108 protein-coding genes, 1 tRNA gene and 2 pseudogenes (2 of these 111 only partly in view) are annotated in these 111,609 nt (G+C 64.8%); 54 read left to right on the top strand and 57 right to left on the bottom strand.

Annotated elements, in window-relative coordinates; translation table 11 throughout:
* Positions 1-703: the 5' portion of an amidohydrolase/deacetylase family metallohydrolase gene (locus AB7290_RS03465; protein WP_085398820.1), read on the bottom strand. The gene continues 437 nt to the left of window position 1, outside the view; 703 of the gene's 1,140 nt are visible here — the first part of the coding sequence; its start codon is at positions 701-703; the stop codon falls past the left edge of the window.
* 178 nt (positions 704-881) lie between these two features.
* Positions 882-1,307 (bottom strand): hypothetical protein, encoded by a 426-nt coding sequence (locus AB7290_RS03460; protein ID WP_354078384.1) that lies wholly within the window; start codon positions 1,305-1,307, stop codon positions 882-884.
* A 72-nt stretch (positions 1,308-1,379) separates the two neighbouring features.
* On the opposite strand from AB7290_RS03460, the gene AB7290_RS03455 reads away from it, so the two are divergent.
* Positions 1,380-1,550, top strand: a complete 171-nt coding sequence (locus tag AB7290_RS03455) for a BA14K family protein (protein WP_245343971.1) — start codon at positions 1,380-1,382, stop codon at positions 1,548-1,550.
* 231 nt (positions 1,551-1,781) lie between these two features.
* On the opposite strand, the gene AB7290_RS03450 is transcribed toward AB7290_RS03455, so the two are convergent.
* Positions 1,782-1,858: transfer RNA gene (locus AB7290_RS03450), tRNA-Arg, on the bottom strand.
* Between the two features lie 142 nt (positions 1,859-2,000).
* On the opposite strand from AB7290_RS03450, the gene AB7290_RS03445 reads away from it, so the two are divergent.
* Both AB7290_RS03445 and AB7290_RS03440 read left to right on the top strand, forming a co-directional pair.
* On the top strand, positions 2,001-2,354 hold the full coding sequence (locus AB7290_RS03445) for a VOC family protein (protein WP_063980666.1): 354 nt from the start codon (positions 2,001-2,003) through the stop codon (positions 2,352-2,354).
* Between the two features lie 123 nt (positions 2,355-2,477).
* Positions 2,478-2,771, top strand: a complete 294-nt coding sequence (locus AB7290_RS03440; RefSeq protein ID WP_085399163.1) for a GYD domain-containing protein — start codon at positions 2,478-2,480, stop codon at positions 2,769-2,771.
* A 57-nt stretch (positions 2,772-2,828) separates the two neighbouring features.
* Here AB7290_RS03440 and AB7290_RS03435 read toward each other — a convergent pair whose 3' ends face one another.
* The 5 genes and pseudogenes from AB7290_RS03435 to AB7290_RS03415 all read right to left on the bottom strand — a co-directional run bounded on the left by AB7290_RS03435 (position 2,829) and on the right by AB7290_RS03415 (position 7,594).
* Positions 2,829-3,785 (bottom strand): tripartite tricarboxylate transporter substrate-binding protein, encoded by a 957-nt coding sequence (locus AB7290_RS03435; protein ID WP_085399164.1) that lies wholly within the window; start codon positions 3,783-3,785, stop codon positions 2,829-2,831.
* Positions 3,786-3,831: 46 nt separating this feature from the next.
* Complete coding sequence (locus tag AB7290_RS03430) at positions 3,832-4,203, bottom strand: dimethylsulfonioproprionate lyase family protein (RefSeq protein ID WP_085399165.1); 372 nt, start codon at positions 4,201-4,203, stop codon at positions 3,832-3,834.
* Between the two features lie 27 nt (positions 4,204-4,230).
* Complete coding sequence (locus AB7290_RS03425) at positions 4,231-4,869, bottom strand: RraA family protein (protein ID WP_085399166.1); 639 nt, start codon at positions 4,867-4,869, stop codon at positions 4,231-4,233.
* Positions 4,870-4,892: 23 nt separating this feature from the next.
* Positions 4,893-6,410 (bottom strand): annotated as a pseudogene (locus AB7290_RS03420) (AMP-binding protein).
* A 155-nt stretch (positions 6,411-6,565) separates the two neighbouring features.
* Complete coding sequence (locus AB7290_RS03415) at positions 6,566-7,594, bottom strand: alpha/beta hydrolase (RefSeq protein WP_085399167.1); 1,029 nt, start codon at positions 7,592-7,594, stop codon at positions 6,566-6,568.
* Between the two features lie 208 nt (positions 7,595-7,802).
* Between AB7290_RS03415 and AB7290_RS03410 the strand changes: the two genes are divergently transcribed.
* Positions 7,803-8,438, top strand: coding sequence for a hypothetical protein (locus AB7290_RS03410; protein WP_085399168.1), 636 nt, complete (start codon positions 7,803-7,805; stop codon positions 8,436-8,438).
* Between the two features lie 76 nt (positions 8,439-8,514).
* Here AB7290_RS03410 and AB7290_RS03405 read toward each other — a convergent pair whose 3' ends face one another.
* On the bottom strand, positions 8,515-8,730 hold the full coding sequence (locus tag AB7290_RS03405) for a hypothetical protein (RefSeq protein ID WP_085399169.1): 216 nt from the start codon (positions 8,728-8,730) through the stop codon (positions 8,515-8,517).
* Between the two features lie 29 nt (positions 8,731-8,759).
* The gene (locus tag AB7290_RS03400; RefSeq protein WP_085399170.1) at positions 8,760-9,767 is read right to left on the bottom strand and encodes a 2-dehydropantoate 2-reductase; all 1,008 of its coding nucleotides are present in this window, start codon (positions 9,765-9,767) and stop codon (positions 8,760-8,762) included.
* Between the two features lie 167 nt (positions 9,768-9,934).
* Here AB7290_RS03400 and AB7290_RS03395 point away from each other — a divergent pair, with 167 nt between their 5' ends.
* Both AB7290_RS03395 and AB7290_RS03390 read left to right on the top strand, forming a co-directional pair.
* Entirely contained in the window at positions 9,935-10,537 is a 603-nt protein-coding gene (locus AB7290_RS03395; RefSeq protein WP_063980657.1) for a YidB family protein, read from the top strand.
* Between the two features lie 42 nt (positions 10,538-10,579).
* Positions 10,580-10,852: a GlsB/YeaQ/YmgE family stress response membrane protein gene (locus AB7290_RS03390; RefSeq protein ID WP_080586664.1), complete on the top strand. Its 273-nt coding sequence runs from the start codon at positions 10,580-10,582 to the stop codon at positions 10,850-10,852.
* 127 nt (positions 10,853-10,979) lie between these two features.
* On the opposite strand, the gene AB7290_RS03385 is transcribed toward AB7290_RS03390, so the two are convergent.
* Positions 10,980-11,765 carry an SDR family NAD(P)-dependent oxidoreductase gene (locus AB7290_RS03385; RefSeq protein WP_038934418.1) on the bottom strand — a complete coding sequence of 262 codons (786 nt, stop codon included), beginning with the start codon at positions 11,763-11,765 and terminating at the stop codon, positions 10,980-10,982.
* A 260-nt stretch (positions 11,766-12,025) separates the two neighbouring features.
* Here AB7290_RS03385 and AB7290_RS03380 point away from each other — a divergent pair, with 260 nt between their 5' ends.
* Genes AB7290_RS03380 through AB7290_RS03370 form a run of 3 tightly spaced genes read left to right on the top strand, consistent with a single transcriptional unit; the run spans position 12,026 to position 15,120 of the window.
* Positions 12,026-13,087 (top strand): acyl-CoA dehydrogenase family protein, encoded by a 1,062-nt coding sequence (locus tag AB7290_RS03380; RefSeq protein WP_085399171.1) that lies wholly within the window; start codon positions 12,026-12,028, stop codon positions 13,085-13,087.
* An 18-nt stretch (positions 13,088-13,105) separates the two neighbouring features.
* Positions 13,106-14,266 (top strand): acyl-CoA dehydrogenase family protein, encoded by a 1,161-nt coding sequence (locus tag AB7290_RS03375; RefSeq protein WP_008133127.1) that lies wholly within the window; start codon positions 13,106-13,108, stop codon positions 14,264-14,266.
* A 41-nt stretch (positions 14,267-14,307) separates the two neighbouring features.
* Entirely contained in the window at positions 14,308-15,120 is an 813-nt protein-coding gene (locus AB7290_RS03370; RefSeq protein ID WP_085399172.1) for an enoyl-CoA hydratase/isomerase family protein, read from the top strand.
* A gap of 202 nt (positions 15,121-15,322) precedes the next feature.
* Here the strand turns inward: AB7290_RS03370 and AB7290_RS03365 are convergent, their stop codons facing one another.
* From AB7290_RS03365 to AB7290_RS03355, 3 genes are all read right to left on the bottom strand, one after another.
* Complete coding sequence (locus tag AB7290_RS03365; protein ID WP_085399191.1) at positions 15,323-16,075, bottom strand: hypothetical protein; 753 nt, start codon at positions 16,073-16,075, stop codon at positions 15,323-15,325.
* 2 nt (positions 16,076-16,077) lie between these two features.
* Positions 16,078-16,866 (bottom strand): enoyl-CoA hydratase, encoded by a 789-nt coding sequence (locus tag AB7290_RS03360; RefSeq protein WP_038943861.1) that lies wholly within the window; start codon positions 16,864-16,866, stop codon positions 16,078-16,080.
* A gap of 136 nt (positions 16,867-17,002) precedes the next feature.
* On the bottom strand, positions 17,003-18,211 hold the full coding sequence (locus AB7290_RS03355) for an ABC transporter substrate-binding protein (RefSeq protein ID WP_085399173.1): 1,209 nt from the start codon (positions 18,209-18,211) through the stop codon (positions 17,003-17,005).
* Between the two features lie 414 nt (positions 18,212-18,625).
* On the opposite strand from AB7290_RS03355, the gene AB7290_RS03350 reads away from it, so the two are divergent.
* Positions 18,626-19,399: a thermonuclease family protein gene (locus AB7290_RS03350; protein ID WP_085399174.1), complete on the top strand. Its 774-nt coding sequence runs from the start codon at positions 18,626-18,628 to the stop codon at positions 19,397-19,399.
* A 133-nt stretch (positions 19,400-19,532) separates the two neighbouring features.
* Entirely contained in the window at positions 19,533-20,924 is a 1,392-nt protein-coding gene (locus tag AB7290_RS03345; RefSeq protein WP_245343974.1) for a M48 family metalloprotease, read from the top strand.
* A gap of 180 nt (positions 20,925-21,104) precedes the next feature.
* On the opposite strand, the gene AB7290_RS03340 is transcribed toward AB7290_RS03345, so the two are convergent.
* Both AB7290_RS03340 and AB7290_RS03335 read right to left on the bottom strand, forming a co-directional pair.
* A complete protein-coding gene (locus tag AB7290_RS03340; RefSeq protein WP_085399175.1) occupies positions 21,105-21,518 on the bottom strand; it encodes a c-type cytochrome in 414 nt (137 codons plus the stop codon).
* Positions 21,519-21,590: 72 nt separating this feature from the next.
* Positions 21,591-22,919 carry an MFS transporter gene (locus AB7290_RS03335; RefSeq protein ID WP_071908449.1) on the bottom strand — a complete coding sequence of 443 codons (1,329 nt, stop codon included), beginning with the start codon at positions 22,917-22,919 and terminating at the stop codon, positions 21,591-21,593.
* A gap of 182 nt (positions 22,920-23,101) precedes the next feature.
* Between AB7290_RS03335 and cyoA the strand changes: the two genes are divergently transcribed.
* Genes cyoA through AB7290_RS03300 form a run of 7 tightly spaced genes read left to right on the top strand, consistent with a single transcriptional unit; the run spans position 23,102 to position 30,048 of the window.
* A complete protein-coding gene (gene cyoA, locus AB7290_RS03330; protein ID WP_208083463.1) occupies positions 23,102-24,262 on the top strand; it encodes a ubiquinol oxidase subunit II in 1,161 nt (386 codons plus the stop codon).
* Positions 24,263-24,273: 11 nt separating this feature from the next.
* Positions 24,274-26,271 (top strand): cytochrome o ubiquinol oxidase subunit I, encoded by a 1,998-nt coding sequence (cyoB, locus tag AB7290_RS03325; protein WP_085399177.1) that lies wholly within the window; start codon positions 24,274-24,276, stop codon positions 26,269-26,271.
* Complete coding sequence (cyoC, locus tag AB7290_RS03320) at positions 26,272-26,901, top strand: cytochrome o ubiquinol oxidase subunit III (protein WP_071908452.1); 630 nt, start codon at positions 26,272-26,274, stop codon at positions 26,899-26,901.
* The gene (gene cyoD, locus AB7290_RS03315; RefSeq protein WP_085399178.1) at positions 26,898-27,278 is read left to right on the top strand and encodes a cytochrome o ubiquinol oxidase subunit IV; all 381 of its coding nucleotides are present in this window, start codon (positions 26,898-26,900) and stop codon (positions 27,276-27,278) included. Before cyoC ends, cyoD begins: the two co-directional genes overlap by 4 nt.
* A 47-nt stretch (positions 27,279-27,325) precedes the next feature.
* Positions 27,326-28,174: an SURF1 family protein gene (locus tag AB7290_RS03310; protein ID WP_085399193.1), complete on the top strand. Its 849-nt coding sequence runs from the start codon at positions 27,326-27,328 to the stop codon at positions 28,172-28,174.
* Entirely contained in the window at positions 28,146-29,525 is a 1,380-nt protein-coding gene (locus AB7290_RS03305) for an ATP-binding protein (RefSeq protein ID WP_085399179.1), read from the top strand. The genes AB7290_RS03310 and AB7290_RS03305 overlap by 29 nt, the downstream gene beginning before the upstream one ends.
* The gene (locus tag AB7290_RS03300) at positions 29,515-30,048 is read left to right on the top strand and encodes a response regulator transcription factor (protein WP_014490373.1); all 534 of its coding nucleotides are present in this window, start codon (positions 29,515-29,517) and stop codon (positions 30,046-30,048) included. The genes AB7290_RS03305 and AB7290_RS03300 overlap by 11 nt, the downstream gene beginning before the upstream one ends.
* Before the next feature lie 2 nt (positions 30,049-30,050).
* On the opposite strand, the gene AB7290_RS03295 is transcribed toward AB7290_RS03300, so the two are convergent.
* The gene (locus tag AB7290_RS03295) at positions 30,051-30,941 is read right to left on the bottom strand and encodes a LysR substrate-binding domain-containing protein (RefSeq protein ID WP_085399180.1); all 891 of its coding nucleotides are present in this window, start codon (positions 30,939-30,941) and stop codon (positions 30,051-30,053) included.
* 128 nt (positions 30,942-31,069) lie between these two features.
* Here AB7290_RS03295 and AB7290_RS03290 point away from each other — a divergent pair, with 128 nt between their 5' ends.
* On the top strand, positions 31,070-31,741 hold the full coding sequence (locus AB7290_RS03290; RefSeq protein WP_245343972.1) for a hypothetical protein: 672 nt from the start codon (positions 31,070-31,072) through the stop codon (positions 31,739-31,741).
* A gap of 176 nt (positions 31,742-31,917) precedes the next feature.
* Here the strand turns inward: AB7290_RS03290 and AB7290_RS03285 are convergent, their stop codons facing one another.
* From AB7290_RS03285 to AB7290_RS03265, 5 genes and pseudogenes are all read right to left on the bottom strand, one after another.
* Positions 31,918-32,712 carry a CarD family transcriptional regulator gene (locus AB7290_RS03285; protein ID WP_084794942.1) on the bottom strand — a complete coding sequence of 265 codons (795 nt, stop codon included), beginning with the start codon at positions 32,710-32,712 and terminating at the stop codon, positions 31,918-31,920.
* Positions 32,713-33,056: 344 nt separating this feature from the next.
* Positions 33,057-33,395 (bottom strand): ferredoxin FdxA, encoded by a 339-nt coding sequence (fdxA, locus tag AB7290_RS03280; protein WP_071908456.1) that lies wholly within the window; start codon positions 33,393-33,395, stop codon positions 33,057-33,059.
* A 131-nt stretch (positions 33,396-33,526) separates the two neighbouring features.
* Positions 33,527-33,796: pseudogene (locus AB7290_RS03275) on the bottom strand (RNA-binding S4 domain-containing protein); the annotation flags it as partial.
* Between the two features lie 10 nt (positions 33,797-33,806).
* A complete protein-coding gene (locus AB7290_RS03270; protein ID WP_085399182.1) occupies positions 33,807-37,196 on the bottom strand; it encodes a helicase-related protein in 3,390 nt (1,129 codons plus the stop codon).
* A 794-nt stretch (positions 37,197-37,990) separates the two neighbouring features.
* Positions 37,991-38,848, bottom strand: a complete 858-nt coding sequence (locus tag AB7290_RS03265) for a DUF3108 domain-containing protein (RefSeq protein WP_094183886.1) — start codon at positions 38,846-38,848, stop codon at positions 37,991-37,993.
* 507 nt (positions 38,849-39,355) lie between these two features.
* Here AB7290_RS03265 and rpmB point away from each other — a divergent pair.
* On the top strand, positions 39,356-39,667 hold the full coding sequence (rpmB, locus tag AB7290_RS03260; protein WP_063980641.1) for a 50S ribosomal protein L28: 312 nt from the start codon (positions 39,356-39,358) through the stop codon (positions 39,665-39,667).
* Here the strand turns inward: rpmB and AB7290_RS03255 are convergent.
* Both AB7290_RS03255 and AB7290_RS03250 read right to left on the bottom strand, forming a co-directional pair.
* Positions 39,664-40,686: a hypothetical protein gene (locus tag AB7290_RS03255; RefSeq protein WP_085399184.1), complete on the bottom strand. Its 1,023-nt coding sequence runs from the start codon at positions 40,684-40,686 to the stop codon at positions 39,664-39,666. The genes rpmB and AB7290_RS03255 overlap by 4 nt on opposite strands.
* Before the next feature lie 130 nt (positions 40,687-40,816).
* Entirely contained in the window at positions 40,817-41,587 is a 771-nt protein-coding gene (locus AB7290_RS03250; protein WP_144030634.1) for a hypothetical protein, read from the bottom strand.
* 618 nt (positions 41,588-42,205) lie between these two features.
* On the opposite strand from AB7290_RS03250, the gene AB7290_RS03245 reads away from it, so the two are divergent.
* Together AB7290_RS03245 and ftsZ are read left to right on the top strand one after the other, a co-directional pair.
* Positions 42,206-42,820 carry a hypothetical protein gene (locus tag AB7290_RS03245; protein ID WP_085399186.1) on the top strand — a complete coding sequence of 205 codons (615 nt, stop codon included), beginning with the start codon at positions 42,206-42,208 and terminating at the stop codon, positions 42,818-42,820.
* Positions 42,821-42,870: 50 nt separating this feature from the next.
* Entirely contained in the window at positions 42,871-44,133 is a 1,263-nt protein-coding gene (gene ftsZ / locus AB7290_RS03240) for a cell division protein FtsZ (protein ID WP_085399187.1), read from the top strand.
* Between the two features lie 338 nt (positions 44,134-44,471).
* On the opposite strand, the gene AB7290_RS03235 is transcribed toward ftsZ, so the two are convergent.
* Positions 44,472-44,855: a hypothetical protein gene (locus AB7290_RS03235; protein ID WP_245343973.1), complete on the bottom strand. Its 384-nt coding sequence runs from the start codon at positions 44,853-44,855 to the stop codon at positions 44,472-44,474.
* A 441-nt stretch (positions 44,856-45,296) separates the two neighbouring features.
* On the opposite strand from AB7290_RS03235, the gene AB7290_RS03230 reads away from it, so the two are divergent.
* Positions 45,297-46,634 carry a DUF2235 domain-containing protein gene (locus AB7290_RS03230; RefSeq protein ID WP_085399189.1) on the top strand — a complete coding sequence of 446 codons (1,338 nt, stop codon included), beginning with the start codon at positions 45,297-45,299 and terminating at the stop codon, positions 46,632-46,634.
* A gap of 341 nt (positions 46,635-46,975) precedes the next feature.
* Positions 46,976-47,221 (top strand): PilZ domain-containing protein, encoded by a 246-nt coding sequence (locus tag AB7290_RS03225; RefSeq protein WP_028149457.1) that lies wholly within the window; start codon positions 46,976-46,978, stop codon positions 47,219-47,221.
* A gap of 245 nt (positions 47,222-47,466) precedes the next feature.
* Here the strand turns inward: AB7290_RS03225 and AB7290_RS03220 are convergent, their stop codons facing one another.
* The 7 genes from AB7290_RS03220 to cobS all read right to left on the bottom strand — a co-directional run bounded on the left by AB7290_RS03220 (position 47,467) and on the right by cobS (position 54,761).
* A complete protein-coding gene (locus AB7290_RS03220) occupies positions 47,467-47,874 on the bottom strand; it encodes a hypothetical protein (RefSeq protein WP_063980635.1) in 408 nt (135 codons plus the stop codon).
* A gap of 326 nt (positions 47,875-48,200) precedes the next feature.
* On the bottom strand, positions 48,201-49,313 hold the full coding sequence (locus AB7290_RS03215) for an NADH:flavin oxidoreductase/NADH oxidase (protein ID WP_085403583.1): 1,113 nt from the start codon (positions 49,311-49,313) through the stop codon (positions 48,201-48,203).
* 331 nt (positions 49,314-49,644) lie between these two features.
* Entirely contained in the window at positions 49,645-50,346 is a 702-nt protein-coding gene (locus tag AB7290_RS03210) for a hypothetical protein (protein WP_063980633.1), read from the bottom strand.
* 31 nt (positions 50,347-50,377) lie between these two features.
* Positions 50,378-51,448, bottom strand: coding sequence for an esterase-like activity of phytase family protein (locus AB7290_RS03205; RefSeq protein ID WP_085403584.1), 1,071 nt, complete (start codon positions 51,446-51,448; stop codon positions 50,378-50,380).
* Positions 51,445-53,352, bottom strand: a complete 1,908-nt coding sequence (gene cobT / locus AB7290_RS03200; RefSeq protein ID WP_014490393.1) for a cobaltochelatase subunit CobT — start codon at positions 53,350-53,352, stop codon at positions 51,445-51,447. Before cobT ends, AB7290_RS03205 begins: the two co-directional genes overlap by 4 nt.
* Positions 53,349-53,759 (bottom strand): GNAT family N-acetyltransferase, encoded by a 411-nt coding sequence (locus AB7290_RS03195; RefSeq protein WP_028149462.1) that lies wholly within the window; start codon positions 53,757-53,759, stop codon positions 53,349-53,351. Before AB7290_RS03195 ends, cobT begins: the two co-directional genes overlap by 4 nt.
* Before the next feature lie 3 nt (positions 53,760-53,762).
* A complete protein-coding gene (cobS, locus tag AB7290_RS03190; RefSeq protein ID WP_063980631.1) occupies positions 53,763-54,761 on the bottom strand; it encodes a cobaltochelatase subunit CobS in 999 nt (332 codons plus the stop codon).
* 297 nt (positions 54,762-55,058) lie between these two features.
* Here cobS and AB7290_RS03185 point away from each other — a divergent pair, with 297 nt between their 5' ends.
* Positions 55,059-55,718 (top strand): DedA family protein, encoded by a 660-nt coding sequence (locus tag AB7290_RS03185; RefSeq protein WP_071908469.1) that lies wholly within the window; start codon positions 55,059-55,061, stop codon positions 55,716-55,718.
* An 85-nt stretch (positions 55,719-55,803) separates the two neighbouring features.
* On the opposite strand, the gene AB7290_RS03180 is transcribed toward AB7290_RS03185, so the two are convergent.
* Positions 55,804-57,015: a citrate synthase family protein gene (locus tag AB7290_RS03180; RefSeq protein ID WP_071908470.1), complete on the bottom strand. Its 1,212-nt coding sequence runs from the start codon at positions 57,013-57,015 to the stop codon at positions 55,804-55,806.
* Between the two features lie 79 nt (positions 57,016-57,094).
* Between AB7290_RS03180 and AB7290_RS03175 the strand changes: the two genes are divergently transcribed.
* Positions 57,095-58,198, top strand: coding sequence for a citrate synthase/methylcitrate synthase (locus tag AB7290_RS03175; RefSeq protein ID WP_085403585.1), 1,104 nt, complete (start codon positions 57,095-57,097; stop codon positions 58,196-58,198).
* A 179-nt stretch (positions 58,199-58,377) separates the two neighbouring features.
* A complete protein-coding gene (locus AB7290_RS03170; protein ID WP_259259720.1) occupies positions 58,378-59,424 on the top strand; it encodes a sensor histidine kinase in 1,047 nt (348 codons plus the stop codon).
* Here AB7290_RS03170 and AB7290_RS03165 read toward each other — a convergent pair.
* Positions 59,421-60,053, bottom strand: a complete 633-nt coding sequence (locus AB7290_RS03165) for a J domain-containing protein (RefSeq protein WP_014490400.1) — start codon at positions 60,051-60,053, stop codon at positions 59,421-59,423. The two genes, AB7290_RS03170 and AB7290_RS03165, sit on opposite strands and share 4 nt — an antisense overlap.
* Before the next feature lie 158 nt (positions 60,054-60,211).
* Here AB7290_RS03165 and AB7290_RS03160 point away from each other — a divergent pair, with 158 nt between their 5' ends.
* The gene (locus AB7290_RS03160; RefSeq protein ID WP_028149466.1) at positions 60,212-60,487 is read left to right on the top strand and encodes a BolA family protein; all 276 of its coding nucleotides are present in this window, start codon (positions 60,212-60,214) and stop codon (positions 60,485-60,487) included.
* Positions 60,488-60,536: 49 nt separating this feature from the next.
* Here AB7290_RS03160 and AB7290_RS03155 read toward each other — a convergent pair whose 3' ends face one another.
* The 3 genes from AB7290_RS03155 to AB7290_RS03145 are packed head-to-tail and all read right to left on the bottom strand — an operon-like array spanning position 60,537 to position 63,641.
* Positions 60,537-61,841: an HlyC/CorC family transporter gene (locus tag AB7290_RS03155; RefSeq protein WP_063980627.1), complete on the bottom strand. Its 1,305-nt coding sequence runs from the start codon at positions 61,839-61,841 to the stop codon at positions 60,537-60,539.
* Positions 61,842-61,869: 28 nt separating this feature from the next.
* Complete coding sequence (aroB, locus tag AB7290_RS03150; RefSeq protein ID WP_085403587.1) at positions 61,870-63,018, bottom strand: 3-dehydroquinate synthase; 1,149 nt, start codon at positions 63,016-63,018, stop codon at positions 61,870-61,872.
* Complete coding sequence (locus AB7290_RS03145) at positions 63,015-63,641, bottom strand: shikimate kinase (protein WP_085403588.1); 627 nt, start codon at positions 63,639-63,641, stop codon at positions 63,015-63,017. The genes aroB and AB7290_RS03145 overlap by 4 nt, the downstream gene beginning before the upstream one ends.
* 159 nt (positions 63,642-63,800) lie before the next feature.
* On the opposite strand from AB7290_RS03145, the gene AB7290_RS03140 reads away from it, so the two are divergent.
* The 4 genes from AB7290_RS03140 (at position 63,801) to AB7290_RS03125 (ending at position 68,145) form a co-directional block, all read left to right on the top strand.
* The gene (locus tag AB7290_RS03140; RefSeq protein WP_085403589.1) at positions 63,801-63,947 is read left to right on the top strand and encodes a histidine kinase; all 147 of its coding nucleotides are present in this window, start codon (positions 63,801-63,803) and stop codon (positions 63,945-63,947) included.
* A 17-nt stretch (positions 63,948-63,964) separates the two neighbouring features.
* Entirely contained in the window at positions 63,965-64,921 is a 957-nt protein-coding gene (gene xerD, locus AB7290_RS03135) for a site-specific tyrosine recombinase XerD (protein ID WP_085403590.1), read from the top strand.
* A 273-nt stretch (positions 64,922-65,194) separates the two neighbouring features.
* Entirely contained in the window at positions 65,195-66,157 is a 963-nt protein-coding gene (locus AB7290_RS03130; RefSeq protein WP_085403699.1) for an acetyl-CoA carboxylase carboxyltransferase subunit alpha, read from the top strand.
* Positions 66,158-66,585: 428 nt separating this feature from the next.
* Complete coding sequence (locus AB7290_RS03125; protein WP_245344211.1) at positions 66,586-68,145, top strand: L,D-transpeptidase family protein; 1,560 nt, start codon at positions 66,586-66,588, stop codon at positions 68,143-68,145.
* Between the two features lie 155 nt (positions 68,146-68,300).
* Here the strand turns inward: AB7290_RS03125 and AB7290_RS03120 are convergent, their stop codons facing one another.
* From AB7290_RS03120 to AB7290_RS03090, 7 genes are all read right to left on the bottom strand, one after another.
* Positions 68,301-68,996 (bottom strand): branched-chain amino acid ABC transporter ATP-binding protein, encoded by a 696-nt coding sequence (locus AB7290_RS03120; protein WP_014490408.1) that lies wholly within the window; start codon positions 68,994-68,996, stop codon positions 68,301-68,303.
* Positions 68,989-69,723, bottom strand: a complete 735-nt coding sequence (locus AB7290_RS03115) for an ABC transporter ATP-binding protein (protein WP_071908479.1) — start codon at positions 69,721-69,723, stop codon at positions 68,989-68,991. The genes AB7290_RS03120 and AB7290_RS03115 overlap by 8 nt, the downstream gene beginning before the upstream one ends.
* Positions 69,710-70,819, bottom strand: coding sequence for a branched-chain amino acid ABC transporter permease (locus AB7290_RS03110; RefSeq protein ID WP_085403592.1), 1,110 nt, complete (start codon positions 70,817-70,819; stop codon positions 69,710-69,712). The genes AB7290_RS03115 and AB7290_RS03110 overlap by 14 nt, the downstream gene beginning before the upstream one ends.
* A gap of 6 nt (positions 70,820-70,825) precedes the next feature.
* The gene (locus AB7290_RS03105) at positions 70,826-72,043 is read right to left on the bottom strand and encodes a substrate-binding protein (RefSeq protein WP_085403593.1); all 1,218 of its coding nucleotides are present in this window, start codon (positions 72,041-72,043) and stop codon (positions 70,826-70,828) included.
* A gap of 2 nt (positions 72,044-72,045) precedes the next feature.
* Complete coding sequence (locus AB7290_RS03100; protein WP_085403594.1) at positions 72,046-72,903, bottom strand: branched-chain amino acid ABC transporter permease; 858 nt, start codon at positions 72,901-72,903, stop codon at positions 72,046-72,048.
* Between the two features lie 96 nt (positions 72,904-72,999).
* The gene (locus AB7290_RS03095; protein ID WP_085403595.1) at positions 73,000-74,514 is read right to left on the bottom strand and encodes an amidase; all 1,515 of its coding nucleotides are present in this window, start codon (positions 74,512-74,514) and stop codon (positions 73,000-73,002) included.
* 151 nt (positions 74,515-74,665) lie between these two features.
* Complete coding sequence (locus AB7290_RS03090) at positions 74,666-75,850, bottom strand: substrate-binding domain-containing protein (RefSeq protein WP_038934379.1); 1,185 nt, start codon at positions 75,848-75,850, stop codon at positions 74,666-74,668.
* Positions 75,851-76,029: 179 nt separating this feature from the next.
* Between AB7290_RS03090 and AB7290_RS03085 the strand changes: the two genes are divergently transcribed.
* A complete protein-coding gene (locus AB7290_RS03085; RefSeq protein WP_014490415.1) occupies positions 76,030-76,464 on the top strand; it encodes a MarR family winged helix-turn-helix transcriptional regulator in 435 nt (144 codons plus the stop codon).
* Between the two features lie 233 nt (positions 76,465-76,697).
* On the opposite strand, the gene secA is transcribed toward AB7290_RS03085, so the two are convergent.
* Positions 76,698-79,538: a preprotein translocase subunit SecA gene (secA, locus tag AB7290_RS03080; RefSeq protein WP_085403596.1), complete on the bottom strand. Its 2,841-nt coding sequence runs from the start codon at positions 79,536-79,538 to the stop codon at positions 76,698-76,700.
* A 354-nt stretch (positions 79,539-79,892) separates the two neighbouring features.
* On the opposite strand from secA, the gene AB7290_RS03075 reads away from it, so the two are divergent.
* The 3 genes from AB7290_RS03075 (at position 79,893) to AB7290_RS03065 (ending at position 82,577) form a co-directional block, all read left to right on the top strand.
* A complete protein-coding gene (locus AB7290_RS03075) occupies positions 79,893-80,813 on the top strand; it encodes a peptidylprolyl isomerase (RefSeq protein ID WP_063980581.1) in 921 nt (306 codons plus the stop codon).
* Between the two features lie 100 nt (positions 80,814-80,913).
* Positions 80,914-82,155, top strand: a complete 1,242-nt coding sequence (gene argJ / locus AB7290_RS03070; protein ID WP_085403597.1) for a bifunctional glutamate N-acetyltransferase/amino-acid acetyltransferase ArgJ — start codon at positions 80,914-80,916, stop codon at positions 82,153-82,155.
* A gap of 11 nt (positions 82,156-82,166) precedes the next feature.
* Entirely contained in the window at positions 82,167-82,577 is a 411-nt protein-coding gene (locus AB7290_RS03065; RefSeq protein WP_028159577.1) for a (deoxy)nucleoside triphosphate pyrophosphohydrolase, read from the top strand.
* Positions 82,578-82,716: 139 nt separating this feature from the next.
* Here the strand turns inward: AB7290_RS03065 and AB7290_RS03060 are convergent, their stop codons facing one another.
* Entirely contained in the window at positions 82,717-83,583 is an 867-nt protein-coding gene (locus tag AB7290_RS03060; protein WP_085403598.1) for a methyltransferase domain-containing protein, read from the bottom strand.
* Between the two features lie 133 nt (positions 83,584-83,716).
* Between AB7290_RS03060 and AB7290_RS03055 the strand changes: the two genes are divergently transcribed.
* Genes AB7290_RS03055 through AB7290_RS03040 form a run of 4 tightly spaced genes read left to right on the top strand, consistent with a single transcriptional unit; the run spans position 83,717 to position 86,191 of the window.
* The gene (locus tag AB7290_RS03055; RefSeq protein ID WP_085403599.1) at positions 83,717-84,526 is read left to right on the top strand and encodes a ComF family protein; all 810 of its coding nucleotides are present in this window, start codon (positions 83,717-83,719) and stop codon (positions 84,524-84,526) included.
* Positions 84,527-84,561: 35 nt separating this feature from the next.
* Positions 84,562-84,837, top strand: coding sequence for a glutaredoxin 3 (gene grxC, locus AB7290_RS03050; RefSeq protein WP_063980577.1), 276 nt, complete (start codon positions 84,562-84,564; stop codon positions 84,835-84,837).
* Positions 84,834-85,712, top strand: coding sequence for a carbon-nitrogen hydrolase family protein (locus tag AB7290_RS03045; RefSeq protein WP_085403600.1), 879 nt, complete (start codon positions 84,834-84,836; stop codon positions 85,710-85,712). Before grxC ends, AB7290_RS03045 begins: the two co-directional genes overlap by 4 nt.
* Positions 85,709-86,191 carry a DUF1178 family protein gene (locus AB7290_RS03040; protein ID WP_085403601.1) on the top strand — a complete coding sequence of 161 codons (483 nt, stop codon included), beginning with the start codon at positions 85,709-85,711 and terminating at the stop codon, positions 86,189-86,191. Before AB7290_RS03045 ends, AB7290_RS03040 begins: the two co-directional genes overlap by 4 nt.
* Here AB7290_RS03040 and AB7290_RS03035 read toward each other — a convergent pair.
* From AB7290_RS03035 to AB7290_RS03025, 3 genes are all read right to left on the bottom strand, one after another.
* Positions 86,188-87,087, bottom strand: coding sequence for an EamA family transporter (locus AB7290_RS03035; RefSeq protein ID WP_085403602.1), 900 nt, complete (start codon positions 87,085-87,087; stop codon positions 86,188-86,190). The two genes, AB7290_RS03040 and AB7290_RS03035, sit on opposite strands and share 4 nt — an antisense overlap.
* Before the next feature lie 106 nt (positions 87,088-87,193).
* Complete coding sequence (gene ubiG / locus AB7290_RS03030; protein ID WP_085403603.1) at positions 87,194-87,967, bottom strand: bifunctional 2-polyprenyl-6-hydroxyphenol methylase/3-demethylubiquinol 3-O-methyltransferase UbiG; 774 nt, start codon at positions 87,965-87,967, stop codon at positions 87,194-87,196.
* Positions 87,968-87,981: 14 nt separating this feature from the next.
* On the bottom strand, positions 87,982-88,449 hold the full coding sequence (locus AB7290_RS03025; RefSeq protein WP_071908493.1) for a PH domain-containing protein: 468 nt from the start codon (positions 88,447-88,449) through the stop codon (positions 87,982-87,984).
* A 174-nt stretch (positions 88,450-88,623) separates the two neighbouring features.
* Here AB7290_RS03025 and AB7290_RS03020 point away from each other — a divergent pair, with 174 nt between their 5' ends.
* From AB7290_RS03020 to prfA, 3 genes are all read left to right on the top strand, one after another.
* Positions 88,624-89,880: an aspartate kinase gene (locus AB7290_RS03020; RefSeq protein WP_085403604.1), complete on the top strand. Its 1,257-nt coding sequence runs from the start codon at positions 88,624-88,626 to the stop codon at positions 89,878-89,880.
* A 288-nt stretch (positions 89,881-90,168) separates the two neighbouring features.
* A complete protein-coding gene (gene ptsP, locus AB7290_RS03015) occupies positions 90,169-92,436 on the top strand; it encodes a phosphoenolpyruvate--protein phosphotransferase (RefSeq protein ID WP_063980570.1) in 2,268 nt (755 codons plus the stop codon).
* A gap of 57 nt (positions 92,437-92,493) precedes the next feature.
* Positions 92,494-93,579 (top strand): peptide chain release factor 1, encoded by a 1,086-nt coding sequence (gene prfA / locus AB7290_RS03010; protein WP_085403605.1) that lies wholly within the window; start codon positions 92,494-92,496, stop codon positions 93,577-93,579.
* A gap of 7 nt (positions 93,580-93,586) precedes the next feature.
* On the opposite strand, the gene AB7290_RS03005 is transcribed toward prfA, so the two are convergent.
* A complete protein-coding gene (locus AB7290_RS03005; protein ID WP_085403606.1) occupies positions 93,587-94,057 on the bottom strand; it encodes a MarR family winged helix-turn-helix transcriptional regulator in 471 nt (156 codons plus the stop codon).
* A gap of 112 nt (positions 94,058-94,169) precedes the next feature.
* Positions 94,170-94,787 (bottom strand): hypothetical protein, encoded by a 618-nt coding sequence (locus AB7290_RS03000; RefSeq protein ID WP_201266229.1) that lies wholly within the window; start codon positions 94,785-94,787, stop codon positions 94,170-94,172.
* A 251-nt stretch (positions 94,788-95,038) separates the two neighbouring features.
* Here AB7290_RS03000 and AB7290_RS02995 point away from each other — a divergent pair, with 251 nt between their 5' ends.
* From AB7290_RS02995 to AB7290_RS02975, 5 genes are all read left to right on the top strand, one after another.
* Complete coding sequence (locus AB7290_RS02995; RefSeq protein ID WP_085403607.1) at positions 95,039-96,373, top strand: substrate-binding protein; 1,335 nt, start codon at positions 95,039-95,041, stop codon at positions 96,371-96,373.
* A 98-nt stretch (positions 96,374-96,471) separates the two neighbouring features.
* The gene (locus AB7290_RS02990; protein WP_014490434.1) at positions 96,472-97,347 is read left to right on the top strand and encodes a branched-chain amino acid ABC transporter permease; all 876 of its coding nucleotides are present in this window, start codon (positions 96,472-96,474) and stop codon (positions 97,345-97,347) included.
* A gap of 11 nt (positions 97,348-97,358) precedes the next feature.
* Positions 97,359-99,203: a branched-chain amino acid ABC transporter ATP-binding protein/permease gene (locus AB7290_RS02985; RefSeq protein WP_354078349.1), complete on the top strand. Its 1,845-nt coding sequence runs from the start codon at positions 97,359-97,361 to the stop codon at positions 99,201-99,203.
* Positions 99,200-99,898 carry an ABC transporter ATP-binding protein gene (locus AB7290_RS02980; RefSeq protein WP_085403608.1) on the top strand — a complete coding sequence of 233 codons (699 nt, stop codon included), beginning with the start codon at positions 99,200-99,202 and terminating at the stop codon, positions 99,896-99,898. Before AB7290_RS02985 ends, AB7290_RS02980 begins: the two co-directional genes overlap by 4 nt.
* A gap of 155 nt (positions 99,899-100,053) precedes the next feature.
* The gene (locus tag AB7290_RS02975; protein WP_085403609.1) at positions 100,054-100,995 is read left to right on the top strand and encodes a DUF5996 family protein; all 942 of its coding nucleotides are present in this window, start codon (positions 100,054-100,056) and stop codon (positions 100,993-100,995) included.
* A gap of 135 nt (positions 100,996-101,130) precedes the next feature.
* Here AB7290_RS02975 and AB7290_RS02970 read toward each other — a convergent pair whose 3' ends face one another.
* A complete protein-coding gene (locus tag AB7290_RS02970) occupies positions 101,131-101,556 on the bottom strand; it encodes an HIT family protein (RefSeq protein WP_085403610.1) in 426 nt (141 codons plus the stop codon).
* 90 nt (positions 101,557-101,646) lie between these two features.
* On the opposite strand from AB7290_RS02970, the gene prmC reads away from it, so the two are divergent.
* Entirely contained in the window at positions 101,647-102,543 is an 897-nt protein-coding gene (gene prmC / locus AB7290_RS02965; protein ID WP_094184332.1) for a peptide chain release factor N(5)-glutamine methyltransferase, read from the top strand.
* A gap of 464 nt (positions 102,544-103,007) precedes the next feature.
* Positions 103,008-103,802 carry a DUF4167 domain-containing protein gene (locus AB7290_RS02960; protein WP_085403612.1) on the top strand — a complete coding sequence of 265 codons (795 nt, stop codon included), beginning with the start codon at positions 103,008-103,010 and terminating at the stop codon, positions 103,800-103,802.
* Positions 103,803-103,860: 58 nt separating this feature from the next.
* On the opposite strand, the gene AB7290_RS02955 is transcribed toward AB7290_RS02960, so the two are convergent.
* Positions 103,861-104,601 carry a class I SAM-dependent methyltransferase gene (locus tag AB7290_RS02955; RefSeq protein ID WP_014490441.1) on the bottom strand — a complete coding sequence of 247 codons (741 nt, stop codon included), beginning with the start codon at positions 104,599-104,601 and terminating at the stop codon, positions 103,861-103,863.
* A 107-nt stretch (positions 104,602-104,708) separates the two neighbouring features.
* Between AB7290_RS02955 and gloB the strand changes: the two genes are divergently transcribed.
* Together gloB and AB7290_RS02945 are read left to right on the top strand one after the other, a co-directional pair.
* Positions 104,709-105,476 carry a hydroxyacylglutathione hydrolase gene (gene gloB, locus AB7290_RS02950; RefSeq protein ID WP_085403613.1) on the top strand — a complete coding sequence of 256 codons (768 nt, stop codon included), beginning with the start codon at positions 104,709-104,711 and terminating at the stop codon, positions 105,474-105,476.
* Between the two features lie 23 nt (positions 105,477-105,499).
* The gene (locus AB7290_RS02945) at positions 105,500-105,922 is read left to right on the top strand and encodes a cupin domain-containing protein (protein ID WP_014490443.1); all 423 of its coding nucleotides are present in this window, start codon (positions 105,500-105,502) and stop codon (positions 105,920-105,922) included.
* A gap of 51 nt (positions 105,923-105,973) precedes the next feature.
* Here the strand turns inward: AB7290_RS02945 and yddG are convergent, their stop codons facing one another.
* From yddG to AB7290_RS02930, 3 genes are all read right to left on the bottom strand, one after another.
* Positions 105,974-106,843, bottom strand: coding sequence for an aromatic amino acid exporter YddG (yddG, locus tag AB7290_RS02940; protein WP_085403701.1), 870 nt, complete (start codon positions 106,841-106,843; stop codon positions 105,974-105,976).
* 100 nt (positions 106,844-106,943) lie between these two features.
* A complete protein-coding gene (gene phbB, locus AB7290_RS02935; RefSeq protein WP_085403614.1) occupies positions 106,944-107,669 on the bottom strand; it encodes an acetoacetyl-CoA reductase in 726 nt (241 codons plus the stop codon).
* A gap of 246 nt (positions 107,670-107,915) precedes the next feature.
* Positions 107,916-109,094, bottom strand: a complete 1,179-nt coding sequence (locus AB7290_RS02930) for an acetyl-CoA C-acetyltransferase (protein WP_063986017.1) — start codon at positions 109,092-109,094, stop codon at positions 107,916-107,918.
* Positions 109,095-109,398: 304 nt separating this feature from the next.
* Here AB7290_RS02930 and phaR point away from each other — a divergent pair, with 304 nt between their 5' ends.
* Together phaR and AB7290_RS02920 are read left to right on the top strand one after the other, a co-directional pair.
* Positions 109,399-109,998 (top strand): polyhydroxyalkanoate synthesis repressor PhaR, encoded by a 600-nt coding sequence (gene phaR, locus AB7290_RS02925; RefSeq protein WP_071908507.1) that lies wholly within the window; start codon positions 109,399-109,401, stop codon positions 109,996-109,998.
* Positions 109,999-110,101: 103 nt separating this feature from the next.
* Entirely contained in the window at positions 110,102-110,719 is a 618-nt protein-coding gene (locus tag AB7290_RS02920) for a class I SAM-dependent methyltransferase (RefSeq protein ID WP_085403615.1), read from the top strand.
* Between the two features lie 21 nt (positions 110,720-110,740).
* Here AB7290_RS02920 and AB7290_RS02915 read toward each other — a convergent pair whose 3' ends face one another.
* Positions 110,741-111,609 carry the 3' portion of a branched-chain amino acid aminotransferase gene (locus AB7290_RS02915; RefSeq protein WP_085403616.1) on the bottom strand. The gene runs 19 nt beyond the window's last position, so only the last 869 of its 888 coding nucleotides appear in the window; its start codon lies off the right edge, out of view; its stop codon occupies positions 110,741-110,743.

Genomic DNA, 111,609 nt, shown 5'->3' with positions numbered 1-111,609 from the left:
TGCCTTGCGCGGTCGCCGGCGTGTTGGGGAAGGGGCGGAACGCATGGGTCAGCACGTCGCCCGGACGCAGGCGGCCCAGCACCTCCTCGTAGCTCGGCGGCGGATGGTCGATATGCGCCATCAGCGGCATGCCGACCTCGTTCGCGACCTCGAGCGCGATGTCGAGCGGCACGATCCCCGACGTGCCCGAGGAGTGCAGCCCCACGCGCACTTTGATGCCGACGATGAGGTCGCGGTTGGCATCGGCCACCTTGGCCGCCTCGATCGGATTCATCAGCCGCAGTTCCTCGCTCTCGCCGACCATGATCCGGTGCGAGAAGCCGAAGATGCCGGCATGCGAGACGTGCAGATAGGCGAGGATGCGGACCTGGCTCGGCTCGATCACATGCTTGCGGAAGCCCGCGAAATTGCCCGGACCGGCGCTGCCGGTGTCGACCGCCGTGGTGACGCCGGAGAGGCGGCAGAATTCCTCGGCGTCGATGCCGAGCGAGGTGCCGCCCCAATAGACATGGGTGTGCAGATCGATCAGCCCTGGCGTCACGATGAACTGCGAGACGTCGCGCACATCGGTGCCCGGATCGGCCTTGAGCCCGGTCCCGACGGCGGCGACCTTGCCGCCGGCAAAGGCGATGTCCGTCACGGCATCGAGCTTCTGGGACGGGTCGACCACACGGCCGCCGCCCAGGATCAAGTCGAAAGGCATTGTTGTCTCCGGATGGGGTAGCGAGGCGTGGCCCGCACGTCGGCAAGGCCAGGAAGGACGTCTTTCGCTTCTAGCAAATTTTGCGCCGACGAGCGTGGCAAACTGCGACGATTGCCCATGACAAAATGGCGATCCCGGGACGGCTCGAACTTTCAACCCATGTTTTACGAAACCGCTCTCAGGTCAACAATATCAGCGGCCCGTTCGCTCGGATTCCGGCTTCACGTGCGAAGCTGAAACATCCGCGGCCTATTGAAAAGACGGCGAGCGCGCATCCGGCAAACATGGAGGCGTCGGCAGGTCTCGGGCCAATGAGTGTCCGGCAAAGGTTGAGACGTGGCCGACACCATGTAGCTGGAGAAAAAAGATGGAACGACTGAAATTGCTTGGCGTGATCGCTCTTTGCGCAACCTTGGCGCCGGGAGCGGCTGCCTCTGCGCGCGGCGGCGGACATGGGGGCGGTGGACATGGGGGCGGTGGCGGACATTTCGGAGGCGGCGGCGGATTTCACGGTGGTGGGCACTTCGGAGGCGGCGGAGGCTTCCACGGCGGAGTTGGTCACTTCCGGGCCGCCGGCGGCTTCCATGGCGGTCAATTCCATCATGCCGGGTTCCGGCATCGCTACCGCCACGCATGGGCTTACGGCGGGGGTCTTGGCCTTGGCGGCGCCTACGCATTGGGCGCCTATTCGGGCTGGCCTTACTATGGCGGCTACGACGACGGCTTCTACGGCGATTATGACGACTCCGCTGATGGCTCATCCTATTGCGAACAAAAATATCGCTCGTACGACCCGGCTTCGGGAACGTATCTCGGGTACGATGGCAAGCGACACCCCTGCCCATAGCTCGATGTGGTGACATCTTCGAGCCGTGCTCGCCGGCACTTCGGGAGTCCCTGAGATCGCTGACGACGCACGGCCCGAATTGCCGGCGCGTTGCTGTTGCCAGTCTCCCCAGAGCAATATGGTTGTGACGAATGTCTTTAGGAGGCTGCTGATCAATCAGCTCATGATGCGTGGCGTTACGAAACCACCACGCTCCGCCCCTGGCGGCATCAAGCTAAGTGACCGAAAAGCTGGCGATCCCGGCATGACTCGAACATGCGACCTACGGTTTAGGAAACCGCCGCTCTATCCGGCTGAGCTACGGGACCGCGGAACCCGCTGGTACGGGTTCGATCCCGTCATAGCAGAGCAAAATGCGGTTCGCCAGCCGTCAGGCGGGCCGGACCATCGTCAACCTGAACAGGGCGGCTATACAATCGCTTCCAGGCCCCTCTCGGCGGAGCAGATCACATGATCGAAAGCATCAGCGCCATCACGCTCGGCACGCATGACATGGGGCGCGCCGTGCACTTCTACCGTTCGCTGGGGTTTGAGCTCCTGTATGGCGGCGAAGCCGCTGCATTCACCAGCTTTCGCGCCGGCACCGGCTATCTCAACCTGACGGCGCAGCCGGACGACAAGCGCTGGTCCTGGTGGGGCCGCATCATCTTCTACGTCGCCGATGTCGACGGGACCTACGAGCGCGCACGCGCCGCCGGATGGCAGCCGTCGACCACGCCGCGCGATGCAGAATGGGGTGAGCGCTACTTCCATCTCACCGACCCCGACGGCCATGAGCTCAGTTTCGCGCGGCCGTTGTCCTGACCGAATAAGTCACATCCGCTGACGTTCCCAACGCGCAGTAGCGCTGTCTCAGTCGCCGTGGCAAGCTCGGCGCGGTTGCCTCAAGCGAGAATTGTATCTGGGTTCTAACCAGGGAGGACGACCATGGTAACCTATGTCGTGCTGGCGAACTTCACTGATCAGGGAGTCCGCAACGTCAAGGACTCGCCGAAGCGGGCCGACGCCTTCAAGGAGATGGCCAAAACGTTCGGCGTGACCGTGAAAGAGATCGTCTGGACGCAGGGACGATATGACATTGTAACCGTTCTCGAGGCTCCAGATGAGGCTGCCGCGATGTCGCTGAGCCTTAGTCTCAGCGCACTCGGCAACGTCCGCACCGAAACGCTGCGCGCGTTTTCGGCGGCAGATATGACAAAGATCGTCGGCAAGATGCTCTGACGCTCAAGCCCGCGCGAACGAACTGGACCCGGGATGGCAATCCCGGGAATAGGCCTCTCATGCCTTGATATTGTTGTCCTTCACCACCTTGCCCCAATAGGCGACCTGCTTGTCGAAGAAGGTCTTGAAGGCGGCGCCGTCCTGGAGCAGCAGCGTCATCTGCTGGGTCTCCTTGAGCTGGGCGGCGGTCGCGGGCTCGCTCAGGATCTCCCTGGACGCCGTCGCCATGGCCGCGACGACATCCGGAGGCGTGCCCGTGGGCGCGAAGATGCCCCACCAGGCGAGCGTCTCGAAGTCCGGAAAGCCCGCCTCGATCGCAGTCGGCGTATCCGGCAGCGCCGGCAGGCGCTCGCGGCCGAGTTGCAGGATCGGCCGCAGCATGTTGGTGCCGAGCTGGGCCGAGACCAGCGCCGCCGATCCCGCGATCAGATCGACATGGCCGCCGAGCACGTCGTTCATCGCCGGGCCGCCGCCGCGATAGGGCACGTGCATGATCTCGACGCCGGCCTTGGTGCCGAGCACGGTCATGGCGAGATGGCCGAGCGTGCCGATGCCGACAGAGGCATATTTCACCGCGCCGGGTGTCGCCTTGCAGGCGGCGACCACGTCGGCAAAGCTCTTGTAGGGACGGCCGGCGCCGGCGGCGATCACGTAGGGTGCGGTCCCCACAAGCAGCACCGGCATCAGCTCGCGCTCGACATCGACCGGCGGCTTGTCGAGGATGGACGGGATCACCGCGTGGGAATCGAAGGTGACCAGGAACGTCGAGCCGTCCGCCGGGCTCTTGGCGACTTGCGCCGCGCCGAGCGCGCCGGCGGCGCCCGACTTGTTCTCGACCACGACGATGCGGTTGAGTTTTGTCTGCAGATTGGCCTGCAACAGCCGCGCCATCGCATCGGTCGATCCGCCCGGCGGAAACGGCACCACCAGCGTGATCTTGCCGGCCTGCGCCACCGCTGGCGCGATTGCGAGAATGGCGGGCGCTGCCAGCAGCGTGCGTCGTGTGATCGTCATGGTCCCCTCCCCTTTGGTTTTGCGCCTGGCTTTTGCTCTTTGGCGCTTAGGTCGTGCCGAAGCCCGACCCCGCTTTCTTGTATTCTGGCCGTGGTGGACTGAAAATGTCCAGCACGCGGGCCCCATCGGGGCCGGCGCGCATCGTGTGCGGGACGTTGCCGGGCGTGCGCCAGAAATCGCCCTTCTTTACCGGAATTTCCTCATCGCCCTGGACGCGGATGGCGGAGCCGTCGAGCAGCACGCCCCATTGCTCCTCGGGATGATGATGCAGCGTGCCCTGCGCATGCGGGGCCAGCGTCACCACCGACAGCATCGCCTGCTCGCCGGAGAAGATGCGCGTGGTGACCCCCGCCGCGAGCTCGCGAAACAGCCCGTCGCTGGGATCGTCAATGTTGTGAAACTCTTCCTTCTGGCTCACGCCGCCCTCCCCTTCATTCTGATCCGATCAGGATTTGCCATAGGAGCCCTGGTAGCGGCCCTCGCGGATCGCCTTCATGGTCTCCTCCTCACGCGCGACCTGGGCGCGGACGGCTTCCAGCAGCGCCGCGGCTCCGGCGGCGGGGAACGACACCACGCCGTCCTCATCGCCGACGACGATGTCGCCTGGCGAGATGACGCTGCCGCCGATCGTAACAGGCACGTTGATCTCGCCGGGGCCGTTCTTGTAGGGGCCGCGATGGATCACCGCGCGGGCGTAGCAGGGAAAGTCGTCAGCCGCGAAGGCGGCGACATCGCGGATCGCGCCGTCGATGACATAGCCCTCGGCTTTGCGCCACTGCGCGATGTTCTTCATGATCTCGCCGACCAGCGCGCGGGTCTCGTCGCCACCGCCGTCGACCACGATGACGTCGCCGGGACCGACCAGTTCAAGTGCGCGGTGGATGGCGAGATTGTCGCCGGGGCGGGTGCGCACGGTGAAGGCCGTCCCTACCAGCTTGCCACCGCGATGATAGGGTTTTAGCCCGACCGCGCCCGGCAGCCGGGCGAGATTGTCTGAAATGACCGAGGTCGGCGCGCCGCGAAAGCCCTCGATGATCTCGGCCGGCGGCTTCGGCACGCTGTTCGCTGCGATGGTGATCGTCATGTCTCAATCCTTCTGCATTCTTCTTATTCGGCGTGCGCCAGCGCCTTCGCCGGCCGAATCCGGAAGGCGCGCCCTTCCTTCATCCACGCCGCGCGCTCGTCGCGCAACAGGGTGCGGCGAACTTTTCCGGAATCATCGCGCGGTGGCGCGCTGACGATCTCGAAACTCTCGGGGTGCTTGTAGCGGCTCAGCCTGTCCTTCAAGAAGTCCGCCATGCCGTCGGCGATGGCCTGACCATCCGCGCCAGATTCGGGCTCGACGATGGCATGCACGCGCTGGCCCAATTCGGGATCGGGCAATCCCACGACGACGCAGGAGCGCACGCCAGGGCTCTCAGAGACCGCAGCCTCGACCTCCGCTGGATAGATGTTGGCGCCGCCGCGCAGCACCATGTCGGCGAGACGGTCGCCGAGATAGAGATAGCCTTCGGCGTCCAGCCGGCCGATGTCGCCGAGCGACTCCCAGCCGTCCGCGCGGCGCTTCGGCTCGGCGCCGAGATAATGATAGGTGGCATCCTTGCCGTCATTGTTGAGGAAATAGATCTCGCCGGTCTCGCCGGGCGCGACGTCGTTGCCGTCCTTGCCGACGATGCGCAAGCGCGCCATCTCCCCGATCTTGCCGACCGAGCCCTTGTGCGTCAGCCATTCCGTGCCTGATATGATGCAGGAGCCCTGGCGCTCGGTGCCGCCATAGAGCTCCCAGACGCGCTCAGGGCCGAGCCAGGCGATCCAGTTCTCCTTCAGCCAGGGCGGCATCGGAGCCGCCATGTGGAAGACGGTCTGAAGGCTCGACATGTCGTAAGCGTTGCGCACGCTCTCCGGCAACGCCCAGATCCGGTGCATCATGGTCGGCACGAAATTGACCCATTGCACGCGCTCGCGCGCGATCTGCCGCAGCGTCTCCTCGGCGTCGAACTTGACGAGGCCGGTGAGCTGGCCGCCGGTAAACAGCGCGTAGTGCGACACGATGAACGGCGCATTGTGGTAGAGCGGACCGGGATTGAGCAACGAGACGCCGAACGGGATGTTGAGCGGCGGCGCGGCGACCGTGTCGGTCACGGCCGGCTGATGATCGAGGATCACCTTTGGCCGGCGGTCGAGCCGCCGCTGGTCATGGCTTTCCAGTAGCGGGCCACCGGCGGATCGAGCGGCTCGTCCGAAAAACCTTCCGGCACGAAATCCGCCGGCAGGCGGTTCGGCGCGTTCCAGTCGGCCTCGCCGCCGACCACCAGCGCCGGCTTGAGAATGTCGAGCACCGCGGCGGCTTCGCCGCGCGGCAGCCGCCAGGACAGCGACGTCGGCGTCGCTCCGCACTTCCATACCGCAAAACGAGGTCTCAAAGAACGCGTTGCCGTTAGGCAAACCGATTGCGACAAAGTCGCCGGGCTTGACGCCCTTGGCCATGAACGCCCGTGCGCGCCGATTGGCACCGCGTTCGAGCTCGTCCCATGTCAGCGTATCCTGCCCGTGACGGACGGCGATCGTGCCTTGCGGTTTGCGTTGAGCGTACCAGCGAGGCACGTCGGACAGGGGCAGCAGCATCAGGTGTTTCCACTTCGTCTTCTTGGCGTCGTCTCAGGATGAGGCGTCGCGAGACGAAGTGTAACAGCCGGAGCCAAGCCTTCAAGGGATCTGGCTTCGAGAGATCTGCCTTCAAGGCATCTGCCCTCAAGGTATCAGCCTTCAAGACGTCTGCATCAGCGCTCCGCCCCGCAGCCCGGAATATCGAACAGCGCCGCGAGGCCGCATTTCGAGGTCAGCATCTTGTCGCCATCGTGGCCAACGCCGACGACGTCCCAGACCCGGTGATTGGGCGTGCCGCGGTCGCGCTTGGCCATCGCATCCGCATAAGCGTGGCCGCGGGCGTAGCGCGTGGGACCTTGCGCCTCGGCCATGCAGCTCTTGTCCAGTGCGGAGTGCTTCGGATTGGTGTCGAGCGTGCCGAGCAGATAGATCACCTCACGCTCGACATAGCGGTGCTCCAGCGCTATCGGCGTTGCGTTCGCAAGATAGGGCGGACGCCCGTCCATGCCGTATTTCCAATTGTTGTAGCCCGGGCAGGATGCGGCGATCGCCGGCACGGGCCGCGTGTTGCTGAAATAAGCGTAGGAGGAGGGATTGGCGACGACGTAGCGGACATCGATATGCTGGCGCGACAGCGCCGCCTCGCCTTTGCCGGCGATGGCATAGCGTTGCGCGACCTGGCCACCGCCGGAATGGCCGGCGACGACGACCTGCTTCAGGTTCGGGAAGATGCGCCGGTCCGAGAGTTTTACGAGGATCGCATCGAGCGCATCGAAGGATGAGACCGGATTCGGCGCCAGCGCGGCGTCGCCGCCCTCCCATCCCTCCAGCGACCAGCGCAGCGTATCCGCGGGCAGCTTGTGCGCGTCGATATCGATCTCCGCCAGAAACTGCGGGACGATCATCAGCGCGCTCTTGCCGTCGTCGCCCGCCGCAACCTGCGCAGTATGGGCCGACATGTAATATTCGTCGGCATTGCGCAGGCGTCCGTGCAGCACGATGATGGCGCGCGAGATCGCCGGCAGCGGCAGCGACCAGTCGCTGGAGAGATAGAGCGGCAGCATTCCCTGGCCGCCGACCGAGAGCCGCGCGTCGGCGATCGCCCTCACCGGCTTGCGGTTGGGCGCTTCTTCGTCCGCCGCGAACGCATGGCTGGAAATGAACGCCAATGTGATTGCGGCGAGGCGGGCCAACGCTCTCATGACGGATATTCCCCTTCGAATTCAAACCAATAAAGTCTAAGCCGATCATGTGCCGCGCGGCTGTGACTCCCGCGCCACGTCAAGCAAAAAATGTCAGCATTCCAGCCATGAAATTCCCGAGTTCCACGGGTGACAAGCCGGCGATAAAGGGGCAAAAATCGGACCCGACTCAGTTCGGGTTGAGTTTTGCAAGGAATGCTCTCGTAGAATGTCGGACGTAGTTGCATCGCGTCGTGCGGCGCTTGTCGTTGCCGCAGCAGGATTTTTTCTGCTGACGCCGGTGCATGCCCACGCCCAATGGTGGAAGCGCGCGCCCGTCGATTTCGAGGAATGCGCCGACGCCGCCGAGAAGGCCGCGAACAAGACCGAGAAGACGGCTGCGCTTGCCGATTGCAACGCCAAGTTCGCCGGCCGCCGCAAGCCAGGCGGCGGCTATTCCTATTACGATTTCCTCCAGGACCGTACCTTCGACATCGCAGGCCCCAATCCGACGCCGGAGGAGCAGAAGAAGATCGACGAATCCTACACCGCCTACCTCGCCAATCAGCGCCGCAGCAATGAAGCCGCCCAAGCCGCCGCGCGTCAGCAGCGTGAGCAGCAGGAACAAGCGCGGCAGCAGCAGGTCGCACTGCGAACCGAGGTCGAGCGCGTGTCCGTCCCGGTCGCGCGCGTGCCTGTCCCGGTCGAGCGGCCGAAGGTGCAGCAGTCCGTGAGCCCGCGACCGAAGGGCGCGCCCTGCACCAAGGGCTCGTTCTCCTGCGAATGGCCGCGGCTATCGGAAAGCTTGAGCGATCTGAAGAAGCTGTTCACCCCGGCGCCAAGCAAGCCGGCGAAGAAGGGGTAAGCTCCTCGCGCAGCAAACTCCGCTGTCGTCCCGGACAAGCGGAGCGCTGATCCGGGACGACAGCGGGAGTGTGGCGTCAGTTCGGCTGCTTCTTCTTGCTGCGCTTCGGTTTGACCACCGGCGCACGCGCGGGCTCTGTTGTCGTCGGCGAATTGCCCAACTGCGACCTGCTCTCCTGCAACCGCCTGTCATAGCCGGGCGAGTTCACGACCGTTGGTGGCCTTGCGTAGGCGAGCGTCGACGCGGCGCAGAGCGCGGCCAGCGCGAGCCCAATCATCAGACAACGCCGCATCGTTGCTCCTCCCGCCGCCCGGCTCGCCCTCAGGCCACGCCGCGGATCTGCTGCGGCGTCAGCCGCGGCGGACCATTGCCTGCCGTCTCGGCCTGCTTGATCAGCGCAACAATACGGCGCATCAGCGGCACGTCGACGTTGTTCTGCTCGGCGAGCGCGATGACTGCGCCCTGGAGATAGTCGATCTCGGTCTTGCGGCCCTGCTTCAGGTCCTGCCACATCGAGGAGCGCGCCTCGGGATCGATCTTCATCGTGCGCCCCAGGATCGCATTGAAGATCACATCGGGCAGCCTCAGCAGGGTCGGCGTCCACCTCAGCGGGATCGGCGTCGCCGAGGCCGGCGCGATGCCGGCGGCCTTCATCGCAGCCACGCCTTCGGCCATCTGGTCGGCGAACAGTTTTCGCCAGTCGCGGTTCGCCAGTTGCGCGGCGAGCGGCATGTCGGACAGCGCGCTGAGCGCATTGTTCAAATTGATGATCAGCTTGCCCCATTGCACGCCGGTGATGTCACGGCTTGCGCGCACGGTGAGGCCGGGCACCGACAGCGCTGCGGCCGTATTCGCCTCATCCTCGCCGACATGGATGTCGCCGGACGTCGAGCGGTGAAAGCGCCCCTCGCCCATCGCGATCACGTTGAACGGCACCATGCCGGCGAGCACGCGCCGGCCGCCGAGCCGCTCGCGCAGAACCGCGACATTGCCGACGCCGTTCTGCAGGGAGACGATGACGGCGTCCTGCGGCGCGTGCCGGGCAATCTGGTCCGCGACATCGGCGGTGTCGGCACTCTTCACCGTGACCAGCACGATGCCGGCGTTGTGAAAGATCGCGGGATCCTCCGACAGCGCCAGCTGGCCCGCGCCGAGCTTCTGCTCGGAGCCGTCGAAATCGGTCAGCCGCAGGCCGAACCGCTCGATCTCGGTTTTGACCCGCGGCCGCACCAGCAGCGCGACGCGGCGCCCTCCGGCCGCCAGCTGGCCTCCGACGAAACAGCCGATGGCGCCCGCGCCGGCCACCACGATCGGTCGATCCGCAACCACCTGACCTTGCTCCCTTGAATGACCTGCCCTCGATAGCAGAGGCAACGCCGGCTGCCCATCGGTTGCGGTGCATTCGCCTTGTAACCGTCATGAGAGCCTCATATGTTTTTGCCCCGGGGGCTGTCACCGGCGAGAACTCGCCGACGAGAACGCCAAAGGAGAGCACCATGGGTCTACTCGACGTCCTCAACGGCATGCAGAACGGCCCCCGCGGCCCGAGCACGCCCAGCTCTGAGCAATCCTCCGGCGGCATGTCGCCAATGACCATGGCGCTGCTCGGCCTGATCGCCTGGAAGGCCTTCAAGCATCTGACGGCAGGCCAGCCCGACGCGGCGCCGGCGCCGCAGCAGCGCTCGCCGCTGCCGCCTCCGACGCCTGTCAATACGGGCAGCAGCGCTGTTCCCGGCGGTCCCGGTGGTAGCGGCGGCCTCAGCGATCTGCTCAAGGGCGGCCTCGGCGGCCTGCTCGCGGGCGGCGCCGCCGGCAGCGTGCTCAGCGGCGGCCTCGGCGATCTCCTCAACCAGCTCCAGCAGGGCGGCCACGGCGAGACCGCGAGCACCTGGGTCGGCAAGGGCGAGAACAAGGCGATCGCGCCCGGCGATCTCGCCAGCGCCCTCGGCGCCGACCAGATCCAAAGCCTGTCCGCCCAGAGCGGCCTGTCGCGCGACGAGCTGCTCTCCGGCCTCAGCCAGTATCTGCCACAGGTGATCGACCACCTGACGCCGGACGGACGGCTGCCGACCGAGAACGAGCTCTCGGGCAGACTTTAATCGAACCTTGATCTACGCATTCTCGGGAAGGGGAGCACTGACATGAGCATGGGCGGCCTGTTGTGGATCATCGTCGTCGGCTTCATCGCCGGCCTCATCGCGCGCTGGCTGGCGCCGGGACCGAACAACCCGAGCGGCTTTATCCTCACCACCATCCTCGGCATCGCCGGTGCGTTTCTTGCGACCTTCATCGGACAGGCGATCGGGCACTACAGCCCAGACCAGGGCGCCGGCTTCATCATGGCCACGATCGGCGCGGTGGTGGTGCTGTTCATCTGGCACCGGCTGGTCGCGAGCGGCGTGATCAAAGGATAGCGGTGCGGGACGTCGGGCACGACGCCGCCCTCGCACTCCGTCATTGCGAGGAGCCCTTGCGACGAAGCAATCCAGACTGTCCGCGCGGACGCTCTCTGGATTGCTTCGCTTCGCTCGCAATGACGAATTAAGTAATCAGATGCATCCCCGCATCCATGCGCACGACCTCGCCGGTCATGTTGCTCGACGCCGGCGTTGCCAGGAAGCAGACGAGCTGCGCGATATCATTCGCGGATGAAGCGACCTTCAGCGGCACCTTCGCCACCACGCTGTCGCGCACCTGCTTGGCGCCGGCCTCGCCGCGGCCCTTGGTGAACCAGGGCGTGTCGATATAGCCGGGACACACCGTGTTGACGCGGATCAGCGGCGCCAGCGCGCGTGACAGCGACAACGTCATCGTGTTGAGCGCGCCCTTGCTCGCGGCATAGGCGATCGACGAGCCGACGCCGCTGATGCCCGCAACCGAGGACACGTTGACCACGGCGGACGGCCGCTCCGAAGCCTTCGCGCCGGCCTCGAGCAGGCTGCGCGCCGCGCGCACCATCTGGAACGGGCCGATCGTGTTGACGCCGTACAAGCGCTGGAAATCTTCAGCCGACAATCCATCGAGATCGGCATGCGCAACATGCTTGGTGATGCCGGCATTGTTGACGAGCACGTCGAGCCGGCCCCAGCCGCTGGCCGCCGCGACGATCTTGCGGCAATCCTCGTCGCGCGAGACGTCGCCCTGCGCGACCAGGACTTCCGCCGCCCCCGCCTTGCGGCAGAGTTCGGCCGTGGCCTCGGCTTCCTTCTGGCTCGAGGAATAGTTGATGACGAGCCGCGCCCCGCTCCGCGCGAGAATTTCCGCAGTCGCTGCACCAAGTCCGGATGCGGACCCCGTCACGATTGCGCACAAGCCATCTTTTGCCATCCGGATTTCCTTCCCCTTGATTGAATACAAGCCTTAAGCAGCTGGCCCTGTTTAGCGAGTTTGCCGCGCCCTGCAAATCGACCAAACTCCGCTAAGCGGAATTAGTCCATAGCAGCTCTTGCGCCCATGCCGGAGCCGCAGATGGGCCTGCGGTCAACGCTTGTCAGGGCCATGGCTTTTTCGGATCATCGGGCGCAAGAAGAGACCGCGCGCCGCGCCGACCGGACGGAACGCGCCAATGGCAAAACACGGGGAACGCTGTGGCGGAGAGTGACAATATCGTCGTCGAGACCGCGGAGAAAATCTTCGCCGATCTCGCCGATCCGCAGACCATCAACAACGATAAGAAGGGTTCGTGGCAGGCGCCGCTGTGGCAGGCGCTGAGCGAAGCCGGCTTGCCTTTGTCCTGGGTGCCTGACGATCTCGGTGGCTCCGGCGCCAGCCTTGCCGACGGCTTTGCGCTGCTGAACGCCGCCGGCCGCTTCGCAGTCGCGGTTCCCCTGGCCGAGACCATGCTGGCGGGCTGGTTGCTCGCGCAGGCGAAAATCGCCTCACCGGAAGGTGAGATGACGGTGCTCCCGGCCTCGCCGAAGGACCGCATCACGCTCGATGCCGACGGCGCGCTCTCCGGCCGCGCCCGCGGCGTGCCCTTTGCCAAGGCGGCGAAGCACTTTGCGGTGCTGGCGCACGGCAAGGATGGGATCTCGATTGCCTTGGTCGATGCGAGCAAGGGCCGGATCGAATCCGGACTCAATGTCGGCTACGACCACAGCGATACCGTGACGCTCGACAAGGTCCAGCCCGTCACCGTCAAGCCCGCGAAGGGCTTTGACCAGACCACGCTCATGCTGATGGGCGGCGTTGCACGCAGCCTTCAGATCGCGGGCGCGCTGGAAGCGATGCTCGACATCTCCGTGCGCTATTCCAACGAGCGCGTCGCGTTCGAGAAGAAGATCTCGAAGTTTCAGGCCGTGCAGCACAACCTCGCCCGTCTCGCCGGCGAATCCGCCGCGGCGCTTGCGGCCGCGACGTCGGCAGCCGATGCCATCGCGAACGCAAAATCGTTTGACGACGAGGTCTATCTCGAGGCTGCCTCGGCAAAGATCCGCTGCGCGGAAGCCGCGGAGAAAGGCGGCGCCATCGCGCATCAGGTGCACGGCGCCATCGGCTTCACCAGCGAGCACATCCTGCACCGCTTTTCGCTGCGGGCGCTGGCCTGGCGCGACGATTTCGGTTCTGAGAGTCACTGGGCCGTCGAGCTCGGCAAGCTGGTGGCAAACCGCGGCGCCGATGAATTGTGGCCGCTCGTAGCTTCGCGCTGATCAGGGGACGAGACAACAATGACCGCTGCCCTTCGTTTCGATCCGATCCGCCTGCCCGAGAAGTGCGAGCAACTGCGCAAGGAAGTGCGCGCCTTCCTCGCCGAGGAAATCGCCGCCGGCACCTTCGATCCGCACAAGCCCAACCGCGAGGACACCGACGCGCCGGAATTTTCCCGCCGGGTCGGGGCCAAGGGCTGGCTCGGGATGACCTGGCCGAAGAAATATGGCGGCCAGGAGCGCTCCTTCCTCGAACGCTACGTGGTGACCGAGGAAATGCGCGTCGCCAACGCGCCGACGCGGCGTTTCTTCGTCGCCGACCGCCAGAGCGGGCCGGTGCTAATCAAATACGCGCCCGAGCACATCAAGATGGATATCCTGCCGCGCATCTGCCGCGGCGAGATCTGCTTTGCGATCGGCATGAGCGAGCCGAATTCCGGCTCCGACCTGTTCGCGGCCAAGACGCGCGCGACCAAGACCGACGGCGGCTACCTCATCAACGGCACCAAGATCTGGACCTCGTCGGCGCACATCGCCGACTACATGATCGCGATCTTCCGGACCTCGCAGCCGACCAAGGAAAACCGCCGTCACGGCCTGACGCAGTTTCTGGTCAAGATGAAGCAGCCGGGCATCCAGGTGAACCCGATCGGCCAGATCACCGGCCAGTACGAGTTCAACGAGGTCGTCTTCACCGACTTCTTCGTGCCCGATGATCACGTGCTCGGCGAAGTCGACGGTGCCTGGAAGCAGGCGACGAGCGAGCTCGCCTATGAGCGTTCGGGCCCCGAGCGTTTTCTGGAGACCTATTACGTGCTGACCGAGCTGGTGCGCGCGGTTGGCCCCAATCCGGATACGCGCAGCGCCGAAGGCATCGGCCGTCTCGTGGCGCAGCTCCACACCATGCGGCGCATGTCGGTCTCGGTTGCGGGCATGCTGCAGGCCGGCAAGGAGCCGGTGGTGGAGGCGTCCATCGTCAAGGACATCGGCACGGTCTGGGAGCAGCAGCTTCCGCACCGCGTGCGCGATCTCGCCGCCTTCGTCGAGGAGACCGCGACCAACCGCGAGACGCTGGAGCGGCAGCTCGACTTCGCCATCAAGACCGCACCGAAACTCACCATCCAGGGCGGCACCACCGAGGTGCTGCGCGGCATCATCGCGCGCGGACTTGGCCTGCGCTAGTCGCGCGGACTTGGTTTGCGCTAATTCAATCGAGGATCGTAATGAGCACCTATAAAGATATCGGCGTCGAAAAAGTTGGCCACGTCGGCACCATCGAGATCCGCCGCCCGCCGCTGAACTTCTTCGATATCTCGCTGATCAACCAGATCGCGGATGCACTCGACGAGTTCGATCGCGACATCGAGATCCGCGCATCCGTGCTGTCGGCACAAGGCAAGGCATTCTGCGCCGGCGCCAATTTCGGCGATCCGGCGCGGCAGGCGCAGGAAGCGCGCGAGGCCGAGAAGAAGGGCGACCCGGCCGACAACCTCGGCCCGATCAACCATCTCTACATCCAGGCCGTGCGCATCTTCCGCGCCAAGAAGCCGATCGTCGCGGCCGTGCAGGGCGCGGCCATCGGCGGCGGGCTCGGTCTCGCAGTGTCGGCCGACTTCCGCGTCACCTGCCCGGAAGCGCGCTTCTCCGCCAACTTCACGAAGCTCGGTTTCCATCCGGGCTTCGGCCTGACCGTGACGCTGCCCGAGCTGATCGGCAAGAACAACGCCGAGCTGATGTTCTACACCAGCCGCCGCGTCACCGGCGAAGAGGCCGTCAAGTGGGGCCTCGCCAACGAGCTGGTGCCGCAGGACCAGGTGAAGGCCGGCGCGACGAAGCTCGCCGCCGAGATCGCCGAATGCTCCCCGCTCGGCCTCCTCTCCACCCGCGCCACGATGCGCGCCAACCTCGCCGACCGCGTGATGGCCGCGACCAATCACGAGCTCGCCGAGCAGACGCGCTTGCGCGCGACGGAAGACTTCAAGGAAGGCGTCAAGGCGACGGAAGAGCGCCGCGCGGCGAATTTCAAGGGAAGGTGATTGCGGCGACGTCTCGCCGTATTACTTTGGCGTTGCCACAACCTCCCTGTCGTCCCTGCGAAAGCAGGGACCCATAACCACAGGGAGGAGTTGTGGCGCGAAGCTGGTCAACACGAGTCTTCGCCAAACCACTCCCTGTGGTTATGGGTCCCGGATCTGCGCTTCGCTTGTCCGGGACGACAGCGGTGTATGAGGCAACCGCTCAAGCCGCAAGCCGGAACGTCACCCCGCCGAGCAAAAACTCGCTCCCCGCAATCGCGAGCCCTTTCGCCTTCGCGGCATGCAGCACGCTCGCGACATCCGCCACCCGGAACTCCAGCGCGCTCATGATCTCGCTGGCGCCCTTCACGAAATGGAAGGTGGCATTGGGCAGTTTCAATTCGGCGCCGCCACTCGGTACGACCCCGATGATCTTCCCCCAATGTTCCGCGAGCCCCTGAGGATCCGGGCTCTGCATCTCCACGCCCGTCAGCGCCTGCGTCACATCCTTGCGGATGAACTTTTGCCAGTCCGGCCCCGCGGGCGGATACGACCCCAGAATATCGTCGCTGCCTTTGGTATGGTTGAATTCGATGAAGGCGGCGCGGCAGTCGCGGGGGTGGAGCTGCACGCCGTGATAGGGCGCGTGGTCGATCACGTTGGCGGTGCGCACGCCCATCGCATTGGCGTTGCGGCCGCGTTCGTCCGGATCGTTGCAGCAGAAGATCGCCATATAGCCGCCGCGGCCGCCGGTCTTCTCGATGAAGCGGCCGGCGGTGGTGCCGCCCTTGGACGGCGCGACCACCTCCAGCAGGATCGTGTCGACCGGGAGCAGCGCGTTCTCCAGGCCGTATTTAGCGACATTGCCATCGCGGTAGCAGACGTCGAGGCCCATGATCCCGGCGATGTCGGAGACCACAGGCGCGAGCTGCGGCGCGACGAGGCAGATCTGCCGGAGCCGCATATAGGGCGCCATCGTCATGCGCCCTTGAAGGTCGGCTTGCGCTTCTCGACAAAGGCCTTCGCGGCTTCCTTGTGATCCTCGGTGTCGCTGCAACGGGTGTGATGGATCGCCTCGCCGTCGAAGCAATCTTCCAGCGCCAGATGCTCGGCGTTGTTGATGTTGCGCTTGATGAAGCCGAGCGCGATCGATGGCCCCTGCGCCAGCGACAGCGCGAGCTCGTGTGCGGCGGCATCGATCTCGGCGTCGGGAACGACTTTCGTCACCATGCCGATCGCATGCGCCTCTTTCGCGGTCAGCACCGGCGACATCAGATAGAGCTCGCGCGCCCGCGCGCTGCCGAGCAGCTGCGTCAGGAAATAGGTGCCGCCATAATCGCCGGAGAAGCCGACCTTGGCGAAGGCGGTCGTGATCTTGCAGGATTCGCTAGCGATGCGCAGGTCGCAGGACAGCGCCATGGAAAGGCCGGCGCCGGCTGCCGCGCCGTCGAGCTGCGCCACCACGGGCTTCGGCATCTGGTGCAGGATGCGCGAGACCTCCATGCCGCGGCGCAGGTTCGCCATTTTCACTTCAAACGGCAGCGGCGCGCGGCCTGCCGCCATCGACTTGACGTCGCCGCCGACGCAGAACGAGCCGCCCGCGCCTTTGAACAGCACCGCGCGCACCTCGGGATCGTCGGCCGCGCGCCGCGCGGCCTCGACCAGCCCTGCGACCATATCAGGGTTGAGCGCGTTCTTCCGCTCCGGGCGGTTCATCGTGATGGTGAGCAGCCCGCCTTCGAGCTTTTGCAGGACCATGTCGTTCATGGGACGTCTCCCTTGTTGTTGTTTTGCTCGGGCCTCAGCCACACCCATCATTGCGAGGAGCGAAGCGACGAAGCAATCCAGACCGTCTCTGCGGAAACATCTCTGGATTGCTTCGCTTCGCTCGCAATGACGATCTCTATTTCTTCACCAGGGGGCAGCGCGACTGCTCCAGCGACTGGAACGCCTCGTTGCCGGACACGGTGGCGAGCAGCTTGTAGTCGTCCCAGCGGCCCTTGGACTCCGACGGCTTCTTGACCTCAAACAGGTACATGTCGTGGATCATACGGCCGTCCTCGCGGATCTTGCCGTTCTTGGCGAAGAAGTCGTTGATCGGTGTCTCCTTCATCACCTTGATGACCGCGGCCGAGTCGGTCGTGCCCGCCGCCTTCACAGCCTTCAGGTAATGCGTGACGGACGAATAAACGCCGGCCTGCGCCGAGGTCGGCGGCCGCTTCATGCGTTCGGCGAATCGCTTCGAAAATGCGCGCGTGTCATCGTTGAGGTCCCAGTAGAAGGCTTCCGCCAGCAGCAGGCCCTGCGCTGTCTCCAGCCCGATCGAGTCGATGTCGGTGACAAAGGCGAGCAGCGGCGAGACCTTCTGGCCGCCCTTGGTGATGCCGAACTCGGCCGCCTGCTTGATGGCGTTGACGGTGTCGCCGCCGGCGTTGGCAAGGCCAATCACCTTGGCTTTGGACGCTTGAGCCTGGAGCAGGAACGACGAGAAATCCGACGTGTTGAGCGGATGGCGCACGGCGCCGAGCACCTTGCCGCCGGTCTTGGTCACGACGGCGCTGGTGTCCTTCTCCAGGTCCTGGCCGAAGGCGTAGTCGGCGGTGAGGAAGAACCAACTGTCGAGGCCGGACTTCACGGCGGCAAGACCGGTCACGTTGGCCTGGCCGTAAGTGTCGAACACGTAGTGAATGGTGTAAGGACCGCAGGCCTCGTTGGTGAGACGGATCGAGCCCGGGCCGTTGAACATGATGATCTTGTTGCGTGCTTTCGCGATCTCGCCGGCGGCGAGCGCAGTGGCCGAGGCCGCGACGTCGTAGATCATCTCGACGCCCTGGTTGTCGAGCATGTCGCGGGCGATGTTGGCGGACAGGTCAGCCTTGTTGAGATGGTCGGCCGCCAGCACCTGGATCTTGCGTCCCAGCACCTCGCCGCCAAAATCTTCGACGGCCATCTTGGCCGCGGTCTCGCTGCCGGGGCCGGTGATGTCGGCATAGAGGCTCGACATGTCGAGGATGCCGCCGATCTTCAGTGGCGGCTTGTCCTGGGCCTGCGCGGCGGCGCTCGCACTCAGGGCAAACGCTGCGGCAAAAATGCCCGACAAAACATGCTTCATCGAAAAAGACCTCCCTTATCGCGCCGTACTCTGATGGCGGCTTGGTTATTGCTCTTGGTTATTGCTGTTGCCGCAATCATGCCGCATGCGCAAGTGCGCAGCAAGCGCGAGGGCGTTGCGGGCGCATGATTGCCGCACATGTTTTCCGCAAAGCGGAATGGCATGTTGCGGCGAAATGTTTCCACCGTCATTGCTGTGCAAGTTCATTAGTTCGCTGATCGAGTGTGAGGCAATGGCGACGCGTCACGCGAACTGCCGTAGGGTGGGCAAAGGCGCGCTCTTCGCGCCGTGCCCACGAGCCCGCGCGACAAATCAAAGACGTGGGCACGCTTCGCTTTGCCCACCCTACGATAGCCTTCGCGGTTCGCCACGTTTGCGTTAGAACTAGAGCACAACGCAACCTTTCCGGGCACCGTGACGCGACTGCTTCATCTCATCGTCGCACTTCCTCTCGTCGCCGGTCACACCGCGTTCGCCGCACCGTGCCAGTTCGAGTCCCAAGGCGACGGCCGCGTCGCCGCAATCGTCGATGCGCGTGGCGTGCGTCTCGACGACGGCCGCGAGGTGCGCCTCGCCGGGATCGAGCCAACCGCAACGACGAAGCAGGCGCTGACGTCGCTGCTCACCGGACGCGACGTCACGCTGCGCGGCACCGACGACACGCCCGACCGCTACGGCCGTCAGGGCGCACTCATCTTCTTCGTCGGCGAAAGCGAGGCCCCCATCCAGGCCGTGCTGCTCGCCCAGGGCGACGCCCTCGTCTCCGCCGAGATCGCGGACAAGGACTGCGCGGCGGCCCTGACGGCGGCGGAGACCGAGGCGCGGCGCCAAAAAAAGGGCAACTGGGCTGACCCGTCGGCCATAAAAAACGCGGAAAGTCCGGACGATATTTTGGCCGGGATCGGGCGCTTTATGGTGGTCGAGGGCAAAGTCCTGTCGGTCCGGCAAGCTGGGGCAATCACCTACCTCAACTTCGGACGGAACTGGACACGCGGCTTTGCCGTGACTATTTCAAAGCGTACGCAACCCGCGTTCGAGAATGCCGGGATCACTCTTAAGTCCCTGGAAAATAGACGGATTCGCGTCCGGGGCTGGGTCGAGGGGAATTCAGGGCCGCGCATCGATGTGCGCCTTGCGGGGCAGGTCGAGTTGCTGGGTGCAAACGAGCCGACAGGGGTAAGGCCCTAAAAGGGCCAGGCACGGGTTGAGCGACGTGGATGGGGTGCTAGAACGGCACGTATCGAGTGAACGCCGCCGCCTGCGGGCTGCGCCGGCGGCGCTGTGCCTCGTGCTGGGCTCAGCCCTTGCCGGTTGCGGCGACATGAACCGGTTCCAGACCGCAGCGGCCCCGCCGACCGTGGCGATGCCCAAGCCGAAACCGGCCGTCGCGCAGACCCCCGCCACCGAGAAAGAGCACGAGCGCATCCTGGCGAGCTATGGCGGTACCTATGACGACCCCAGGCTCGAATCCCTCGTCACCAAGACCGTCGACCGGCTCGTCGCGGCGTCCGACCGCCCCGACCAGGGTTATAAGGTCACCATCCTCAATTCCGGCGCCGTGAACGCGTTCGCGCTGCCGAACGGCCAGCTCTATGTCACCCGCGGCCTGCTCGCGCTCGCCAGCGACACTTCGGAATTGTCCTCCGTGCTCAGCCACGAGATGGCGCATGTGCTGTCCAAGCACGCCGCGATGCGCGAGGACCAGGCCCGCCAGGCCGCGATCGTCACCCGCGTCGTCACCGACATGAGCAACGATCCCGATCTCACCGCGCTTGCGCTGGCCAAGACCAAGCTCACCATGGCGAGCTTTTCGCGCAACCAGGAGTTCGAGGCCGACGGCATCGGCGTCGGCCTTTCCGCCAAGGCACATTTCGACCCCTATGGTGCCGCCCGCTTCCTCTCGGCGATGGAGCGCAATGCCGAGCTCAAGGTCGGCAAGACCTCGCTCGATCCGCGCGCGCAGGATTTCACCTCGTCGCATCCGGCCACCCCCGAGCGCGTGCAGAATGCGCAGACCATTGCGCGGCAATATGCGGCGCCGGAGGGTGCCGAGCGCGACCGCGAGACCTACCTCGCCGCGATCGACAACCTCGTCTATGGCGAAGACCCCAGCGAAGGTTTTGTGCGCGGCCGGCGTTTCCTGCACCCGAAACTCGGCTTCACCTTCCAGGCGCCGGACAATTTCACGCTCGACAACACCGCGCAGGCGGTGATCGGCGTGCGCGACGGCGGCTCGCAGGCGATGCGCTTCGACGTCGTGAGGGTGCCGGCCGAGCAGTCGCTCGGCGATTACCTGAATTCCGGCTGGATGGAGGGCGTCGAGAAGGCCTCCACCGAAGACATCACCATCAACGGTTTTCCGGCTGCGTCCGCCACCGCCAAGGGCGATCAGTGGCAGTTCAAGGTCTATGCGTTGCGCTTCGGCAGCGACGTCTATCGCTTCATCTTCGCGGCTCGGCAGAAATCGACCGAGAGCGAGCGCAACGCGCGCGAGACCGTCAATTCATTCCGCCGCCTGACGCTCGACGAGATCCAGGCCGCGCGCCCCCTGCGCATCAAGGTCATCACCGTGCAGCCCGGCGACACCGTGGAATCGCTCTCCCACCGCATGGCCGGCGTCGATCATCCCGCCGAACGCTTCCGCGTGCTCAACGGGCTCGATCGCAACGCGCAGGTGAAGGTGCGGGATCGCGTGAAGGTCGTGGCGGATTGACGCGCACTAAGCGCGCGTCATCCCGGGGCGCGCTTAGCGCGAACCCGGGATCTCGAGCCACAAAGTCAGTGACGTAGGGTGGGCAAAGGCGCGTAGCGCCGTTCCCACGATCCGTCAATGATAGCGACAGATGGTGGGCGCGCTTCGCTTTGCCCACCCTACGAGACCTGCTCTGCCGATCTACCGCGCCTTTTCCTTCAGAAACGCGATGATATCAGCACGATCCCGCGCGTCCGGGACGTCGAAGAACATCTTGGTTTCCGGCACCATGGCCTGCGGTCCGGCCAGCCATTTGTCGAGATTGTCCTCGGTCCAGACGATCCCTGAGTTCTTCAGATCGGCCGAATAGTCATAGCCGGGCACGCTGCCCGCCTTGCGACCGACCACGCCCTTGTGCATCGGGCCGACAGCGTTCTCATTGATGGAGTGACAATCTGCGCAGCCCTTGTAGAGCGTTTGGCCGCGCGCGACGTTGCCGGTGGCGTGGGCAAGCCCGGTCGAGAAAACGATCGCGACGATGGTGAGGACCAGGCTTACGGTAAGGACTAGGCTTGCAAAACTTTGCTGGTGGACGGGATTGGACCGGACGTTCATGAGATCTCCTGCTTGCGTCGTCGCAAACAGGATCGTCCGGCCTGAATTTTATTCCCGTCCGAGGGACGCGGTTTAAGCGCCCGCGTCCATGTCGCCCGCCTCGCGCTGGCCGCTGAGCCAGAGTGCGAGCAGGGTCCAGAACGCGCCGGACAGCAGATAGGCACCCGACGCGATGACGCCGAGATTGGTGGCGAGCAGAAGCGCCACCAACGGCGCGAAGCCCGCCCCGAACAGCCAGGCCATATCCGAGGTCAGCGCGGAAGCCGTGTAGCGGTACGCCTGCCGGAAGTTCGAGGCGATCGCGCCCGAGGACTGGCCGAAGGAGAGACCCAGCAGGATGAAACCGATCACCATGTAGATGGTCTCACCGAACGCGCCGGCATCGAGCAGCTGCGGAGCAAAACCGCTGTAGATCGCGATCGCAATGGCCGATCCCATCAGTAGCGATTTGCGGCCGACGCGGTCGGCGATGATGCCGGAGGCCACGATCGCCGCGACTCCGAACACGGCGGCGACGATCTCGATGATCAGGAAGCGCACCGGGCTTTCGCGGGTGAACAGGAACACCCAGGACAGCGGAAACACCGTGACCATGTGGAACAGCGCGAAGCTTGCGAGCGGCGCGAATGCACCGAGCATGATGTTCTGGCCTTCGCGCGCGACGGTCTCGGAGATACGCGCGGGCTGCAATTCGCGGGTCTCGAACAACGAAGCATATTCTTCCGTCGTCACCATGCGCAGGCGCGCGAACAGCGCCACGACGTTGATGGCGAAGGCGACGAAGAACGGATAGCGCCAGCCCCAGTCGAAGAAGTCGTCGGCGGAGAGATTACCGGCGAAATAGGCGAACAGCGCGCTCGCCACGATCAGGCCGAGCGGCGCGCCGAGCTGCGGCACCATCGCGTACCAGCCGCGCTTGGAGGGCGGCGCGTTCAGCGCCAGGAGCGAAGCCATGCCGTCCCAGGCGCCGCCCCAGGCCAGACCCTGCGCGATACGCGCCAGCGCCAGCAGCCAGATCGCGGCGCTGCCGATGTCGTGATAGCCGGGCAGGAACGCGAGCGCGACGGTGGCGGTGCCGAGCAGAAACAGCGCCGAGACCAGCTTGGCGGTTTTGCCGTACTCGCGATCGACCGTCATGAAAATGACGGTTCCGATCGGCCGGGCCACGAAGGCCAGCGCGAAGATCATGAAGGAATAGAGGGTGCCGGTCAGCTCGCTGGTGAACGGGAACACCAGGCGCGGAAACACGATCACCGAGGCGATCGCGTAGACGAAGAAGTCGAAGAATTCCGAGGTGCGGCCGATGATGACGCCGATGGCGATCTCGCCGGGACTGGCCTGGTCGTGGCCGTGCTCGCCCGAGTGGAGGTCTGCCATTGCGGGGGTCTGTGCCGTCGCCATTCGTGCGCCCTTAACGTCCTGAAAACCAAAGCCGACCGCCCGGCGGGGCGCCAGGCAATCTGCCCCTGTCTGACCCAACATTCCGCACTGCAACATTGGACAAATTGTCCAATGTCCGGATTGCTGCGCCGCAGCTACCCCTTGGGCCCGCAAAGGAAACTCATTCTCATAAGGCTCGGCCCGTGTCCCGTCTCAAGATCCTGGCGCTGCTACCTCTGGCGGCTGCGCTCAGCGGCTGCAACTACGTCGTGCTGGCGCCTGCCGGCGATATCGCAGCGCAGCAGCGCGACCTCGTCATCATCTCCACCGTCCTGATGCTCCTGATCGTCGTCCCCGTGATGGCGCTGACGGTGCTGTTTGCCTGGCGCTACCGCCAGTCCAACACCTCGGCCCGCTACGAGCCGGATTGGGACCACTCGACCAAGCTTGAGCTGGTGATCTGGTCGGCGCCGCTGCTGATCATCATCTGCCTGGGCGCGCTGACCTGGATGGGCACGCATCTGCTCGACCCCTATCGCAACATCGGCCGCATCCATGCGGAACGCGCCGTGGACCAGTCCAAGGCTCCGCTCGTCGTCGATGTCGTCGCGCTCGACTGGAAGTGGCTCTTTATCTACCCCGATTACGGCATCGCCACCGTCAACGAGCTCGCCGCGCCGGTCGACCGCCCGATCAACTTCCACATCACCGCCTCCTCGGTGATGAACTCGTTCTACATCCCCGCACTCGCCGGTCAGATCTACGCGATGCCGGGCATGGAGACGTCGCTCCACGCCGTGATCAACCACGCCGGTACCTACAAGGGTTTTTCGGCGAACTACAGCGGCGCCGGCTTCTCTGGCATGCACTTCAACTTCAAGGGCCTCGACGACAAGGGCTTTGACGCCTGGATCGCGCAGGCCAAATCAGCCGGCGGCTCGCTCGGCCGCGCCGAATATCTCCAGCTCGAAAAGCCGAGCGAGAACGAGCCGGTGCGCCGCTGGGGCACCGTCGATTCCGACCTCTACCGCCTGATCCTCAACATGTGCGTCGAGACCGGCAAGATGTGCCAGAGCGAGATGATGGCGATCGACGCCAAGGGCGGCAACGGCCATGAGGGCCTGAACAACACACTGCCGCTGGCCTACGACAAGTACGCCCGCCGCGGCAGCCCGCTCGGGCCGGAGCCGACCTTCGTCGCCGGCACCTGCACGCCCGATGCGCCGCAGGGCAGGACCACCGCCTCCATCACGGCACCCGCCGACACCGCGCCGCTGCTCGGTGCCGGCCTGAAGCGGCCTATCTTCACGCCGCTGAAGTCCTCGTCCTTCTTCCTCGGACAACGTCCGAAGTCAGACTCCTAAAGAGAGCTCGCATGTCACCTGATCTTCTCAAGCTCATCTTCGGCCGTCTCGGCCTCGATTCGCTGCCGCTGCACGAGCCGATCCTGGTCGGCACCTTCGTGATGGTCGCGCTCGGCGGCGGCGCACTGTTCGCCGGCATCACCTATTTCCGCCTCTGGGGCTATCTGTGGCGCGAGTGGTTCACCACCGTGGACCACAAGCGCATCGGCATCATGTACATGATCCTCGGCATCGTGATGTTGCTGCGCGGCTTCGCAGACGCGCTGATGATGCGCGCACAACAAGCACTCGCGTTCGGCGGCTCCGAAGGCTTCCTCCCCGCCCATCACTATGACCAGGTCTTCACCGCCCATGGCGTGATCATGATCTTCTTCGTGGCGATGCCGCTGGTCACCGGCCTGATGAACTACGTGGTGCCGCTGCAGATCGGCGCGCGCGACGTGTCGTTCCCGTTCCTGAACAATTTCAGCTTCTGGATGACGGTCGGCGGCGCAGTGCTGGTGATGGCTTCGCTGTTCATCGGCGAATTCGCCCGCACCGGCTGGCTGGCCTATCCGCCGCTGTCGAACATCGGCTACAGTCCTGACGTCGGCGTCGACTATTACATCTGGGCGCTGCAGGTCGCAGGCGTCGGCACGACCTTATCCGGCATCAACCTGATCTGCACCATCGTCAAGCTGCGCTGTCCCGGCATGACCATGATGAAGATGCCGGTGTTCACCTGGACCGCGCTCTGCACCAACATCCTGATCGTCGCCTCCTTCCCCGTCCTGACCGTCGTGCTCGCGCTGCTCTCGCTTGACCGCTACGTCGGCACCAACTTCTTCACGAACGATTTCGGCGGCAGCCCGATGATGTACGTGAACCTGATCTGGATCTGGGGTCATCCCGAGGTCTACATTCTGGTTCTCCCCGCCTTCGGCATCTTCTCGGAAGTGACCTCGACCTTCTCCGGCAAGCGGCTGTTCGGCTACACCTCGATGGTCTACGCCACGGTGGTCATCACCATCCTGTCGTACCTGGTCTGGCTGCACCACTTCTTCACGATGGGCTCGGGCGCCAGCGTCAACTCGTTCTTCGGCATCACCACGATGATCATCTCGATCCCGACAGGCGCGAAGATGTTCAACTGGCTGTTCACGATGTATCGCGGCCGCATCCGCTTCGAGCTGCCGATGCTGTGGACGATCGCCTTCATGCTGACCTTCGTGCTCGGCGGCATGACCGGCGTGCTGCTCGCGGTGCCGCCGGCCGACTTCGTCCTGCACAACAGCCTGTTCCTGATCGCGCACTTTCACAACGTGATCATCGGCGGCGTGGTGTTCGGCGCGTTCGCCGGCATCAACTACTGGTTCCCGAAGGCGTTCGGCTTCAAGCTCGATCCGTTCTGGGGCAAGCTGTCGTTCTGGTTCTGGGTCACCGGCTTCTACATGGCCTTCATGCCGCTCTATGTGCTCGGCCTGATGGGCGTGACCCGCCGCCTGCGCGTGTTCGACGATCCGTCCTTGCAGATCTGGTTCGTCATCGCCGCGATCGGCGCCGGCCTGGTCTTCCTCGGCATCCTCTGCATGCTGATGCAGTTCGCAGTCAGCTTCCTCAAGCGCGAGCAGCTCAAGGACGTCACCGGCGATCCCTGGGATGCACGCACGCTGGAATGGGCGACCTCCTCGCCCCCGCCGGACTACAACTTCGCCTTCACCCCCGTCGTTCACGACAATGACGCGTGGTGGGACATGAAGAAGCGCGGCTATCAGCGTCCGCTCTTGGGGTTCAAGCCGATCCACATGCCCAGCAGCACCGGCACCGGCATCATCCTCGCCGGCCTCGCCACCGCGATGGGATTCGGCCTGATCTGGTACATCTGGTGGCTTGCCGCCATGAGCTTCATCGCGATGCTCGCCGTCGGCATCGGTCACACCTTCAACTATCACCGCGACTTCGACATCCCGGCCGACGACGTCATCCGGACCGAGGACGCGCGCACCAAACTGCTCGCCGGAGCCAAGTAAATGACTGTCGCTGTCAATCCTACCCAAACCGGCGAGCCGGTCTTCTATCTCGCCGACGAACACCCGCATCCGGAAGGCTACAGCACCCCGCTCGGCTTCTGGATCTACCTGATGAGCGACTGCCTCATCTTTGCGATGCTGTTCGCTGCCTTCGGCGTGCTCGGCGGCAACTACGCCGCCGGCCCGGCCCCGAAGGACCTGTTCGAGCTGCCGCTGGTCGCGGTGAACACCTCGATGCTGCTGCTGTCGTCGATCACCTATGGCTTTGCCATGCTGACGATGCAGCAGAACAAGATCGCCCAGACCCAGATGTGGCTGGCGATCACCGGCCTGTTCGGCCTCGCCTTCATCGGCATCGAGCTCTCCGAGTTCGCCCACATGATCCATGAAGGGGCGACCCCGCAGCGCAGCGCCTTCCTGTCCGCGTTCTTCACGCTGGTCGGCACCCACGGTCTGCACGTCTCCTGCGGCCTGATCTGGCTGGTGACGCTGATGGTGCAGGTCTGGAAGTTCGGCCTGATCGAAGCCAACCGCCGCCGCCTGATGTGCCTGTCGATGTTCTGGCACTTCCTGGACGTGGTCTGGATCGGCGTCTTCACCTTCGTCTATCTCCTGGGAGTTCTGCGATGAACACCGATACCCACGCCGCCCACGCGGACGGCCATCACCACGGCGACGACCACGCCCACGGCACGTTCTCGACCTACATGCTCGGCTTCGTGCTCTCGGTCGTGCTGACCGCGATCCCGTTCTGGCTGGTGATGAGCGGCGCGCTGCCGAGCAAGCAGATCACCGCGCTCGTCATCATGGCCTTCGCTGTCGTGCAGATCGTCGTGCACATGATCTACTTCCTGCACATGAACACCAAGTCCGAGAACGGCTGGAGCATGATGGCGCTGATCTTCACCATCGTCATGGTGGTGATCGCGCTGTCCGGTTCGCTGTGGGTGATGAACCACCTCAACAGCAACATGATGCCGATGCACCAGATGACGGGAATGAAGTGAGCGCGACTCCGGAGTGAGCAAGGCTTGGAAGTGAGCAAGGCTTGAACGTGAGCAAGGCTTGGACCGTGACAGGCAGGGACAAGGGCGCGCGCCGCAAGGCTGCGCGTCCGCGCCTGTGGCTCACGGTCCTCTCGCTCACGGCCTTTGCACTTCTGATCGCACTCGGCGTCTGGCAGATCGAACGGCGCGCCTGGAAGCTGGCGCTGATCGACCGCGTCGAGCAGCGCGTCCATGCCCCGGCCCAGCCGATCCCGTCGCCCGCGGCCTGGCCGACCGTCTCCACCGCAAACGACGAATACAGGCACGTCAGCCTCACGGGACGCTTCCTGAATGACCGCGAGACGCTGGTTCAGGCCGTCACCGAGGAAGGCCCCGGCTATTGGGTGCTGACGCCGCTTCAGCGCGGCGACGGCACGCTCGTCCTGGTCAATCGCGGCTTCGTGCCGTCCGAGCGGCGCGACGCATCGACGCGACAGAGCGGCAATCCGGACGGGCAGGTCGAGATCACGGGCCTGCTCCGCATGACGGAGCCGAAGGGCGGATTCTTGCGGAACAACGTGCCCCAGCACAACCGCTGGTACTCGCGGGATGTCGCCGCGATTGCGGCAGCCCGCGGCCTCCACGATGTCGCGCCGTTCTTCATCGATGCCGACGCCGGATCACAAACCACCGGCGGCCCGATCAGCGGATTGACCGTGATCAGCTTTCCCAATAACCACCTGATCTACGCGCTGACGTGGTTTGCCCTGGCTTTCATGCTGGCCGGTAAACTTTTCGTCACATTCGGCGGCGGGCTGTTCCGCCGCAAGCGCTTCGTCCACGAACCGGCCGGCGGCTCGGATGCCACCGCCCGCAGGACGGGATCAGATGCTGGAACGATCGTCGAATCTACCTGACGACGGAATGACGCATGACGCCGTCACGCTGCAATCGCAGGCGGACGCGCGCAGCGAGCTGATCGGCGTTGCGCCGACCGACGACGAGACCAACCGCAAGAACATGGCGCTGCTGATCCAGCTGCGCTGGACCGCGGTGGTCGGGCAGATCGTGACCATCGGCGGCGTGCATTTCGGCCTGGGTATCCCCCTGCCATTGGAACGGATGGGCGCGGTGATCGGCGCGCTGCTGCTGCTCAACGCCTCCAGCCTCGTCTGGGTGCGCCATCGCGCCGCGATCACCAACAACGAGCTGCTGGTCGCCTTGATGCTCGATGTCGCCGCACTGACGGCGCAGCTCTACCTCAGCGGCGGCGCCACCAATCCCTTCACCTCGCTGTTCCTGCTCCAGGTGACGTTGGGCGCGGTGCTGCTTAATGCCCGCTCGACCTGGTCGCTGGTCGCACTGACCTGCGCGAGTTTCATATGGCTGACCATGGCCTACCGGCCGCTCGACCTGCCGCCGAACCCGATCAGCGAGGCCTACAGTCTCACCGTAACAGGCATGCTGCTGGGCTTCGTCCTCAACGCCGTGCTGCTGGTCGTGTTCGTCACCCGGATCAACAGGAATTTGCGCGAGCGCGATGCGCATCTGGCGGCACTGCGCCAGCATGCGGCCGAGCAGGACCACATCGTCCGCATGGGCCTGCTCGCCTCCGGCGCGGCGCATGAGCTCGGCACGCCACTCGCCTCGCTGTCGGTCATCCTCAGCGACTGGCGCCGCATGCCCGATCTCGCCGCCGATCAGGAACTTGCCGAGGATCTCGCGGAGATGGAAACCTCTCTGCAACGCTGCAAGACCATCGTGACGGGCATCCTGGTGTCGGCGGGCGAAGCGCGCGGCGAAGGCTCCTCGCCGACGACGGTGACGGCCTTCGTCACCGCGCTGGTGAACGAGTGGCGCGACGCACGCTCGGCCCGCACGCTCTATTTCGTCAACACGTTCGGCGAGGACGTCGCGATCGTCTCTGACATCGCGCTGAAGCAAGTGATCTTCAACGTGCTCGACAATGCCTATGAGGTCTCGCGCGAATGGGTGGAGCTGCTGGCCGAGCGCGAGGGCGACAATCTCGTGCTGTCGATCAGCGATCGCGGCCCGGGCTTTGCGCCGGAGATGCTGGCGCAGCTGGGAAAACCCTATCACTCGAGCAAGGGCCGCGCCGGCGGCGGGCTCGGCCTGTTCCTGGTGGTGAACGTCGTGCGCAAGCTCGGCGGCAGCGTGACCGCCGAGAACCACAGGAAGCGCGGCGCCACCGTCCGCCTGACGCTGCCGCTCGCAACGCTCGCGATCGGAGGAAATTTTGACGCCTGACCGTTCGCTCATCGTCGTCGAGGACGATGCCGGCTTCGCGCGCACGCTGAAACGCTCATTCGAGCGCCGCGGCTATGACGTTGTCCTCGCAGCTTCGATCGAAGAGGTGCGGAAGGTGCTGGAGGAGCGATCCTTTGGACACGCGGTGGTCGATCTCAAGCTCGGTGGCGCCTCGGGCCTCGCCTGCGTCGAGCTGCTGCACACGCATGATCCGGAGATGCTGATCGTGGTGCTGACCGGCTTTGCCAGCATCTCCACCGCCGTCGAGGCGATCAAGCTCGGCGCCTGCCACTACCTGGCAAAGCCGTCGAACACCGACGATATCGAAGCCGCCTTCAACAAGGCCGAAGGCAACGCCGAAGTCGCCCTCGATGCGCGGCCGACATCGATCAAGACGCTGGAATGGGAGCGCATCCACCAGACGCTGATCGAGACCGATTTCAACATCTCGGAAGCGGCAAGAAGGCTGGGCATGCACCGCCGCACGCTGGCAAGGAAGCTCGAGAAGCGGCCGGTGAAGTGAGCCTAGGACGACGCCGTGGCGAGCTTGCCGACCTCGGAGAGAAGCAACTTCAGGATCGGGGATTTATTCGCCTTGTGATAGGCGACAACGAGATCGAGCTTGGGTGCTTCACCCCGCACCGGCCGGGTGGTGATCGTCTCCGGCAGATATCGCTTCGTGTAGGCCGGCAGCATCATGACGCCGCGCGTGGACGCGATCATGGAGATCGCGTGAACGACATTGTGGACTTCGCGGTCGGGCTTGAGGTCGATTCCGGTCCGGCTGAAATAATCCAGAACGATACGGCGAACCGCGGGAGCGGATTTGGACGGTAGGTAGAAGGTCTCGTCCCTGATCTCCTCGGGCGCCACCGCGGCTTGCGATGCCAGCCGATGGTCGCTCGGAAAGACGAAGACCAGCGGATCGGTGCGCACGCGCCGGCAGACCAGATCTTCCATGTGCTCCTCCGGCCGGATGAAGGCAGCATCGAGCTTTCGCCGCATCAGGGCCTTGGCAAGCGAGGGCGAATAATCGCTCGACAGGCGGATATCGATGCCGGGAAATGCGTCGCGCAGAATGCGATCCACCTCGGGCAGCAGGTCGATTTCGGCGCCCGACAGAAAGCCCAACGAGAAAGCGGGCTGCGGGGGCTGCGCGGCACGGAGCGCCGCTTCCTTGGCAGCCTCCGCCTGAAGCAGCGCCATTCTGGCGTGCTCGAGAAAGGCCTTGCCGGCCGCCGTCAGCGCGATGCCTTGGGCGCTGCGGTTCATCAAGGGAACGCCGACCTCCCGTTCGAGATCCCGGATTTGCCGGCTGAGCGACGGTTGCGACGTGTGCAGCTTCTGCTCGGCCGCAACAGTCAAACTGCCTGCATCGGCAACGGCGACGAAATAGCGGAGATGCCGAAGCTCCATCGCGATCTCCCATATCTCGCAGGCATGGGGCCAGCTTACAAAGTCTTTTTCCAGGCGGCCAGCTGCCCGTATAGCCGGCGTGAACGAGGTCTGCCTGGCAGGCAGAGGCGCACGGGAGCGAGCTTCACATGCTCAAGAGCATTCAAACGTCTCTGCTGATCCTGGCACTGGCGGGATCTGGCGAAGCGGCTGCGCAATCCTCCAACACGCAGGCAAAGGCAAACAACATGGAACTGGATGTGACAGGATTGAAGCAGGCGTTGCTCGGCGACTGGGAAAGCATCGCACCGGAGGTGCGCCCGAGCGCGGCGAAGAACGCCGATGGCACGCTCAAGCCGTTCTATCTCAAGCGGGCCTTCAAATATCTCCCCTCCGACCGTTTCGAGCTCGAGATCGTCAACTCGGCCGATCCCTACAGCGCCGTGCCGCTCGCGCGGATCAGGATTGGCGGCCATATGCTGTGGAGGGGTGCGCATCCCATCGCTCCGGGCGCGCAGAAGGTCGACTTCGTTGCCGACGAGACCTACGAGGTTACGCCGCTGGCACAGGGATTTGCCGATGTGCTCAACAAGGTCGCCGCGGTCGGATATGCACCGTGGGCCGTAGGCGCGCCTCAGAGCATCTTCGGCAAGACCTTCGCTCCCTTCGGTCTCGCCGAGGCCACGAACTTCATGGAATATGATCTCGTCTATCTCAGGGGCGACCTCCTGTTCTGGGGCGCCCGCAACATCGACGGCCGTGGCTTTGACACCGAGCAGAACCGGCCGACCAATTTGCAGATTCCGCTGATCAGGAAGTGACTCGAGACAAGTTCGTCACACTCTCCCTCGACGCGATGCCCCCGACACGGGGCCTGAACACCCGTGGCCGTGCGAACGCACGGGTTGCACCGTCGCAAAGCCTGATCCACTCAAAACAAAAAAGCCCGGCCAACCAGCCGGGCTTTTGATTGCTTGCGATCGACGCTGCGAGACGCTTACGCGGCCTCGTCGGCGACGGCGGTATCGTCGCCATCGGTATCACCGTCGGCATCCGCCTCGCCCTCGCCGTCGGCGGCTTCCGCCTTGGCGTTGGTGCGGCGCGGGCTCTTGGCGAGCTGGGCCTCGATCTCCTTGACCGCTTCGGTCTCGGTCGAGTGCTGCACAACCGCGATCTCGCGGGAGAGACGATCGAGCGCCGCTTCATAGAGCTGACGTTCAGAGTACGACTGCTCGGGCTGCGACTCGGAACGGTAGAGGTCGCGCACGACTTCCGCGATCGCGACGATGTCGCCCGAATTGATCTTTGCTTCGTATTCCTGGGCGCGGCGCGACCACATGGTGCGCTTGACGCGGGCACGGCCCTTCAGCGTCTCCAGCGCCTTCTTCACCAGCGCGGGGTCGGACAGCTTGCGCATGCCGACGTTCGCAACCTTGGCGGTCGGCACGCGCAGCGTCATCTTGTCCTTGATGAAATTGATGACGAACAGCTCGAGCTTCGCACCGGCGATCTCCTGCTCCTCGATGGCCAGGATCTGGCCAACGCCGTGAGCGGGATAGACGACGAATTCGTTGGCCTTGAAGCCCTGGCGCTGGGTCACGACCTTCTTTTCCTCGACCTTCGGCGCGGGTGCAGCAGCCTTCACGGCCGGCTTCGCAGCAGCAACGGGGGCTTTGGCAGGGGCGGCAGCAACAGGAGCCTTCGGAGCAACGGGCTTGGCAGCGGAAGCCTTGGCAGCAGCAGGCTTGGCAACGGTCGCTTTCGCGGCCGGTTTGGCAGTCTTGTGAGGCATTGCGCTTCTTTTGTTCTTCGAGGACTTTGCAGCCGGTGCCTTAGTCGCGGTCCGACCCTTGGATGCGCTACGGCTGGCCGCGGCGACTTTTTTGGCCTCCTTATGGGAAGCCCTCGCTGAAGTACTCTTTTTACGCGTTTTCTGTGACACAGCCTGCGCGCGGAAACTGCCACGCCCCTGTTCGACATTTGGTTTCACGGGAACCCAACGGGGCCAACTGGGCTGACGGGGTTCAGCTTAATGTGCTCAATATAGCACATTTCCCGCAAAAATCAATGATTTAGGGGTCTTGAGGGCTGGTTTTCGGCGCTGACGAAGGTATTAGGGTTAAGTTTGGGCGAGAATTAGTCTCCCGAGCCCGGGTTCGAAGAAAAATATTTCTCGAACTTGCCTTCCTGGCCGTCGAATTCCTTCGCGTCGGGGGGTGATTCTTTCTTCTGGGTGATGTTTGGCCAGCTTTTGGCGTAGTCGGCATTGACCTGGAGCCACTTTTCCAGGCCCGGTTCCGTGTCCGGCTTGATGGCGTCGGCAGGGCATTCCGGCTCGCACACGCCGCAGTCGATGCATTCGTCAGGATGGATGACGAGCATGTTCTCGCCCTCGTAGAAACAGTCGACCGGGCAGACCTCGACGCAGTCGGTATACTTGCACTTGATGCAGGCTTCAGTGACGACGTAAGTCATCCAACGCTCCGAAAAGCTCTTTTAAAAGTCGCGGCTTGCGTAGCGCGGATGGCCCGGCGCCGCAAGGTCGGGAACGGCCGATCATGACGGCTTTGCGCTTTGATCGGCCAAGAAATGAACTCAAAGCGCAATTAATTGCGCTTCGCTTCGCTCAGCTCCTCGTAGAGCACGCGGGCCGAGGCGGCATCGCCGCGGCGCTCGTTGAAAGCGGTTACTTTCAGCACGCGCACGGTGCGATCGAGCGCGATGGTGATCACGTCGCCGATCTTGATCGCATGGCCCGGCGACTTCTCGCGTGTGCCGTTGATGCGAACGTGGCCGGACTCAACGAGCTCGGCCGCGGAGGTGCGCGCCTTCACCACCCGCGCGTGCCACAGCCATTTGTCGAGGCGCTGCCGCTCGCTCGTGGGATCACTCCTTGCGACCGGACAGCTGCTCTTTCAGCGCAGCGAGCTTTGCAAAGGGCGAATTCGGATCGGCCGGACGATCGCGCTCGCGCGGGTTCGCGCTCGAGGCGTAAGGGCGCAGCGAGGGACCGCCCTGACGGTCGCGGCCCTTGTCGCGGTCACGGCCGCGATTGTCGCGGCCCTTGTCGCGATCTCCGCCGAACTTGCCCTTGTTGCGATCGCGATCCTTGTTGTCGCGATCCTTGCCCTCGAAGCGGCGGTTCTTGTCGTCGCGTCCCTCTTGGCGCGGTGCGCCTTCGGCACCACCCTCGCGGGGCTTGCGGAAATCCCTGGCCCCATCTCTGCGATGACCGCCGCCATGACGATGGCGCTCATTGCGCTTCTCGCCGTCGGCTGACTGCGCGGCCTCGCCTTCGGCAGGGGCGGCGCCAGCTTCGGCACCGGCCTGCTGCGGGCGCTGATTGTGGTGACGCTGGTGGCGATGGCGCTCGTGGCGCGGCTTGCGATCGTCGTGACGGCCGCCGGGACGCCAGACCTCGACGAGCTCGGGCTCGGCAGGCGCAGCGGCAGCCTCGACTGGCGCGGCGGCATCGGCGGATGCGGCGGCTTCCGTTGCAGCGGCCTCGGCAGGAGCGGCTTCCACCGCCTCGGTGGGCGCAGCAGCCTCTTCCGCCGGCGGCGCGATGCCGGGGGCATCCTCGGGCGTGACGGGGGCATCAGGCGATGCTTCGAGCGCCGGCTCCTCGTGCGCGGGCTCGTCGTGCTGCTCCATGCCGGGCGCGTCTTCGACGGTGACGGGCTCGGCGGCGGCTTCGATCGCGGTGTCCGCGCTTGCGGCGGCATCATCGGTCGCAGTCGGTTCAGTCGGAGCCTCTGCGCTTGCTTCGGCAGCCGGCGTCTCCGCGACAGCAGCCACCGGCTTCGGCGGCAGCGGCGCACGCTTCTCCATGCGATAGCCGAGCGCGCGCAGCACCGAGGCGAAATCCTCGCCGGCCGAACCGGTGAGCGAGGTCATCGCCTGCGTCACCACAAAGCTGCGGCCGTCGAACGCGCCGGCGGGCTTTTCGCCGGGCGAGTTCTCGCGCCAGGCCAGCGCCGGGCGGATCAGATCGGCAAGGCGCTCCAGAATGTCGACGCGCACCGCTCGCTCGCCGGCCTGCTTGTAGCCGAGCACGCGATAGGCATCGCGCGGCAGCTGCTTGTCGACCGGGAACGAGGTGCGGCCCGACGAGGCCAGATGCTGCGCGCCCGAGAGCGAGGACAGATCGACATTGTCCTGCTTCAGCGCCCACAGCAGTGCGGCCAGCGCGCGTCCGGCGGGCTTCAGCAGGCCGGGGAAATAGATGTGATAGGCGCCGAAACGGACGCCGTATTTGCGCAACACGGCGCGCGAGGGCTGGTCGAGATCCTTCAGCTCGTTGGCGATCTTGGGACGCTCGAGCACGCCGAGCGCCTCGACCAGCTGATAGGCGATGCCGCGGGCAATGCCGGTGACGTCCTCGGCCTTCGACAGCTCGAACATCGGCCCGAGCAGCTTTTCGATATGCGTCTTGAGCCAGAGCTCGAGCCGGGCCTGCACCTTCTCACGCGGCGCACCGGTGAGGCGCTCGTCGGAGATGATGCGAATGCGCGGATGCAGCGCCTCCTCCGCGGCAGACAGGCGCGCCACGGCGTCGCCGGTCCAGCGGATCGTGCCTTCCGAGGTCAGCACGAACTGATCGTCCGGCGCATTGCCCAGTTTTTCGGCGCGCGCGTTGATCTCGCCGGCGAGCACCGCTTGCGCTGCAGCCTGCAAGGCTTTCGCATCGGAGCCTGCTTCCGCCGCATCCGGTGCAAAGGTGAAGCCATCGAGGCGGCCGATGACATGGCCTTCGACGATGACTTCGCCGGTCTTGCCGATTTCAGTATTCAAGCTCGTGTTCTCCCGCAGGCGGCGCATCAATACACTGGTCCGGCGATCAACGAAACGCTCAGTCAAGCGTTCATGGAGCGCATCCGATAATTTATTTTCGACCTCGCGGGCGATCCCCTGCCAGCGTTCGGGGTCTTTCAGCCAGTCCGGGCGGTTGGCGACGAAGGTCCAGGTGCGGATCTGGGCGATCCGGGCCGACAGCGTGTCGATGTCGCCGTCGATGCGGTCGGCCTGGTCGACCTGGGCCGCGAACCAGGAATCGGGGATGCAGCCCTTCTGCATCAGGAAGCCGTAGAGCGTGGTGACGAGCTCGGCATGGGCGGCCGGCGACAGTTTTCGGTAATCGGGGACCTGGCAGGCCTCCCACAGCCGTTCCACCGCCGCCTTGCCATGCGCGATATCGCGCACCTCGACGTCGCGGGCGGCGTGGTCGAGCACGCGCATGTCCTCGGCGATCGGCGCGCGCGTCAGAGCCTCATGGCCGGGCGACTGGTTCAGGGACACCTGGAGCGCGCCGAGGGAGGCGAAATCCAGCTTCGCATTGCGCCATTGCAGCATCTTCACGTTGTCGAAGGTGTGGTTCTGCAGCGCGTTGACGAGCTCGGGCTCGAACGGCCCGCAGCGGCCCGTCGTCCCGAAAGTACCGTTGCGGGTGGCGCGCCCGGCGCGGCCGGCGATCTGCGCGAATTCGGCCGGCGTCAGCCGGCGGAACTGGTAGCCGTCGAACTTGCGGTCGGAGGCGAAGGCGACGTGGTCGACGTCGAGATTGAGGCCCATGCCGACGGCGTCGGTGGCGACGAGGTAGTCGACGTCGCCGTTCTGGAACATCTCCACCTGCGCATTGCGCGTGCGGGGCGAGAGCGATCCCAGCACCACGGCCGCGCCGCCATGCTGGCGGCGGATCAGTTCGGCGATGGCGTAGACCTCGTCTGCGGAGAAGGCGACGATGGCGGTGCGGCGCGGCTGGCGCGTGATCTTGCGGTCGCCGGCGAATTCCAGCTGCGACAGGCGCGGCCGCGTGATCATGGACACGCCGGGCAGCAGCCGCTCGATGATCGGGCGCATCGTGGCCGCACCCAACAGCAGCGTCTCGTCGCGGCCGCGGCGGTTGAGGATGCGGTCGGTGAAGACGTGGCCGCGCTCCAGGTCAGACGCGATCTGGACCTCGTCGACGGCAAGGAAGGAGACGTCGAGATCACGCGGCATCGCCTCGACGGTCGACACCCAGTAGCGCGGGTTCTTCGGCTTGATCTTCTCCTCGCCCGTGATCAGCGCGACGGCCTCGCTGCCGACCCGTGCGGCGATCTTGTTGTAGACCTCGCGCGCGAGCAGCCGCAGCGGCAGCCCGATCACGCCAGAGGGATGCGCGAGCATCCGCTCGATGGCGAGATGGGTCTTGCCGGTGTTGGTCGGCCCGAGCACTGCAGTGACGCCCGCGCCAGGTGCGCGCTCGGAGGCGAAGGGGGAGGAAGAGAAGGCCATGTCTGGGGATTAGGTAGTGGCGATTTGGGCGAATGTCAGTGCTGTTTTAGGGTGTGTTGAGGGCTGGGAGGTGTCGGCCATGTCTCCGAACGCTACGCTGCAGCCAAGCATTCCGCTGTCATGCCCCGGCTTGCCCGGGGCATCCAGTACGCCGCGGCTTGTCCGCTCAACCACAACGGCCTCGGCGTACTGGATCGCCCGGTCAAGCCGGGCGATGACACCGAGCGTGTGGGAGCGCGCTCCCCAAACCTCGCGCAACTGTCTCACTTTGCGACGCTTTTCCCGTTGGCTTTAAGCTTCGGAACGACTCTAGAACGAATCGCGGCCGAATCGCTGACTCCCGCTGAAGCCTGTTCCGTTCACGCCACATGTCGCGGGACTCTTATTGGTTGTGCACTAGATGGAGTTTTGCCCTGCCGCACAAGCGGCGTTTCGACGACCGGTTCCTTAAAATTGGGGACGGCGCGGAGTCGAATCAGAATCGAGGAGGAGTCAAATGGATTCCAGTGTGGCTGGCCCCCAAACTCATTTTCGCGAAAACAACCCCATGCACAGTAGACATGCCGTTGAAAGAATTACATTTTTTCCAGCCAAATCGCCTCCCCGTCATCCTGAGGTGCGAGTGGCGCGGTGCGCAGCGTCGCGCCGGGAGCCTCGAAGGATGGACGGCCCGCATGTGGCGGCGAGCACGGATATTCCCTGCGGGAACAGCCGGGCTGTCGCCCTTCGAGGGCCGCTGAAGAAGCGGCCACCTCAGGGTGACGGTCTCTAAGGGGGAATGCGCGGCTAAAGCCTTACTGCGTCTTGGCGACCTTTGGCGGCTGGGCTGAGGTGATGAAGCTGGTCGCTTCCAGCATGGCCGGGCCGAGCGGCGTCGGCACTTTCAGCCAGAACGGGACCAGGATGCGCGTGCCCGCGACGGGGGCGAAGGCGATCTCGATGTTGCGCTGGGCGGCGAGGTATTTGATCACGGGGCGATCGGGGATGTAGCCCGCCACGGGGACGAAATAGAGCGCGCAGACCACGACCGGGCCCCTGTAGCCCTTCTCCGCCTTCACGCTCTCCATGCGCTTGAAATCGAGTTTCAGCTCGTAGCGCATGCGGCCGTCGAACACGGGTGCTGCGTTGTGGCAGGCGTCGGGCGTCACGGGGTCGCCGGTGCCGGGCACGCGCAGCAGCGAGGCCGTCATCGGATCCCAGACGCCGCGGCGATGCGCGTCGGTGACGACGATGCGGTCGGCATCGACAGGCGGCTCCGGCACGATGCCGAACTCCTTCACATTGCCCTTGTCGAGCGTGATGCGGATCTCTTCGGTCTTCTTCGAGGTGGTGGTGGAGGCCTGGTAGCCGGTCGCGACCAGCGCGCCGTTGACCACCCGACCTTGCGAGGCGCCGGTGCCGGACCCGCCCGCGAATGATTTCAGCAGCCCCGTGGTGCCGCCGGAGGCCGCGGCCGCGAACACGTCGTCCCCGATATCGATGTTCCAGGCGCCCTTGCCGACGGGAATGCCCGCCAGCGTCGCCTCATACTGCGCCTCGAGCTTGCCCTGCGCCGCCACGGGCTCCGCGCCCCACGCCACGACGAGCCCGCAAAAAGCTGCGAAGGCCAGCCGGCCGGCAGAGCGCGGGCTGGCTGAGCGCTGACTGACCAAGCCTTGGAGCCAAAGTCGGGGGGATGTGAGCACGAACAATCCAATCGGGGCGCGAACGGTTGTTACTTAAGCCAAAAACCGCGGCAAACAATGTGTCCGGGCGCGGAGGCATGCGGAACTCCATTTGATACTTCGGGGGTGAATACGCCCTTTATGTGATGGTAAGGCACTTCAATCATTGCCGTTTTGGTGATCGGGGGTGTGTCAGGGACGCGCACCTCGCCCCGCCCATTCCGCTGTCATGCCCCGCTTGACCGGGGCATCCAGTACGCCGTAGCCCCTCGGCTCCAGCCGCTCCGCCGCGGAGTACTGGATCGCCCGGTCAAGCCGGGCGATGACACCTGTTGTGGGGGATGCCGCGGAGCATGAATCCCCGCCCAAAAACTTGACGTCCCGTCCCTTCCCCCCTATACGTCCGCCCGCTCCCTGCAAGGACACAGAATTAGCCCCCGTGGCGCCCAGAATGGCGGCCGCAAATCGTTTGGGGGACAGAAGAGGATTTCTACCATGTCTCGCCGCTGCGAACTGACGGCCAAGGGCCCCCTCGTCGGCCACAAGGTCAGCCACTCCAACATCAAGACCAAGCGCCGCTTCCTGCCGAACCTCGTCAACGTGACGTTCATCAGCGAAGCGCTCGGCCGCAACGTGCGCCTGCGCGTCTCCACCAACGCGGTCAAGAGCGTCGACCACAATGGCGGCCTCGACCCCTTCCTGCTCAAGGCCAAGGCCGACGTCCTGTCGCCGCGCGCCCTCGAGCTGAAGCGCGCCATCCAGAAGAAGGTCGGCCCGACGGCCGCGCCGGCGAAGAAGGCCAGCTAATCCAATTTTGAAATCGGGCGGGGGCTAAGTTGCGTCGCGTGGCGTAGGCTTAGCCAGTAGAGTTTTGCGTCGCGGCCGGATCGAAAGATCCGGCCGTTTTTGTTTGGGGGCGCTCGCCGACCCACCAATGAGCCCGTTGAACAGTGGCTAACTCCAACCAAGCTAATTTCGCCGATTGAACAACGCGTGCGGAATCGTAGATGATGATATTTCGTGTCCTGCGGACACAACTCAACCGTTGCGCTAGTCCATGAACCACCTACTTGCGATCGATCTCTTTTCAGGGTGCGGCGGCTTACTTGCACAACCAAGTCATGAGTGCTTGGAAATCGAGTGTTTTCAGCGGGGGCGGCCAAAACTTGGAAAATGTCTTGGAGCGTGCTTGCGAGTCGAAAATCATGATCCGACACTTCGTCCGGGTCGGTTAAAAGACCAGCGCTCAGTCGCGCTATATGCTCGGCAATTCGACTGATGTCACCTTGGCGATGCTTCGTAGGATCGCTTTTTGTCTGAATGGCTGCCGAGCCTAAATCAATTGCCACGGCCCGAATCGATGAATCGATGGCATCCGCGCGATAGCTATCCTTCTTGAGCTTCTCAACGATGATATTTCCAGCGTGCAGATCATTGTGAAAGACCTGCTTGTGCTCCAGCTCTTCTCGAAGGCGCAGCAGGTCAATTGCAATTTGAGCCGCCACCGCGGCCGTAACTCGCTCTTTCTTGTCAAAGTAGCCCTCAAGCAAGGGGCCGTCGACGAAAGCAAGCTCTGCAACACAGCAAGGTAAGATATCGCGCCCAAACATGACGTCGACGGACTCTTGCATGTCTCGAATCTTGACAAGATGCTCGGTTCCTTCCGCAACGTCGCGGTGGAGCAGACATTCTTCCTCAAAGTTCTTTCCGGCAAAGAACTCATAGAAGGCTTTCGGCGTGACCTTCAGAACCGATTTATTTCGTAGTCCTGTCTTACGTTCGGCAACGTACGTGGCGGCATAGAAGCCCCGTCCCAGCGGCCGCAAGATTCGGTACTGCCCAATTTCGGATGGAGGCTCGCTCAAGGGGAAGCCATATGGACGACCGCATGTCGGACAAGGATCTTCCAATGAGCTGTCACGGTAGGTTGCGGCAGGGCAGAAGAAACAGCAATAGCTAGGCACGGACAAATTCCTCTATGCCAGAAGAGTGATTTAGGAGGTCGACAGCTTTAAAGCACGCCTTGAGCGACTGCTGATAGTGCTCCCATGTCTGCTTTTTTTCCGATCGCACAGTTGCTAGCAATTCACCGGCAGCGACATAAGCGCCCGGTCTCTGTCGAAGGCGGACACCAAGTTCGTCCGGAAATTGTGCGTTATTTCGCTTGTTGGCCGAGACGATCGCTGTACGTAAGCCGAGGAGGTCAATTGAAAGAAATCCGTCGCGATCGGCTCGGACTTCATGTTGGATGGCTTGAGCCAGTGTGTCGGTTCTCTCATAGAACGATCTCTCCGAACCACCCTGAGCTTCGACGTTCTCAAAAAACAGTTTGGCAAGTGTCCCTTTGGATATCGCGGCGGGTGGGTGTAACGCAGCGACATGAGCCGCCATAAGATGACAATGGTCCAAGTGCTCTTTGAGCCAGGTATCAGCTCGTTCTTCAAAAATTAGCCTTAGAGCTAAAAGAGATTCCCCTCGGCCGATGTAAGGTTGATACGGAACGCGCGCATCGCTCAATGCTGCAACCGCAGCTATTCCGGCGATGCGTGCAGCGCCGCAGAACAGATCAGCCGTGTGCCGGGCCGCGCAGAAATCTCCTCCAAAGTTGCCGTGCGGCGCGACACGGACGTCCAGGCCAGCCAGACTCAAGCCACAGGCAATCTTTTTGGCTAAGATACTTGCTGCGGCGAGTGCGGGTAGCCCCAGCGCTGGCGTGACTCTGATCAATTCGGATGACCTTTCGCGAACGACCACGTTTCTTCTGAATGGTTTCGCTCAGTGGTATGTGCGAAAGGGATTCAACTTTGAGATCGGGCTAACTGGCTCAAAGATGGAAGCAGTGGCTGCCGCAGCACTGTCCTCGATCTGTAAAGTAACGCAATGCTGGTACGTCCGCCCCGCGAAGTTTGACGCCGCAAGATTTACGAAGGGTACGGGTGCTACTCGCCACTTTAGGCTTACGGTAAACGAGGTCGCCACTGATCTCACTAAACCAGATGCAAATACAAAAACCATCAACCCGCACGACGTCAGCTAATTTCCCGGCATCCATCGCCCCGACACCATTACCGGGAGAGGCATACCGTGGAGCCTGAGCACAAGACCTAACCCAAAGCCGACCACAAACCCGAGCCGAGAAGCCTCGTCATCTGCTGTGACGGCACCAGCAACGAGATTTCGGAGAACGTCTCCACGTCCTGAAAGCTCTATCGCTGCCTGCGCAAGACGGGCAAGACACAGCCGCGCGCGTTAACCGTCCGTTAACCAACGCAGCCTAGCCTGCGGTAATCGTCCAGCCATCATTAGCTCGAAATGCCTTCCCGGTTCGCTCCAGGAGAAGCGCCAATGTGCGTTGCGTTGTTGACGTATGCCGATCTCAGTGCCCGGCTCAATATCTCGCGCGAGGCCGCTCGTGCCCTGGCGAGACGTCGCCGTTTGCCGCGCTCGCGGTCGGAGGACGGCAAGGCCCTGGTGAGCGTCGATCTCTCCGAACTCCGCTACACGCCCCGCCCGCGGCGGGCCCGCCGGGCGGACCCCCTCGATGCCTCCCTGGCAAAAGTCGAGACATTGGAGCCATTTCCGTTCCGACGAGATCGGAACGGGGCTCCAGATTCCTGTTCTGACGCGTTTTCCTTGCGCGAACCGGTACCCACTTCGCTCGAAAACGCTATGGAGACCGAAGCATTGAAGGCGGAGATCGCGCGGCTCGAAGCCCTCGCAGCCGGCGCCAGGTTAGTTTTCGAGCGCGAGCGCGAGCGCGCCGATCGCCTTGCCGTCGAGCTGCTGCAGGCGGCCGCCGAGACGGCGGCAGCCAATGCGTGGGCGGCACGACTGGAAGACGAAGTGGCGGACTTACGGACCGGTCGCCAGGCTGGCGGCGCGACCGCGGGACAAGCCGCACGTCGATTGGGACATCTGGCCGCGGCCATCGTGGGCGCAGACCGCGCGGCTCGCAGATAGCACTCGAACCCTTCTCCATCCCGGCCTGCCGGAGCAATCGCGAGGACAGAATGACTGGCATGACCGATATTCACGAGATGAAGGCGCGCATTGTCGTATTCGGGGTCGGCGGCGCCGGCGGCAATGCCGTCAACAACATGATCACATCCGGGCTGCAGGGGGTCGACTTCGTCGTCGCCAATACCGACGCGCAGGCGCTTGCGATGTCGAAGGCGCCGCGCCTGATCCAGCTGGGCACCCAGGTCACCGCAGGCCTCGGCGCCGGCTCCCAGCCTGAATTGGGACGCGCCGCAGCCGAGGAGGTCATCGATACGATCCGCGATCAGTTGACCGGCGCGCACATGGTGTTCGTGACGGCCGGCATGGGCGGCGGGACCGGCACCGGGGCGGCACCCATCATCGCCAGGACCGCGCGCGAGCTCGGCATCCTCACGATCGGCGTGGTCACCAAGCCATTCTATTTCGAGGGCCAGCGCCGCATGCGCTTTGCCGAAGCCGGCATCGAGGAACTGCTGAAGACGGTCGACACCCTGCTGATCATCCCGAACCAGAACCTGTTCCGGGTGGCCAGCGCGAAGACCACCTTCGCCGATGCCTTTGCCCTTGCCGACCAGGTGCTTTATTCGGGCGTGGCCTGCATCAGCGACCTCATCGTCAAGGAAGGCCTGATCAATCTCGATTTTGCCGACGTTCTCTCCGTGATGCGGGAGAAGGGCAAGGCCATGATGGGACGGGGCGAGGCTTCCGGCGAGAAGCGCGTGCTCGCCGCCGCCGTGGCGGCCATTTCCAATCCGCTGATCGAAAACCCCTCGATCAAGCGCGCCAGTGGCCTCATCATCTCCATCACCGGCGGCAAGGATCTCATGCTGTACGAAGTCGACGAAGCCGCGACGCGGATTCGCGACGAAGCCGACCCGGACGCCAACATCATCGTCGGCGCCTCGTTCGACGAAAGCCTCGAAGGCATCGTCCGCGTCTCGGTGGTGGCGACCGGGATCGACAATGTCGACCCGGCGCAGCTGGCGGCGCCGGTGGAAACCGCACTCACGCAGCTCGCCGGCAGGCTGCGCGACGACAGCCGCCGCATCGCCGATCGCATCGAGCAGCGCAGTGCGCCGCTTCCGCACGTGGAAAGCCCGCCGCTCCGCCCGGCGGCCGGCCGACCCGCAGTGCAACCGGCAAGGCCCGATCCGGAATATGCGCGCCGCGCGGCGCCTCAGCCGCTCGATCCCTACGGACGCACCTCTCCGCGCAACATCGCCGACGAAGACCTTCTCGACATCCCGGCCTTCCTGCGCCGCTCCGCTAATTGAGCGGGCGCGGGGGGTTATCTGTCTACCGTGGGGGCAATCGCTCAAGCGCGATGCCCCCACATCGTCATGGCCGGGCTTGTCCCGGCCATCCACGACCTTTCCCACGGCACGAAGAACGTGGATGCCCGGGCCTTCGCCTCGCCGAAGCGGCTTCGGCCGCGCAGGCGGGACAAGCCCGGGCATGACGAGTTTGTGGCCCCGGCTGTGCCGAACCACTGTGATATGAGGCTCTGATATCTCACCGCGAAACGCGTCCTCATCCTGAGGAGCCCGCCGTAGGCGGGCGTCTCGAAGGATGGCCGCAGGCGAGCTTGCGATCTACGCAGCGCGCGCCACGTTCACGCTGCCGTGCTGCGCGGGGTCTCCGCTGGTTCCCTTTTTTCCGGCTCCTTGTCGCGAGACAGCCATGCCGGGAAGCGAAGCAGGCGATCGTTGCCGTCTTTTGGCGGCTCGATGGGCGGTGCTTCATTGGCCGAACGCGGGAGGTCCAGCACGGCCTGCCCTGCCCGCACCGCATCCGCGCGCTGATCCAGTTCGCGCATCAGGGGATCGAGCACGCTGTCGATTTCGGTCGCCACCGACACGATGAAACTGTTGAGCTCGCGAGCCTCGGGCACGACGGCCGAGGCCGACTCGATCGCCCTGGAGAGACCGTCGACGACCGGTGCGAACGCGCCGGCGGCTTGCTTGATTCGCGTTCTTATCGCTTCGATCTCGGCCAAGACGCGATCACGCTCCCGCCTGGTCTTCTCTTCCGAAAGGCGGGCTTCGATTTCGGCGATCTGAGCCGTGAGAGTCGTGGCTTCGGATGCGAGTGCATCGCGGCGCAGGCGCGCACGATCGAGATCGCGGCTGAGATTGTCCACTAGATCGTCCTTCCCGAACATGGCTTTGCTCCGTAGGACAGCCGTGACGCGAACCGCCGGCCCGATCAGCGCATGAAAGGCTGGATCGGCCAAAACAGGCATCAATTTCGGTCGCGTCATATGGGCCGACATGGTGACCCCCACCGTCCTCATTAGGCGACGACATGGTTAACAGGTGGTTAATGTCAACAGATGATGGGGCAATGGGGCACCATGCCGCCGCCGCCGACTTCGTCTCCTCGCTGCCATCCATTTTCGCTATACTCGCCCCGGTAGCATCACCGGGAGGGGCATACCGTGGAGCACGACGACCAGCACAAACCCAAAACCGAGCCGAAAAACCTCGTCATCTGCTGCGACGGCACCGGCAACGAGATCTCGGAGAACATCTCGAACGTCCTGAAGCTCTATCGCTGCCTGCGCAAGACCGACAAGACGAAGCCGCGGCAGATGGTGTTTTACGATCCGGGCGTCGGCACGGTGACGGAGCCTTCGACGTGGCACCGGCTCAAGGCCAACGTCAATCTGGTGCTGGGGCTCGCCACCGGCTACGGGCTCGATGACAACGTGCTGTCAGCCTATTGCTTCCTGGTCGAGCATTATGCGCCGGGCGACCGCATCTATCTGTTCGGCTTCTCGCGCGGCGCCTATACCGTGCGGGTGCTGGCGGGGCTGATCCACAAAATTGGTCTGATCTCGCCGGAGCAGGCGAACCTCGCAGGAAGCGGCCTCGTCGCCTACAAGCAATATTCCGGCACCGGGCGCGGCAACGACATCGAGGACCTCAAGGATGTCGCCTTCGACGAGAGCGGACCGCTGCCGAAGGACGAATTCGACCTCGCGGCGCAGTTCGCGCGAATCACCTCGACGCGCTGGCCGACCATCCACTTCATCGGCGTCTGGGACACGGTGGCGAGCGTGATCGTGCCGCGGCGCGACAATTTCTTCTTCGTGTTCAGCCTGGAGGAGCTCGCCTTCACGCTGCGCAATCCGAGCGTCAAAATCTTCCGGCAGGCGATCGCGATCGACGAGCGGCGCTGCATGTTCCGCCTCAAGGCGTACAAGGAGCCGCAGGAATATTGGCGCAACCGCTACGTGCCCGACGAGAAGAAGGAGCCGCAGGACATCCTGCAGGTGTGGTTCGCCGGCGTGCATTGCGACGTCGGCGGCGGCTATCCGGAAATCGAGAGCGGCGAGTCCAAATATCCGCTGATCTGGATGATCGAGGAAGCCGCGAAGGCCGGGCTGAACTTCAACCCGCGCACCGTGAACCAGCTCGCCTGGGGCATCCAGCGCAAGAACTCGCCGTTCCAGTATGTCGAGCCTGAATACACCGGCAAGATCGGCGAGCTGCACAATTCGATGACGGTGCTCTGGCGCGTGCTGGAATATCTGCCGAAGAGCGCGAAATACAAGGAATGGCCGGAGCGAAAGGTTTTTCTCGGCTTCTACATCCCCGATTGCGAGCCGCGCGTGATCCCCGAAGGCGCCCATGTGCACGAGAGCGTGCTGAAGCGGATGGCGGTGGAGCCGGGCTACCGGCCGGTGAACCTGCCGAAGGATTATGTGACCGTGCCGATGCCGGTGAGGCCGCATGCGGAGATGGCGGAGACGCCGGAGACGGAGCGAGTGTGAGGTGCCGCCCAAAGCTCGTCATGGGAGGCGGGAGCGCGCCACACGTTCAGCTGTCGTCCCTGCGAAAGCAGGGACCCATAACCACAGGGAGCCGTTTGGCGCGGACCAGTGGCTCGGTGCGCCCACCGCCGCCAACCGACAGATCACGCGGTATGGGTCCCTGCTTTCGCAGGGACGACAGTGGAGATGGAGACCGCCCCACCCCGCTACCGGCGCTTTCTGCGTTCGTTGCTACTTTTCATTAAAATTCTCAGGCCGCCCTTAGTCGGATCGCATCAACTCTTTTCCATCATGCCGCTCAAGACCACCCGCGCCGTCCGCGGAATTGGAGGAGAGTGCCAATGCATCCGCGCCGACATGCCCGCGTGAAACCTTCCGGGCTGGTGTCCCGCCAGGCCAAGATCATCACCGACCCGCGCGCGCCGGTGATCCCCTGCACGCTGATCGACTATTCGCCCGGCGGCGCCTGCGTCGATCTCGGCGGGCAGGTGAATATCCCCGACAGGTTCGAGCTGCTGCACGTCAACACCAAGAAGCGCTGCCGCATCGCCTGGAAGCGCGGCTCGCGGATCGGCGTGGTGTTTTAGCGGTGCTCGCCGCAACTGAATAATCCCGCCGAGCATTCCGCTCTGCTCCCTCCCCCCTTGCGGGGGAGGGTTGGGGAGAGGGGTGGCCCAGCAATAGGTGTTGGCTGCGTGCGAGGTGACGCAACACAGGCTCGCTTCATTCGATGGCGCGTGCCGTGTGGCTACCCCTCTCCCTAGCCCTCCCCCGCAAGGGGGGAGGGAACGCGGTGTGCTTGTGGCGCGACCTTTTCCAACAGCTGTCGTAGCTACGCCCGCATCCTGGCTTTCGTGCCGGCGACGATCTGCATGGCGACGCCGGCGATCCAGCCGAACAAAGCGAGCCAGGTCCACGCCAGGTGCGGCTCGAGGCGGAGCACGATGACGCCGACGGAGGCGAGCGCGGTGAGCGTCGCGCAGAGCGTGCCGGCGGCGCTGAGGAATTCCGCGGCGTCGATGGCGCTGTGCGCATCGTCGAAGGGCAGTTGCGGCGTGTCGATGCCGAGATAGAAGCCGACGAAGCCGAGCAGCATCATCAGCAGCAGGAAGCCCTGCGTGGTGAGCGGGGCGATCGAAGATCCCACATAGGCGCCGACGAACAGCCCGCACGCCGCGCCGGCCATCGCGAGGCCCACGCGCTCGAACACGTGGGCAGTCTTGCGAACACGAAACCGCATGGCGGGCCTCCCTGAGGAGTTGGGTGCGCGGGAGGGTAGGCCAGTTTCGCGGTGCGTGGAAGGTGAGGAGAGTTACGGATGCGTGAGGGCGCGGGATAGTGAGGGCACGATGGCCCGCGCTGCCCCCACCGCTGTCGTCCCGGACAAGCGAAGCGCAGATCCGGGATCCATCACCACAGGGAGAGATTTGGCGAAGACTTTAAGTTGTGCAGCGGCAACTCATACCGCGCATCATGGTGAGATCACGCGGTATGGGTCCCTGCGCCCCGTGCGCAATTGCGCACTAGGCAGGGACGACAGTTGTGAGTGCAGCGCCCGCTCGCGCCCTACCTCGCCCCGAACGTGGTCTTGCCGAACAGCGCCTTTTGCGTCGACGGCTGCGAGCGCCAGTATTGCGGCGGGGCTTCGACTTCGCCGCCGAGTTCGGCCGCGGCGTGCCAGCCCCAGCGGGGATCGTAGAGCAAGCTGCGGCCGAGCGCGACCATGTCGGCCTTGCCGGATGCCACGATCTCTTCGGCGTGTTTGGCTTCGGTGATTAGGCCGACGGCGATGGTGGGCAATCCGGTCTCGCGCTTGATGGCCTCGGCAAACTGCACCTGATAGCCGGGGCCGAGCGGGATCTTCTGCAGCGGCGAGACGCCGCCGGAGGAGGCATCAATCCAGTCGACGCCGCGCGCCTTCAGCGCGTTTGCGAATGTGATGGTCTGCGCCAGATCCCAGCCACCCTCGACCCAGTCGGTCGACGACACCCGCATGCCGACCGGCTTGTCGTGCGGGAACACGCTGCGCACCGCATCGTAGATCTCGAGCGGAAAGCGCATGCGGTTCTCGAGCGAGCCGCCATATTCGTCGGTGCGCTTGTTGGAGATCGGCGACAGGAACTGATGCATGAGATAGCCGTGCGCGCCGTGCAGCTCGATCGCGTCAATGCCGAGCCGGGCAGCACGCTTGGCGCTGTCGACGAAGGCGTCACGGATGCGCTTCAGGCCCGCGGCATCGAGCGCCAGCGGCGCGGCCTCGCCTTCCTTGTGCGGCAGCGCCGACGGGGCCACCGTCTGCCAGCCGCCCTCACTCTGCGGAATGAGCTGGCCGCCGTCCCAGGGCCGCGCGCTGGAGGCCTTGCGGCCGGCATGGGCGAGCTGCATCGCGATAGCCGTGGAGGAATGCTTGCGCACGGAGGAGAGGATCTGCTTCAGCGCGGCTTCGCAGGCGTCGCTGTAGAGCCCGAGACAGCCCGGCGTGATGCGCCCGATCGCCTCCACATGGGTCGCCTCGATGCAGAACATCGACGCGCCCGACAGCGCGAGGTTGTTGATGTGGGTGAAGTGCCAATCGGTGGCGACGCCGTCGTCGGCCGAATACTGGCACATCGGCGACACGACGACGCGGTTCTTCAGCGTCAGGCCGCGCAGCTTGATCGGGGAAAACAGGGCGCTCATGCGGGGAGTTCCGGGGGATGGAGGAATGGAAGCGATTGCATGAAGTTTAGTAGCCCTACGGCGAATTGCCAGCTGCACGGCGGACATGCCCGCCCGCGGCGCCATGCATTGCGCGCGTCATATGATCACAAGGCGGAGATAACCCTCGGCCGCTTGCCAGGAACTCCGCTGTCATCCCGGGGCACGCGGAGCGTGAGCCCGGGATCCAGAACCACGGGATTGGGTTTTGCGAAGATCGGCAACAGCGAGTCTTCGCCAAACGTCTCCCTGTGGCTATGGGTCCCGGGCTCGCGCGTTGCGCGCCCCGGGACGACGATCGAATTTGAGGCCCCTACTCCAGCTCCTCGAACCTGCCCGGCACGGGCTTGCCCATGCGGATGCGGCCGTCGGGCAACAGCTCGCCGTCGGCTTCGGCCGAGAACTGGATCGTGTTGCCGCCGCCGTCGCGCTTGCTGACCTTGCCGAGCGGGCCGAGCTTGTCGGCAAGCGCGGTGTCGTCGAGCACGAACACGCGGTACTCGGTGAGGTGAAAGCGGCGCGGCGCCTGCCATGTCAGCGCGGGCACGGATGTGCGCATGTCGCCGTCGGTCTTGATGTCGACGCTGCGGCCGGTCACGTCGCGGAACAGGTCCGGCCCGGCGACCAGCCGCGCGCGGCCGCCGTCGATGGCGTAGAGATTCAGCGTGACGATATGGCGCTCGCTGCGGAACGAGACCGCAACGGTGCGCGAATCCTGCGACCAGGCGGCGTGGAAGGCATCCGGCGCCGAGTCCAGAATGTTGTCGTCGTTGACATTGTCGAGCGTCATCAGCCGGCGATGGCCGGGCTCAGCCATCAGGTAGATGCGAAAGCCTTCGCTCCCGGACTCGCCGCCGCCATGGGCTGCGACGGACAGCTTCCCATTCGGCGCACGGCCGCCCTGGATGATGGCGTATTCGTTCTTTCCATACCGATGCTCGGCCGTGGCGAAGGCCGGCGACAGCGCGGCGAGCGTGAAAATGAGGGCGAGGGCGAGGATGGCGCGGCAGGGCATGACGGTTTGTCGGAGAAGGGCGGGCGGACGTTCACTCCACCAGCGTGAACTGCAGCAGCAGCGTGCGCTGGAGCATCGAGAAATTGTCGTCCGACACCAGCGTCAGCACGGTCTCGCCCTCGGGCGTGACGTGGGCGTCGATGCCTTCCATGTTGTCGACCTCGTGGCCGAGATCGGCGGCGAACAGCGCAGGGCCGTCGACCAGCGCGTTGGGCGCGATGGATTTCAGGGGGATCGACCGGATGCGGATGTTGATGCCGGTGAACCAGGAGAATTTGCGTTCGAGGATGAGAAGCTCGCCGGACGGCAGCAGCACGGCATCGCTGATGTCGAATTTTTCGGTGCGGCGGACGCTGAACTGGCCGGGCGACGGACCGCCGATCAGGAACGCGACCAGGTTGCCGTCGGCATCGAGCCCGCGCTCGGAGAAAGCGATCAGGCTGCCGGCCAGCGGCTGGCCTTTCGGCACGACGACCATCGCTTCGAGCCCCTTGTTGGAGGGCAGCTTCCGCACGGCAGGCGGCGTCGGCAACACCTCGCCGCGGGCACGCGTGCCGCCTTTCGCGAAATCGAAGCGCAGGACCTGGTTGACGCGTTCGAGCCCGACATAAACGACATTGCCGTCGCGCGCGAGCGACTCGGTGTCGTACCAGAACCGCTTCTCCGTGATCGGCCGGCCCTCGGAATTGAGCATCGGGGACGCCTCGACATCGTCGAGCCCGATCATCTTGCCGCCGGAATAGCGGATGCTGCCGGTGAACCAGCCGCCCTGGTCGGAGATCGCGAGGAAGCGCTCGCCCTTCGCATCGAGCCGGATGGCGGACAGGCCGCCGAAGCCGCGATAGGGCGAGGTCAGCACCAGGCCGCTGCGATATTGCAGCTGACCGAAGCGCACGCGCGAGCGGTCGCGCGGCTCGAAATTGGGAATCGGCCGCGCGTTCACCTCGACGCTGACAGCCTCGGTGACGGCGTGCTCGATCTGCGCGGCGCGCGGCGGCGCATCGGTCGTGGGCTGCGCCTGCGCCAGTCGGGAGAGTGCGAGAGTGGAAAGTCCCGCCGCCGCGTGGCCAAGAAAGCTGCGGCGGGACGATTGCGTGCTCACGAATGCAGTTTGCGCCGCGGGCGACCGGCCTGATGCGTGGGCGCGGTGTTGGTCTCGCTGAACAGCTCGGCGAGCTTCTCGGTGATGGCACCGCCGAGCTCTTCGGCATCCACGATCGTCACCGCGCGGCGATAGTAGCGCGTCACGTCATGGCCGATGCCGATCGCGATCAGCTCGACCGGCGAGCGGGTCTCGATCTCCTCGATGATGTGGCGCAGGTGCCGCTCGAGATAGTTGCCGGGATTGACCGACAGCGTGGAATCGTCGACCGGCGCACCGTCGGAGATCATCATCAGTATCTTGCGCTGCTCGGGCCGGCCGAGCAGGCGCTTGTGCGCCCAATCCAGCGCCTCGCCGTCGATGTTCTCCTTCAGCAGACCCTCGCGCATCATCAGGCCGAGATTCTTCCGCGCGCGGCGCCAGGGGGCGTCGGCGGACTTGTAGATGATGTGACGGAGATCGTTGAGGCGGCCGGGATTGGCCGGCTTGCCGGCGGCAAGCCACGCCTCGCGCGATTGCCCGCCCTTCCAGGCGCGCGTGGTGAAGCCGAGGATCTCGACCTTGACGCCGCAACGCTCCAGCGTGCGCGCCAGGATGTCGGCGCAGGTCGCGGCGACCGTGATCGGGCGGCCGCGCATCGAGCCGGAATTGTCGAGCAGCAGCGTCACCACGGTGTCGCGGAACGTCGCCTCCTTCTCGTGCATGAAGGACAGCGGGTGATAGGGATCGGTCACCACGCGGGACAGCCGTGCGGGATCCAGAATGCCCTCTTCGAGATCGAAGTCCCAGGCGCGGTTCTGCTGCGCCATCAAGCGCCTCTGAAGGCGGTTGGCGAGGCGGGCGACGATGCCCTGCAGATGCGCGAGCTGCTTGTCGAGATAGGCGCGCAGGCGCTCCAGCTCGTCATGGTCGCAGAGGTCTTCGGCCGCGATGACCTCGTCGAATTTCGGCGCGAAGGCATGATATTCCGGCCCGCGCGGCTCGTTCTTGCCGTGCGCGTTCGGACGCGTCGCCTCGCCCGGCGTCTCGTCGTCGCCGAGCTCGCCGTCGTCGAACGTGTCGGAGGTCGAGGCCTGCGCGCTTTCCATCGCGCTCTCGCTCATCTCTTCGCTGGAGGCCTGCGCCTGGTCGGCGCTCATCTCCTGCGCGGCGTCGGAATCGGGCGAGCCTTCGGCGCCGGACTGGTCGTTGTCGCCGTCGCGGTTTTCCTCGTCGTCATCGTTGTCTTCGCTGTCGGCGCTGCGCTCGTCGCCGAGTTCGAGCGCGGTCAGCAGGTCATGCACGGCGTCGCCGAACCTGGTCTGGTCCTCGACCAGGCCATCGAGCCGGTCGAGCCGCTTGCCGATCTTGTCCTCGAGAATGGGCCGCCAGAGATCGACCATCTTCTTCGCCGCCGTGGGCGGCGCCATGCCGGTCAGGCGCTCGCGCACCAGCATCGCCAGCGCATCCGCCAGCGGCGCATCGGCACGGTCGGTGATTTCGTCGAACTTGCCGCGATGGAAATGATCGTCGAGCATCGCGCTGAGGTTTTTCGCAACGCCCGCCATGCGGCGCGCGCCGATCGCCTCGACGCGGGCCTGCTCGACCGCCTCGAACACGCCGCGCGCCTGCGGATTGCCGGGCATCAGCTTGCGATGCAGCTTTGCATCGTGACAGGCGATCTTGAGCGCGATGGAGTCGGCGTGGCCGCGCACGATCGCAGCGTCACGCTTGGTCATCTTGCGCGCGGGCTCGGGCAGCCGCGCTTTGCCCGGCGCCAGACCAGGGCGCTCGGCAGCAAAACTGACCTCGAGCTCCGGCGACTTCGCGATCGCCTTCAGGCAGGAGGCCACCGAGCGCTTGAACGGCTCGGTCGGGGCTTCCTTGGTGTTACGGAATTTGGAGTTGGATGATGATGTGCTCATAGCGACTTCGTAAACGAGTGGCGCGTCACGCCGCCGGGATAGCCCTTGAGGGTGCCGAACTCCTCGTACCCGCAGGAACGATAGAAGCCCGGCGCCTGGAAACTCATCGTGTCGACATGGGCCTGGATCGCGCCCTGCCGTCTTGCCTCGTCCTCGATCGCCGCGATCAGCTTCGTGCCAAGACCCTTGCCGCGCTGCTTCTGGTCGATCCAGAAGTACTGGATGAACAGAACCGTGGCCCACAGGTGTCCGACGATGCCGCCGACGATCTTGCCGCGGTCTTTCAGCGAGACCGCGATGCTCCTGACCTTCTGCTTCCCGAACTGCTCGTCGTTATAGGCGCCGAGCCCGGCGAGCACAGCCTTCTTGGTGGTCCCAATGGTGCGCTCGACGGTGATGTTTGGCATGGTCTAGCTGAGCGCCACGTTGACCGCCGATTCCGGCAGCTCCGCGTTGAAGCAGCGCTGGTAGAACTCGGCGACCAGGGGACGCTCGAGCTCGTCGCACTTGTTGAGGAAGGTGACCCGGAACGCGAAGCCGATATCGCCGAAGATATCAGCGTTCTCGGCCCAGGTGATCACCGTGCGCGGGCTCATCACCGTCGACAGATCGCCATTGGCGAAGGCGTTACGGGTGAGATCGGCAAGGCGGACCATCTTGTTGACGATGTCGCGGCCTTCCTGCGTGCGATAGTGCTTGGCCTTGGCCAGCACGATCTCCACTTCCTCGTCATGGGCGAGATAGTTCAGCGTGGTGACGATCGACCAGCGGTCCATCTGGCCCTGGTTGATCTGCTGGGTGCCGTGATAGAGGCCCGAGGTGTCGCCGAGGCCGACCGTGTTGGCGGTCGAAAACATGCGGAAGGCCGGATGCGGCTTGATCACCTTGTTCTGGTCGAGCAGCGTCAGGCGTCCGGAGACTTCCAGCACGCGCTGGATCACGAACATCACGTCGGGACGGCCGGCGTCGTATTCGTCGAACACCAGCGCGATGTTGTGCTGGAGCGCCCAGGGCAAAATGCCGTCGCGGAATTCGGTGACCTGCTTGCCGTCGCGGACCACGATGGAGTCCTTGCCGACGAGGTCGATACGGCTGATGTGGCTGTCGAGGTTGACGCGCACGCAGGGCCAGTTCAGGCGGGCAGCGACCTGCTCGATATGGGTGGATTTACCGGTGCCGTGATAGCCGGTCACCATCACGCGGCGATTGCGGGCAAAGCCGGCGAGAATGGCGAGCGTGGTGGCACGATCGAAGCGGTAGTCGGAATCGACTTCGGGCACATGAGGATCGACTTCGGAATAGGCCGGGACTTCGAGATCGCTGTCGATCCCGAACACCTGGCGCACCGACACCTTCATGTCGGGCAGACCGGAAATTTCCTCAACTTTGGACAGAGCGGCGGTCGTCATCAATCCTCCGAGGCCCCGGGCGATCCCGAGACCAGTTATTTGCACGTTGGCTGCGGCTGGGTGCGGTCGCGAACTTATCAGAGACAACGTGCCGGCAGAAGCCCGCGCCCCAATCAAAGTTCCATTGTCTTTTCATTTAGATAGGCAAGGAACGCGATTTTTGGAGGGCTGCCTTGCGAATCACGCTCGAATTTCGGGCGGGAGGTGTGGCCTGCCCACGCGAATGGCACTTTTACCGCGTGCACCTACTTATGTAGGGTCCGAACCCCGGTGCTCCAGCCCCCCACGAAAGACGACGTGACGTCCTTTCTCGATCCCCTCATATCCTTCGTTTCAGCCCATGTGTGGCTGGCCTATCTGACCCTGTTCCTGGCGGCGCTGCTCGAAGCCGTTCCGGTGGTGGGGTCGGTGATCCCCGGCTCGACCATCATTCTGGCACTGAGCGCGCTGGTTCCAGGCGGGGAATTGAAGCTGCAATGGGTGCTGCTGGCGGCGGCAATCGGCGCCGTGCTCGGCGACGGCTCGGCCTACTGGATCGGGCACCGGCGGCAGCGCGAGATCCTCAACACCTGGCCGCTGACCAACTATCCGCGGGTGGTCGCCGAGAGCGAAAGCTTCTTTCACCGCTTCGGCACCTGGGCCGTGTTCTTCGCCCGTTTCGTGCCGCCAATCCGCGCCTTCGTGCCCGTCACCGCCGGCGCGTTGGGGATGCCCCCTGCGAAGTTTTATGCCGTGAATATCCCGGCGATCCTGGTCTGGGCTCCCGCGCATGTGCTGCCGGGCGTGCTGGCGGTATCGGCCTTTCACCAATATTTCGGCGTGCCGCACCATGGGCATCCGTTCAAGCACATCTGGATCTTGATGGTGGTGGCCGTGGCGATCATCGGCGGCCTTGGCATCTGGTACTACCGCCGCCGGCAGAACGGCCTCGTCGCGACGTCCAAGCCGCGGGCTTAGTGCGCCGGCGTCGTCCCTGCCTAGTGCGCAATTGCGCACGGGGCGCAGGGACGACAGCGGAGAACGACGCGCTCGCTGAGAGATTCTAACTAGCCCTTCTTCCCGGCGCCGGTCCGACATAGCGCGCCCGCGGACGGATCAGCTTGCCGAACTGTAGTTGCTCGCTGGCGTGCGCGATCCAGCCGACGCTGCGGGCCATCGCGAACAGCGCGAGCTCGCTGCCTAAGGGCAGGCGCAGCGCGTGCACGAGGACGGCCAGTGCATAGTCGATGTTGACGAGCTCGCCGGTCGCCTCGACGATCCGCTCCGGCACTTCGCGCGTGAATTTGCGCGGCGCGCCGGCACGCGCCAGCGCGTTCAGCAGCGACTGCGCGCGGGGATCGCCGCGCTTGTAGACGCCGTGGCCGAAGCCGGCAAAGCGCTCACCCAGGGCGACGCGCTCGCGCACCATCGGGGCGACATCGCGATCGACCAACGCCTTGACGAGCTGCGAGGCCAGCACGCCGGCGCCGCCATGCTTCGGCCCTTTCAACGCGGCGAGGCCGGCGATGACGGAGTCATAGAGGTTGAGGCCGGTCGATGCCGCGCAGCGCGCGGTGAAGGTCGAGGCGTTCAATTCGTGATCGGCGAGCAGCACCAGCGCGCGGCGGATGAGGTCGGGTGCCTGCTTGTTGTCGGGCGCCCAGGCCTTCGCGATCTGCTGGTGCAGCGGCTCGGATGACGGCTCGGCGTTGAGCATGGTCGCAACCAGGAGCCGGACAATGCGCCCGCCGACCATCGCGCGGCCATCGGGCGCGCGGGTGAAGGCACGCGCGTCCGCGCTGGTCGCGAGCGCCAGCACTGCGATGGCGCGGTCGATCGGCGCGGCGCGGCGCGCGGCCTCAGCGATCGCGCGCATCTCGTCGGAGATCTGGGGCTGATTGTCCGGCGTGAAGGGATCGACGTCGGAGACGTCCCACAGCAGCGTCGCCGTGTGCTCCAGCGTGTCGTTCTCGGCGAGATCGACGCAATTGACGCCGCGGTAGATCGCGCCCTCCTCGGTGATGGTCGAGATCTCCGTGTCCATGACAGGCAGGTCGGCATCGAAGCTGCGCAGGCCGCGCGGCTCCGGCGACGGCACCCGGCGCTCCTTGAGCGCGCGGACGTCCTCCGCCCGATAGCGGTTCTTGCGCGAATCCGGCGTCGGCTCGGAGCGGATCAGGCCACGGCTGACATAGGCGTAGAGCGTGGCCGGCGAGATCGCGAGCTCGGCGGCAGCCTCCCGGGCCGACAGATAGAGTTCCTCGGAATTATTCATATTGATTTATGTAATCAAGATTGATCAATCTGTCGAGAGGCCTGATTTTCTCCTGGTGCAGTGCAAAGGAGATTGGGTCATGAACATCCACCTCACCAAAAGCCAGATCGGGCTGGACGGCGTTCCCGCGGCCGAGACCGTGCTGAGCCATGTCGATGGCGAGCGCGGCGAGCTGATCATCGCCGGCGAGCATGTCGGCACCCTCGCAAGCCAGTCGAGCTTCGAGGGCGTCACCGCCCGGCTCTGGAATGGCACGAGCAAGACCACGCTGAGCGAAGCCAATGTGCGGGCGAGCCTGGGCGCGGCGCGCGAGCGTGCGTTCGCGCGTTTGCCGGAGCTGTTGCCGGCGACACGCGGCATGGGCATCGTCGACGGGTTCCGCGCGGCGGTCGCGGGCCTGCGCGCGGAGAACGGGCTGGAACATGAGGCGACGATCGTCGGCGCGTTTCCGGTGATCGCAGGCGCGCTGGTCCGTCGTGCCAGGGGGCTCGAGCCGGTTGCGCCCGATCCGAATGCGAGCCACGCCGCCGATACGCTGCGGATGCTGCGCGGCGCCTCACCGGAGCCGCGCGAGGTCGCGGCGCTGGACGCCTATCTCGTCACGGTCTGCGACCACGGCATGAACGCTTCGACCTTCACCACCCGCGTGGTGGCCTCGACGCAGGCCGATCTGTTTGCCGCCGTCACCGCCGGATACTGCGCGCTGACCGGCCCCTTGCACGGCGGCGCGCCGGAGCCGGTGCTGGAAATGCTCGATGCGATCGGCTCCAGCGAACGCATCAAGCCATGGGTCGATGCCGCACTCGCCCGCGGCGAGCGGCTGATGGGCTTTGGCCATCGCGTCTATCGCGTGCGCGATCCGCGCGCCGACGTGCTCAAGGCCGCGATCGGGCGGCTTTCGGCGGACGGTGCCGACCTGCCCTTTGCCGGCGAGGTCGAGGCCTATATCCGCAGCGCGCTGCGCAAGAAGAATCCGGACCGGCCGCTGGAGACGAACGTGGAGTTCTTCACGGCGATTCTGCTCGATGCTCTCGCCATTCCACGCCAGGCCTTCACGCCGATCTTCGCCGTGGCGCGTGCAGCGGGATGGACCGCCCATGCGCGCGAGCAACAGCGGACGGGGCGGCTGATCCGGCCGAGTTCGTCATATGTGGGGGAAATGCCGAAGGCTTCCGGCGAATAGAGCAGAAAGCGCACGACAGCCGGGCCGTTCACTGCGCTGTCGTGCCTCGCTCGGACGCACGATGACACGGCAGAGCCGTCGCGCCGTAATTGCGGGAACGCGCGCACGGTCCGGTCGACGAACTTGGAACATCTCCGGGTTTGGGGACTTAACCGTGAGCCCCTCGGATCAAGATTCCAATGCTGGACCTGTTTGGACAAGCGGACGAGGCCAGGATCGGCGAGATCGCCGCCGGCTATGCCGCCAACCGGACCGAGGCCGGCACGGATTCTGAAAGACGATTCCGCGACTTGCTGCAGGCTCTGCCTGCCGCGATCTACACAACCGACGCGGAAGGTTGCATCACCTTCTTCAATCGCGCCTGCATCGATTTTGCCGGACGCATGCCGAAGATCGGCGAGATGTGGTGCGTGACCTGGAAGCTCTATCTGCCCGACGGCACGGCGCTTCCCCACGATGAATGCCCGATGGCAATCGCGCTCAAGCAGAACCGGCCAGTGCGCGACGTCGAGGCCGTGGCCGAGCGGCCGGACGGCTCCCGGATCTGCTTCATGCCATATCCGACGCCGCTGCGCGACGAACGGGGGCGTTTGGTTGGTGCGGTGAACATGCTGGTCGACATCACGGCTCGCAAGGAGGCAGAGCAGAGGATGCTGCTCCTCACCTCCGAGGTCGATCACCGTTCCAACAACCTGCTCGCGGTGGCTCAGGCGATGCTGCGGCTGACGAAGGCGGATACCGCGGAAGAGTTCCAGACCGTGTTTGCAGGCCGGCTCAGCGCGCTTGCCAACGTGCAGAGGCTGTTCTCGGCTTCGCGTTGGACCGGCGCGAATCTGAAGACCATCGTCGAAGAAGAACTCCGGCCGTACGCAAGCCGGGACGGCGAGCGGATCAGGATCGCGGGAGACGACGTCCGCCTGCCGCCCACGCTGGCCCAGTCGATCGCAGTCGCGCTGCATGAGCTCGCCACCAACGCCGCCAAATATGGCGCGCTGTCGAGGCCTTCGGGCAGGCTGGAGATCAGCTGGGAGACCAATGGTGCAGAGCCTCTCGTGCTGCACTGGTCGGAGAGCGGCGGTCCCCGGGTCAACGAGGCGCCGACGCGCAAGGGCTTTGGAATCGGCGCGGTCGACGGCATCATCCGGACCTTGCGCGGAACCATTACCCGGCAGTGGAGGCCGGAAGGACTGGTTTGCGAACTGTCCTTCCCGGAAGGCGTAGCCTAGGCCTCGCGGACCACCGTCTTCAGATAATTGTAGGCCTTGATGATCTCGATCAGGCGGTCTTCGGTCGACCGGTCGCCACCGTTGGCGTCGGGGTGATGCTGCTTGACCAGCGCCTTGTACTTGCTCTTGACGTCGGCGAGCGTGGAATCGGGGCCGAGGCCCATGACCTGGAGCGCCTTGCGCTCGGCGTTCATCACCTTGCGCGTCTCGGCCTTGGGCTCGGCCTGCGGACCCTTCCGCCAGCCCGCGCGGCCGTTGATCTCACTGAACATGCTGAACGGATCGGACGCCATGTCGATCTCGGCTTCCGCACCCTTCTTGCCGCCATTGGCGCCCATCTTCCAGGTCGGGCGGTGACCGGTCAGCGCATCCTTCTGGTAGCGCGCGACGGCATCGGCATTCATGCCGGAGAAGAAATTGTAGTTCTGGTTGTACTCGCGCACGTGGTTCAAGCAGAAGTGCCAGTACTCGCGCTGGTTCTCGCGGCCCTTCGGCGCACGGTGCGCGCCCTTGTTCTGACACCCGGCCCATTCGCAATTGACCACAGCGTCGCGCGGCTTCACTTCCGGCTGCTTGCCTTTCGGCTTGACCCGGATGGAGTCGAAGAACTTTGATGAATCGATCGGCATGACTGACTTTGACTACGCAATGCAAAAACCTTCAAGTCTTGACATTGCAATTAGCTGGGAACCCGCAACCGAAGTTTCACTCCGGCGTCTTCGAGGTACGGCCGCCGCAGGCGGCCTATGCAATTGACGGAGTGCGGCTGCGCGCTTTAATGGCACTCATGGTTATGAAAGACACTATCAGCAACAAGTTGCGGGAAGCTTTCACGCCGGAAAGCCTGCAGGTCGTCGACGAGTCACATTTGCATGAGGGCCACGCCGGCCATCGACCGAGCGGCGAAACACACTTTCGCGTTTATATTGTGTCCCAGGCCTTCAAAGGGAAGAGCCGGGTCGATCGCCACCGCATGATAAATTCGGCGCTGGCCGCGGAACTTGCCGGCAGCGTGCACGCGCTCGCGATCCACGCGCAGGCACCGGGGGAAGGCGGAACGTAAGACTCCGCTGTCATGCCCCGCCTGCGCGGGCAATGACACCGACCGTGCGTCAAAACGACGTCCCGGCCCGCCTGGGCTTGGCTTCCTCCATCTCCGCGTCACGCGGCACCGGTGAAATACGGAGCGCGGTGATGCGGTTGCGTTCGCGGCGGAGGACGCGGAAACGGAAACCGTGGAACGTGAAACTCTGGCCGCGGTCAGGGATCGAGCGCGCCTCGTGAATGACGAGACCGGCGACCGTCGTTGCCTCTTCGTCGGGCAGGTGCCAGTCCATGGCGCGGTTGAGATCGCGGATCGGCACCGAGCCATCGACCACGACCGAGCCGTCCGGCTGGGCGCGCACGCCGGCGACCACGACGTCGTGCTCGTCGGAGATGTCGCCGACGATCTCTTCCAAAATGTCTTCCAGCGTCACGAGACCTTCAACCTCGCCGTACTCGTCGACGACGAGCGCGAAATGGGTTTTTCGCCGCCGGAACGCCTTGAGCTGCTCGGAGACCGGGCGCATTTCCGGCACGAACCAGGGCGGCAGCGCGATGGTGGAGACGTCGATGCGCGAGGTGTCGCCGTCGGATGCGCGGATTGCGCGCAACAAATCCTTGGCGTGAAGCACACCGATGATGTTTTCCGGCTTCTCGCGCCACAACGGAATGCGGGTGTACTCGGTCGCCAGCACCTCGCGCACCAGTTCCTCCGGCGGCAGGTCGGCATTGATCATCATCATCTCGGTGCGATGGATCATGACGTCGGAGACCTGGAGCTCGCGCAGATCGAGCAGGCCGCCGAGCATGTCGCGGTCCTGCTTCTCGACCTTGCCCTCGTGGTGCAACAGGTCGACCGCGCCGCGCAGGCGCTCGGTCGGCGACAGGATCGCCTGGTGCTCGCCGGCCAAACCAAACAAGCGCATCAGCAGACGGACGATGACCTCGACGATCCGCAGCAATGGTCCCAGCACATACATCGTCAGCCGCATCGGGCGGGCGACCGCAAGCGCCATGCGGTCGGGCGCGTTGATCGCGATAGTCTTCGGCAGCACCTCCGCGAAGATCACGACCAGCGCCGTCATCACGCCGGTGGCATAGAGCACGCCGACATCGCCGAACCAGGCCGTGAAGATGCTGGTGGCGAGCGCGGACGCGCTGATATTGGCGATATTGTTGCCGAGCAGCAGCGCGCCGATCAGGCGCTCGCGCATGTCGAGCAGCTGCGAGACGACATCGGCGTCGTGGTTACCCTGCTTGGAGAGCCGCAGCATGCTGGCGCGCGAGGCGCCGGTCAGCGCGGTCTCGCTCGCGGCGAAAAAGCCCGAGACGAGCAGGCAGAGAATGACGATGGTGAATCCGAGCCAGTCCATGCACCACTCAAAACCGGTTAGCCGCGCATCAAGCCTTCTGCGCGAGCTTCTCTTTGAGGAAATCGCGCACCGGCGCCGGCTCGACATCCTTCGCGATCACGGCGCGCCCGACCGCCTCCAGCAGGATGAAGGTGAGCTTGCCGCGCTTGACCTTCTTGTCCTGCGCCATCAACGCCATCAGCGCGTCGGCGTCGGCAAGCCCTTCCTGCGCGAAACCGGCGATGTCCTGCAGGCGCGTCGGCAGGCCGGCGTCGATGAGGTGACGCTCGACGCGCGCGGCATCGGCCTCGCCGATCATGCCAAGCTTCGCCGAGAACTGCGCCGCCAGCGTCATGCCGATCGAAACACCCTCGCCATGGAAGAGGCGATCGGAGAAACCGGTCGCGGCCTCCAGCGCGTGACCAAAGGTATGGCCGAGATTGAGCAGCGCGCGCTCGCCGGTCTCGCGCTCATCGCGCGAGACGACGCCGGCCTTGGCGCGGCACGAGGTCGCGATCGCGTGCTCGCGCGCCGAGCCGCCCTTGAAAATGTCGGAGTGGTTATTCTCCAGCCAGGTGAAGAAGGCTTCGTCGCCGAGCACGCCGTATTTGGCGACCTCGGCATAGCCGGCGCGGAACTGCCGCGGCGACAGCGTGTCGAGCACGGCGGTGTCGGCGATGACGAGCACGGGCTGGTGGAAGGCGCCGAGCAGATTCTTGCCCTGCGGCGAGTTGATGCCGGTCTTGCCGCCGACGGAGGAATCGACCTGCGCCAGCAGCGAGGTCGGCACCTGCACGAAATCGACGCCACGGCGCAGGATCGCGGCCGCAAAGCCGGCGAGATCGCCGACCACGCCGCCGCCGAGCGCGATGACGAGATCGTTGCGCTCGATCTTCGCGGCGATCAGGGCCTCGCTGACCTTTTCGAGGCCGGCATAGGTTTTGGAGATCTCGCCTTCCTCGACCACGATGCGCGAGGTCGGAATGCCGGCAGAAGCGAGCGACGCTTCGGTCGGCTCGAGCCAGTATTTTGCGACGGTGCGATCGGTGACGATCGCCGTACGCACGCCGGGCCGCAAGCGCGCGACCTGTTCGCCGAGCGAAGCCAGCACGCCGCGGCCGATGACGATGTCATAGGCGCGATCGCCGAGCGCGACGTCGACGTTGACAGGATCTGAATGTTTCAACGGCGCAGTCATCGTACGGCACTCGCAACGTCGGCAGGTGATTGGGCGGCCTGTTCGCCGCGGAGATGGGCGCGCAGCGTCTCGATGCATTCCTCGACGATCTTGTCGTGCGGCACGTCGCGCGAGGCGATGGTGAGGTCGGCATGGCGATAGATCGGCTCGCGCTCGGTGAGCAGGCGCGTCACGGTTCCTTCGGGATCGGCGGTCTGGAGCAGCGGGCGGTCGGCGCGGCGGCGCACCCGACGCATGATGACGTCAGGGTCGGCCTTGAGCCAGATCGAGACCGCCTTGGCCGCAATGCGATTGCGCGTCTCCTCGCGCATGAAGGCACCGCCGCCCGTCGCCAGCACGATCGGCTCGCCGTCGAGCAGGCGCGCGATCACCCGCGCCTCGCCATCCCGGAAATACGGCTCGCCATGGCGCTCGAAAATCTCCGGTATGGTCATGCCGGCATGAGCGACCTCGATCTCGGTGTCGGCGTCAACGAAGGGCAGCTTGAGCCGGGCCGCCATGCGGCGGCCGATGGTGGATTTGCCCACCCCCATCATGCCGACGAGCACGATCGAGCGCGTCCCGAGCGCCGACAGGATGTCGGCCTCAGGGGCAGCTTGTATCGGCAACGCGGCGTCGGGCATGGGTCTCGCTCGATCTGCCGCCGGAGGCGGCATGCTTTGGCCACCTATACGACCCCCTCGGGGCCCTCGCCAGAGGACTCTTGCCACGAAACGGCGAACATGTTGGATGATTTCATTGGTTAATTTGGACGCCTGAGACCCTCGCCGAGATCTTGCCCGATGCCCAGCCTGTTCCGCTTCCTGACGGTCGTCGCCGTGCTCGCCGGCATCGTCTATGGCGTGGTCTTCGCGCTGGCGAACTTCGTGAGCCCGAAGTCGCGGGAAATGACGGTGACGATCTCGCCGGATAAGTTTCTCAAGAAATAGGAGCTAGCCTCCAGGGCATGCGCGTACAGCCCTCAGACAGCAAGCTCACCGGCCTGTTCCTCGACATGCTCGCGGCGGAACAGGGCGCCGGCCCCAATACGCTCGACGCCTACCGCCGCGACCTCACCGATTTCTCGGAATTTTTAGGCCGCGTCGGGCACAGCTTTGCCGACGCCGAGACCCAGATCCTGCGCGATTATCTCGCCGATCTCGACAGCCGCGGCTTCAAGTCCACCAGCGTCGCGCGGCGGCTGTCGGCGATGCGGCATCTCTACCGCTTTCTCCTGAACGAGCGCATCCGCACCGAGGATCCCGCGGCGATCCTGTCCGGCCCCAAGCGCGGCCGCGGCCTGCCGAAGGTGCTGTCGATCGCGGATGTCGACCGCATGCTCGGCCGCGCCAAGGAATTGAGCGAGGCGGAGGACGCTTCGCCCTCGAAACGGCTGCGGGCGTTGCGGCTCTATTGCCTGCTCGAGGTGCTCTACGCCACCGGCCTGCGCGTCTCCGAGCTGGTGGCGCTGCCGCGCTCCGCGGCAAAACGCGACGCCCGCATGATCGTGGTGCGCGGCAAGGGCAACAAGGAACGCCTGGTGCCGCTCAACGAGGCCTCGCGGCAGGCGATGGCCGAGTATCTCGCGGCGACGGAAGCGGCAAAAGCCGACAAGAAGAACAGCGTGGCCGCCTCGAAATGGCTATTCCCTTCGTTCGGCGAGAGCGGGCATCTGACGCGGCAGCATTTTGCCCGCGACCTGAAAGAGCTCGCGGTCGCCTCGGGGCTGCAGGCCCGGCTGGTCTCCCCGCACGTGCTGCGCCACGCCTTTGCCAGCCACCTCCTGCACAACGGCGCGGATCTGCGCATCGTGCAGACCCTGCTCGGCCACACCGACATCTCCACGACCCAGATCTATACCCATGTGGTCGAGGAGCGCCTGAAGAGCCTGGTGCGCGACCTGCACCCGCTGGCGGAGAAATAGTTCTCTTGTAGCCCGGATGGAGCGCAGCGAAATCCGGGGCCGCCCGCCTCGCGGAAAGACCTTCCCGGATTGCGCTTCGCTCCATCCGGGCTACAGGCAACCCATGAAACCGCCTTGACTTCGGCCACATCTCCGCAGAAAGAGCCGTGGCCTCACGCATGATTTGGCGGGCTGCTTCCAAGCACACAAGCCAACTCATTGAAGAAGCTACATTTCTTTCCGCCGGTCCAAACCTGCTTCGACGCCCCGCCCCGTCCTCGCTATATTGAGTTGATGCCAGATCACATGCGCAGCTATCTCGACTTCGAAAAGCCGGTCGCCGAGCTCGACTCCAAGGTTGACGAGCTGCGGACGCTTGCGGCCTCGGGCACCGATATCTCCGAGGAGATCGGGAAGATCGAGGACAAGGCGGCGCAGGCGCTGGCCGACCTCTATCTGAACCTGACGCCGTGGCAGAAGACGCTGGTCGCGCGGCATCCGCAGCGGCCGCATTTCAACGACTTCATCAAGGGCCTGATCACCGAATTCACTCCGCTCGCCGGCGACCGCAAGTTCGGCGAGGACGAGGCGCTGGTTGCCGGCTTCGGCCGCTTCCGCGGTGAGGCCATCTGCGTGATGGGCCAGGAAAAGGGCGATTCCACCGAGAGTCGCATCCGGCACAATTTCGGCATGGCGCGGCCCGAGGGCTATCGCAAATGCGTGCGGCTGATGGAGATGGCCGAGCGGTTCGGCCTGCCCGTGCTGTCGCTCGCCGATTCCGCCGGCGCCTATCCCGGCATCGGCGCCGAAGAGCGCGGCCAGGCCGAGGCGATCGCGCGCTCGACCGATGCCTGCATGGCGCTGACCGTGCCCAACGTCGCCATCATCACCGGCGAGGGCATGTCGGGCGGCGCCATCGCCATCACCACCGCCAACAAGGTCCTGATGCTGGAGCACGCGATCTACAGCGTGATCTCGCCCGAGGCCGCCTCCTCGATCCTGTGGCGCGACGGCTCCAAGGCCCAGGAAGCCGCCAACAACATGAAGATCACCGCACAGGACATGCTGCGCTTCGGGGTGATCGACAGCATCTTGAAGGAGCCGGTCGGCGGCGCCCACCGCGACCCCACCGCCATGATCGCCACCACGGGCGATGCCATCGCCAAGGCCTTTGACGAGCTCCGCGGCCTGGACGGCGACGCCATCCGCAAGCAGCGGCGGCAGAAATTCCTCGATATCGGCCGGAAACTGGGCTGATTCGGCCGTTTTGGGTGCCGTAGGGTGGGCAAAGGCGCGAAGCGCCGTGCCCACCAGCCGGTCGGACGGCAGAGAATGGTGGGCACGCTTCGCTTTGCCCACCCTACGAGACCTCCGGTAACTCCCCGTTAACCCTTTTTTTGCCCAAATCAGCGATCTCTGTCCGGATTGGGCCGGAAGGCCCAAGTACGGCCCAAAGTCGCGTCCATTTAGTCTTCGTTGACCATGCCACTGGGCCAACGGGCTCGTGATCCCCGGTCGGGTTGCGACCACATGACCCAGAGGTTAGAATTTTAATCAATGGCTTCAGGGCACAAGCGCTGGAGCGTGGTTCGAAAACGCCCGTCACGACGGGTCCGGATCTCCGGTCGGGTCATGCTTCGAGATTGGGGTTCGCGCTCTCTGCCCGGCACGGTGTGGGGTCCATCTTGATTTCTCGTTCGCTTGCTCGCGCGCTTTTGGCTTCGGTTGCGCTGCTGACGGCCAGTGTTCTGCTGGCCGGCTGCGACACCGACCAGGTTTCGCTCGCGACCAACGCCAAGGCCAACCAGCCGGTGCCGCCAAAGCTTCTCGCCGCGATGGTCGAGAAGGACATGGACCTGCAATCGCCGATCCTGGTCCGCCTGTTCAAGCAGGAGGCCGAGCTCGAGGTCTGGAAGCAGGCCCGCAACGGCCAGTTCGCGCTGCTCAAGACCTATCCGATCTGCCGCTGGTCGGGCGATCTCGGCCCGAAGGTGCGCGAAGGCGACCGCCAGGCGCCGGAGGGATTCTACTCGATCAATCCGGGCCAGATGAATCCGCAGTCTGCCTACTATCTCTCGTTCAACACGGGCTATCCGAACGCGTTCGACAAGGCTCTGGGGCGCACCGGCTCGCAGCTGATGGTGCACGGCGATTGTTCGTCGCGCGGCTGCTACGCGATGACCGACGAGCAGATCGCGGAGATCTATTCGCTTGGGCGGGAGTCGTTCTTCGGTGGCCAGAAGGCGTTCCAGCTGCAGGCCTATCCGTTCAAGATGACGCCGGTGAACATGGCCAAGCACCGGAACAACCCGAACATGCCGTTCTGGAAGATGATCAAGGAAGGCTATGATCATTTCGAGGTGACGCGGCAGGAGCCGAAGGTCGATTTCTGCGAGCGCAAATACGTGTTCGACGCAACGAAGACGCCTGACGCGAAGCGCGATCCGGTGTTCGACGCGTCCGCGAAGTGCCCGGCCTATGTGATCCCCGAGAACATCGCCAGCGCGGTGCGCGACAAGGATGCGCGCGACCAGGTCGAGTACAACAAGCTCGTCGCCAAGGGCACGCCGATCGCGCGCATGAACACCGGCATCGACGGCGGCATGAACAAGATTTTTGCCTCGAAGATTCCGGAGGGATCGACCGGACTGTCGGAGAATGCCGAAGGCTCGACCCTGGAGATGCTGGCGATGGCGAAGGCGCCGGGCACGATCCCCGGACACGTCAATCCGCCCAAGCCCAATCTCGATGCGGTCGCCGCCGCTCCCGCGAACCAGGAGCCGGTCGTCGCCGTCAGCGCCCCCGCCGCCACCACCCGCGTCGCCGCAGCCGCGCCGGCCAGCGAGAAATCCCAAGAGAAATCGTCAGGCGGCTTCTTCTCCAACCTCGGCCGCAAGATGGGCCTCGGCACCGCCGACACGACGGCGACCACGCCTCCCCCGCAAGCGACCGCGTCCGTGGCCCCGACCGCTGCGCCAGCAACACCACCCACCGCGACGTCGAGGCTGAAGGCCGCAGTGACCCGGTTCGTGCCTGGCCGCGACACGTCCAAGGACACACCGAAGCCAGCCGTCGCCGCCGCCAAGCCGGCCGAACCGGTGAAGCCGGACACGCGCCTCGCCGCGACGCGGCCGGCGCTGAAGCCGTCGGTGTCGGATGGCGCGAGTGAAGCGACGCAGATCATGGGCGCCGCGCCGGTGGTGTCGTCGAACTCGTTCGACAGCCGCTTTGGGGCGGTGAAGTAAGGGCGGCGCTCCGCTTAATCTCTCCGATCCATCTCAGCCTGACGCCGTCATTCCCCGCGACCCGGCGAAGCCTTGGCGTAGCCGGGTCGCGGGGCATGACAGTTGATGAGGTACGGTGAGAGCGCTGCGCCTCACTCAAAGACGGGCAGCGCGACCTACGGCGCCAGGTACCGCATCAGCTCCGGATTGCCGCGCACATCATTCGCCTGCCCTTGCAGAGCGACCCTGCCGCGGTCCAGTACATAGGCGTAATCGGCGACGCGCAGCGCGAGGTCGAGGTGCTGCTCGACGATGATGACGGCGATGCTCTTCGCGAGCTCGATCAGGCGCTCGGTGATCTCCTCAATCACGCCGATCCAGACGCCTTCGGTCGGCTCGTCCAGCAACAACAGCTTCGGATCGCCCAGCATCGCGCGGCCGATGGCGAGCATCTTGCGCTCGCCGCCGGAGAGGGTGCCGGCGGGCTGGTCGAGGCGCTGGCCGAGTTTCGGGAAGATGGTCAGCACATGGTCGACCGCGTCGGCCTTCTTGCTGGCGAGCGAGCCGACCGCGAGATTGTCGCGCACCGACAGACGCGCAAACACCGAATGCTCCTGCGGGACGTAGCCGATGCCGGCGCGCACGCGCTCCTGGGTCGCGCGGCGGCTGATGTCGCGGCCGTCGAAGGCGACCTCGCCCTTCCAGGCCGGCAGCTCGCCGACGATGGTCTTCATCAGCGTGGTCTTGCCGGCACCGTTGCGGCCGAGCACGGCGACGCCGCCGCGCCAGGGAATGCCGAGGGTGACGTCGAACAGGACCTGGCTGCGGCCATAGCCCGCGTCGAGATGCTTGATGTCCAAAAATTCAGGCACGGCGCAGATAGATCTCCTGAACGGATTTATTGGCCTGGATCTCCGACACGGTGCCTGATGCCAGCACCTTGCCCTGGTCGAGCACGGTCAATCGATCGCAGATGTCGCGGATGAAATCGAGGTCGTGCTCGACGATGACGAGCGAGCAATGTTTTTTGATCGGCTGAAGCAGCTCACCGGTGACGCGGCGTTCCTCCAGGCTCATGCCGCCGGTCGGCTCGTCCAGCAGCAGCAGCTTCGGCTTGCCCGCGAGCGCCATCGCGATCTCCAGCCATTGCTGCTGGCCGTGCGACAGCGCCGCCGCCGCGTCGAAGGCGCGATCGGCGAGGCGGAACTGCGTCAGCATGGTCATGACCTGGTCGTGCAGCGCGCCGCGCGTGCGCGAGAAGACGAGATCGAACAGCGAGGACTGCGCCTGCAGCGCGAGCAGGATGTTGTCGTAGAGCGTCAGCGTCGGCAGCACGCTGGTGATCTGGAATTTCAGGCTCATGCCGGCCCGGGCCCGTTCGGTCGGCGTGAACGCGGTGATGTCGGTGTTGATGAAACTCACTTTGCCTTGGGTCGGCACTTCGGCCCCCGCAATGCACTTCATCAGCGTGCTCTTGCCGGAGCCGTTCGGTCCGATCAGGCCGTGAAACTCGTTCTCGCCGACGGTGAGCGCGGCGCCGTCGAGCGCGGTGAGCTTGCCAAAGATCTTCTTGATATCGGCGGCTTCAAGGAGCGGCATTGCGCTTCTCCTTCTCAGTCTCCTTGGGCTTGGCACCGAAGCTGCCGACCCGTTCGCGCTCGCCGAGCACAAAACTGATCAGGCCAAGTGGCCGGAACAGGATCACGAGCAGCAGCAGCAGACCGAGGATGATCGGCCAGATCTCGCGATAATTGTCGGAGAGCCAGAAGCTGACGCCCTCGACGATCACGGTGCCGATGACGGCGCCGATCAACGTGCCAGAGCCGCCGAACAGCACATAGAGCACCACCTGCGTCGAGACGACGACGCCGACCATGTTGGGCCAGACGAAACCTTCGTGGAAGGCATAAAGACTGCCGGCAAGACCTGCGATGGCGCCGCCAATCGCGAAGATGATCGCCTTCAGGTGCTGTACCTTGTAGCCGAAGAAGGCGATGCGCTGCTCGTTCTCGCGCAGGCCCGCAAGCGCCAGGCCGAATTGCGAGCGTACCAGGAAGCGGCAGAGCAGGTAGACCACGACGAGGATACCGAGCACGAGATAGTAGAAGGCCGGGCCCTCGGTAAATTCGTAGCCGCCGAGCGACATCGGCGCGATCGAGGGGATGCCGTTCTGGCCGCCGAGATAGTACCAGCCGCGCGCGAGGCGATCGGCGGCGTAGGAGCCGGTCAGCGTGCCCAGCGACACGAAGATGACGCTGGAGGGATGCCGTCCGAGCAGCAGGAAGCCGCCGAGCAGCAGCGCGAAGGTGAGGCCGATGATCGTGCCGGCAGGGAGCACGAGGAAGATGTTGGTGATGTCGAGGTCGCGCGCGAGCAGCGCGACGCCATAGCCGGCCGAACCGAAGAACAGGGCCTGGCCAAAGCTCATGATGCCGGCATAGCCCCAGACCAGATCGAACGACAACGCGAACAGCGCGAGGATGATCACGCGGGTCGCGAACACGGTGAGGTAGTCCTGCAGCACCAGCGGCGCGAGCAGCGCCGCGACGAGCACGACGCCCTCCACGATCGGCAGGACCTTTCGTCCTGCCTTGACCTGTTCCTTGGCCTGTCCCGCGGCCACGCGTTCAGCCATCGCACCGTCCGCTTCGTCGCCGGCGATGGCTTCTCTTACCACACTCATCGACTTCGGCATTCCGCCTCAGCATTCCTTGGGATCGACGAGCCCGTCGCTGCGTCCGACGATCTCGTAGTTCCCACCCTTGGCGACCGCGGTGTACATCTTCATCTTGCAGTGCCGCTTGCCCGGCACCATCTCGGCCGGCCCGCCCGGGCCTTCGGCGATCTTGGCGTGATCGAGCGCGGCGGCAACCGAGTCGCGATCGACCTTGCCGGCTTCCTTCACGGCCGCCTCCCACAGCTTGAGGCCGCGATAGGTGCCGGTCGCGGCACTGCCGGCCGCGAACAGGAAGTTGCCGGGAAAGTCCTTCTCATAGGCCGCCTGGATTTTGGCGTCGAACGGATTCTCCTTGGTCAGCACCTTGAAATAGTCGAGACAGCTTGCGAGCCCCTCGATCTCCGCGGCCTGGTTGATGTTGAGCGTGTTCTCGTCATAGTAGACGCAGGCCAGGCGCCCGCCGTTTTTGAGGAAGCCCGCTTCATAGAGCTGCTTGAAGAACGGGCCTACGCCCGGCGGAATGACGGTGTTGAAGACGACGTCGACCTTGTTGGAGATGATCCGGTTGACGGTCGATGAGAAGTCGATCTGGTCGAGCGGGTAATATTCCTCGAACACGACCTCGCCGCCGTTCGCCTCAATGACCTTGCGGGCGTAGACGTTGAGCGTGTGCGGCCAGACATAGTTGGCGCTCGGCAGCGCGAACTTCTTACCACCGTTCTTGATCAGCCAGGGGATGAACTCGTCACACTGCTGCGCCGGCGTCGGTCCGGTGCAGAACAGATAGGGCGTGCACTCCTTACCTTCGTAGAGCTGCGGATAGATGTAGAGCGTCTTGCCGCGCGCCACGATCGGGTCCTTGATCGCGTTGCGCATCGACGAGGTGATGCCGCCCAGCACCATGTCGACCTTGTCGCGCTGGATCAGTTTTCGGACGTTGCCGACGGCGACGGATTCGTTCGAGGCAGTGTCCTCGATATAGAGCTCGAGCGGACGGCCGAGCAGACCACCGGCCGTGTTGATCTCCTTGATCACCATCTTGGCGACATTGGCGTCGGCATTGCCGGCATAGGCGATCGGGCCGGTGAGATCGGTCGCGATACCGACCTTGATCGGGCCTTCCGCCGCGTTCGCCCAAGGCGCCGGGATCACCCAGCTTCCGACGCCGGTCGCGACCGCGCCGGTGGTAAAGGCAAGATTGGAGAGGAAGCGGCGACGCGAAAGCTGAGTACGATCGAACATGACTAAACCCCTTTTCCAGCGATGAGGCCCTGTGGCCGAAATTTGATGAAGACAATGGCGAGCACGAAGACGAGGACGTCGGCGACGACGGGCGCGATCACCCATGGCAGCGCGGCACTGAGGGTGCCGATCACGCCGGCGCCCGCCACCGGTCCGATGAAGGAGCCGACGCCGCCGACCATCACCGCGACAAAACCCTGGATCAGGAAGCGCAGGCCGAGATCGGCGTACAGGCTGAACACCGGCACGATCAGCGCACCGGCAAGGCCGGCGAGCGCGGAGCCAAACGCAAACGTGGCGCCGTACATCAGGGGCGTGGAGATGCCTGAGGCCCGCGCCAGCGAGGGATTTTCCAGGGTGGCGCGCATGCGCAGGCCAAAACTCGTGCGCGACAGCAGGAGGTAACAGCCCGCCATCACCAGGAGCGTGATGACGATGATGGTGAAGCGCCAGGCCGAGATATGCATGGCGCCGATATCGATCGAGCCGCCGATCGGCTCGGGCACGGTCAGATAGAAGCCACCGATCAGGCCGCGCACGGATTCGCGGATGATCAGGCCGAGCGCATAGGTGCCGAGCATCGCCACGATCGGCGCGGCGTAGAAGCGGCGGATGATCAGCGCCTCCAGCACGAAGCCGAGCGCACCAACCACAAAGGGCGCCGCGACCATGCCGGCCCAGATCGGCAGGCCCTTGGCGTAGGCGAGATAGGTGATGTAGGCCCCGAGCAGGACGAACTCTCCTTGCGCGAAGTTGAAGATGCCCATCATGCTGGCGATGATTCCGAGCCCCAGCACGATCAGGACGATGATCGCGCCGAAGCTCAGGATCTCGAACGCCGCGACGAACGCGTTAGCCATGCGCTGGATTCTTATTTTTACGCGTTTTCTTGACGCGAACCGGTATCCACTTCGCTTGAAAACGCTCTGGTCCGTCCGTCTGCATCGATGCCTCGCTCACATCTTCTTCCAGTCGCCGATCTGCTCGAAGGCATGCGCGGCGCGGTAGATCGTGGATTCCTCGAACATGCGGCCGACCAGCATCAGGCCGACGGGCAGGCCGTCGACCATGCCGCAGGGCAGCGACATCGCGGGATGATGGGTGATGTCGAACGGCGCTGTGTTGGAGATCATCTCCAGCGCGCGGGCGACGTAGTCTTCGCGGCTGGCGGTGGGCTCCGGCAGCTTCGTCGCCTTCATCGGCGTCGTCGGCAGCAGCAGCAGGTCGTATTCGCCGAACGCCTTGTCATAGGCCGCGGTCAGGCGACGCGAGATGTTGAGGGCCTTGCCGTAATAGCGGGGACCGAAGCTGTTGTTGATGTAGGTCCCGAGCATCAGGAACAGTTTTGTCGTCTCCGACAGCGAATCCGCCTGCCGTCGCCAGCCGCGATGGAAGTCCATCAGCGAGGTCGAGTAGAGATCGGAACGGCTGAGGCCATAGCCATCGCCATACATCATGGTCTGGGTCATGCCCTCCGTGCCGATCGGCGTCCAGATCGCGGGACCGACCATGTGCATGGGGATCGAAACGGTCTCGACCGTGGCGCCGAGGTCCTTGAAGCGTTTTGCGGCCTCGCGCACGCTTTCGTTCACCGCGGCCTCCGCGTTCGCCTGCTCAAAACCTTCCTTGAGGATGCCGATCTTCATGCCCTTGACGCCCTGGCCGAGCGCCTTGGTGTAGTCCTCGACCTTCGGGGCCTTGATGCGGGGATCGTAGCCGTCGTCGCCGGCGAGCACTTCGAGCAGCAGCGCATTGTCGGCGACGGTCGCGGTCATCGGACCGGTGTGATCGACGAAGACCTCGATCGGCATGATGCCGGTGTAGGGCACGAGCCCCCAGGTCGGCTTCATGCCGTAGGTGCCGCAGAACGAGGACGGCATGCGGATCGAGCCACCCTGGTCGCCGCCGATCGCCATGTCGACCTCGCCGAGCGCGACGACGACGCCGCTGCCCGAGGACGAGCCGCCGGCCGAATAGCCCATCTTGTGCGGATTGTGCACGGCACCGACCGCGCCGGTGTGGCTGCCGCCGGACATGCAGAAGGATTCGCAATGCACCTTGCCGGCGATCTCGGCGCCGGCGTCGAGCATGCGCGTGACGATGGTGGCGTCGAAATCGGGCACGTAGCCTTCCAGCGTCGCCGAGCCGTTCATCATCGGCACGCCGGCGAGCATGATGTTGTCCTTCAGCGCGACGGTCTTGCCCTTGAGCTTGCCGCTTGCCGCACCCTTCACGGTCGACTTGCGGTACCAGGCGTTGCGCGGGTTCTCCTCGGGCGAGGGCCGGTAGCCCGGCGTGCGGGGATATTTGACCTCCGGCACTTCGTCCGGCATCGCGCCGACGAGATTATAGGCTTCGATCGAGCCCTGCATCAGGCCGCGGAACGAGGCGACATCGGCATCGGTCAGCGAAAGGCCGCACTGCTTGGCGACGTCGAGAAGTTGGGCAGGCGTGGGAAGGACAACTGTCACGGCGCTCTCCTGAAGTTTCTTGGTACGGTCCCTGCGCGCGGCCGCGATTGGCGCGACGCGCGCAGCGGCCCTGCTGAAACATTCAAAGCGGAAATATTTTCCTTTTCAAGTATTATTTTAAGATGGGGCTGTCCGGATTGCCGCAGCAGGCTCAGACCGGCTTGACCAGCTTGAAGTCGAGGCCGTCGGCCTCCGCGAGATACATCTGCATGCGGGCGTGGCCGTTGCGAACGACGACCGGGCCGCGCGCGCCGCCGTAAACGATGTTGCGGCCCGCCGCGAGCATGGGCGCCATCGACAGCGAACCTGCCTTTTTCGCCACGGCTTCGAGGAAACGCAGGCCTTCATAGCTGGACTGGCCGAGCGAGCCGATCGGCGGGGCGTTCGGCCCGAACATGGCGCGATAGCGGATCTGGAAGTCGTCATTGGCCCGCGAGCCGATACCGGAGAAATAGCCGGATGCGCAGAACATGTTCTCGCTGTTGTCGGCGCCGATGCCGAGCAGCACCGTCTCGTCCATGGCTCCCGCCAGCCGCAGCGTCGTGGCGCCGAGGCCGCATTCGCCGAAAGCACGATTGAAGGTGACGCTGTCGGTGCCGATCAGCGAGATCAGCACGACATCGGGCCGCGCGGCACGGATGCGCGCCAGGTGCGGCTCGTGATTGTCCTCGCCGAGGGGGACGAACTCCTCGCCGACGACGTGGCCTCCGGTTTCCCTGATGTAGTTCTTCACGGCACGGTGCGATTGCCAGGGCCAGACGTAATCGCTGCCGATCAGGTACCAGCGCGACGCCTTCTTGACGTCGGCAAGCCAGTGGATTGACGGCCGGCTCTGCCAGCGCGGCGTCTCGCCGATTGCCATCACGCCGGGCGTGCGCTCGCCGCCCTCGTAGACCGGCGTGTAGATGTAGGGGATGCGATGACGCGTCGTGACGTCGCGCAAGCCGACGCGGACCGCGCTGGTGTGCAGCCCGACGATGAGATCGACCTCGTCGAATGCGATCGCCTGCTCGGCGCGGTTCAGCACCTCATCGAGCGGCCCGCCGGCGTCGTAGATCGACAGCTCGATCTCGCGGCCGAGGATGCCGCCGCGCTTGTTGATCTCGGCAACGGCGAGTTGCGCGCTGTTGGTCGCGCAGGGGCCCCACACACCCGGCGATCCCGTGCAGCAGATGAAGCCGCCGATGCGCAGCTTGTTCGCGCCACGCCGCCTGAGGAAAGCATGATCGCCCGGCGACAGCGAGCTATCGGCGCCCGACGACGACAGATTCCTCAGCAGCAAGGACGGCGGCATCGCCGGACTGCCGTGAGCCGGGAAGTTTACCGTCGCGTGCACGCCAACTCCTGTCTGGCACCAGACCTGAAAGCACAATGAGCAGGCGGCCGCGGCATCCGCCCTTTTGTTAGGCAAACATCCTATTTTGAAAATATTGAATATTCAACAATTGAAGTGCATATAGAAGCAGCATTGATTGCAAGACATTCACTCATTTGGGTCAAGACGAAGTCTTAGCCGTGGCAAAACCGAACTCCCCGATCACCGAACACCTCGCCTACCTGCTCGCGCAAGCCAACCGGGAGATCAACCGGCAGCTGGAACTGCGCCTGAGCAAGGAAGGCGTTCCCGTCGAGCAGTGGCGCATCCTTAAGGTGTTGTCGGACGGCGATGGCCACTCGATGGGCGAACTCGCGGACGCGGTGCTGCTCAATCATCCAACGCTGACCAAGATGATCGACCGCATGGTCTCCGACACGCTGGTCTATCGCGTGCAGGACCCGAATGATCGCCGCAAGGTTTTGATGTTCATCTCCGACCGCGGCAAGGTGCTGTGCAAGAAGCTCAACTCGCTCGCGGTCGACCAGGAGGAGCACATCCTGGAGAGCTACGGCGACAAGTCGACGAGCGAATTGAAGCGGCTGCTCGAGAGCTTGATCGACAGCTCGAATTGAGCGTTGGCTTGGCGCGCTCTCGCAACACTTCATCTCGTGAGGGCGTAGCGCAAATCGCCACACACACTCAGCCGCCATCGCCCGCGAAAGCGGGCGATCCAGTATTCCAGAGACGTTAGTGATTCAACCGAGAGGCCGCGGCGTACTGGGTCGCCCGGTCGAGCCGGGCGAGGACAGTGGAGCGTGAGGCACGAACATCGCGTGTCACGCGCGCATGACAGCGGGGCTAGCGGCTAGGCGTACCGCCCGTGGCAGTGCTTGTACTTCTTGCCTGAGCCGCAGGGGCAATCCTCGTTACGGCCGACCTTGCCCCAGCTGGCGGGGTTCTTCGGATCGCGAAGAGCTGCGTCGGAAGCCTGCGCACCGAGCGTGACGCTGGCGAGCGCCATTTCGTCCTCGCCTGTGTTGGGGTCGAACTTGTGCGCTTCCATCGGCGGCAGGACAGGAGCTTCCTGCTCCGGCGGGACGATCTCGACGCGCATCAGCTGCGCCGTGACGGCCTCACGCAGATGCGCGCTCATCTCCTGGAAGAGATTGAAGGCCTCGGTCTTGTACTCCTGCAACGGATCGCGCTGGCCGTAACCACGCAGGCCGATGACCTGGCGCAGATGGTCGAGCATGATCAGATGCTCGCGCCAGAGATGGTCGAGCGTCTGGAGCAGAATGGTCTTCTCGACGTAGCGCATCACGTCGGGACCCCATTGCCCGACCTTGGCCGCCATGTGCTCGTCGGCTTTGGTCTCGATGCGCGAGAGCAACTCCTCGTCGGCGATGCCCTCTTCCTTGGCCCATTCGTCGACCGGCAGGTCGAGATCGAGCACGCGCTTCAGCTCTTCCTTCAGGCCGGCGACATCCCACTGCTCGGCATAGGCATGCTCGGGCACGTGCTTGGCGACGAGGTCGTCGATGAAGGCGTGGCGCATGTCGGTAACGGTCTCGGCGACGCTGTCGTCCTTCATCAGGTCGACGCGCTGGTCGAAGATCACCTTGCGCTGGTCGTTCTGGACGTTGTCGAACTTCAGCAGGTTCTTGCGGATGTCGAAGTTGCGCGCCTCGACCTTCTGCTGCGCCTTCTCGAGCGCCTTGTTGATCCAGGGATGGATGATCGCCTCGCCTTCCTTCAGGCCGAGACGCTGCAGCATGCTGTCGAGGCGATCTGAGCCGAAGATGCGCATCAGATCGTCTTCCAGCGACAGGAAGAACTTCGAGCGGCCGGGGTCGCCCTGACGGCCGGAACGGCCGCGCAGCTGGTTGTCGATGCGGCGGGATTCGTGACGCTCGGATCCCATGATGTAGAGGCCGCCGGGCTTCTTCACGGTCTTGGCGGGCTTCGAGCCCTTCGCCGGCTCGATTTCGACCTCTTCCTCGGCGTTCAGCACGATGTCGCGGAAGTGCTCGATGTCGGCCTTGATCTGCTCGATCTTCTTCGCCTTCTCGGCCTCGTCCTCGATGCCGGCGGTCTCCTGCTGGACCCGCATCTCGAGCGAGCCGCCGAGCTTGATGTCGGTACCGCGGCCGGCCATGTTGGTCGCGATCGTGATCGCGCCGGGCACGCCGGCTTCCGCGACGATATAGGCTTCCTGCTCGTGGAAGCGCGCGTTCAGCACCGCGAACAGTTTTGCCGGCTTGCCGGCGCGGGCCGCGGCGTACAGCTTCTGCATCGAATTCTCGTTGCCGAAATCGATCTGCCGGTAGCCGTGCTTCTTGAGGTATTCGGCGATCACTTCCGATTTTTCGATCGAGGCGGTGCCGACCAGCACCGGCTGCAGTCGCGCATTGGCGCGCTCGATCTCGGCCAGGATCGCGGCGTATTTCTCGTTCTGGGTTCGATAGACCTCGTCGTCCTCGTCGAGGCGGCCGACCGGCACGTTGGTCGGGATCTCCACGACTTCGAGCTTGTAGATGTCGAAGAGTTCGTCGGCTTCGGTCAACGCCGTGCCGGTCATGCCGGCGAGCTTTTCGTACATCCGGAAGTAGTTCTGGAAGGTGATCGAGGCCAGCGTCTGGTTTTCCGGCTGAACCTGGACATGCTCCTTGGCTTCAAGCGCCTGGTGCAGGCCTTCCGAATAACGTCGGCCGGCCATCATGCGTCCCGTGAACTCGTCGATGATGACGACCTCGTCGTCGCGGACGATGTAGTCCTTGTCGCGCGTGAACAGCGTGTGGGCGCGCAGCGCCTGGTTGATGTGGTGCACGACGGAAACGTTCTCGACGTCGTAGAGCGACTCGCCCTTGAGCTGGCCGGCGTCGCGCAGCAACGTCTCAATCTTCTCCATGCCGCCTTCGGTCAGCGTCACCGTGCGCTGCTTCTCGTCGACCTCGTAATCGGTCTTGTCGAGCTTGGGCAGGAAGCCGTCGATGGTGTTGTAGAAGTCCGAACGGTCGTCGAGCGGGCCGGAGATGATCAGCGGCGTGCGCGCTTCGTCGATCAGGATGGAGTCGACTTCGTCGACGATGGCGTAGAAGTGCGGCCGCTGGACCATGTCCTCGAGCCGGTACTTCATGTTGTCGCGCAGATAGTCGAAGCCGTATTCGTTGTTGGTGCCGTAGGTGATGTCGCAGGCATAGGCAGCCTTGCGTTCGGAATCGTCGAGGCCGTGGACGATGACGCCGGTGGTCAAGCCGAGGAAGCTGTAGATCTGGCCCATCCAGCCGGAGTCGCGGCGGGCGAGGTAGTCGTTGACGGTGACGACGTGGATGCCCTTGCCCGCGAGCGCGTTTAGGTACACCGCGAGCGTTGCGACCAGCGTCTTGCCTTCGCCGGTCTTCATCTCCGCGATGTCGCCCTCGTGCAGCACGATGCCGCCGATCAGCTGCACGTCGAAATGCCGCTGGCCGAGCGTGCGCTTGGCGGCCTCGCGCACGGTGGCGAAGGCCGGCACCAGCAGATCGTCGAGCGTCTTGCCCTCGGCGAGCTGTTTCTTGAACTCGACGGTGCGGGCCTTCAGTGCCTCGTCGGAGAGTTTCGAAACCTCCGGCTCCAGCGCGTTGATCGCGTTGACGCGGGACTGGTATCCCTTCACCCGCCGGTCGTTGGCGGAGCCGAAAAACTTGCGGGCGAGCGCGCCGATCATGCCTAGTTCCTGTGTTCGCGATTCAACCGCGTTGCAGCCAAGAAGTTGTCACCCCCCTGCCTATCAACTCACCGTGACGCCTGATGGCGGCAGAGCCCGGACTGCGGGGGGTCATCCGCCATATGGGTGGGAATTGGGCAAGTCTGGGTTCAACGGCCAAAAACGCAGCAAAATAAACGCCATCGCCATGGTCGCGACCGGGCAGAGATATGGCCCGGTCAGGGCCTTGTCAACGGCGGGCGCATTGCGGCTAATTCATCATTTTGACAGACTTTTCGCGTTGCCAAGCCCCCCTGAATTGGGCGAGTGTCCGCCCCGCTAGAGCAGCCCCCTGCTTCAACAAAAGGATTTTCCATGACCACCTCGTTCCCGGTAACCAAAACCGGCCTGCGCTTCGGCCTCGCCACCGCCCTCGTGGGCTGCCTTGCGTTGGCGCTGATCGCGGGTCCCGGCCGGGCTGCCGACGATCCGGTGCTGGCGAAGGTCAATGGCGCGGAAATCAAGAAGAGCGACGTTGCCATGGCCGAGGAGGAACTCGGGGCGAGCCTCGCCCAGATGGACCCGGCGACCAAGGACGAGAACGTGCTGTCCTTCCTGATCGACATGAAGATCGTCAGCAAGGCTGCCGAGGACAAGAAGGTCGCCGACGGCGACGAGTTCAAGAAGCGCCTGGCGTTCGCCCGGAACCGCCTGCTGATGGACAGCCTGCTCGCCAACGAGGGCAAGGCCGCCACCACCCCCGACGCCATGAAGAAGGTCTATGAGGAGGCCTCCAAGCAGATCACCGGCGAGCAGGAGGTCCGCGCCCGCCACATCCTGGTCGAGACCGAGGACGAGGCCAAGGCGGTGAAGGCCGAGCTCGACAAGGGCGCCGATTTCGCCGAACTCGCCAAGAAGAAGTCCAAGGATCCGGGCTCCGCCGATGGCGGCGACCTCGGCTTCTTCACCAAGGAGCAGATGGTGCCGGAGTTCTCGGCCGTGGCCTTCACGCTGGAGCCGGGCAAGATCTCCGATCCCGTGAAGTCGCAGTTCGGCTGGCACATCATCAAGGTCGAGGAAAAGCGCAACCGCAAGGCGCCGGACTTCGAGCAGGTCAAGGCCCAGATCGAGCAGTACGTCACCCGCAAGGCCCAGGCCGACTACGTCGCCAAGCTCCGCGCGGAAGCCAAGGTCGAGCGGACGGACCAGCCGGCAGCGGATGCCAAACCGGATGCCAAGCCGGCCGACCCTGCCAAGCCGTCCGACAGCAAGATGGCGCCCCCCGCGAAGAAGTAAGAATTCGCTGTCACTTCGCGGACGCCAATAGTATCTAACGTCGCAATGGCCGGGCAAATGCCCGGCCATCTGCATATCCAGACCTCACCAAGGCGCCCCGATGTCCTCCTCCGTCTCCCCGCTCGCCCCCAAAACTGTCCCCGACATGCCCGTGATCGCGGGCGTCCGCCTTGCGACGGCCGAAGCCGGCATCCGCTACAAGAACCGCACCGACGTGCTGCTGGCGGTAATGGACAAGGGCACCGCGGTCGCGGGCGTCTTCACCAGGTCGAAATGCCCCTCCGCGCCGGTGGAATGGTGCCGCGCCAAGCTGAAGGGCGGCAAGGCGCGCGCGCTGGTGGTGAATTCCGGCAACGCCAATGCCTTCACCGGCAAGACCGGACGCAGCTCCACCGCGCTGACCGCGAAGATCGCGGCCAAGGCGGTCGGATGCAGCGAGGGTGAGATCTTCCTGGCCTCGACTGGCGTGATCGGCGAGCCGCTGGACGCGACCAAGTTCGACGGTGTGCTCGGCCGGCTGGCCGAGACTGCCGAGTCCGGCGACTATCTCGCCGCGGCCAAGGCCATCATGACCACCGACACCTTCCCGAAGGTCGCGACCGCGACCGTCAAGCTCGGCAAGGCCAAGGTCACCATCAACGGCATGGCCAAGGGCGCCGGCATGATCGCGCCCGATATGGCGACGATGCTGTCCTTCATCTTCACCGACGCGCCGATCGCACCCGCGGCCCTGCAAGCATTGCTCAAGAGCGGCGTCGAGGACACCTTTAACGCGGTGACGATCGACGGCGACACCTCGACCTCGGATACGCTGCTGGCCTTCGCCACCGGCGCCGCCGCCGCGCACGGCGCACCAAAGATCAGCCGCGCCAACGACCCCCGCCTGAAGGCCTTCGTGAAAGCCTTCAACCAGCTGCTCGCCAATCTCTCCGAGCAGGTCGCCCGCGACGGCGAAGGCGCGCGCAAGCTGGTCGAGATCACCGTGGAAGGCGCCAAGACCAAGGCGTCGGCGCGCAAGATCGCGATGTCGATTGCGAACTCGCCGCTGGTCAAGACCGCGATCGCCGGCGAGGACGCCAATTGGGGCCGCGTGGTGATGGCGGTCGGCAAGGCCGGCGAGCCGGCCGATCGCGACAAGCTCTCGATCTCCTTCAACGGCATCCGCGTCGCCAAGAGCGGCGCGCGCGATCCGTCCTATGACGAGGCGCAGGTGTCGGAAGCGATGAAGGCCCCGGAAATCGCCATCAAGGTCTCGCTCGGCCTCGGCAAGGGCCGCGACCGCGTGCTGACCTGCGACCTGACGAAGGAGTATGTCGCGATCAACGGGGATTACAGGTCTTAAACCGAACGCCGATGGCCGATCTCAAACTGACATTGGTGGTGGCCTGCGCGCTTGTCGACGCCGACAAGCGCGTCCTGATCGCGCAGCGCCCGGAGGGCAAGACGCTTGCGGGCCTCTGGGAATTCCCCGGCGGCAAGTGTGAGCCCGGCGAGCGGCCGGAGCAGAGCCTGATCCGCGAGCTGCATGAAGAGCTCGGCATCACCGTCGCCGAACCGTGCCTGGCGCCGTTGACCTTTGCGAGCTACGGCTACGAGACCTTTCACCTGCTGATGCCGCTTTACATCTGCCGGCGCTGGGAGGGGCTGGTCACCCCGCGCGAAGGCCAGACCCTGGCCTGGGTCCGCGCCAACAAGCTGCGCGACTACCCGATGCCGCCCGCGGACATTCCGCTGATCCCGCATCTGATTGATTTGCTGATGTGAGTACGGACCTCATCCTGAGGAGCGCGGCACGCGCGTCTCGAAGGATGGCCGCACGGCAAGAGCCGGGCCTGCATAGTTCTCGCGGCGATGCGAAGCATCGTCCGCTAAGCGCGCCTTACGCGCCTCCTCACCATGAGGATCACTCCTTCCCCGCCTTCTTCACCGCCTCCGCCAGGCTCGCTTTCGCCGATCCCGGCTTCAGCGGCTGCTGCTGGCTCGCATGCGGGGCCCAGCCGGAGAGCCAGATGATGTCGAACGTCGCACGGATGCGGCCGTCGGCATCGGCAAAGCGTTCGGCGTAGATTTCGGCCATGCGCAGCAGCGTCGCGCGGGGCGTCGGCGTGCGTCGCCGCTCGATCAACACATTGGCCGCGCCCATGCGGCGGAGATCCTGCATCAGCGCAAACGCATTGGCGTAGCGCACCACGACACGGTCGACATCGGTGACCGGAAGCGCAAAGCCCGCCCGCTGCAACAGCGCGCCGATGTCGCGCAAATCCGCGAACGGGGCCACGCGCGGCGACACGCCGCCCTCGCATTCGGCTTCGGCCGCCGCAAAGACCTGCCGCAGTTCGGTCAGGCTGTCGCCGCCGATCATCGCGGCGAGCAGCAATCCGTCCGGCTTCAGCGCACGCCGCACCTGCGCAAGCACCCCCGGCAGGTCGTTGACGAATTGCAGCGCCAGTGCCGAGACGACGAGATCGAGACTTTCCGGGGCAAAGGGCAGTTTTTCCACGCCCGCTTCGTCGAGCGCGATCCGCTGGAGTGATGGCAGCCCCGTGAGCCCCTCTCCGGGTGTCCAGAGATCGGCCGCAGCATGAAACTCCCGCATCACGGCGGCCAGCCGGTCGGTCATGTCCTCTGCAACACGATCGAGCAGGAATGTCACCTCGCCCTGCGCATGAGCGCGCCGCTGCCGCGCATGCAGCAATGCGCGATCGAACAGAGCGGGCGGGGTTTGCGGGTTCTGGGCCATGCCGCTGGTTACGCCGATCACGACCGCCATGGCAATCTCCTCTCTCGTGTCCCGGCTCTGCAGCGCACCGCACCGGACGATGCTTCGCATCGCCGGGAGCGCTGCGCTGCGTGGCACGAGAGTGTGGCTTGAGCCCCCGTAAACAGAACGCTAGCCTCTCCCCATGGAAGCCGACGCCGCCCCCACCCGCTCCATCGCCGCGCCGTTGCGTGCCGCGTGGACGGCCGGCCGCCACGTGCTGTCACGCGCCGCACGGCTCGCGCTCGACATTGCGCTGCCGACGCTGTGCGTGTCCTGCCGCGAGCCGGTCGACGGCGAGGGCGTTTGCGCGGCCTGCTGGGCGCGGCTGTCGTTCATCGAACGGCCCTATTGCCCACGGCTCGGCATTCCCTTCGTCTATGATCCCGGCCCCGAGATGCTGTCGATGGAGGCGATCGCCAGCCCGCCGGCCTACCAGCGTGCACGCGCGGCGGTGCGCTATGACGACGTCGCGCGCACGCTGGTGCATGCGCTGAAATACCAGGACCGTACCGATCTGGCGCCGGCCATGGGTCGCTGGATGGCGCGCGCGGGCGCCGAACTGCTCACCGGAGCCGACATGCTGGTGCCCGTTCCCCTGCATTGGCGCCGGGCGTGGCGGCGCCGCTACAACCAGTCCGGGGCGCTGGCGCGCATCATCGCGCGGCAGAGCGGTGTCAGGGTGTGCGGCGAAGTGCTGCGCCGGGTGCGCGCGACCGAGCAGCAGATCGGCCTGTCGCGGACCCAGCGCGCCACCAATGTGCAGGGTGCATTCCAGGTATCCCCCGACCGCCAGGTGGAAATCCAGGGCCGCCGCATCGTCCTGATCGACGATGTCCTCACCTCAGGGGCGACGCTGGACGCCTGTGCGCGGGCCCTGCTCCGCGCCAAGGCGGCCCAGGTGGACGTGCTGGTCTTCGCCCGGGTTGTCGAGAGCGGCCCCCGTCCCATATAATTCAATGACTTCATGACATGAGAGCGCCACACGACATGACCGACGCTGTCGAAATCTACACCAGGCCGGGCTGTGGCTATTGTTCCGCCGCCAAATCGCTGCTGACCCGCAAGAAGGCAACCTTCACGGAGTTCGACATCGCCAGGAACCCGTCCTGGCGCGAAGAGATGTACGACCGCGCCGGCGGGGGCTCGACTTTCCCGCAGATCTGGATCGGCGGAACCCATGTCGGCGGTTGCGACGAGCTCTATGCGCTCGACCGCGAGGGCAAGCTCGACGGCCTGCTCGAAAGCGTAAAGGCGGTGTCATGAGCGAGGATCGCACCTTCACCGCCGCAATGATCCAGATGCGCACCGGCCTGATGCCCGAGCCGAGCCTCGCGCAGGCCACCAGGCTGATCCGGCAGGCTGCCGCCAACGGCGCCGACTACGTGCAGACGCCCGAAGTCAGCAACATGATGCAGCTCAACCGAAAGGCGTTGTTCGAGCACCTCCAGATCGAAGAGGACGACACCTCGCTGAAGGCCTATCGCGCGCTCGCGGCGGAACTCGGAATTCACATTCATGTCGGATCGCTGGCGCTGCGCTACTCGGACGAAAAAGCGGTCAACCGCTCTTTCCTGATCGGGCCCGAGGGCAGTGTGCTCGCGAGCTACGACAAGATCCACATGTTCGACATCGAGTTGCCGGACGGCGAGAGCTATCGCGAATCCGCCAACTACCAGCCGGGCGAGACTGCCGTGATCTCCGACCTGCCCTGGGGTCGCGTCGGGCTGACGATCTGCTACGACGTGCGCTTCCCCGCGCTCTACCGCGCGCTGGCCGAGAGCGGCGCGTATTTTATCACCGTGCCGTCGGCCTTCACCCGCAAGACCGGCGAGGCGCATTGGCACATCCTGCTGCGCTCGCGCGCGATCGAGACCGGCTGCTTCATCTTCGCCGCCGCGCAGGCCGGCCTGCACGAGAACAAGCGCGAGACGTTCGGCCACTCGCTGATCATCGACCCCTGGGGCGAGATCCTCGCCGAGGGCGACGTCGAGCCCGGGATCATCATGGCCAAGATCGACCCGGCCAAGGTCGAGACCGCCCGCCGCGCGATCCCCTCGCTCCAGCACGGCCGCCGCTTCGGCGTCGCCGATCCCAAGGCCGGGCCGGACCATCTCCACCTCGTGCGGGGATCGGCATGATCCGCTACGCGCTCCACTGCGACCAAAGCCACGCATTCGAAAGCTGGTTCCAGAGCTCGTCGGCTTATGATTCGCAGGTGAAGCGCAAGCTCGTGACTTGCCCGATCTGCGGCTCGGCCAAGGTCGAGAAGGCGATCATGGCCCCGCGGATCATCGGCAAGAAGGGCCGCGGACGGGCGACGCCGCTGCCGGAGCCGGCCTCAACGCCTGCGCCCGAGGCTGCGCCGTCGGGACCGACCTCGCTGATGATGGCGCAGGAGCGCGAGTTGCGCGCCAAGCTCAAGGAGCTGCGCGATCACATCGTCAAGCACGCCGACAATGTCGGCGAGCGCTTTGCGAATGAAGCCCGCGCGATGCATTACGGCGACAAGGAGCACCGCCCGATCTATGGCGAGGCTTCGCCCGACGAGGCAAAGTCGCTGATCGACGAAGGCATCGAGGTGTCGCCGCTGCCGACGCTGCCGGAAGATAGGAACTAGGCCCCCACCAGCACCGCAACGCCAACCACGATCAGCGCGATACCAAAGATCTCGCGCGGCGCGATCGGCTGCTTGAACGAGTAATACGCCACGCCTTGCGCGAACAGCACCTCGATCAAAGCGAGCGTGCGGACGTTGGCGGCGGCCGTCAGCGCGAAGGCCAGGAACCAGAATTGCGAGGCGAAGGCGCCCATGAAGCCGGCGAGCAGCGACGGCTTCCACAATCCCAGGATCGACTGGAGCACCTTTGGCGCCCGCCAGAGCAGATAGATGGTCAGGATCAGCGTCTGCACGAACAGGCCGAGCACCAGCGTGAACGACGCTGCCGTCACGAAGGAGACGTCAGGCACGTTGATGATGGCGCCGCGGAAGCCAACGGCTGAGAGCGCGAACGCCGCGGCCGCAACGAGGCCCGTGATGGTCGGCCTCAATTCCGCAAAGCTCTTCTCGCCGCCGGGCCGAAGTGCGGTGATGACGACGCCGACGGTCGCGATCACGATCGCCAGCACCTTCAGCCAGGTCAGGTGATCGCCGAGGAAGACGAAGCCGAAAATCGCGGTCTGGATCGCCTCGGTCTTGAGGTAGGCCGTCGTCACCACGAAGGAGCGATCGTTCATCGCGAGCAGCATCAGCCCGGTCGCAACGATCTGGCTGAGCGCCCCGAGCAGCAGCCAGGGCCAGAACACGGTCGGCGGCATGCCGAGGTGATCACCGGTCGCGACCAGCACCACGCCCAGAAACAGCAGCGAGAACGGGAAGCCGAACAGGAAGCGGATATTGGTCGCGCCCCAGGTCCCCAGCGGCTTCGTCAGCGACCGCTGCATCGCATTGCGCGCGACCTGGCCTAGCGCAGCAATGACGGTGAAGGGAATCCAGAGGCTGGCGATGGTAAGCATGCGGGTAGAGCGGTAGGAGGGGAAGCCGTGGCCAACCTGCCGCTAGCGGCGAAGCAGGTCAATCACGCCCACGTCATGGGTGCGATGCTCGCGCCTCGCGTACCCCTCAGACCATCCCTTCCGCCACGACCATGTAGTTCACGTCCATGTCGGAGGAGAGGGTCCATCTGTCGGCGAAGGGTGAGTAGACGACGCCGGTCTGCTCGGTGATAACGAGACGGTTGTCCAAAAGATACTTCGTCAGCTCGTCGGGGGTGACGAACTTGTTCCATTCATGGGTGCCGCGCGGCAGCCAGCGCAGGACGTATTCGGCGCCGACGATGGCGAGCGCGAAGCTCTTCCAGTTCCGGTTCAGCGTCGAGACCACCATCAGCCCGTTCGGCTTCAGCAGCGCCGCGCAGCGCTTGAGGAAAACGCCGACATCGACGACGTGCTCGACCACTTCCATCGCCAGCACGATGTCGAAGCGCTCGCGCGGGTCGATCTCCTCGACCGTGGTGCAGCGGTAATCGATCGACAGATGGCTCTTGTCGGCATGCAGCTTCGCGGCGGCGATGTTGCTGACCGAGGGATCGACGCCGATGACCTGGGCACCGAGGCGCGACAGCGGCTCGCACAACAGGCCGGCGCCGCAGCCGATGTCGAGCACGCGCAGGCCGCCGAGGCAGTTGAGGCTGCGCACATTGCGCTCGAACTTGCGGCAGGCGGCGTCGCGGATATAGCCGAGCCGCAACGGGTTGATCCGATGCAGCGGGGCCATCTTGCCGTTGGGGTCCCACCACTCGGCCGAAAGTTTCGAGAATTTCGCGATCTCGGCGGCGTCGACGGTCGAGCCCGGCTGGGCGGTGGCGGTTGCGGAAGTATTTTGCTGCATGCTCATGGTTAGGCGCGGTCCTACCGCGTGGTGATCGAACTACGGAAGGCGAGCGGCGTGTCGACGGTCGTGATCTTTTCGATCCCCTCGCCAACGCCGCGAATCGTCACGTCGCCGTAGTTGAGAATACGTCCAAGAATCGACTGGTCGACGTCGACACTCTCGACCTTGTCCAGCGCCATTTCAAAGGTCCGGCGCTTGATGAACCCCGTCTTGTGCACAACCCGCAAGTTGGTGACGTCGGTCTCGGTCGTGAAGCGATGGAACCAGCCCTTGATGGTCCAGTAAAGGGCGGCCAGAGCTACGACGCCGGCGGCTATGAGGCACAGCACCCTGAGGCCATCGGCCGTGGCCTGCGGCATCAGGACGAGAAAGGCGAGAGCCACGATCCAGGCCACGATGGCCGGAAAATAGAAGATCCAGTGCGCATTGGTCGAATACAGCACCCGCTCGCCCGGTTGCAGGATCTCGTCGATATAACGCGCCATGATCTCGGTTAACCCATACCCCCAAGCCAGACCTTAGGTCGGACCTTACCCTGCCCCCGCAGGAACCCGCTTGCCCCCGGCCCCGCCGCTATGTATACGCGCGGTCGGTGTCCGCTGGCACCCGTCCGGTGCGGGTCACCATACTGATCCTTATGAGGGAATGCACGCGTCGTCATGAGCCGCCTCGTGATGAAATTCGGCGGCACGTCCGTCGCCAATATCGAACGTATCCGCAACGTCGCACGCCATGTGAAGCGTGAGGTCGACGCCGGCCATGAAGTGGCCGTGGTCGTCTCGGCGATGTCCGGTAAAACCAACGAGCTGGTGGCCTGGTGCACCGAGGCCTCGCCGATGCACGACGCGCGCGAATACGACGCCGTCGTCGCCTCCGGCGAACAGGTGACGTCGGGCCTGCTCGCCATCGTGCTTCAGGGCATGGGCATCCAGGCCCGCTCCTGGCAGGGCTGGCAGATCCCGATCAAGACCAGCGACGCCCATGCCTCGGCCCGGATCGAGGACATCGACGGCAGCGAGATCATCAAGCGCTTCCGGGAGCGCAAGGAGGTCGCGGTCATCGCCGGCTTCCAGGGCATCAATCCCGAGACCAATCGCATCACCACGCTCGGCCGCGGCGGCTCCGATACGTCGGCCGTGGCGATCGCCGCCGCCGTCAAGGCCGACCGCTGCGACATCTACACCGATGTCGACGGCGTCTACACCACCGACCCGCGAATCGTGCCGAAGGCCCGCCGCCTCGACAAGATCGCGTTCGAAGACATGCTGGAACTGGCCTCCCAGGGCGCAAAAGTGCTCCAGGTCCGCTCGGTGGAACTCGGCATGGTCCACAACATGCCGATCTTCGTCCGCTCGAGCTTCGACAAGCCCGAGGATATCGACCCGCATGCCAACCAGCCGCCCGGCACGCTGATCTGCAGCGAGGAGGAGATCATGGAAAGCCACGTCGTCACCGGCATCGCCTTTTCGAAGGACGAGGCCCAGATCTCGGTACGCCAGATCGAGGACAAGCCCGGCGTGGCAGCGTCGATCTTCGGCCCGCTGGCGGATGCCAACATCAACGTCGACATGATCGTGCAGAACGTCTCCGAGGACGGCAAGACCACCGATCTCACCTTCACGGTGCCGGCGGCCGACTACACCCGCGCCAAGGACACGATCACGGCCGCCAAGGCCAAGATCGGCTATGCCCGGCTCGATACCGCCACCGACGTCGCCAAGATATCGGTAATCGGCAGCGGCATGCGCAGCCATGCCGGCGTCGCCGCCCAGGCGTTCTCGGCCCTCGCCGGACGGAATATCAACATCCGGGCCATCACAACCTCCGAGATCAAATTCTCGGTTTTGATCGACACCGCCTATACCGAGCTCGCAGTACGCACCCTGCACACGCTCTACGGTCTCGATCAGGCCTAGACGAATTTTCTCTTAGCGGTCGCAGCAAACGCGAAGGTGTACACACCTTCGCGTTTGGCAGGCGTTTTGCTTGGCAAAACAAGCCTCAATTCGCTATACGGCGAACAGGGTGGGCTGCCGCAGACTGTGTCCCAGTTCAGGCGGCGCTGATTCGGTGCAAGCGCTAAATCTTGAGTAGATTTGTGTTTGTGCCTGCGCCGGACGAACAATTTGGTTGTTTTTCTGGAATTTTGGGCCAGCCGCCGGCCGATACCGCCGGGCCAGGCAGACGGAGGAGATTGACGGTTCATGCGGAGCGCGTCGGGAGGTCCCCGCGTCTTGTTGAGACGGCTCCGCGAAACCATGGCGGAGCAGGTCTCGGCCCAGGAGCGGCTGGACAAGATCGTGGTGCTGATCGCCGCCAATATGGTGGCCGAGGTCTGCTCGGTCTATGTGCTGCGCATCGACAACACGCTCGAGCTCTACGCCACCGAAGGTCTCAACCGCGAGGCGGTTCACCACACCGTGCTGAGCGCCCATGAGGGCCTGGTCGGCCTCGTCGCCAGCGAGGCGACCCCGCTCAACCTCAGCGACGCGCAAAGCCACCCGGCCTTCTCGTTCCGCCCGGAGACCGGCGAAGAAATCTACCACTCCTTCCTCGGAGTGCCGATCCTGCGCGCCGGCAACACGCTCGGCGTGCTGGTGGTGCAGAACCGTGCCAAGCGCAATTATGTCGAGGAGGAGCTCGAGGCGCTGCAGACCACCGCGATGGTGCTGGCGGAGCTGATCGCCTCCGGCGAATTGTCCGCGCTGGCCCAGCCGGGCCAGGAGCCGGCCGCGCGGCATTCGGCGCAGAAGGTCGGCGCCATCCTCTCGGAAGGCATCGCGCTCGGCCATGTCGTGCTGCACGAGCCGCGCGTCGTCATCAAGGACTACATCGCCGAGGATCTGCCGAAGGAGATCAAGCGGCTCGACACCGCGCTCGCCAAGCTACGCGCCGATCTCGACCGCATGCTGGAGCGTGGCGACGTTGCCGAGGGCGGCGAGCACCGCGAGGTGCTGGAAGCCTATCGCATGTTCGCCAACGACCAGGGCTGGTCGCACAAGCTGCATGAGGCGGTCGCCACCGGCCTCACGGCGGAAGCCGCCGTCGAACGCGTGCAGTCCGACACCCGCGCGCGCATGCTGCGCTCGACCGATCCCTATTTGCGCGACCGGCTGCACGATCTCGAGGATCTCGGCTACCGCCTGATGCGGCAGCTGGTCGGCCAGGACCACGCGCCGTCACGCGAGCAATTGCCCGACAATGCCATCGTCATCGCGCGTGCGATGGGCCCGGCGGCGCTGCTCGATTACGACCGCAAGCGCCTGCGCGGCATCGTGCTGGAGGAAGGCACCGCCAACTCCCACGTCTCGATCGTGGCCCGCGCGCTCGGCATCCCCGCGGTCGGCGAAGTCCCGAACGCGCCGGGCATCGCCGATCCCGGCGACGCCATCATCGTCGACGGCACCTCGGGCTCGATCTATGTGCGCCCGTCGCAGGAGGTCGAAGCGGCCTTTGCCGAGCGCGTGCGCTTCCGCGCCCGCCGCCAGGCGCAATACCTTGCACTGCGCGACCGCCCCTGCGTCACCAAGGACGGCCAGAAGGTCGAGCTGATGATCAACGCAGGTCTTGCGATCGACCTGCCGCATATTGAGGACACCGGCAGCGCCGGCATCGGCCTGTTCCGCACCGAGCTGCAATTCATGGTGGGACAGAGCCTGCCGCGCACCAGCGACCAGCTCGCGCTCTATCGCACGGTGCTGGATGCCGCGGGCACCAAGCCCGTCACCTTCCGCACCCTCGACATCGGTGGCGACAAGGCACTGCCTTACATGGAAGCGGTGATCGAGGAGAATCCAGCACTCGGCTGGCGCGCGATCCGGCTCGGGCTCGATCGCCCCGGCCTGCTGCGCGGCCAGATCCGCGCGCTGCTGCGCGCCGGCGGCGGCCGCGCGCTGCGCATCATGTTCCCGATGATCTCGGAGGTCGCCGAATTCGATTCGGCGAAGGCGCTGGTCGAGCGCGAGCTGACTTATCTGCGCCAGCACGGCCACACCCTGCCGGAGCGGATCGACATCGGCACCATGGTCGAGGTGCCCGCCCTGCTCTACCAGCTCGACGAGCTCCTGAAGAAGGTCGACTTCATCTCGGTCGGGTCCAACGATCTGTTCCAGTTCCTGTTCGCGGTCGATCGCGGCAATGCGAAAGTCTCCGAGCGCTTCGACACGATGTCGGCGCCGATCCTGCGCGTGCTGCGCGAGATCGCGCGGAAGTCGAACGATGCGAAGAAGTCGTTATCGCTGTGCGGCGAGATGGCCTCCAAGCCGATCGGCGCACTGGCGCTGATCGCGATGGGCTATCGCTCGCTGTCGCTCTCGGCGACGGCGCTCGGTCCGGTCAAGGCGATGGTCATCGATCTCGACGCGAAGAAGGCCGAAGCGATGCTCGGCCCGCTGCTGGACGCGCCCTCCGGCAGCGTCTCGATCCGGCAGAAGCTGACGGAATTTGCCGAGGCCGAAGGCCTGGCGTTGTAGCGGGCCTGTCGCCCCCTCCCGCCGCCTCGCCCTCTTCCGCCATTTGAGACTGAACCGATGTCGTCACTCCCCGAAGCCAAACTGGACGTCCTGCTCGCGCATCACGCCTCGCTCGAGGCCGAATCGCTCGGCCAGCTCGCCTCCGAACGCTATGTGCAGATCACCCGCGAGCTCGCCGAGCTCACCCCGCTGATCGAGGCGGTGAAGGCGTATCGTTCTGCGGTCAAAGAACTCGCCGACACCGAGGCGCTGATCGCCGATCCCGCGACGGATGCCGAGATGCGCGGCATGGCTGAAGCCGAGCGCGACGAGCTGACGCCTAAAATCGAAGAGCTGGTCCAGAAGATTCGCGTCGCGCTGCTGCCGAAGGACGCCATGGACGACCGCAACGTAGTGCTGGAAATCCGCGCCGGCACCGGCGGCGACGAGGCCTCGCTGTTCGCCGGCGATCTGTTCCGGATGTACGAGCGCTTCGCCAGCTTGCAGGGCTGGAAGGTCGAGGTGATCTCGGCCAGCGAAGGCACGGTCGGCGGCTACAAGGAAATCATCGCGGAGGTGCAGGGCCGCGGCGCGTTCTCGAAGCTGAAATTCGAATCCGGTGTGCACCGGGTGCAGCGCGTGCCGGACACCGAAACGCAGGGACGCATCCACACCTCCGCCGCTACCGTCGCCGTGATGCCGGAGGTCGAGGAGGTCGACGTCGACATCAAGAACGACGATCTGCGGATCGAGACCATGCGGGCGCAGGGCGCCGGCGGCCAGCACGTCAACAAGACCGAATCGGCGATCCGCATCACCCACATCCCGACCGGCATCGTGGTGATGATGCAGGACAGCCGCTCACAGCATAAGAACCGCGCCTCCGCCATGAACATCCTGCGCTCGCGCATCTACGATGCCGAACAGCAGCGCCTCGACGCCGCACGCTCGGCCGAACGCAAGGAGAAGGTCGGCTCCGGCGACCGCAGCGAGCGCATCCGCACCTACAATTTCCCGCAAGGACGCGTCACCGATCATCGCATCAACCTGACGCTCTACAAGCTGCCGCAGGTGATCGCCGGCGAAGCGCTCGGCGAATTGACCGACGCGCTGACCACCGAGCATCAGGCCGCACAGCTCGCCGCGCAAGGCGCAGCCGCCTGAACCGCCCTCAGCGCGCTTTGGCCCGGAACGATCGCAGGATCCTGGCCAGAGCGGGTGCCGCGGCACTCAGCTCGTCCAGGTGAATGCGCGAGAGCGATCGCAGCTTCTGCTCGCCCTTTGCCGTCAGCCTGACGAGGACGCGTCTTGCGTCCTGCGGATCGCCTTCCCGGCCGATCAGCTTCAGCTTCGCCATGCGATCCACCAGCTCCACCGCGGTATGGTGCCGGATCAGGAGGAAGCGCGCGATGTCGCCGACGCTTGCGCCGTCGGGGGCGGCCAGGCCCTTGATCGCCAGCAGCGCCTGATGCTGCTGCGGCGTCAACCCGGCACTCTGGGCCGCGGCTTCGCTGAACGCCAGGAAGGTCCGGAGCTGATAGCGGAACTGTGCGAGCGCCGCATAGTCGGCCTCGCGCATCGCGCCGCCCTTTGAGGGCGCCGCGGATGCGGGGCGTGTCGTCTTCCGCTTCGATTGAGTCATTCCTGCCTGCGACGTCGAGCCCGCGGGTGAAGCGGGCGGTCGCTGCCGAGACTAGCAAGGAAGGACAGGCGGAACCAACCGAGCGGCGCCGCGGATGCACAAATATCGGGGGCTATTCGAAACTGGAGAGCAGGATCTTCACCAGGATGACCTGAAACGCGATCGGGATGCGAACGCTCTTCCGCCTGATCGAGCGCTGCAGCGCGCTGGCAATCTCGGCGCTGGTCAGGCTGCCTGCCGACGCATTGGCGATCAACTCCGCCCACATCTGCGACAGCGAGCCGCCGGGCGGGATCACCGGCTTGATGGTCACGCCGCAGCCCTGCGCCCAATCCACGATCTCCCGCATGGTGTGGGGACCGCAGTTGCGCGCGGTCGCAAGGCGCTCGGCCGTCAGCGCGAGCAGCAACTCGCGCGATGGCAGCCAATTCCCCTTCGGCGGCTGTTCGCCGGTGAGCTCCACCGCAAGCTCCTTCAGAACATTCTGCGCGCGCACGCTCAGCTTCTGCATCGGGCCGGGCGCGCGCTTGGCCTGGACGGAGCCGACGACGGGTCCGCGCCGGCCGGCTGACCGGCTGCGCGGCTCAGACACGCGGGAGGCATCGCCCGACTGCGGCGCCGCACGCTGGTCGCTGCCCTCCCCCGCGGGCCACGCGGCCTCCGGCCGCTCCGCCTCCTGCGGCCAGGATCGTCGCTTCCGGGCACCCGCCACTGTCGTCTGCCGCGCCATTTCTCTCGCCGAACCCGCCAGCCTCGTACTCACAAAGACTAATATATATCGTGATCCGATATGTTTTCACGTGATAATTTTCGTCGTTCGACCAAAGACGAAATTGACAGAAGGGCTTCACAAGCAATGCTTAGGGCCAAGAGCTACACGCGGATGTGACGTGCCCGGCGCAGCAGGCCAGCGAGGCCGGCTGGCGCCGGACAGGTCGTGCTTGCGCCTGCAAACAAGAACGATGTTCGGAGGAAACGACCATGACTGACGATCTCATCCGCCGCGGCCTCTCGCGCCGTGGCCTGCTCCAGACCACGGCTAGCCTCATCGGCGGCTCGATGCTGCCCGCGACGCCGGCCTTTGCCGAGGACAAGCCGGCGATCGGCTCGTATCCCGCCGGCGTTTCGGGTTCCACCGCCTTCATCGGAATCTCGGTCCCGCGCACCGGCACCTACGCCGTGCAGGGCGAGGACGAACTCAAGGGCTACCAGCTCGCGATCGAGCACATCAACAGCGGCCATGACCTGATCAAGAAGATCTCGCCGAAGACCAGCAAGGGCGTGCTCGGCAAGGAGCTGAAGTTCGGCGTCGCGGATTCCGCGGCCAAGCCGAACGAGGCGGTGCAGGCGCAGCAGCGCTTCATCAGCGAGAACAAGGCGATCATGATCACCGGCGGCACGTCGAGCGCCGTTGCGGTCGCGCTCAACAAGCTCGCGCAGCGCGAACACGTGCTGTTCGTGTGCGGCATTTCCGGCTCGAACGACACCACCGGCAAGGACTGCGTTCGTTACGGCTTTCGCCAGAATTTCTTCGGCCAGACCGCCGCTGCGGCGATTGGCCCGGTGATGGTGAGGGAGTTCGGCAAGAACAAGAAGGCCGCCTACCTGACGCCTGATTACACCTACGGCCACACCGTCACCAAGTCGATGCAGGACTTCCTCGCGACTGCAGGCTGGACGACGGTGACCAACCAGGTCGCACCACTCGGTGCGCCCGACTACTCCTCTTATCTGCTGAACGTCGCGAACTCCGGCGCCGACGTGCTCATCAACGTCAACTGGGGCCACGATGCGGTGCTGTCGACCCAGCAGGCCAAGCAGTTCGGCGTGCTCGACAAGATGAAGCTGGTCGTTCCCTACCAGGTGCCCTTCATCGCGCGCGAGAGCGGCGGCCTGATGCAGGGCGTCTACGCCGCCACCGACTATTGGTGGACGATCGAGGACAAGTTCCCGCTCGCCAAGATGTTCAACGAGGCCTTCGAGAAGAAGTACGGCTACAAGCCCGAATGGGGCGCCGAGAACGCCTATGTCAGCTTCGCGCACTGGGCCCACATGTGCGAGCAGGCCGGCAGCTTCAATCCGCCTGACGTGATCAAGGCCTACGAGAAGGGCGAGACGATCCCCTCCCTGGTCGGCGACGTGCATTACCGCCCCGAGGATCACCAATGCGTCCGCCCGGTGATCATCGTGAAGGGCAAGCAGCAGAAGGACATGAAGAACAAGGAAGACTGGTACGACGTCGTCGAGATCGTCCCAGGTGAAGGCCTGATGCAGAAGTCGGACGCGTTCGGCTGCCATCCCGGCGATTACAGCTGAGCCCGCGCTAACCCCTGTGACGCCGCGGGCTCACTCTGGTCCTGCGGCGTCACCTTTTTCTGACGCGCACCATGGCGCGCCACAACGGCGATTGTCGCATGATCAGTTGGCCCAACCTCGTTTCGCAGCTTTTCAACGGGCTCGCGCTCGGCGCCCTGCTCGCGCTGATCAGCTCCGGCCTGACCATCATCTACGGCACGCTCGGCGTGCTCAACCTCGCGCATGGCGCGATGTTCATGATCGGCGGCTATGCCGGCTTCGTCGCTTACCAGTACACGGAGTCCTTCATCATCGCCGTCATCGCGGGCTCGCTGTTCGTGATGCTGCTCGGCGTCGCGATGGAACGCGTCATCATCCGCCATTTCTATCATCGCCCGCACGAGGATCAGCTGCTCGTGACCTTCGGGCTCGGCATCTGTTTCGTCGAGCTCGTGCGCCTGATCTTCTCGAGCCAGTCGCAGCTGGTGCCGCCGCCGGCGCTGTTCCAGGGCATCACCAATCTCGGCTTCATGTTCTATCCGACCTACCGCCTCGCCGTCGTCGGCATCGTCGCGGTCGCCCTCGGCGCACTGTTCATCGTCCTCTACCGGACCCGGCTCGGCATGATCGTGCGCGCCGGCATCGAGGATTCGGTGATGGTCGATTCGCTCGGCATCAACGTCTACCGGGTCTTCATGGTCGTGTTCGGCATCGGTGCGATGGCCGCCGGATTTGCCGGCATCGTCAACGCGCCGGTGGTGTCGCTGACACCGGGCATCGGTGACGACATCCTGGTCCAGACCTTCGTGGTGGTGGTGATCGGCGGCGTCGGCTCGTTTCCGGGCGCGATCCTCGGCGGCCTGATCGCCGGCGAGATCATCAGCGTCACCTCCATGTTCAACCCCGGCTACGCCTATGTGATGCTGTTTGCAGCGATGACGCTCGTGCTCGTGGTGCGACCGCATGGCCTGCTCGGCGTCCAGGGCCGCGAGTAAGCGATTTCCTGATGCTCAAGCAACGCCCGTTCCTGATCGAGACCCTGACCGCGATCGGTTTGATCGCAGCCCCGTTCGTGCTGCCACATCTCGGCTTCGCCCCGAACACCGTGAACCGGATCCTGGTCTGGGGCCTGTTCGGGCTCGGCTTCGACATCCTGTTCGGATTCACCGGCCTGCTGTCGTTCGGCCAGTCCGCCTTCTACGGCACCGGCGGCTTTGTCGCGGCCTACCTCCTGACCCGCGCGGGTTTCGGCAACGTGCTGGGCGCACTGATCATCGGCATGATCGCGGCGGCGGCGACCGGCTATTTGATCGGCCTGATCGCGCTGCGCCGCACCGGCATCTATTTCGCCATGATCACCGTGGCGATCGCGGAGGTGTTCTTCTTCGTCGAGTTCAATCCGCTCTCGGATTTCACCGGAGGCGAGAACGGCCTGCCGGGCGTACCGACGCCGAGCTTCAATCTCGGCTTCACCACCATCCACTTCACCAATGGCTGGTCGCTCTATCAGTTCATCGCGCTGTGCTACTTCATCGGCGTCATCATCGCGCTCAGGATCGTCCGCTCGCCTGTCGGCGCCGTCTTCAGCGCGATCCGCGACAATCCGCTGCGCGCCACCGCCGTCGGCCACAACATCCACGGCTACAAGTTGACCGCCTTCGTGATCGCAGCCGCCTACGCCGGTTTCGCCGGCGGCCTGCTCGGCGTGCTCCAGGCATTCATGCCGCCCGACGCTTTCACCTTTGACACCTCGGGCCAGCTCGTGATGCAGACCGCCATTGGCGGCCGCGGCACGTTGTTCGGACCGCTGGTCGGCGCAACAGTTTGGCTCTTCCTTCAGGATTTCCTCCAGTCCGCGCTGGGCCTCGGGGCGGCCTGGAAGCTGGTGCTCGGCGTCGTGTTCGTGGTGCTGGTCTGCTTCCTGCGCGGCGGCATTGTGGGCGGCCTCGTCGATCTCTACGGCCTTGTGTCCGGCAAGCGAGCGCGAAGGGCTGCGGAGACGGAGGAGGAGGCCGAGATCGAGACGCCGCAGCAAGCTCCTCCTGCGCCGATGCAGGCCAGGGAGGTCGCGCATCCCGCCTATTCCGGGCCGATCCTGAAAGCCACCGGCCTGACCAAGCGCTATGGCGGTCTCGTCGCCAACAGCGACATCGATTTCAGCGTCAATCAGGGCGAGCTGCGCGGCATCATCGGCCCCAACGGCGCCGGCAAATCGACCTTCTTCAAGATGCTGACCTGCGAGATCGCGCCGACCTCTGGCCGGATCGTGTTCGAGGGCCGCGATATCACGGGATTGAAGGTCACCGAGGTCTGCCAGCTCGGGCTCACCAAGAGCTACCAGGTCAACCAGCTCTTCACGGGCCTCACGGTGCGGCAGAACCTGACGATCGCCGCACTCGCCGAGCTGCGCGGCAAGTTCCGGCTCGACCTATTCCGCAAGCTCTCGGGCGTCAAGGGCCTGACGGAGCAGGTGGCGCATACGCTTGCCCTGGTCAATTTGACCCGCCGCGCCGACACGCCGGTATCCGAGCTCGCCTATGGCGAAAAGCGCCGGCTGGAGATCGGGCTTGCGCTCGCCACCTCGCCGCGCCTGCTGCTGCTCGACGAGCCGCTCGCAGGCATGAGCCCGCGCGAGCGGGTCGAGACCGTCAAGCTGCTCAAATCGATCGCGCGCGGACGCACCATGATCATCATCGACCACGACATGGACTCGCTGTTCGAGCTTGTCGAGCGCGTGACGGTGCTCCAGGAGGGCAAGGTGCTGCTGGACGGCACACCGGAGGAAATCAGGACCAACGCCGCAGTGCAGGAAGCCTATCTCGGCGGCGTTCACGGAGAGATCGCCGCATGAGCCTGATCGAGGTCAACGGCCTAAACAGCTATTACGGGGACTCCCACATCCTGTTCGACGTCGCCATGCGCGTCGAGCGGCACGAGGTGGTGGCGCTGCTCGGGCGGAACGGCGCCGGCAAGAGCACGACGCTCAAGAGCCTGATGGGCGTCGTGACGCCCCGCAGCGGCAGCGTGAAGTTCAACGGCATCGATATCGCCGGACGCAAGAGCCACAGAATCGCGCAGGCCGGCATGCAGCTCGTGCACGAGGAGCGCCGGATCTTCGGCAGCTTGTCGGTGGAGGAGAACATCGTCCTCGCCGGGATCACCGCACCGAAGCGCTGGCCGCTTGAGCGCGTCTACGAGATGTTTCCGCGGCTGAAGGAGCGGCGCAACAACCGCGGCACCGAGCTCTCCGGCGGCGAACAGCAGATGCTCGCGATCGCCCGGGCGCTGGTGCGCGATCCCAAGATCGTGCTGCTGGATGAGCCGTTCGAGGGGCTCGCGCCCGTCATCGTCCACGATCTCGTCAAGGCCTGCCGCGAGCTCGCAGCCGCCGGCCAGACCATCGTGCTGGTCGAGCAGAATCTGGCAGCGACGCTGGCGCTGGCGACGCGGATCTACATCATCAACAACGGCCACATCGTGCACGAGGGACCGGCGCAGGAGCTCAAGGCCCAGCCGGAGCTGCTGCAGCGATACCTTGGCGTCTAGGTCGAGTCCCCCTAAACTCCGGGATATCTGCTTTCGAGGGCGCGGCATGCGGCCTCGCCCCCGGAATGTCGCCTTGGGCCCAAAGCGGGCACAGGGTCGCCTTTAGCCGAGGTGAGGTCTTGCCAAGCCGAACCGAACCTGAGGGAGGAGACGCTATGAGCGCGATCTGGCCGGAGATTCCCTTCGAGGCATGGCGCGAAACCTGTTCCGCGCTTCATCTGTATTGCCAGATTGTCGGCAAGTATCGGCTCGCGAGAACGCCGTGGGTCAACCATTCCTGGCACGCGACCTTCTACGTGAATGCACGCGGGCTCACGACTTCGCTGATTCCAGACGCATCAGGTATCGAGATCGTCTTCGATCTCTCCCGTCACGTCCTGATCGGAGAAGCAGCTGGTGGGCGCAGGGCGGAAATGCCGCTCGGGCGAATGTCCGTCGCCGAATTTCACGCCCGGTTCTGTGATTTGGTAGAACATCTCGGCGGAACACCAGAATTTGACGGTCGGCCCAGTGAGGTCCCAGATCCGATCCCGTTCACGGAGGACCGCCAAATCAGGCCCTATGACGCAGACGCCGTGACGCGGTTCTTCCGCGCCCTCGTCGCGATCAGCGGAGTGTTTTATCGGTTTCGGACGGGGTTCATCGGGAAAGTCAGTCCGGTCCATCTCTTCTGGGGCAGCTTCGATCTCGCGGTGACGCGCTTCTCTGGGCGTTCCGCTCCGCTTCACCCGGGTGGCGTCCCGGGTTTGCCGGACGTCGTGACACGCGAGGCCTATAGCGATGAAGTCTCGTCCGCCGGCTTTTGGCCGGGCGGAGGTGGTACGGACTTTGCGGCCTTCTACTCCTATGCCTACCCCACGCCGAATGGCTTTGCTGACGGACAGGTCATGCCGGCGGGCGCATACTTCGATCGGAAGCTCGGCGAATATCTCCTGCCCTACGACCTTGTGCGAAAATCCAGCGAGCCAGAGGCCGCGCTCATGGCGTTTCTGCAAACCACCTATCAGGCAGCAGCTGATGTCGGACGCTGGGATCGTGCCGCGCTCGAATGTCCGATTGGCTCTCCCCTTCGACCCCGCCCGCTGAACAGGAACTGATGAAGGTTCGATGAAAGATCGCTGGCTCGCAGTTTCGGTGGAGCGAAGCTGCGCCAGTCGATTTCGAGTTTGTCTCGATGATGGGTTTCGCAACAGCTCTACCCGTTCTACGGTCTTGCTGCAGCGCTATCTCGATCAACTGCCAAGTGCCGCAATCATCCGCTTGGCGTGATCGGCGAGCACGGCCATGTCTTCCTTGCGCGTCTGCGCCGGCAGTAGCTCGATTCCGGCCCTGACCGGCATGACGTGCATGTGCAGGTGGAAGACCACCTGCCCGCTCGCCGGTTCGCTGAACTGCTGCAGGATGATACCCTCGGCGTCGAACGCCTTCATCGCCGCAATCGCGATGCGCTTGCCGGTTCGGGCGACCGCGGCGAGATCGTCATCCGCGATGTCGAGGATGCCACGCGCTGGCGCCCGGGGAATGACCGGCGTGTGTCCGGGCGAGCGCGGCATGATGTCGAGGAAGGCGAGGCTGCGGTCGTCCCTGAAAACCTCGAAGCAGGGAATCTCGCCGCGCAGGATCTTTGCGAAGACGTTCTGATCGTCGTAAGCCGTCATGAACCCCTCGCTCGCTGCGAGGTGCGATCAGACGCGCTCCTTTCCGTTGACGCAAGCAATGCCGCCGATCTATCCACGACACCAGGCAGGATGGCTCCATTGGCGACAGGTTTCGATTCCGGACACAGCATCGAGAGCGCGCGGCGCGCGCTTGCGGCGCGACTGCAATCGGCCGGCATCGAAGAGCCCGCCCTCGACGCGCGCCTGCTCGTCGGAGCCGCGCTGAGGCTTGATTTGACCGGCATCGTCACGCAGGCGGCGCGCCAGCTCACGCCCGAAGAGGCTGCGCGACTCGAAGCCTATGCGCAGCGCCGTCTCGCGCATGAGCCGGTCGCCCGCATTCTCGGCGCGCGCGAATTCTGGGGCCTGCCGTTCCAACTGTCCGAGGCGACGCTGGTGCCGCGGCCGGACACCGAGACCGTGGTCGAACTGGCACTGGAGATCTTTCGGGAGGCCACGATATCGGGGGCGCGCCCGCGAATCGCGGATATCGGCACCGGATCCGGCGCGATCCTGCTCGCGCTGCTGCACGAAATTCCCGATGCCTTCGGTGTCGGAACCGATCTCAGCCTCTCCGCGCTCGCCACCGCGCGGAGCAATGCCGCAGCTCTGGGCCTCGCCGGCCGCTCCGGCTTCGTCGCCTGCTCCTATGCGGCGGCGCTGCGCGGCCCGTTCGATCTCATCGTGTCGAATCCGCCCTATATTCCCTCAGGGGAAATTCCGAAACTGAGCCTCGATGTGCGCGAGCACGATCCGCATCTGGCGCTCGACGGCGGCAATGACGGCTATGACGCCTACCGCGCCCTGATCCCGCAGGCGGCCGAGCGGCTCGCCCCCGGCGGGGCGTTGATCGTCGAGGCGGGGCAAGGGCAGGCCCGCGATATTGAAACCTTGATGACGGCTGCCGCGTTGTCTGTGGACAGGCCGCCCAAGGCCGATTTGGCGGGCATCCCGCGGGCGGTTTCGGCCCGAAAAATGCCCCCATAAAAGCCGGATTGGGTTGCAAAAAACCTCTTGGAATATCCCTTGGGAACGACTACGTTCCGATCAACACATCGGTGCCGGCCCCGTAGACCTACGGGCAAAAGCCGGGCTCTCGGGCGAGAGCTTTACTGATTTAAAGGTTCCAAGCCGCAGGTCCTGTTGAGCGCGATGGCCATTGGAGCTGCGCTGCTCTCCGACCGCAAAGTGAACGAAAGCCTGATATTGCGCTTGAAGACTTACGCAACAAAGCTGGGCTTGTTTCGGCAGGCGATATGAATGGGTTCGCTGGCAATGGATGCTGGCGGGTGGGGAACGCGTCTTTGTTGAACGCGACGGTCGACGGACATCGGCAGGGTTCAAGCCGCTCTTGCGCGCGGTGCGCATGAGAGATGTGAACCGCTGTCATCAGGTCACTCCGAGCAATCAGTAATGCGTGCAACCTTTAGGGCTGGAATTAAAGGCAGGACATGAGAAACGGTCAGAACAAGCAGCGGATGCGCAACCGCAATAACAATAATAATAACAACAACAACAACCGGCGCGGCCAGAACCCGATGACCCGGGTTTACGAATCGAACGGACCCGACATCAAGATCCGCGGCACGGCTTCGCACATCGCCGAAAAATATCTTCAGCTCGCGCGCGATGCGCGCTCTTCCGGCGACCCGGTCGCCGCCGAGAACTACTACCAGCACGCCGAGCATTATTTCCGCCTGATCGCGGCAGCCCAGGAACAGTTCCGCCAGAACCAGCAGCCGCGCGGCGACGAGCCCGTCAGCAACAGCGGCGACGACAGCGAGGACGACGGCGAGAATTTCTCGAATTTCGGCCAGGAGCCGGGCTTCGTCCCGCAGCCGCCGCAGCAGCAACAGCCCTTCATGCGCGACCGCGACGGCCAGCGCGATCACCAGCGTGATCATCAGCCGCGTGACGGCCAGCAGCCCTATCAGCGCGACAACCAGCAGCCCCGCGAACATCGCGAACGCGACCATCGTGCGCAGCCGCAATATCAGCCGCAGCCGCTGCCGCTGAACCAGCCGCAGCCCGTCGTTGCCGACGCCGGCAGCGTCGATCGCCTGCCCTCCTTCATCACCGGCGCACAGCCGCAAGCGAATAGTGCCGCGAATGGCGGTCAGGGCGGCCTGGAAGGCGGCGGTGGCGGCGAACGCTTTCCGCGGCGGCGCCGCCGGCCGCATGGCCCGCGCCCCGAGCGCGAGGCGGCTCCGGCCGGCTCCAGCGACGAAGTCGCCTCCGGCGAGTAAGCTTGTTCCGATATTCTAATCTGCAATCGTCCCGGCCTCGCGTCGGGACGATTTGTTTTCAAGTGCGCGTCACCGTCGAGGACGGCACCAGCACCGGCTTCAACGAGGGAATCAGCCGCGCGCGCTCGCGCTTGGCGGGGATCGCGCGATAGACCTGCTTGGTCGCCTCGACAATGTGCACGCCGGCAAAGGGCAGCGACAGCGCCGCGCCCGCGCGCTCCCACACCTGCGCCGATTTCAGCACCCAGCCGCCGGCATAGGGCGGCATGAACAGCGCCTCGCCCCAGGCGGTTGGCGTGAACCAGGTCTGGCGCAACAGGTCGGTGATCTGCGAGCGCGAATAGGGCCGGCCGTGACCGAACGGCGTGCTGTCGGTACGGGTCCATACCCCGCGCCGGTTCGGGATCACCGCGATCACGCGGCCGGAGGGCGACAGCACCCGCCACACCTCGCGCAAGAGCGCGGCCGGATCGTCCGACATCTCCAGCGCATGAATCAGCAGGATCCGGTCGACCGCGGCGTCAGGAAGCGGCAGCGAGAATTCATCGACCAGCGAGGCCAGCGCCGGCCGGCCCGTCGGCCATTTCAAGACACCCTGCGCCGACGGCATGAAGGCGATGCAGCGCTCCGCGTCCTCGCGGAACAGGCCGAGATAGGGCGTGGGATAGCCGATGCCGAGCACACGCTGGCCCGCGGCGGTCGGCCAGCGCTCCCTGATGCCGCGATTGATCATTTGCCGCGCCACAATCCCGAGGCGACGGGAGTAGAACTCGCGGAGGTCGACGACATCAATGGTCATGACGGCAATGTAACATGCACGAGGCGGCTCCCGCGCCCGGAATATTGCATTGCCTGCGCAACGTTAACGCCATATTTGTCTGCGGGGCTGAGCGCGATGGAGATGACATGGCCGCCGAAATTCGTACTTTCACCTGTTTAAACGACAATTTCGGTTATCTGATCCACGATGTGGAAACCAAGGCGACGGCGTCGATCGACGCGCCGGAGGCCGGCCCCATCCTGAAGGCGCTTGAGCGCGAGGGCTGGCAGCTCACCGACATCCTGATCACCCATCATCATGGCGATCATGTCGGCGGGGTCGCAGAACTCAAGCAGAAATACAATTGCCGCGTCGTCGCGCCGCATGACAAGACGACTGAGATCGCCAACGTCGACCTGCGCGTCGCCAATGCAGACATCGTCAAGGTCGGCAGCTTGCTGGGGCGCGTACTGGAGACGCCCGGCCACACGCTCGACCACATCTCCTACGTGTTCGACAATGAGAAGACGCTGTTCGCGGCCGACACGCTGTTCTCGATCGGCTGCGGCCGCGTGTTCGAAGGCGACTACCCGATGATGTGGGACTCGCTTCTGAAACTGCGGGCGCTGCCTGACGACTTCAAGCTCTATTGCGGGCACGAATACACCGCGTCCAACGTCAAGTTCGCACTCACCATCGACCCCGACAATGTGGCGCTCCAGGCACGCGCGGCGGAAGTGGCGAAGCTGCGGGCCGAGAACAAGCCGACCATTCCTTCACTACTTGGTGACGAGAAGCGAGCAAACGTGTTCCTGCGTGCTGATGAACCGTCGGTCGCAACCAGGCTACACATGAAGGGCGCGGACGCTGCCGCGGTGTTTGGCGAACTGCGCGAGCGCAAGAACAAGTCCTGAAGAAGAAATCCTGACGGGGATCGATGCCGACCGCAGCCGAGATCATCGCACGCCTCGAACTCCGCCCGCATCCCGAAGGCGGCCACTACCGCGAGACGTTTCGCGATCAGACCACTGATACCAACGGCCGGTCGCGCTCGACCCTCATTTATTTCCTGCTCGCGCGCGGCGAACGCTCGCATTGGCATCGCATCGACGCCGTGGAGATCTGGCACTACTACGCCGGCAGCCCGCTGACGCTGCGCATCGCGCATGAAGGCTGCTCGCAACACGAGGTGCGGCTCGGCACGGACCTTGTGAGCGGCGAGCGGCCGCAGGGGATCGTGCCGGCGAATGCCTGGCAGATGGCGGAGAGCATGGGAGAGTGGACGCTGGTCGGTTGCACCGTAGCGCCCGCATTCGAGTTCGCAAAATTCGAGCTCGCGCCGAAGGGCTGGGAGCCGTAAGGCGCACTGTCATTCCCTGGCGCCGCGTGGCGGCGAACCCGGCAACAACTGTCACCGCTTCCGCAGCACCATATCCTTCGCCGCGATCAGGCCGCCGCCGGCGATCAGGATCGCGGCGATGGCGATGTTGGCGCTGGCTTTTGCAAAACCGGCGGCGATGAGGAATCCGGTCGAGAGCAGCGGCGTCGCATAGGATGCGGCGCCGAGCACGCGGATGTCGCCGCGCTTCATGCCGATGTCCCAGGCGTAGAACGCGGCGCCGACGGGGCCGATGCCGAGAGCGGCCACGGAGAGCCATTGCAGCGGCGTCTCCGGCCACACCGTGGTTTCAAGCAGACCATGCATCAGCGCCGCAAGCGCCGCGGTGGCAAGGCAGAAGCCCGCGACCGCATCGGTCGGCACCGCCTTCAATCGCCGCGACAGCACCGAATAGGTCGCCCAGACGAACGCCGCGATGAACGCCGCGATCAATCCCGGCAGCTGGCCCGGCGCGAAGCCGGAGGTGCTCCCGGCGAACAGCAGCACGGTGCCGACCAGGCCGAGCACGGCGCCAATGATGTGATGCACCGCAAGCCGCTCGCCCGGCAGGAACGACGAGAACAGCACGATCAGGAGCGGCCACATGTAATTCAAAAGACCGGCTTCGGCCGGCGGCGCAAAGCGCAGCGCCAGGAAATACAGTGCGTGATAGCCGAACAGGCCACCGACGCCGACGACCCATACGACCAGCGGCTGACGCAAGCTCCTCGCCGCATCGCCGCGGCCGACCCAGGTGAGGAGGCCGACGAGACCGCCGATCGCGAACGTCATGGCGGCGAGCTGGAACGCCGGAATCTTTCCGGTCGCCACCGTCATCACGGAAAGCAGCGACCACATCAGGATCGCGGTCAATCCGATCAGTGTGGCTGTGCGCGGGGTCATCAATCGAAAGGCCCTGAGGACGATGATGCCCGGCACGAGGCCGGGCATTTCGTCTTCACTATCGCCTTGTCGCGCCTGAATCTACAGGCTTGACGCCCTATCAGGCGTGATACTGGCCGCCATTGATGGTCAGCGTCGAGCCGGTGATGAAGCCGGCCTCGTCGGCGGCGAGGAACACCACGGCGCGCGCGATCTCCTCGGGTTCGCCGAGACGATTGACCGGGATCTGCGGGATCACGTTCTTTTCCAGCACGTCCTTCGGCACCGCCTGCACCATCTCGGTGTTGATGTAGCCCGGTGCGATCGCGTTGACGGTAATGCCGCCCTTGGCGTTCTCGATCGCGAGCGCCTTGGTGAAGCCGATGTCGCCGGCCTTTGCTGCGGAATAGTTGACCTGGCCGAATTGCCCCTTCTGGCCGTTGATCGACGAGATCGAGATGACGCGGCCGAACTTGCGCGCACGCATGCCTTCGATCACCTGGCGCGTCATGTTGAACAGCGAGCCGAGATTGGTGTTGATCACGGCGTTCCACTGCTCGAGCGTCATCTTGTGGAAGGCGGTGTCCCGGGTGATGCCGGCATTGTTGACGAGCACGTCGACGGGGCCGAGCTCGGCCTCGACCTTCTTCACGCCTTCGGCGCAAGCATCGAAATTGCTGACGTCCCATTTGTAGACGGCGATGCCGGTCTCGGCCTTGAACTTCTCCGCCGCCACATCGTTGCCGGCATAGCTTGCCGCGACCTTGTAGCCGGCCGCCTTCAGCGCCTTGCTGATCGCAGCTCCGATGCCCCGCGTACCACCCGTCACCAGTGCAACACGTGCCATATCGTATTCCTTCCCTTGGACTCTGCGGACGTTTCTGAGTGATCGTTTTAGATGCGGATTATGCGGTTGGTTTGACGGACATCAAGAACAAAACGCCCGGCATCGAGCCGGGCGTTTGTATTTAGTCGAGGCTGGCGCTGTTGCGAAGAATATTTGATTTGCAACCGCCGCCTTTTTAGTCGCGTGCGATGCACTCATCTATGTGTGCAGCGCACGCGCAAGTGACACGTAAGCTAGATGTCAGCTTCAGTCGCGCGCCAGGCACATCGCGATACCCATGCCGCCGCCGATGCACAGCGTGGCGAGGCCCTTCTTCGAATCGCGCTTCTGCATTTCGTGCAGCAGCGTCACCAGCACGCGTGCGCCGGAAGCGCCGACCGGATGGCCGATCGCGATCGCACCGCCGTTGACGTTGACCTTCGAGGTGTCCCAGCCGAGATCCTTGTTGACGGCACAGGCCTGCGCCGCGAAAGCCTCGTTGGCCTCGATCAGGTCGAGATCGCCGACGCTCCAGCCGGCCTTCTTCAGCGCGGCGCGCGAGGCCGGGATCGGGCCCGAGCCCATGATCTTCGGATCGACGCCGGCCTGCGCCCAGGACACGATGCGCGCGATCGGCTTCTTGCCTTCCTTGGCGGCCTGCTTCGCCGTCATCAGCACAACGGCAGCGGCGCCGTCGTTGATGCCGGAGGCCGAACCCGCGGTGACCGTGCCTTCCTTCTCGAAGGCGGGCTTGAGCTTCGCCATCCCGTCGAGCGTTGCGCCATGACGCGGATATTCGTCGGCGCTGACGACGATGTCGCCCTTGCGGGTCTTGATGGTGACGGGAACGATCTCGTCGTTGAACTTGCCGGCCTTCTGCGCCGCCTCGGCCTTCTGCTGCGAGTGGACCGCGAACTCGTCCTGCTGGGCGCGGGTAATCTGCCACTGGCGCGCGACGTTCTCGGCCGTATTCCCCATGTGATAGCCGTTGAAGGCATCCCACAGGCCGTCCTTGATCATGGTGTCGACGAACTCGACCGGGCCCATCTTGACGCCGCCGCGCAGATACTGGGCGTGCGGAGCCATGCTCATGGATTCCTGGCCGCCGGCGACCACGATCTCGGAATCGCCGTTGAGCAGCGCCTGGTAGCCCAACGCGACGGTGCGCAGGCCCGAGCCGCAAAGCTGGTTGACGCCCCAGGCCGGGCTCTCCACCGGAATGCCGGCGGCAATCGAGGCCTGGCGGGCCGGGTTCTGACCCTGAGCCGCGGTCAGGATCTGACCCATGATGACTTCGGAGACCCGGCCAGGCTCGATGCCACCACGCTCCAGCGCGGCCTTGATGGCGATGGCGCCGAGGTCATGGGCGGGAAGGGTCGCGAACGCTCCGTTGAAGCTTCCGACCGGGGTGCGGGCGGCGCTGACGATGACGACATCGTCTGACATGGGCATCTCCTGGTGTTGAAAGGGGGCAGGCGGGGCTGGGGAAACGGCTCGCCAGTCTCGAATGGCATCCTGTTAACGTCGTTGAGGCATGTCAATCGGCCGGCGACCGAATTCATGCCGCAACGCATTCAAAATAGCGTTCTTGGCGCTTTCGCAAGCACGTTTTTGCTGCCCGATTAACCGTGGCGCACAAAACGGTAGCGTGACCCCTTTGAAAATGCTTATTTTGTTGCGTTGCGTACTCTTCCCGCCCTGCGGCATTATCCGCCGGGTTCCCGTTCTCCGCGCTTGCAAGTGAGAGCCCATGGCGAAATCAGACCAACCCACCACCATCAAGAAATACGCGAACCGCCGGCTCTATAACACCGGAACGAGCACCTACGTGACGCTCGAAGACCTCGCCGCCATGGTCAAGGACGGAGAGGATTTCCTGGTCTACGACGCCAAGACCGGCGACGACATCACCCGCTCCGTGCTCGCCCAGATCATCTTCGAGCAGGAGAACAAGGCCGGCCAGAACCTGCTGCCGACCACCTTCCTGCGCCAGCTCATCCGCTTCTACGGCGACAGCATGCAGATGGTGGTGCCGAAATATCTGGAGCAGTCGATCGCGACGCTGACCCAGGAGCAGGAGAAGTTCCGCAAGCAGATCGCCAACTCGCTCTCCGGCACTCCTTTTGCTCCGTTGGAAGAACAGGTCCGCCGCAACATGGAGCTGTTCCAGCAGACCTTCTCGATGTTCAAGCCGTTTGCCCCCAACGCGGGCCGTCCGGCGACCAGCCCCGAACCGGAGGCCGACGCAAGCGCTGCGGCGCCGACGGACACCAGCAACATCGACGACCTGCGTCAGCAGATGAAGGACATGCAGGAACGCCTCGAGCGGATGTCGAAGAAGGACGAGTAGGGATTTCGTTCGCGCCGGCGCGTCCACCTGCGGCGGGCGCGCGGGCCGCCGGTTCATAGCAGCGCGACTTGCGCGCTGTCGTCCCGGCTAGGCCGGAGCCGCCATGTCCGACCGCAGCACCCACTGGGACAACGTCTACGCCACCAAGGGCGAGGCCGAGGTAAGCTGGTTTCAGGACAGCCCGGCGATCTCGCTCGAGATGATCCGTTCGGCCTGTCCTGACCATGGCGCCGCCATCATCGACATCGGCGGCGGTGCTTCGCGGCTGGTGGACGCTCTCCTGCGGGACGGATACCGCGACCTCGCCGTGCTGGATCTCTCCGCCAACGCGCTTGAAGCGGCGAAGAAACGAATCGGCGGGGCGGCCTCAGCAGTCGACTGGATCGTTGCCGACGCCACGACATGGCGGCCGGGGCACAGCTACAACCTCTGGCACGATCGCGCGGCATTTCACTTCCTGACCGATCCGCGCGACAGGGCCGCTTACGTCGAGCGCCTGCGGTCGGCGATTACGCCCGGCGGCCACGTCATCATCGCGACATTTGCGCCTGATGGCCCGGAGAAATGCAGCGGCCTGCCGGTGCAGCGGCACGATAGCGCGAGCCTTGCTGCGGAGCTTGGGCCGGAGTTCGAGCTGATCGAGACGCGGAGCGAGACGCATCACACGCCGTGGAAGTCGACCCAGGCGTTTCAGTTCAGCCGGTTTAAGCGACGCGGCTAGGACGAAGGAAAGTGCGGCGCCCTACGCCGCCAGCTTCACCGCATGCGCAAAGTCCCAATAGAGCTTGCGCGCTTTAGTGTAGAGCGGGCCCGGCTTCAGCTCGCGATCGTCGATGCGGATGACGGGGGCGACCTTGGCGAAATTGCCGGTCGAGAAAATCTCGTCGGCAGCGAGGAAGTCGGCATAGCGCAGCGTCTTCTCGACCACGGTAACGCCGTCGCCGCGCAGCAGGCTGATGACGCGCTGGCGCGTGATGCCGTTCAGGAACGTGCCGTTCGGGACCGGCGTGTAGACCACGCCGTCCTTGGCCATGAACACGTTGGAATTGCCGAACTCCGCGACATTGCCGAGCATGTCGAGCATCAGCGCGTTCTGGAAGCCGCGCCCGGCGGCTTCCGCGAGCGCGCGCGAATTGTTCGGATAGAGACAGGCGGCCTTGGCCTCGACCGGCGCGCATTCGGCGGTGGGCCTGCGGAACGGCGACAGCGTGATAGCGTTGCCGACGGGTTTCGGCATCGGCGCCTCGTAGATGCACAGGCACCAATTGGTCGTCTCGGGGTCGAACAGCACGCCGCCGCCCGAACCGTTCTGCGCCCAGTACATCGGGCGGACGTACAGCTCAGCATTCGCGGCGAAGCGCGCGATGCCTTCGTGTGCGAGCGAAAGCCAGGTGCCGGTGTCGACCACCGGCTTCAGACCAAAATTGATCGCGGATTGGTTGGCGCGGGCGACGTGACGGTCGAGGTCGGGCGCGACGCCCTCGAACGCGCGCGCACCGTCGAACACGACCGAGCTGAGCCAGGCGGCATGCGTGCGCGGGCCCATGATCGGCACGTTGCCGTCGTGCCACTTGCCCTCGAAGAAGGTCCAGCTCGGCGAATATTCGATCG

This window comes from Bradyrhizobium sp. 613_E4_N2_2 (genome assembly GCF_052075995.1).
GTDB classification, from domain to species: Bacteria; Pseudomonadota; Alphaproteobacteria; order Rhizobiales; family Xanthobacteraceae; genus Bradyrhizobium; species Bradyrhizobium barranii.
This window is presented reverse-complemented; position numbering and strand designations above follow the sequence as displayed.

Excerpts from the sequence above, each read along its gene's own strand:
- cyoB (WP_085399177.1), top strand. The coding sequence starts at position 24,274 with ATGTCACCTGATCTTCTCAAGCTCATCTTCGGCCGTCTCGGCCTCGAT.
- AB7290_RS03180 (WP_071908470.1), bottom strand. The coding sequence starts at position 57,015 with ATGAATAATTCCGAGGAACTCTATCTGTCGGCCCGGGAGGCTGCCGCC.
- AB7290_RS03445 (WP_063980666.1), top strand. The coding sequence starts at position 2,001 with ATGATCGAAAGCATCAGCGCCATCACGCTCGGCACGCATGACATGGGG.
- AB7290_RS03145 (WP_085403588.1), bottom strand. The coding sequence starts at position 63,641 with ATGCCCGACGCCGCGTTGCCGATACAAGCTGCCCCTGAGGCCGACATC.
- AB7290_RS02990 (WP_014490434.1), top strand. The coding sequence starts at position 96,472 with ATGATCAGTTGGCCCAACCTCGTTTCGCAGCTTTTCAACGGGCTCGCG.
- cyoD (WP_085399178.1), top strand. The coding sequence starts at position 26,898 with ATGAACACCGATACCCACGCCGCCCACGCGGACGGCCATCACCACGGC.
- AB7290_RS03025 (WP_071908493.1), bottom strand. The coding sequence starts at position 88,449 with ATGGCGCGTTATATCGACGAGATCCTGCAACCGGGCGAGCGGGTGCTG.
- AB7290_RS03335 (WP_071908449.1), bottom strand. The coding sequence starts at position 22,919 with ATGGCGACGGCACAGACCCCCGCAATGGCAGACCTCCACTCGGGCGAG.
- AB7290_RS03065 (WP_028159577.1), top strand. The coding sequence starts at position 82,167 with ATGGCCGATCTCAAACTGACATTGGTGGTGGCCTGCGCGCTTGTCGAC.
- ftsZ (WP_085399187.1), top strand. The coding sequence starts at position 42,871 with ATGACTGGCATGACCGATATTCACGAGATGAAGGCGCGCATTGTCGTA.
- phbB (WP_085403614.1), bottom strand. The coding sequence starts at position 107,669 with ATGGCACGTGTTGCACTGGTGACGGGTGGTACGCGGGGCATCGGAGCT.
- AB7290_RS03355 (WP_085399173.1), bottom strand. The coding sequence starts at position 18,211 with ATGAAGCATGTTTTGTCGGGCATTTTTGCCGCAGCGTTTGCCCTGAGT.
- AB7290_RS02930 (WP_063986017.1), bottom strand. The coding sequence starts at position 109,094 with ATGTCAGACGATGTCGTCATCGTCAGCGCCGCCCGCACCCCGGTCGGA.
- AB7290_RS03045 (WP_085403600.1), top strand. The coding sequence starts at position 84,834 with ATGAGCGAGGATCGCACCTTCACCGCCGCAATGATCCAGATGCGCACC.
- AB7290_RS02980 (WP_085403608.1), top strand. The coding sequence starts at position 99,200 with ATGAGCCTGATCGAGGTCAACGGCCTAAACAGCTATTACGGGGACTCC.
- AB7290_RS03245 (WP_085399186.1), top strand. The coding sequence starts at position 42,206 with ATGTGCGTTGCGTTGTTGACGTATGCCGATCTCAGTGCCCGGCTCAAT.
- prfA (WP_085403605.1), top strand. The coding sequence starts at position 92,494 with ATGTCGTCACTCCCCGAAGCCAAACTGGACGTCCTGCTCGCGCATCAC.
- AB7290_RS03415 (WP_085399167.1), bottom strand. The coding sequence starts at position 7,594 with ATGAGAGCGTTGGCCCGCCTCGCCGCAATCACATTGGCGTTCATTTCC.
- xerD (WP_085403590.1), top strand. The coding sequence starts at position 63,965 with ATGCGCGTACAGCCCTCAGACAGCAAGCTCACCGGCCTGTTCCTCGAC.
- AB7290_RS03210 (WP_063980633.1), bottom strand. The coding sequence starts at position 50,346 with ATGCCCTGCCGCGCCATCCTCGCCCTCGCCCTCATTTTCACGCTCGCC.
- grxC (WP_063980577.1), top strand. The coding sequence starts at position 84,562 with ATGACCGACGCTGTCGAAATCTACACCAGGCCGGGCTGTGGCTATTGT.
- AB7290_RS03410 (WP_085399168.1), top strand. The coding sequence starts at position 7,803 with ATGTCGGACGTAGTTGCATCGCGTCGTGCGGCGCTTGTCGTTGCCGCA.
- AB7290_RS03105 (WP_085403593.1), bottom strand. The coding sequence starts at position 72,043 with ATGTTCGATCGTACTCAGCTTTCGCGTCGCCGCTTCCTCTCCAATCTT.
- secA (WP_085403596.1), bottom strand. The coding sequence starts at position 79,538 with ATGATCGGCGCGCTCGCCCGCAAGTTTTTCGGCTCCGCCAACGACCGG.
- argJ (WP_085403597.1), top strand. The coding sequence starts at position 80,914 with ATGTCCTCCTCCGTCTCCCCGCTCGCCCCCAAAACTGTCCCCGACATG.
- AB7290_RS03000 (WP_201266229.1), bottom strand. The coding sequence starts at position 94,787 with ATGGCGCGGCAGACGACAGTGGCGGGTGCCCGGAAGCGACGATCCTGG.
- ptsP (WP_063980570.1), top strand. The coding sequence starts at position 90,169 with ATGCGGAGCGCGTCGGGAGGTCCCCGCGTCTTGTTGAGACGGCTCCGC.
- AB7290_RS03160 (WP_028149466.1), top strand. The coding sequence starts at position 60,212 with ATGGTTATGAAAGACACTATCAGCAACAAGTTGCGGGAAGCTTTCACG.
- ubiG (WP_085403603.1), bottom strand. The coding sequence starts at position 87,967 with ATGAGCATGCAGCAAAATACTTCCGCAACCGCCACCGCCCAGCCGGGC.
- AB7290_RS02975 (WP_085403609.1), top strand. The coding sequence starts at position 100,054 with ATGAGCGCGATCTGGCCGGAGATTCCCTTCGAGGCATGGCGCGAAACC.
- AB7290_RS03365 (WP_085399191.1), bottom strand. The coding sequence starts at position 16,075 with ATGGCGCCCTATATGCGGCTCCGGCAGATCTGCCTCGTCGCGCCGCAG.
- AB7290_RS03425 (WP_085399166.1), bottom strand. The coding sequence starts at position 4,869 with ATGACGATCACCATCGCAGCGAACAGCGTGCCGAAGCCGCCGGCCGAG.
- AB7290_RS03390 (WP_080586664.1), top strand. The coding sequence starts at position 10,580 with ATGAGCATGGGCGGCCTGTTGTGGATCATCGTCGTCGGCTTCATCGCC.
- AB7290_RS03165 (WP_014490400.1), bottom strand. The coding sequence starts at position 60,053 with ATGCCGATCGATTCATCAAAGTTCTTCGACTCCATCCGGGTCAAGCCG.
- AB7290_RS03395 (WP_063980657.1), top strand. The coding sequence starts at position 9,935 with ATGGGTCTACTCGACGTCCTCAACGGCATGCAGAACGGCCCCCGCGGC.
- AB7290_RS03370 (WP_085399172.1), top strand. The coding sequence starts at position 14,308 with ATGAGCACCTATAAAGATATCGGCGTCGAAAAAGTTGGCCACGTCGGC.
- AB7290_RS03140 (WP_085403589.1), top strand. The coding sequence starts at position 63,801 with ATGCCCAGCCTGTTCCGCTTCCTGACGGTCGTCGCCGTGCTCGCCGGC.
- AB7290_RS03220 (WP_063980635.1), bottom strand. The coding sequence starts at position 47,874 with ATGCGGTTTCGTGTTCGCAAGACTGCCCACGTGTTCGAGCGCGTGGGC.
- AB7290_RS03155 (WP_063980627.1), bottom strand. The coding sequence starts at position 61,841 with ATGGACTGGCTCGGATTCACCATCGTCATTCTCTGCCTGCTCGTCTCG.
- AB7290_RS02955 (WP_014490441.1), bottom strand. The coding sequence starts at position 104,601 with ATGACCATTGATGTCGTCGACCTCCGCGAGTTCTACTCCCGTCGCCTC.
- yddG (WP_085403701.1), bottom strand. The coding sequence starts at position 106,843 with ATGACCCCGCGCACAGCCACACTGATCGGATTGACCGCGATCCTGATG.
- AB7290_RS03305 (WP_085399179.1), top strand. The coding sequence starts at position 28,146 with ATGCTGGAACGATCGTCGAATCTACCTGACGACGGAATGACGCATGAC.
- AB7290_RS02945 (WP_014490443.1), top strand. The coding sequence starts at position 105,500 with ATGCCGACCGCAGCCGAGATCATCGCACGCCTCGAACTCCGCCCGCAT.
- AB7290_RS03405 (WP_085399169.1), bottom strand. The coding sequence starts at position 8,730 with ATGCGGCGTTGTCTGATGATTGGGCTCGCGCTGGCCGCGCTCTGCGCC.
- AB7290_RS03195 (WP_028149462.1), bottom strand. The coding sequence starts at position 53,759 with ATGCCAAACATCACCGTCGAGCGCACCATTGGGACCACCAAGAAGGCT.
- AB7290_RS03385 (WP_038934418.1), bottom strand. The coding sequence starts at position 11,765 with ATGGCAAAAGATGGCTTGTGCGCAATCGTGACGGGGTCCGCATCCGGA.
- AB7290_RS03270 (WP_085399182.1), bottom strand. The coding sequence starts at position 37,196 with ATGGCCTTCTCTTCCTCCCCCTTCGCCTCCGAGCGCGCACCTGGCGCG.
- AB7290_RS03075 (WP_063980581.1), top strand. The coding sequence starts at position 79,893 with ATGACCACCTCGTTCCCGGTAACCAAAACCGGCCTGCGCTTCGGCCTC.
- AB7290_RS03225 (WP_028149457.1), top strand. The coding sequence starts at position 46,976 with ATGCATCCGCGCCGACATGCCCGCGTGAAACCTTCCGGGCTGGTGTCC.
- AB7290_RS03020 (WP_085403604.1), top strand. The coding sequence starts at position 88,624 with ATGAGCCGCCTCGTGATGAAATTCGGCGGCACGTCCGTCGCCAATATC.
- prmC (WP_094184332.1), top strand. The coding sequence starts at position 101,647 with ATGGCTCCATTGGCGACAGGTTTCGATTCCGGACACAGCATCGAGAGC.
- AB7290_RS02970 (WP_085403610.1), bottom strand. The coding sequence starts at position 101,556 with ATGACGGCTTACGACGATCAGAACGTCTTCGCAAAGATCCTGCGCGGC.
- AB7290_RS03110 (WP_085403592.1), bottom strand. The coding sequence starts at position 70,819 with ATGCCGAAGTCGATGAGTGTGGTAAGAGAAGCCATCGCCGGCGACGAA.
- fdxA (WP_071908456.1), bottom strand. The coding sequence starts at position 33,395 with ATGACTTACGTCGTCACTGAAGCCTGCATCAAGTGCAAGTATACCGAC.
- cobS (WP_063980631.1), bottom strand. The coding sequence starts at position 54,761 with ATGACGACCGCCGCTCTGTCCAAAGTTGAGGAAATTTCCGGTCTGCCC.
- gloB (WP_085403613.1), top strand. The coding sequence starts at position 104,709 with ATGGCCGCCGAAATTCGTACTTTCACCTGTTTAAACGACAATTTCGGT.
- AB7290_RS03115 (WP_071908479.1), bottom strand. The coding sequence starts at position 69,723 with ATGCCGCTCCTTGAAGCCGCCGATATCAAGAAGATCTTTGGCAAGCTC.
- AB7290_RS03215 (WP_085403583.1), bottom strand. The coding sequence starts at position 49,313 with ATGAGCGCCCTGTTTTCCCCGATCAAGCTGCGCGGCCTGACGCTGAAG.
- AB7290_RS02985 (WP_354078349.1), top strand. The coding sequence starts at position 97,359 with ATGCTCAAGCAACGCCCGTTCCTGATCGAGACCCTGACCGCGATCGGT.
- AB7290_RS03435 (WP_085399164.1), bottom strand. The coding sequence starts at position 3,785 with ATGACGATCACACGACGCACGCTGCTGGCAGCGCCCGCCATTCTCGCA.
- phaR (WP_071908507.1), top strand. The coding sequence starts at position 109,399 with ATGGCGAAATCAGACCAACCCACCACCATCAAGAAATACGCGAACCGC.
- cyoC (WP_071908452.1), top strand. The coding sequence starts at position 26,272 with ATGACTGTCGCTGTCAATCCTACCCAAACCGGCGAGCCGGTCTTCTAT.
- AB7290_RS03040 (WP_085403601.1), top strand. The coding sequence starts at position 85,709 with ATGATCCGCTACGCGCTCCACTGCGACCAAAGCCACGCATTCGAAAGC.
- AB7290_RS03290 (WP_245343972.1), top strand. The coding sequence starts at position 31,070 with ATGCTCAAGAGCATTCAAACGTCTCTGCTGATCCTGGCACTGGCGGGA.
- AB7290_RS02920 (WP_085403615.1), top strand. The coding sequence starts at position 110,102 with ATGTCCGACCGCAGCACCCACTGGGACAACGTCTACGCCACCAAGGGC.
- AB7290_RS03005 (WP_085403606.1), bottom strand. The coding sequence starts at position 94,057 with ATGACTCAATCGAAGCGGAAGACGACACGCCCCGCATCCGCGGCGCCC.
- AB7290_RS03285 (WP_084794942.1), bottom strand. The coding sequence starts at position 32,712 with ATGCCTCACAAGACTGCCAAACCGGCCGCGAAAGCGACCGTTGCCAAG.
- AB7290_RS03060 (WP_085403598.1), bottom strand. The coding sequence starts at position 83,583 with ATGGCGGTCGTGATCGGCGTAACCAGCGGCATGGCCCAGAACCCGCAA.
- AB7290_RS03130 (WP_085403699.1), top strand. The coding sequence starts at position 65,195 with ATGCCAGATCACATGCGCAGCTATCTCGACTTCGAAAAGCCGGTCGCC.
- AB7290_RS03055 (WP_085403599.1), top strand. The coding sequence starts at position 83,717 with ATGGAAGCCGACGCCGCCCCCACCCGCTCCATCGCCGCGCCGTTGCGT.
- AB7290_RS03360 (WP_038943861.1), bottom strand. The coding sequence starts at position 16,866 with ATGAACGACATGGTCCTGCAAAAGCTCGAAGGCGGGCTGCTCACCATC.
- AB7290_RS03035 (WP_085403602.1), bottom strand. The coding sequence starts at position 87,087 with ATGCTTACCATCGCCAGCCTCTGGATTCCCTTCACCGTCATTGCTGCG.
- AB7290_RS03345 (WP_245343974.1), top strand. The coding sequence starts at position 19,533 with ATGAACCGGTTCCAGACCGCAGCGGCCCCGCCGACCGTGGCGATGCCC.
- AB7290_RS03170 (WP_259259720.1), top strand. The coding sequence starts at position 58,378 with ATGCTGGACCTGTTTGGACAAGCGGACGAGGCCAGGATCGGCGAGATC.
- AB7290_RS03175 (WP_085403585.1), top strand. The coding sequence starts at position 57,095 with ATGAACATCCACCTCACCAAAAGCCAGATCGGGCTGGACGGCGTTCCC.
- AB7290_RS03340 (WP_085399175.1), bottom strand. The coding sequence starts at position 21,518 with ATGAACGTCCGGTCCAATCCCGTCCACCAGCAAAGTTTTGCAAGCCTA.
- AB7290_RS03295 (WP_085399180.1), bottom strand. The coding sequence starts at position 30,941 with ATGGAGCTTCGGCATCTCCGCTATTTCGTCGCCGTTGCCGATGCAGGC.
- rpmB (WP_063980641.1), top strand. The coding sequence starts at position 39,356 with ATGTCTCGCCGCTGCGAACTGACGGCCAAGGGCCCCCTCGTCGGCCAC.
- AB7290_RS03375 (WP_008133127.1), top strand. The coding sequence starts at position 13,106 with ATGACCGCTGCCCTTCGTTTCGATCCGATCCGCCTGCCCGAGAAGTGC.
- AB7290_RS03440 (WP_085399163.1), top strand. The coding sequence starts at position 2,478 with ATGGTAACCTATGTCGTGCTGGCGAACTTCACTGATCAGGGAGTCCGC.
- aroB (WP_085403587.1), bottom strand. The coding sequence starts at position 63,018 with ATGACTGCGCCGTTGAAACATTCAGATCCTGTCAACGTCGACGTCGCG.
- cobT (WP_014490393.1), bottom strand. The coding sequence starts at position 53,352 with ATGAGCACATCATCATCCAACTCCAAATTCCGTAACACCAAGGAAGCC.
- AB7290_RS02995 (WP_085403607.1), top strand. The coding sequence starts at position 95,039 with ATGACTGACGATCTCATCCGCCGCGGCCTCTCGCGCCGTGGCCTGCTC.
- AB7290_RS03460 (WP_354078384.1), bottom strand. The coding sequence starts at position 1,307 with ATGATGGAATTGACCGCCATGGAAGCCGCCGGCGGCCCGGAAGTGACC.
- AB7290_RS03100 (WP_085403594.1), bottom strand. The coding sequence starts at position 72,903 with ATGGCTAACGCGTTCGTCGCGGCGTTCGAGATCCTGAGCTTCGGCGCG.
- AB7290_RS02960 (WP_085403612.1), top strand. The coding sequence starts at position 103,008 with ATGAGAAACGGTCAGAACAAGCAGCGGATGCGCAACCGCAATAACAAT.